Source organism: Streptomyces sp. B1I3 (assembly GCF_030816615.1).
Lineage (GTDB): Bacteria > Actinomycetota > Actinomycetes > Streptomycetales > Streptomycetaceae > Streptomyces.
Map to the genome: position 1 here is coordinate 5803923 of NZ_JAUSYD010000001.1, position 114802 is coordinate 5918724.

Sequence of the window (114802 nt, forward strand, 5' to 3'; positions counted from 1 at the left end):
GCGCGGGGAAGCGGTCCGCCAGCACCGCGTCGTCCTCGACGTCGAAGGGCGTCCCCGCGGGTTTCGCGGCCTGGGGCGGCAGGCCCAGATCCGGGGCGACGGCTCCGGTGAGTTGTTCGTAGGCCTCGTCGGCGGCATAGCCGAGCTCCTCGCCGTCCCCGTCGAGCTCCTCGTCGAAGTCGTCCAGCAGGTCGGCCAGGCCGTCGGGGTCCTGCACCGCGCCCTCGAAGACCTCCCGGCCCTGCCCGATCAGCCAGCAGCGGAAGTAGTCGAACGCGTCGTCGCCCGCCCTGCCGAGCAGCACGGCGGCCGCACCCCACAGGTCCCAGCGGTACGCGCGGTTGTAGCGGGCCTCGAAGTGCCGGGCGAAGTCCAGCACGGAGTCCGGGTCGAGCCTCACCAGCCGTTCCACGAGCAGGTCGGCATGGTCCTCGGGGTCGCCGTCTGCGGCCTCGCGGGTGCTGTCGACGATCTCCCAGAACTCCGTTTCGTCCATCACGGGTCCAGCATCTGCCTTGGCGGCGGCCGACGCACGCGGAGACACCGAATTGAAGCCTTCAGCGATAGAGGTCGCGCAGGCGTTCGGCGGCATCGGCAAACAGTTCGCGCAGCGCGGCCGGTGCGAGGACCTCCAACTCCGGTCCGAGGGCGAGCAGCCGGCCGTAGGCGACCTCCAGGGACTCGACCGGCAGAGTCACCGTCAGCCACCCGTCCGCGTCGGGCTCTCCGGCACCCGTCAGCGCCTCCTCGGCGGCCGCCCTGTCGACGGCGTGCGGCAGCTGCCGCACGCCCGCTCCGGTCAGCCGCACGGTCACTTCCGTACGCAGGATCGAGCGGGCGAACTGCTCCGCCCGCTCCTCCCAGAAGCGCGGCAGATCGAAGGTCCCGTCCCGCACGAAGCGGGTCCCGGACACGGCGACCGCCGTGAACCGGTCGATGCGGTACACCCGGAAGTCGTCCTGCGCCCGGGCGCACAGATACCAGACGCCGGCCTTCAGCACGAGCCCGTACGGGGACAGCTCCCGCTCCACCTCGCCCCTGGCGCCGCTCCGATAGCGGGCCAGCACCCTCCGGTCGTCCCACACCGCTTCGGCGACGGCGGGCAGCAACTCGGGCGTCTCGGGCTCCTGGAACCAGCCGGGGGCGTCCAGGTGGAAGCGCTGGGCGGCGGTCCGCGAGGCGTCCCGGAGGGAGGGGAGTAGGGCGGCCGACACCTTCAGCCGTGCCGCGGACGCGGCGTCGTCCAGCCCCATCTCGCGCAGGGCGGAGGGCAGCCCGGACAGGAACAGGGCCTCGGCCTCATGGCGGGCCAGCCCGGTCAGCCGGGTCCGGTACCCGCCGACGAGACGGTACCCGCCGGCCCGGCCGCGGTCCGCGTAGACGGGCACACCCGCCTCCGAGAGCGCTTGGGCGTCCCGGGCCACGGTGCGCTCCGACACCTCCAGCTCCGCCGCCAGTTCGGCGGCGGTCATGGCGGGGCGGGACTGCAGGAGCAGCACCATCTTGATGAGCCGGGCAGCACGCATGGGGCTATTGTCCGGGCACGCGCGGAGAGCCGTTGCGCGGGCGCGTGCGGAACCGCCGTCGCGGACGCGCGCCGGGAGCCGTCACGCGGGCCCGCGACGGCGGCGGGGCAGGCACCGGGCGGACCCGGCACCTGCCCCGCCTGCGTGATCAGAGGCCGTAGCGCTCGCGCGCCTCCTTGACCGTGGAGGCCGGGACCTCGCCACGGCGGGCCAGCTGGGCCAGGGCCGCGACGGCGATCGACTGCGCGTCCACGCCGAAGTGGCGGCGGGCCGCCTCCCGGGTGTCGGAGAGGCCGAAGCCGTCCGTGCCCAGCGAGAACCAGTCCTGCTCGACCCACTGGCTGATCTGGTCCGGTACGGCACGCATCCAGTCACTGACCGCGAGGACCGGACCGGGCGCACCGGAGAGCGCCTGGGTCACGTACGGCTCCCGCTGCTCACCGCGGAGCATCGCCTCCTCGGCCTCCAGCGCGTCCCGCCGCAGCTCGCCCCAGGAGGTCGCGGACCAGACGTCGGCCGTGACGTTCCAGTCGGCGGCCAGGAGTTCCTGGGCCTGCAGCGCCCAGTGGATCGCCGTACCGGAGGCGAGCAGCTGGAGGCGCGGCGCGTCCGCCACTGCGGGCACGCCCTCCTTGAAGCGGTACAGCCCCTTGATGATGCCGTCCTGGACGCCCTCGGGCATCGCGGGCTGCGGCTTCGGCTCGTTGTAGACCGTCAGGTAGTAGAAGACGTTCTCGGCCTCGGGGCCGTACATCCTCCGCAGACCGTCCTTGACGATCACCGCGATCTCGTACGCGAACGCCGGGTCGTAGTTGAGCGACGCCGGGTTCGTGGACGCGATCAGGTGCGAATGGCCGTCCGCGTGCTGGAGGCCCTCACCCGTCAGCGTCGTGCGGCCGGCCGTGGCGCCGACGATGAAGCCCTTGCCGAGCTGGTCGGCGAGCTGCCACATCTGGTCGCCGGTCCGCTGCCAGCCGAACATCGAGTAGAAGATGTAGAACGGGATCATCGTCTCGCCGTGCGTCGCGTACGACGAAGCGGCGGCGATGAAGTCGGCCATGGCGCCGGCCTCGGTGATCCCCTCGTTGAGGATCTGGCCGTCCTTGGCCTCCTTGTAGTACATCAACTGGTCGCGGTCGACCGGCTCGTACGTCTGGCCCATCGGCGAGTAGATGCCGGCGGAGGGGAACAGCGACTCCATGCCGAAGGTCCGGGCCTCGTCCGGGACGATCGGCACCCAGCGCCTGCCGGTCTCCTTGTCCCGCATCAGGTCCTTCACCAGGCGGACGAAGGCCATGGTGGTGGCCATCTCCTGCTTGCCCGACCCCTTGTACAGGGCCTTGAAAGCACGCTCCTCCGGCTCGGGCAGCGCTACGGCGTGCACCCGGCGGGCGGGGGCCGGACCACCGAGGGCGGCACGCCGCTCCTGGAGGTAGCGGACCTCGGGGGAGTCTGCGCCCGGGTGGCCGTAGGGGACCAGCCCGTCCTCGAAGGCGCTGTCCGGGATCGGGAGGCCGAGCAGCTCGCGCATGCCCTTGAACTCGTCGATCGACAGCTTCTTCATCTGGTGGTTGGCGTTCTTGGACTCGAAGCCCTTGCCGAGCGTGTAGCCCTTGACCGTCTGGGCCAGGATCACGGTCGGCGCGCCCTTGTGCGCGAGGGCGGCACGGTAGGCCGCGTACACCTTGCGGGCCTCGTGGCCACCGCGGGAGCTGTAGAAACACTCGGCGATCTTCGCGTCGCTCAGGAGTTTCGCCAGCTCCGCGAGGGCGGGCTCGGCGCCGAAGAAGTGCTCGCGGATGTAGGCCACGTCGCGCGTCGCGTACGTCTGGAACTGCGCGTCCGGCACCTCGCGCAGGCGGCGGATGAGCGCGCCCGTGGTGTCCAGCTGGAACAGCTCGTCCCAGGCGCTGCCCCAGAGCGTCTTGACGACGTTCCAGCCGGCCCCGCGGAACGCGCCTTCCAGCTCCTGGACCACGCGGAAGTTCGCGCGGACCGGGCCGTCGAGACGCTGCAGGTTGCAGTTGATGACGAAGGTCAGGTTGTCGAGCTGCTCACGGGCCGCGAGGGCGAGGGCCGCGGTCGACTCGGGCTCGTCCATCTCGCCGTCGCCGAGGAAGGCCCAGACGTGCGAGTTCGACGTGTCCTTGATGTTGCGGTTGGTCAGATAACGGTTGAAGCGCGCCTGGTAGATCGCCGAGAGCGGGCCGAGGCCCATCGACACGGTGGGGAACTCCCACAGCCAGGGAAGCCGCCGCGGGTGGGGGTAGGACGGCAGGCCGTCGCCCCCCGACTCCTGGCGGAAGTTGTCGAGCTGCTGCTCGCTGAGGCGGCCGTCGAGGAAGGCGCGGGCGTAGATGCCGGGCGAGGCGTGGCCCTGGATGTAGAGCTGGTCGCCGGAGCCGTCGCCCTCCTTGCCGCGGAAGAAGTGGTTGAAGCCGGTCTCGTACAGCCAGGCGGCCGAGGCGAACGTGGCGATGTGACCGCCGACGCCGTACCGGGCGCCACGGGTGACCATCGCGGCCGCGTTCCAGCGGTTCCACGCGGTGATCTTCGATTCCATCTCCAGGTCGCCGTCGAAGGCGGGCTCCGCGGCGGTGGGGATGGTGTTGACGTAATCGGTCTCCAGCAGCTTGGGCAGCGCGATACCGGCGCCCTCCGCGTGCTGGAGCGAGCGCCGCATCAGGTACGCGGCACGGTGCGGGCCCGCGGCCTTGGTGACGGCGTCCAGGGAGGCCGCCCATTCGGCGGTCTCCTCGGGGTCGCGGTCCGGGAGCTGGTCGAGCTCGCTCGGAAGCTTTGCTACGGGGTCGGTCATGATCGCCGCCTTCCGGTATGGAGGGGGGTGGAGAAGGCCCTGACTGGCAGGACAGGGCGATCGGGCCGGTGGGCCCGCGACTGAACTGTAAGTCGCCGATCGATGATCGATCAAAGGGTGAAGGGCAAAACTTCTCGATATGAAGAAAAGTGGCATGCGGTGCCGCGAAACAGGGCACGGAGTGACGGGACCAAGGGGGTAAAAGGGGCGCTGACCTGCACGGTCGAGCGCACGGCCTCACACATGGGCACGTGCGCGGACAGCGTTCAGGCGCGCGGCGCGCACCCCAGGACGTGTTCCTTGACCAGCACCGCGATGTGCGGGTCCCGCCGCGCGAACGCCTCGATGAGCGCCTCGTGCTCCTCCGCGTACGACTTCTGCACCGTGCCCAGCCAGCGGATCGACAGGGCCGTGAACACCTCGATGCCGAGGCCCTCCCAGGTGTGCAGCAGGACCGCGTTCCCGGCGGCCCGCACCAGCTCCCGGTGGAAGGCCACGGTGTGCCGCACCTGCGCCTCCCCGTCGGCCAGCCGGTCCGCCTCGTACAGGGCCGTCACGTGCGGGGTGAGCGCCGAGCAGTCCTCCCCGAGGGCCGGGGCCGCGAGTTCCGCCGCGATCTGCTCCAGCCCGGCGCGTACGGGGTAGCTCTCCTCCAGGTCGGCCGCGGTGAGATTGCGGACCCGGACGCCCTTGTTGGGCGCCGACTCGATCAGCCGCAGCGTCTCCAGCTCGCGCAGCGCCTCGCGCACCGGTGTCTGGCTGACCTCCAGCTCGGTCGCGATACGGCGCTCCACGATCCGCTCGCCCGGCTTCCATCGCCCGCTGACGATCCCGTCCACGATGTGCTCGCGGATCTGTTCGCGCAGCGAGTGGACGACGGGCGGGGTCATGGGGGGCTCCTTCGGGGCGAACCGGTGCTGCTCTCCACCAACTCGGCTGCCGGAACGGCCGGTGGTCCCTAGACCATACGGCGGCGCCCCCGTCCGGAAGTGTTCCGGACGGGGGCGCCGCTGGTGAGGCTGGTTACAGCCGCAGGGATCAGAGGCCGAGCTCGACCTCGAACTCGCCCGCCTCCAGGATCGCCTTGACCGCGGTCAGGTAGCGGGCGGCGTCCGCGCCGTCCACCAGACGGTGGTCGTAGGAGAGCGAGAGGTACGTCATGTCGCGGACGCCGATGACGGTGCCCTCGGCGGTCTCGATGACCGCCGGACGCTTGACGGTGGCACCGATGCCCAGGATGGCCGCCTGGTTCGGCGGCACGATGACGGTGTCGAACAGGGCACCGCGCGAACCGGTGTTGCTGATGGTGAAGGTCGCACCGGACATGTCGTCCGGAGTGAGACCGCCACCACGGGCCTTGCCGGCCAGCTCGGCGGTCTTCTTCGAGATGCCGGCGATGTTCAGGTCGCCCGCACCCTTGATGACCGGGGTCATCAGACCCTTCTCGGCGTCCACGGCGATGCCGATGTTCTCCGAGTCGAAGTACGTGATGGTGCCCTCGTCCTCGTTGATCCGGGCGTTGATGACCGGGTGGGCCTTCAGCGCCTGGGCCGCCGCCTTCACGAAGAACGGCATCGGGGACAGCTTGACGCCCTCACGGGCGGCGAAGGACTCCTTCGCCTGGTTGCGCAGCTTCATCAGCTTGGTGATGTCGACCTCGACGACCGTGGTCAGCTGGGCCTGCGAGTGCAGCGCCTTCATCATGTTGTCGCCGATGACCTTGCGCATGCGGGTCATCTTGACCGTCTGACCGCGCAGCGGGGACGCCTCGAGCTTCGGCGCCTTCGCCGCGGCCGGGGCGGCGGCGGCCGGAGCCGGAGCCGCGGCGGCCTTCGCGGCCTCCGCGGCGGCGACGACGTCCTGCTTGCGGATGCGGCCACCGACGCCGGTGCCCTTGACCGAGCCCAGGTCGACGCCGTTCTCGGTGGCGAGCTTGCGGACCAGCGGCGTGACGTACGCGCCCTCGTCACCGGCGGGCGCGGCCGGAGCGGCCGGCGCGGGGGTGGCGGGTGCCGGAGCGGCCGGCGCGGGCGCCGGGGCGGCCGGAGCCTGAGCCGCCGGAGCGGCGGGTGCTGCCGGAGCCGGTGCCGGTGCCGCCGGTGCCGGGGCCGCCGGGGCTGCCGGAGCCGGGGCTGCCGGAGCGGCGGGCGCGGGAGCAGCGGCGGCCGGAGCCGCCGGAGCGGCCGGGGCCTGAGCAGCCGGAGCGGCGGCGGGGGCCGGAGCGGCCTCTGCCGGAGCAGCGGCCGGGGCGGAACCCGGAGCGCCGATGACGGCGAGCTTGGCGCCCACCTCGGCGGTCTCGTCCTCGCCGACGACGATCTCCAGCAGCACGCCGGCGACCGGCGCGGGGATCTCGGTGTCGACCTTGTCCGTGGAGACCTCAAGCAGGGGCTCGTCCTCCGCGACCTCCTCGCCGACCTCCTTCAGCCAGCGGGTGACGGTGCCCTCGGTGACGCTCTCGCCGAGCGCGGGGAGGGTGACGTCCGTGCCGGAGGCGGAGGAAGCGCCGGCGGCGTCCTCGGCGGCCGGGGCCTCGGCCGGAGCCTCGGTCTCGGTCGACGGGGCGGTCGGGGCCTCGGCGGCTGCCGGGGCGGGGACCGCGGCCGGCTCGGCCGCCGGAGCGGCCTCGGCGGCAGGTGCGCCCGAGCCGTCGTCGATGACGGCCAGCTCGGCGCCGACCTCGACGGTCTCGTCCTCGGCGACCTTGATGGAGGAGAGGATGCCGGACGCCGGGGCGGGGATCTCGGTGTCGACCTTGTCGGTCGAGACCTCGAGCAACGGCTCATCGGCCTCGACGTGCTCGCCCTCGGCCTTCAGCCAGCGGGTGACGGTGCCCTCGGTGACGCTCTCGCCGAGCGCCGGAAGGGTTACGGAAACCGACATGGTTTCGGTTGCTCCTTACGAAAGTGCGGAAGTGGTCGGTCGTCGCGCCCGGGACTGAATCAGTCGTGGGAGTGGAGAGGCTTGCCGGCCAGGGCCAGGTGTGCCTCGCCCATGGCCTCGTTCTGCGTCGGGTGGGCGTGGATGAGCTGCGCGACCTCGGCCGGCAGCGCCTCCCAGTTGTAGATCAGCTGAGCTTCGCCGACCTGCTCGCCCATACGGTCACCGACCATGTGGACGCCGACCACGGCACCGTCCTTGACCTGGACGAGCTTGATCTCGCCCGCGGTCTTCAGGATCTTGCTCTTGCCGTTGCCCGCGAGGTTGTACTTGAGGGCGACGACCTTGTCCGCACCGTAGATCTCCTTGGCCTTGGCCTCGGTGATGCCGACGGAGGCGACCTCGGGGTGGCAGTACGTCACCTTCGGCACGCCGTCGTAGTCGATCGGCACGGTCTTGAGGCCGGCCAGCCGCTCCGCCACCAGGATGCCCTCGGCGAAGCCGACGTGCGCGAGCTGCAGGGTGGGGACGAGGTCGCCCACGGCCGAGATCGTCGGGACGTTGGTCTGCATGTACTCGTCGACGAGGACGTAGCCGCGGTCCATGGCGACCCCGGCCTCCTCGTAGCCCAGACCCTGCGAGACCGGGCCGCGGCCGATCGCGACCAGCAGCAGCTCCGCCTCGAAGGTCTTGCCGTCGGCGAGCGTCACACGGACGCCGTCCTGCGTGTACTCGGCCTTGTCGAAGAAGGTGCCGAGGTTGAACTTGATGCCGCGCTTGCGGAACGCGCGCTCGAGAAGCTTCGAGCTGTTCTCGTCCTCGACGGGGACCAGGTGCTTGAGGCCCTCGACGATGGTGATGTCGGTGCCGAAGGACTTCCACGCCGAGGCGAACTCGACGCCGATGACGCCGCCGCCCAGGACGATGGCGGACTTCGGTACGCGGTCCAGCTTCAGCGCGTGGTCCGAGGAGATGATCCGGTTGCCGTCGATCTCCAGGCCGGGCAGCGACTTCGGTACGGAACCGGTCGCGAGCAGCACGTGGCGGCCCTGGACACGCTGGCCGTTGACATCCACCGAGGTGGGCGACGAGAGCCGGCCCTCACCCTCGATGTAGTGCACCTTGCGTGAGGCGATGAGTCCCTGCAGGCCCTTGTACAGGCCGGAGATCACGTCGTCCTTGTACTTGTGGACGGCCTCCATGTCGATGCCCTCGAAGGTGGCCTTCACGCCGAACTGGGCCGACTCGCGGGCCTGGTCGGCGATCTCGCCGGCGTGCAGCAGCGCCTTCGTGGGGATGCAGCCGTTGTGCAGGCAGGTGCCGCCGACCTTGCCCTTCTCGATCAGTGCGACGTCCAGGCCCAGCTGCGCTCCGCGCAGGGCCGCGGCGTAACCGCCGCTACCACCGCCGAGGATCACTAGGTCGAAAACGGTGCTGGCGTCGTTCGCCACGTCACGTCCTCCATGCATGTGCGCCGTACGCCGGGCCCCGTCGCTGGGGTGTGACCGGCCGGTCGGCTGGTGTTCGGCCGCTTGCGTTATTCGGCCCTGTGGTGGGGGCCCTGTCCTGCCGAGAACCCATCTTCGCACTTGTTGAGGGCGGGCGGGACGCGGGCCCCTGGTCCACGCCGGACGGGCATCCGGCTCGGACGGTCAGCTGTGCGAACAAAAATTCGGAAAAATGCCGGTCAGGGCCACTTCCGGGAACGCGCACGGCCCCGGACGTATGCCCGGGGCCGTATCCGCTGCGCGCGAACGCCGTGGGCACGGCGAGCGCGCGACCGCACGCGAACGCCGTGCCCGGAGGTCAGCCGAGGTCGCCGGCGGCCGTGCGCTCGGCCAGCTTCACCAGGGTGCGGACCGCGGACCCGGTGCCGCCCTTGGGCGTGTAGCCGTACGGCGCGCCCTCGTGGAAGGCCGGTCCCGCGATGTCCAGGTGCGCCCAGGCGATGCCCTCGCCCACGAACTCCTTCAGGAAGAGACCGGCCACCAGGCCGCCGCCCATCCGCTCGCCCATGTTGGCGATGTCGGCGGTCGGGGAGTCCATCCCCTTGCGCAGGTCGGCGGGGAGCGGCATCGGCCAGGAAGCCTCGCCGACCTCCTCGGCGATCTCGTGGATCGACGTGCGGAAGGCGTCGTCGTTGGCCATGATGCCGAAGGTGCGGTTGCCCAGCGCCAGCACCATCGCACCGGTGAGGGTCGCCACGTCGACGATCGCGTCCGGCTTCTCCTCCGAGGCGCGGGTCAGCGCGTCGGCGAGGACCAGCCGGCCCTCGGCGTCGGTGTTGAGGACCTCGACGGTCTTGCCGCTGTACATGCGCAGGACGTCACCCGGGCGGGTGGCGTTGCCGGACGGCATGTTCTCGGCGAGCGCCAGCCAGCCGGTGACGTTGACCCGCAGGCCCAGACGGGAGGCCGCGACGACGGCGGCGAACACGGCGGCGGCGCCGCTCATGTCGCACTTCATCGTCTCGTTGTGGCCGGCCGGCTTGAGCGAGATGCCGCCCGAGTCGTAGGTGATGCCCTTGCCGACCAGGGCCAGGGTCTTCTCCGCCTTGGGGTGCGTGTAGGCGAGGCGGACCAGACGCGGGCCGTGGGTGGAGCCCTGGCCGACGCCCAGCAGACCCCCGAAGCCGCCCTTGACGAGCGCCTTCTCGTCGAGGACCTGCACCTTGATGCCGTGCTCCTTGCCGGCCGCGGCGGCCACCGCCGCGAAGGACTCGGGGTACAGGTCGTTCGGCGGGGTGTTGACCAGGTCACGGGCCCGGTTGATCTCCTCGGCGACCGCGACGGCGCGCTCTGCGGCCGCCTTGAACGCCTTGTCGCGCGGCTTGGCGCCCAGCAGGGCGACCTCCCCGAGCGGCAGCTTCGCGCCGTTCCCGGACTTGGCGTCCTTGGGGGCGAGCCTGTTCTCGCCGCCCTGGTAGGCGGTGAAGGCGTAGGCGCCGAGCAGGGCGCCCTCCGCGACGGCCTCGGCGTCCTCCACGGACTCCGCCGGCAGCGCGAAACCGGCCTTCTTCGCACCGGACAGGGCGCGTGCGGCGCTCCCTGCGGCCCGGCGCAGTGCCTCGGCGTCGTAGCCGCCGTCCTTCTCCGGGACCGGACCGAGCCCGACCGCGATGACGACCGCGGCCTTGAGCCCGGAGGGCGCGGGAAGCTTGGTCAGTTCGCCCTCGGCACCGGAGGCACCCAGGGTCTCCAGGACGTCTGCGAGCTTTCCGTCGAACGCCTTGTCCACGGCCTCGGCGCCCGGTGCGAGGACCAGGCCCCCGGACTTGGACCCAGCGCCCTTGGCGACGCCGACGACGAGTGCGTCGGCGCGCAGCGTCGCCGCACCGGCAGTGCTGAGAGTGAGAGCAGTCACGGTGGTGAATTCTCGCTTCCGTTGAGTTATGTGCCGGTCGAGGGGTGGGCCGACCGTGCCCGGCGCATCGTAGACGCCGCCGCAATGTGCCGGGAATGAGCCTACGCGCGCCGCTGCGTCCGGCTGACGGGGGCAGGGCCGTCCGGGTCGGCGCCCGTGCCCCGCGCGGGCAGTAGGGAGCCGCGGGGATAGGGTCGTCGGCCTGGGCGGGACGAGTGGGGGAGCACCATGCGGGGCAGGACGGCCGGTACGCGAGGAACGTGGGGACCGGCGTCGCTCGCCGTGCTGATCCTGGCGGCGCTGTCCACCGGCTGCGCCCCGGGCACGGCGCCCGAGGACCCGCCGGCCGCCGCCGGCGCACCGCGGTCCGCGCGGCACTGGCAGCCGGAGCCCGGCGTGGACTGGCAGTGGCAGCTCTCCGGCCGGGTGGACACGACGGTGGACGCCCCGGTCTACGACATCGACGGGTTCGACCAGGACGCCGCGACCGTGTCCGCGCTGCACCGCAAGGGCCGCAAGGTCATCTGCTACCTCTCGACCGGCGCCTGGGAGGACTTCCGCCCGGACGCGGAGAAGTTCCCCGCATCCGTGCGCGGCAAGACCAACGGCTGGGAGGGGGAGTGGTGGCTCGACATCCGCCGCACCGACATCCTGGAACCGCTGATGGAGACCCGGATCGCCATGTGCGCGAAGAAGGGGTTCGACGCGGTGGAGCCGGACAACATGGACGGCTACCTCAACTCCACGGGCTTCCCGCTGACGGGGAAGGACCAGCTCCGCTACAACCGGCTGATCGCCCGCATCGCCCACCGCCACGGCATGGCCGTCGGCCTGAAGAACGACCTGCCCCAGATCCCGGAACTGGTGGACGACTTCGACTTCGCGGTCAACGAACAGTGCGCGCAGTACGGCGAGTGCGGAACCCTCACCCCGTTCATCGAGGCGGGCAAGGCCGTCTTCCACGCGGAGTACGAAGTGCCCGTGGCCGACTTCTGTGCCGAGTCCCGGCGGCTGAGGCTGAGCTCACTGCTGAAGAAGTACGAACTCGGCGTCTGGCGCCAGGGCTGCTGAGGCGGCGCCCCGGCCGCGGCCTACCCCAGGGCCAGCACCACCAGGACCGCGGTGGCGGCGGTCTCCGCCAGCGCCCCGAACACATCGCCGGTCACCCCGGTGAAGCGCCGCACGCAGTGCCGCAGCAACAGCCCCGCGGCCCCCAGACCGGCCAGGGCGGCGAGGCCGTGGCACAGGGCTCCGTAGCCGCCCAGCAGCGCACCGGCCCCGGCGCAGCCCGCGACCACCACCACCGCGACGCCCGCCGCGGCGCCGGGCGGCACGGTGCCGGCCACCGCGGCACCCAGCCCCTCCGGCCTGGCCGGCGGCACGCCGCGGCGGGAGGCGAGGGTGAGCGCGGACCGGGCGACGGCCGCGGCGGCCACCGCCCCCAGCGCACCGTGCGCCCAGTCCCGGCCGTACAGCTCGAAGAGGGCGGCCACCTGGGCGAGCAGGACGAACAGCAGCGTGATCACACCGAACGGACCAATGTCCGACTGCTTCATGACGCGCAGCGCTTCCTCGGCGGGCCTGGCGCTGCCGAGCCCGTCCGCGGTGTCCGCCAGACCGTCCAGGTGCAGGCCGCGGGTGAGGGCGGCGGGGAGCGCGGCCGAGGCGACCGCCGCGAGCAGGGGTCCCGATCCGGCCAGCAGGAGCACCGTCCCGGGCACGGCCGCGAGCAGCCCCACGACGAGCCCGGCGAGCGGGGCGCAGAGCATGCCGGCGCGGGCGGCCTCACGGTCCCAGCGCGAGACCCGGACGGGGAGCACGGTCAGGGTGCCGAAGGCGAAACGCAGGCCGTGGCTGTTCAGGGAGGTCACCGCGGGCAGGCTAGCCGGTGCCGGTCGGCGTTAGGTTGTGCGCATCGCAACAAAAGCCGCACAGCGGACGTCGGGAGTAGGTGGCATGGGTCACTGGCTTCACCAGAACATCGTCGAGCCGGGCAAACTGCCGCTGCTGCTCGCCCTGAGCGCCTTCTTGCTCACCTTCGCCGTCACCCGTGTCATCACCCGGATGATCAGGGCGGGCAAGGGGCCCTTCCGCAACGTCACGCCCGGCGGCGTGCACGTCCACCACGTGGTGCCGGGCGTCGTGCTCTCGGTGGTCGGCGGGTTCGGCGCGGTGGCCAGTGGCCGGCACGGTGTCGCCGCCGGCATCTGCGCCGTCGTCTTCGGCATGGGGGCCGGCCTCGTCCTCGACGAGTTCGCGCTGATCCTGCACCTCGACGACGTCTACTGGACCGAGGAGGGCCGCCAGAGCGTGGAGGTCGTCGTCCTCACCGCCTCGCTGGTCGTCCTCGTCCTCGCCGGCTTCTCGCCGCTCGGGGTGGACGAACTGAGCGGCGACGAGGAGCAGGGCAGGCTGAGCGTCGTCGTGACGTACTGCGTCAACTTCGGCTTCGTCCTGATCTCCCTGTTCAAGGGCAAGGCCCGCATGGCGGTGATCGGCACACTCGTTCCGTTCATCGCTCTGGTCGGCGCCCTCCGGCTGGCCCGGCCGGTCTCCCCGTGGGCGAAGCGTTTCTACCGGCGCCGCCACCGGGCCCGGTCCAGAGCGGTACTGCGCGCCTACCACCACGACGTGCGGTGGGCGGGACCGCGCCGCAGGTTCCAGGACATGATCGGCGGCGCGCCGGACCGGACACAGCTGCCCGGCCCGGGCCCCGCAGACTGAGCTCAGACGCTGCTCTGCGCGGGCTCCGCCTCACCGGGCGTCTCCCCGCCGGAAGGCTCCTCGCCGGCCGGACGCTCCGGGAGCTCGGCGGCCAGCGCCGCCGCGGCCTGGACGAGCGGCAGCGCCAGCAGGGCCCCGCTCCCCTCACCCACCGTCACCCCGTGGTCCAGCAGCGGCGTCAGCGCCATCCGGTCCAGCGCCTTGGCCTGGGCGGGCTCGCCGCTCACCTGACCCGCCAGCCACCAGTCCGGCGCCCGGAAGGCCGCCCGCTGGGCCACCAGCGCACAGGCCGCCGAGACCACACCGTCCAGCACGACGGGCAGCCGGCGCACCGCGCTCTGCAGCAGGAAACCGGTCGTCGCCGCCAGATCCGCCCCGCCCACCGCGGCCAGCAGCTCCAGCTGGTCACCGAGCACCGGCCGGGCCCGGCGCAGCGCGTCCCGGATCGCCGCGCACTTGCGCATCCACGCGAGATCGTCGATGCCGGCTCCGCCACGCCCCGTCACGACCGAGGCGTCCGTGCCGCACAGGGCCGCGATCAGGGTCGAGGCCGCCGTCGTACCGCCGACGCTCAGATCACCCAGCACCACGAGATCGGTGCCGGAGTCGGCCTCCTCGTCGGCGATCCGCATCCCCAGCCGTACGGCCTGCTCGGCCTCCTCGGCCGTCAGCGCGTCCTCGACGTCGATACGGCCGCTGCCGCGCCGCACCCGGTGCCGTACGACCGCCTCGGGCAGCAGCTCCGGGTCGCAGTCAAGACCGGCGTCGACGATGCGTACCGGGACGGCGAAGCGGCGTGCCAGCACGGCGACGGGACTGGCGCCGTCCAGAGCGGCCCGCACCAGCTCGTGCGCACTGCCGGCCGCCCGGCCGGACACCCCCAGCTCCGCCACCCCGTGGTCACCGGCGAAAAGCACCACACGCGGCCGGTCGACGGGCTTGACGGGCACCGCCTGCTGGGCGGCGGACAGCCACTCGCCCAGCTCGTCGAGCCGGCCGAGCGCGCCGGGCGCGACGGCCAGCCGCTCCCGGCGTTCCTCGGCGTCACGTCGTACGCCCCCGTCGGGGCGCTCGATCAGGTCGGAGAAGTCGTCCAGATTCACGGGGGTCTGCCTCGCGGGTCGTCACATGGTGGGCGGGGAGCCCGGCCCCGGGCTCCTTGCGGAACAGTACCCGCCTGCCCCCGCGCGCCCCGGGCCCGCGCACCTGCCCCGGCCTCAGTCCCGCAGCACCAGCGCCTGCCCCGCGACGACGAGCAGGACGTGCTCGCACTCGGCTGCGAACGCCGCGTTCAGACGGCCCAGTTCGTCACGGAAGCGTCGCCCGGAGGGTGTCGCGGGGACCACACCGGAGCCGGCCTCGTTGGTCACGGCGACGACCGTGCGGCGCGTGCCGCGCACCGCGCGCACCAGTTCGGCGACCCGGGCGCGCAGCGCGTCCTCCCCGCCGTCCGCCCACAGGGCGCTGTCCCACGCGTCCGCCCGGTCCATCGCGTCCGTCAGCCACAGCGACAGGCAGTCGATCAGCAGCGGGGGGCCGTCCGCCTCCAGCAGTCCGGTCAGCTCGCACGTCTCCTCGGTGCGCCACGCGGCCGGCCTGCGCTCCCGGTGCACGCCGATCCGGTCCGCCCATTCCCTGTCGCCGTCCCGCCGGCCGCCCGTGGCCACGTACACCACCTCGGGGAACGTCTCCAGACGCCGCTCGGCCTCGAGGGACTTCCCGGACCGGGCCCCGCCCGTCACGAGCGTGCGCCGGGGCACGACCGGCACGGCGTGGTACTCGCCCACCGGCAGCGTCGTGCCGTCCGGCACGGCCTGCGCCCCGCCCGCCGCCAGCCTGCGGTCCAGCTCGTCACCCCGCGGCGCGTCGTGGTCCAGATGGACGGCGATCACCTCGGTGCCCGGCCCGACGGCCTCCACCGCCCGCAGCCGGGCCACGGCGTCGGGCCGCCCGATCACATCGCCGACGACCATGTCGTACGGCTCCGGCACCCGGTCGGCCAGGCCGGCGGGGGAGGCACCCGGCGGCAGGTAGAGCAGCCGCTCGCCCTCCGGCGACGTCACCTCGTACCCGGTGCCGGGCGCGTCCATCGCCACGGCCCGGACGCGGTGCCCGCTGATCAGCGTCAGCTCCTGGCCGTCGGGGACCCGCCCAGCGGGAGGGAGCGAGGCGGGCAGTTCCACCGCGGGCCCGTCATGAGGGTGGGTCAGCAGCACCTGCCGCACGCCCGCCAGCGAATGTCCCGCCCGGGCGGCGGCGAACACGGCGCCCGGGGTGAGGTCGAGCAGCAGCGCGTCGTCGACGAGGAGGGCGGTCGCGGCGCGCGCCCGCGCACCACGGGCCGACGCGCACGCGGCGCAGGGGCAGTCGGGCCGCGGCAGCCCGTCGGGGGCTCCGGTGCCGAGCAGAGTCAGTTCCACGGTCTGATCCTCCCGTGTCCATGCTGCCCCTGCGCGCCCGGGCACCCACTAGGCTGCGGGGAGCAACGTGACCCAGGAGGCGGACATGGCGTGGACGTGGCGGTTCGAGAAGTCCGACGGTACGGAGACGGAGCCGGCGCTGCAGCCGGAGGAGTTCACGACTCAGGGCGACGCGGAGTCCTGGATCGGTGAGTTCTGGAAGGAGCTCCTCGAGGGCGGCGCCGACCAGGTGACGCTGTTCGAGGACGCGAAGAAGATCTACGGCCCGATGAGCCTCCAGGCCGAATAGGCCCCCCGGCCCGCCATCCGCCCCCGGGTGGCGGGCCGCCGCCGTGAGGCCGCGTGCCGCCCGGGTGCGGCCGGGTCCGTCAGATCTCTCCGAGCGTGACCTCCGCCGTCCTCTCCGCGCCCGAGCGGACGTACGTCACCTGCACCTTCTGGCCCGGCTTGTGGGCCGCCAGGGCCTCCGAGAGCGAGGTGATCGTCGTGATGCGGCTGTCGCCCACCCGTGTGATGACGTCCCCCGCCCGCAGGCCCGCCTTCTCGGCCGCCCCGCCCTCGCCGGCGGTCACGACGGCGACCCCGGCCGGCCGGTAGTCGTCGTCGACGACCGTACGGCCCGTGATGTCCAGCGCGGCCCGGCCCGAATCCGTGACCCTGCCGTTCTCGATGATCTGGTCGACGACCTTCCGGACCGTCGAGACCGGGATGGCGAACCCGATCCCGGGTGCGGCGCTGCCTCCCGGCTCCGGGTCCGTCGCCGCGAGGGTGGGGATGCCGATCACCTCGCTCTCGAGGTTGACCAGGGCGCCGCCGCTGTTGCCCGGATTGATCGCCGCCGACGTCTGCACCATGTCGGCGAGCGTCGCCCCCGTGCCACCGCCCCCGCGGCTCTCGCTGACGGTCCGGCCCAGGGCCGAGACGATGCCCTGGGTGACGCTGCTGGAGAGGCCGAGCGGCGAGCCCATCGCCAGGACGATCTGCCCGACCTGCACCTCGTCGGCCGTGCCGAAGTCCGCGGCCTTGAGCCCGTCCGGGACGTCGTCCAGCCTGATGACCGCCAGGTCCTGCTCCGGGTAGGACGAGACGAGTGAGGCCCTGAGCGCCTTCTCGCCGGTCGCGACAGTGACCTCGAAGGACTTCGCGCCGCCCACGACATGGGCGTTGGTGACGATATGGCCCTTGCCGTCGTAGACGATGCCGGAGCCGAGACCGTCGCCGGTGGCGACCTGCACGACGGAGGGCAGCACGTCGTTGATGACGGTCTGGTACCGCTCCTCCAGATCGACCGTGCCCTGGGACACCGCGTTCGGCTGCACGGGGGCGCCTGAGGGGGAGGGGGACGGGCCGGCGCAGCCGAACGCCAGGGCGAGCGCGCAGACGCCGGCGGCCAGGGACAGCGAGGAGCGGCGGGCCGGGCCGCGGCGCCGGCCGCGGGAGGGGGATGCGTCCATGCCCGGAGTATCGCCAGGGCCCGGGCCCCGGGGCCTGTGCTGTTGGGCCGATCAGACGTACGGGCGGCGGCCTCTCAGCCGCGTACGCCGCACAGGTGCAGCAGCGCCGCCACCCCGCGGTACGGATCCGTGCGCCCCGCCCGGTCCTCCACTGCCAGCACACGGGCCAGCTCGTCAGCGTCCGGCAGCGGGGACTCGTTGCTCACGTTGTCGGTGAAGACCCGTACGCCGTACCAGGTGTGCAGCGGGGCGGCGATACCGGCGAGGGTGGCCGTCAGCGCGCCGAGCCGGTCGGCCCGCACGTCGAGGCCCAGCCTGTTCCTGTACGTGTCCGTGTCGAACGCGGCCAGGGCCGCGCCGAAGTCGCCCGCGGTCCCGGGGCGCATCGCCAGCGCGTCGGCGTTCCGTACGAGCAGCGAGAGCAGCCCGCCCGGCGCCAGCATCCGGGCCAGTCCGGCCAGCATGGGATCCGGTTCGGAGACGTACATCAGTACGCCGTGGCAGAGCACCACGTCGAAGCTGCCGGGCAGGAAGTGCACCCCGGTGTCCCGGCCGTCGCCCTCGATGAACCGCACGCGCTCCCGGATGCCCTCGGGTTCGCCCGCGAGCGCGTCCTGCGCGGTCCCCAGCATCTCGCCGTCCGACTCCAGGCCGGTCACCGTGTGCCCGGCCCGCGCCAGGCGCAGGGCCTGTGTGCCCTGGCCCATGCCGACGTCGAGCACCCGCAGCCGCCGCCCCACAGGGAAGCGGGCGGCTATCTGCTCGTCCAGCTGCCGGGCGACGAGCTCCTGGCGGACCGTGTTGCGCAGGCCGCCGAGCCCGGCCAGCCACTGGGAGGAACCGCCCGTGAAGCCGGAGGCCTCCGTGCTCAGGGCCGCTCTCCCCGCTTGACCTGCGGCTTCGGAAGCCGCAGTCGGCGCATCTGGAGCGTGCGCATCAGGCCGTAGGCCACGGCGCCGCGCTTCGGGGTGTCCGGGAAGCGCTGGGCCAGCTGCTTCTTGAGCCGGAACGCGAGGCCGATGGAGTCGACCACGATCAGCACGATCACGCCGAGCCAGAGCAGCAGCGAGATGTTCTGGATGTTCTGGACCTGGATCACGCTGAGGATCAGGATGATCACCGCGAGCGGCAGGAAGTACTCCGCGATGCAGAAGCGCGAATCCACGAAGTCACGGACGAAGCGCCGCACGGGCCCCTTGTCACGTGCCGGCAGATAACGCTCGTCGCCCGACGCGAGTGCCTCACGCTGGCGTGCCATGTCCGCGCGGCGCGCTTCGCGCTGACGCTTCGTGGCCTCCTTGCGATCGGCCGGCGTGCCGCTCGAGGCACGCCTGCGCTGCGTCTGGGCATCGCTGCGCTTGGGGGTGGGGCGACCCTTGGGAGCCTGAGGGTCGCGGGGCTGCTTGGAGAGGTCCGCCGTCACCTTGCCGGTGGGGGCCTTCTCTTCCTTGGAACGGCTACGGAACACAAAGCCCAAGGGTACGGGGTCGATCGGGGCGGCAGCGGACCGGGCGGGAACGATCCGGCAACGGCCTGCGTCCTGAAAGGTGTCCCGACAGGGGCAGAACGGACGATGCCGACGTCTTTCCCTGATGTTCGTCTACTCCCTGCGCGGGAGCGGTCACCGGCGGCAGTCGTCCTTGGGTAGGAGCACATCCGGGCCCGAACAGTGCGGTAATGGAGACAGGGCCCGTACTGTGGGTTCTGTTGGAGTGCCGGAGCTCAGTCCGTCAGAAGGGGGCGCGCGAAGCCCATGAGCGGTGTCATGAAGCGTATGGGAATGATCTTCCGCGCGAAGGCCAACAAGGCCCTTGACCGGGCCGAGGACCCGCGCGAAACCCTCGACTACTCGTACCAGAAGCAGCTGGAACTGCTGCAGAAGGTACGTCGCGGCGTCGCCGATGTGGCGACCTCGCGCAAGCGGCTCGAACTGCAGCTCAACCAGCTGCAGGGCCAGTCGACCAAACTGGAGGACCAGGGGCGCAAGGCGCTCGCTCTCGGCAGGGAGGACCTCGCACGCGAGGCGCTGTCCCGGCGAGCCGCCCTGCAGCAGCAGGTCACCGACCTGGAGACGCAGCACCGGACGCTCCAGGGCGAGGAGGAGAAGCTCACCCTCGCGGCGCAGCGGCTGCAGGCCAAGGTCGACGCCTTCCGTACGAAGAAGGAGACCATCAAGGCCACCTACACCGCCGCCCAGGCGCAGACCCGGATCGGCGAGGCCTTCTCCGGGATCTCCGAGGAGATGGGCGACGTCGGCCTTGCGATCCAGCGGGCCGAGGACAAGACCCAGCAGCTCCAGGCGCGGGCCGGTGCCATCGACGAGCTGCTCGCCTCCGGCGCCCTGGACGACCCGTCCGGGACGGCGAAGGACGACATCGCCGCCGAGCTGGACCGGATCTCCGGTGGTACGGATGTAGAACTGGAACTGCAGCGCATGAAGGCGGAGCTGGCCGGCGGCCCGTCCGCGCAGCAGCAGGCCATCGAGGGCGGTGCGCAGGACGCGGCACCGCAGTCGCAGCAGGCCCCGCACAAGTTCGACAAGCAGTGAGGGCGGCGTCATGATCGTACGGATCATGGGGGAGGGCCAGGTGGAACTGGCCGACAGCCATGTCGTCGAGCTGGACAAGCTCGACGACGTACTGCTCGCGGAGATGGAGAGCGGTGACGGACCCGGCTTCCGCACCACACTCCACGCGCTCCTGGACAAGGTGCGCGAGCTCGGCTCGCCGCTGCCCGACGACTCCCTCGAGCCGTCCGGGCTCATCCTGCCGGCGCCGGACGCCACCCTCGAAGAGGTGCGCGCCATGCTCGGCGACGGGGGGCTGATCCCCGGCTGACGGGGAAGCCCGCTCCACACTCCCCGCCGTGCCCCGCCCCGGCCCCACCGGTGCGGGGCACGGCGCTGTACCGGGCCGGTTCCGGGGCCGCATCCGTACGGCGCCGGGCCGGCCCGGCTACGGCACGCCGTACCGTTCTGGGGGTGACCACCCTCGGAACAGGGCTCGTACGCGTCCGCCGCTGGCTGCGCGGCCATCCCCTCGCCTTCGACGGGGCGCTCGCCGCCGCCGTGCTCGCCTGCATGGTCTGCGCGTCGTTCGCCGAGCCGGACCCGGGTCACGGGCGGCCCATCTTCGGTGAGCGCACCCCCGGGGCCTGGAGCGTCCTCCTGATGGTGCTCGCCGCGGCGGCCCTGGTGCTGCGCAGGCGGCGGCCCATGACCGTACTGGCCGCGACCGGACTGCTGTCCGCCGCCGAGTTCGTCCTGATGGACCCGCCCGCCCCCGTCGTGATGAGCGCGGTCGTCGCGCTCTTCACCGTCGCTGCCAGTACCGACCGCCCCACGACCTGGCGGGTCGGCCTGCTGACCATGGCGGTGCTGACCCTGACCGCGATGGTGGTCGGTTCGTCGCCCTGGTACAGCCAGGAGAACGTCGGTGTCCTCGCCTGGACCGGGCTGGCCTGCGCCGCCGGGGACGCCGTGCGCAGCAGGCGGGCGTTCGTCGACGCGATCAGGGAAAGGGCCGAGCGGGCGGAACGCACCCGCGAGGAGGAGGCCCGCCGCCGGGTCGCCGAGGAGCGGTTGCGGATCGCCCGGGACCTGCACGACGTCGTCGCCCACCACATCGCCCTGGTCAACGTGCAGGCCGGGGTGGCCGCACACGTCATGGACAAGCGCCCGGACCAGGCGAAGGAGGCGCTGGCGCACGTACGCGAGGCCAGCCGTTCCGCCCTGGGCGAGCTGCGGGCCACGGTAGGGCTGCTGCGCCAGTCCGGCGACCCGGAGGCGCCCACGGAACCGGCACCGGGACTCGCCGTCCTCGACGCGCTGATCGACACGTTCCGCAACACCGGACTCCCCGTCGAGGTGGCCTGCACGGACCCGGACAACCCGTTGCCCGCGGCCGTGGATCTCGCGGCCTACCGTGTCATCCAGGAGGCCCTGACCAACGTGCGCAAGCATGCGGGCGCCGGGGCGAAGGCCGAGGTGAGCGTCGTACGGGTGGGGGCGACGGCCGAGGTCACCGTGCTCGACGACGGCGCGGGCGCGGGCGCGTCGTGCCCCGCGGAGCACGACGGCGGCGGCCACGGACTCGTCGGCATGCGGGAGCGCGTCACCGCCCTCGGCGGCACCCTCACCGCGGGTCCCCGGTACGGCGGCGGGTTCCGCGTCCATGCGATCCTGCCCGTCATGCCCCGCGCGGACGGGCCGGAGGTACCGGGCACGACGGAGGGGGCGGGGGGACGCTCATGACACCGATCAAGGTGCTGCTCGCCGACGACCAGGCGCTGCTGCGCAGCGCGTTCCGGGTGCTGGTCGACTCGGAGCCCGACATGCACGTCGTCGGAGAGGCCGCGGACGGCGCGGAGGCTGTCGCGCTGGCCCGCTCGACGCGCGCCGACGTCGTCCTGATGGACATCCGGATGCCCGGCACCGACGGGCTCACCGCCACCCGGACGATCAGCGGGGACCCGGATCTGGCCGGGGTGCGCATCGTCATGCTCACCACCTTCGAGGTGGACGAGTACGTGGTGCAGGCCCTGCGCGCGGGGGCCTCCGGCTTCCTGGGGAAGGGCGCCGAACCCGAGGAGCTGCTCAACGCCATCCGGGTCGCCGCCGCCGGGGAGGCGCTGCTCTCCCCGGTCGCGACCAAGGGCCTCATCGCGACCTTCCTCGCGCAGGACGACAGCACGGACGGGGGGCCGGACGCCGCCCGGTACTCCGAACGGCTCGCTGCGCTCACCGGGCGCGAGCGCGAGGTGCTCGTCCTGGTCGCGGGCGGGCACTCCAACGACCAGATCGCGGAGCGGCTCGTCGTCAGCCCTCTCACCGTCAAGACGCATGTGAACCGGGCGATGGCGAAGCTGGGTGCGCGAGACCGTGCCCAATTGGTCGTCATTGCGTACGAATCGGGCCTGGTGCGTCCCAGGGTGGAGTAACGGGTGGAGATCCGGACTACTCCAGCTGCGGTATGCGCGTGGTGAGAAAGCAACCCGGGGGCCGACGATTCCGTCCCGCGGACCGGCGATCGTATAGGTGGGCGGGCTGTGTCCCCTTGATCGCCGCATTGCTGTGCGAGCAGCCGCCTATCTGCCGCGTACGCCACAGAAGAGAGACCCACCCATGTCCTGGCTGTCCAGATTCAGCCTCGCACAACGGGCCCTGATCGGGCTGATCTCGATCGTCGCGCTCGTTTTCGGAGCGATCGCGATCCCGCAGCTCAAGCAGCAGCTGCTGCCCACCATCGAACTGCCGATGGTGTCGGTGCTGGCGCCCTACGAGGGTGCGTCCCCCGATGTGGTCGAGAAGCAGGTCGTCGAGCCCCTCGAGAACGCCATCAAGGCCGTCGACGGCGTCGAGGGCGTCACCTCCACCGCCAGCGAGGGCAACGCCGTCGTCATGGCGAGCTTCGACTTCGGTGACGAAGGCACGAAGCAGCTCGTCGCCGACATCCAGCAGGCGGTGAACCGCGCCCGCATCCAGCTGCCCGAGGACGTGGACCCGCAGGTCATCGCCGGTTCGACGGACGACATCCCGGCCGTCGTCCTCGCCGTCACCTCCGACCAGGACCAGCAGGCGCTCGCCGATCAGCTCGACCGCACGGTGGTCCCCGCGCTCGAGGACATCGACGGTGTCGGCCAGGTCGCGGTGGACGGTGTCCAGGACCTCCAGGTCTCCGTCGTCCCCGACGACAAGAAGCTCGCGGCGGCCGGAATGGACGCCGCCTCGCTGGCCCGGGCCCTGCAGGCCGGCGGCGCCACCGTCCCCGCCGGCTCCTTCTCCGAGTCGGGCAAGAGCCGCACCGTCCAGGTCGGCGGCTCGTTCACCTCGCTCCGGCAGATCGAGGACCTGAGGGTCTCCGCCCAGAACCCGGCGACCGGCAAAGCCGGGAAGCCGGTCCGCGTCGGGGACATCGCCACGGTGAAGCAGGAGCCCTCCACCGCCGTCTCCATCACCCGGACGAACGGCGAGCCGAGCCTCGCCGTCATGGCGACGATGGACAAGGACGGCAGCGCCGTCGCCATCTCGGACGCCGTCCAGGACAAACTCCCCGGCCTGCGCGAGGATCTCGGCGCCGGCGCCGAGCTGACCGTGGTCTCCGACCAGGGCCCGGCCGTCTCCAAGGCGATCTCCGGCCTGACCACCGAAGGCGCGCTCGGCCTGCTCTTCGCCGTCGTCGTCATCCTGGTCTTCCTCGCGTCGATCCGCTCGACGCTGGTGACCGCGGTCTCCATCCCGCTCTCCGTCGTCCTCGCACTGATCGTGCTGTGGACCCGTGACCTGTCGCTGAACATGCTCACGCTCGGCGCGCTGACGATCGCGATCGGCCGCGTCGTCGACGACTCGATCGTGGTCCTGGAGAACATCAAGCGGCACCTCGGCTACGGCGAGGAGCGCCAGTCGGCGATCATCACCGCGGTCAAGGAGGTGGCCGGGGCGATCACCTCGTCCACGCTCACCACGGTCGCGGTCTTCCTGCCCATCGGCCTGGTCGGCGGGATGGTCGGCCAGCTCTTCGGCTCGTTCTCCCTCACCGTCACGGCGGCCCTGCTGGCCTCCCTGCTGGTCTCGCTGACCGTCGTCCCGGTCCTCTCGTACTGGTTCCTGCGGGCTCCCGAGGGCACCGCCGAGAATCCGGACGAGGTGCGCCGCCAGGCCGAGGAGAAGGAAGCCGCCAGCCGGCTCCAGCGGATCTACGTGCCGGTGCTCCACTTCGCCACCCGGCGCCGCGTCACCAGCGTCGTCATCGCCTTCGTGGTCCTGTTCGGCACCCTCGGCATGACGCCCCTGCTGAAGACGACCCTGTTCGAACCGGGTGAGCAGGAGGTCATCTCCCTCAAGCAGGAGCTGGCCCCCGGCACCAGCCTGGAAGCGGCCGACGAGGCCGCGCGCAAGGTCGAGAAGGTCCTCGCCGCCGACAAGGGCGTCGGGGACTACCAGGTCACCGTCGGCTCCTCCGGCTTCATGGCGGCCTTCGGCGGCGGTACGGGAGCCAACCAGGCCTCCTACCAGATCACCCTGAAGGACTCGGCGGACTTCGACGCCGCCGGTCAGCGGATCGACGAGGCCCTCGGCGCGCTCGACGGCATCGGCGACACGACGATTGCCTCCAGCGGCGGCTTCGGCTCCCAGGATCTGAGCGTCACCGTCAAGGCCGCCGACCCGGACGTCCTGAAGAAGGCCTCCGAACTGGTGCGCACCGAGGTCACGGAGCTCGACGACGTCACGGACGTCCAGAGCGACCTGGCCCAGAGCGTCCCGCGGATCTCCGTCAAGGCCAACGACAGGGCGGCGGCCGCCGGCTTCGACCAGACCACTCTCGGTGGAGTGGTGGCGGGGGCGGTGCGCGGCACCCCGTCCGGCAAGGCGGTCATGGACGACACCGAGCGTGACGTCGTCGTCAAGTCCTCGCACCCGGCCACCACGACGGCCGAGCTGAAGGCCCTGCCGCTCGGCCCCGTGGAGCTCGGCGACGTCGCCGACGTGGAACTGGTGCCCGGCCCGGTCACGATGACCCGCATCGACGGCCAGCGTGCCGCGACGGTCACCGCCAAGCCGACCATCGACGACACCGGCGCGGTCAGCAAGGAGCTCCAGAAGAAGCTCGACGCCCTGGACCTTCCGGAGGGCGCCACCGCGACCATCGGCGGTGTCACCCAGGAGCAGGACGAGGCCAACACGAAGTTGATCCTGGCCATGCTGGCGGCCGTCGCGATCATCTTCATCCTGTTGGTGGCCACCTTCCGGTCGCTCATCCAGCCGCTGATCCTGCTGGTCTCCATCCCCTTCGCCGCGACGGGCGCCCTCGGGCTCCTCATCATCACCGGCACCCCGATGGGCGTCCCGGCGATGATCGGCATGCTGATGCTGATCGGCATCGTGGTGACCAACGCGATCGTGCTGATCGACCTGATCAACCAGTACAGGTCGCAGGGCATGGGCGTCGTCGAAGCCGTCGTCGAGGGCGGCCGTCACCGTCTGCGCCCGATCCTGATGACGGCACTCGCGACGATCTTCGCCCTGCTCCCGATGGCGCTCGGCGTCACGGGCGAGGGCGGCTTCATCTCGCAGCCGCTGGCGGTCGTGGTGATCGGCGGTCTGATCACCTCCACGCTGCTGACCCTGCTCCTGGTGCCGACGCTCTACGCGATGGTCGAGCTCCGCAAGGAGCGCCGCGCGAAGAAGAAGGCGGCGAAGCGGTCGGCCAGGTCCGGCGTGACGGCCTCCGCAGCGTCGGAGGAAGCCTCCTCCGACGAGCCGGAGCCGGCGAAGGCCTGACGGCACCCGGCCGCCACGGCAGAGGCCCCCGATGCCGCACCACGGCATCGGGGGCCTTCTGCTGTCAGGAACCGTGACCCGGACCCGGGCCCCTGGCGTCCCGGGGACACGTCGAACCCCTCAGGGGAGCTGGTCCGGGGCGGGTCCGGCCTGGCATCGTGGCCCGGTCCCCGTCCGCGGGCCCCGCCCGCGAGCGAGGTCCGCTCCCGCAGCCCTACGGCAGCGCGAGCATCCGCTCCAGCGCCAGCTTCGCGTACTTCTCCGTCTCGGCGTCGACCTGGATCCGGTTGACCAGCTTGCCCTCGGCCAGCGACTCCAGGGTCCACACCAGGTGCGGCAGGTCGATCCGGTTCATCGTCGAGCAGAAGCACACCGTCTTGTCGAGGAAGACGATCTCCTTGTCCTCGGCGGCGAAACGGTTCGCCAGCCGGCGCACCAGGTTCAGCTCCGTGCCGATCGCCCACTTCGAGCCGGCCGGAGCCGCCTCCAGCGCCTTGATGATGTACTCCGTCGAGCCCACCTGGTCCGCGGCCGCCACGACCTCGTGCTTGCACTCGGGGTGCACCAGCACGTTGACGCCCGGGATGCGCTCCCGCACGTCATTGACGGACTCCACCGAGAAGCGCCCGTGGACCGAGCAGTGCCCGCGCCACAGGATCATCTTCGCGTTCCGCAGCTCCTCGTCGCTCAGTCCGCCGTTCGGCTTGTGCGGGTTGTAGAGGACGCAGTCCTCCAGGCTCATGCCCATGTCCCGGACGGCCGTGTTGCGGCCCAGGTGCTGGTCCGGCAGGAAGAGCACCTTGTCGCCCTGCTCGAAGGCCCACTCCAGGGCCCGCTTCGCGTTGGACGAGGTGCAGATCGTGCCGCCGTGCCGGCCGGTGAAGGCCTTGATGTCGGCGGAGGAGTTCATGTACGAGACCGGCACGACCTGGCCGGCGACGCCCGCCTCCGTCAGCACGTCCCAGCACTCGGCGACCTGCTCGGCCGTGGCCATGTCGGCCATCGAGCACCCTGCCGCCAGGTCCGGCAGCACGACCTTCTGGTCGTCACCCGTGAGGATGTCCGCCGACTCGGCCATGAAGTGCACACCGCAGAAGACGATGTACTCGGCCCCGGGCCGCGCCGCCGCGTCCCGGGCGAGCTTGAAGGAGTCGCCGGTGACGTCCGCGAACTGGATGACCTCGTCGCGCTGGTAGTGGTGGCCGAGGACGAAGACCTTGTCCCCGAGCTTCTCCTTGGCGGCGCGGGCGCGCTCCACCAGGTCCGGGTCGGAGGGGGAGGGCAGGTCGCCGGGGCACTCGACGCCGCGCTCGCTCCGCGGGTCGGCCTCGCGGCCCAGCAGAAGCAGGGCGAGGGGCGTCGGCTGGACATCCAGGGGCTGGGCGGTGGTCACGACACGCACCCTTTCTTTTCTGCGAACGAGCCTTTTCGTCTAATTGACGTTATCTATCATAGCCGCTTCACGTCAGATTGACGATGCCGATCGTGTCGATGTGACGCATCCCCGGGTGGAGGCGGTGTGCGAGCATGAAGGGAACAGATACGCGCCTGGCCCGGAATGAATCCGCGGCCCCGATGGTTGGACCGTCGGCAAGCAGTCCGACAAACCCGGGAGAGAAGCAGATGTCCGTATCGGACGAGACCACCACCGTGAGCGACGGCATCCTCCTGTCCGACGCCGCCGCAGCCAAGGTCAAGGCCCTGCTGGAGCAGGAAGGCCGTGACGACCTCGCGCTGCGCGTCGCCGTACAGCCCGGAGGCTGCTCGGGCCTGCGGTACCAGCTCTTCTTCGACGAGCGCTCGCTCGACGGCGACGTCGTGAAGGACTTCGACGGCGTCAAGGTCGTCACCGACCGGATGAGCGCTCCGTACCTGGGCGGCGCCTCCGTCGACTTCGTGGACACCATCGAGAAGCAGGGCTTCACGATCGACAACCCGAACGCCACGGGCTCGTGCGCCTGCGGTGACTCCTTCAGCTGAGCCCACCCGCACGCCGACGGCGGCGCTCCCGGCATTCAGTGCCGGGAGCGCCGCCGTCGCCGTGTGTGCGGCAGGCCGGGCGCGGGGTCCGTCAGCCGCGCGGCACCGCGGCGCCCGACGTCCCGTCGACCACCGCGCGCCCGTCCAGCGGTGCGTCCAGCGTCACCGTCCGGGTCTGCGTCTCGGCGATCATGATGCAGACCTCCTCGGGGTCGGGCTTCGAGGCGGTGACCGTGACCCGGACCGTGCTGCCGCTCTCCGTGGCGTGCGCCGTGTACTCGCCGCACACACCGCCCCAGAAGGTCACCTCCAGCGTCCGCCCGTCGGCGCTGTATCCGATGAGACTCGCGCCCTCGCCCTGTGGATCCTGTGTGGGCTCCGGGGTCGGCCGGGTCTCTTCCTTCGCCAGGTGGTCCGGGTCGACCGCCACCCGGACGACGGTCTCCTGGGGCCCGCCGCCCTCCGGCCGCACGGAGAAGAGCCAGGACGGAACGAGCACCTGCTCGCCGTCCGAGCGCCGGGGGGCGAGGCCCAGTACCGCCTTCTCGACCGTCAGGGTGGTGGCAGGCCGCTTCCCGTCCGCCGATGCGCACCCGGTCCCCGGCGCGGTGAGGTCGCCCTCCAGCGGCACGGGGGCCGCGCAGCCGCCGATACCGCTCTTCGCGCCGTGCCGGTTCTCCGCGTTCAGCTGCCTCAGGGCGTCGTCGGCGCCGACCACCGGATAGCTGTGACTCTTGTGCAGGCCCTTCAGCTGCCCGCTGCCCCCGACGATCTCGCCCCCGGGGCCCACCTGGATGCCGGTCGACCAGCCGTACGTCGGCAGCCCGCCGACCACGGGGTCGGCGTCGACCACCCGTACGGAACCCATCAGCCCGCGCGCGTCGAGCGCCGCGTCCTCCTGTCCCACGGCCTCGAGGACCGGCGCCGCGGCGGCCTCGGCGGCCTTCTCCCCGACCGGGGACCCGGACTCCGTGGAGCGGCCCGGCTTGTCGCAGGCCGCGACGGAGGCGCAGTCGTCCGTGCCGCCGGAGGCGTACCGCGCGAAGGTCCATGAGCCGGGCGCCTGCTCGGTCACCCTCAGAAGGGGCCCGGAGCCGTCCCCGTCGCTGCCCACCTTCCAGGCCGTACCGTCCGTGTGCGGGGTGCCCCGCACCCCGAGTGCCTTCGCGAGCCGGGCGACCTCGGCCGCTGTCACCGTGCCCGAGGCCCGGTGGACGGCCGCCGTCCCGGGGCCGTCGGGCAGGTCGCCGGCGGCGCGGTAGACGACCCCGCTGCCATGCGGATCCGGCTCGCCCGGGGCGATGCCCTGCGGCGGCGCCGACGGGCTGTCCGCCGGGAGGTCCAGGGAGAGCAGGGGCGCCCTGGAGTCCGCCGGGGCGGAGCGGCCGGTGCCCGGGCCCGGATCGCCCGAAGCGGTCGTGGCCCAGTACGCGCCACCGCCCCCGGCCAGCAGTACGGCCGCCGCCACCGACGCCACGGCGTACGGCGACCGCCGCCGGGTGGCGGTCACGTCATTCTCGGGTCGCTCGGTGCTCACCGGATCGCTCCTTCACCTGCACAGCCGCCACCGGCTCATCGCCTGGCCCCCGGACGGGGACAACGGTGGGACGGAACGGGTGAGCGCCCGGTTCCACCGGGTGCGCGCGCGAGGGCCGCCGGGAAGCCTCCTGGGCCGGGGCTCAGTCCCCGTACTCGGCCGTGGCGTCGATCAGCCGCGCGGAGGAAGGCGGCACCGTGACGCCGTGGATCAGGGACGGTGCGACCGGCTTCGTGACACTCTTCGCGGGGACGACCCAGTGCGGAGCCATCCGCGCGCAGTCGCCGCGCAGCTCGGCCAGGCTCATCTCGGACTCACGCGGAGCGATGTTGTTCGACATATCCGCACCGTACGCACGGTAGGGCTCGGTGAGAAAGACCTACTATCGGGTAGTTTTCCCCTTTCGAGCCTCGCGGCTCGACCGGGTAGCGTGAACTGTCACGCCGTCCCGGAGGCCACGCCCAGGTGTTCCTCCGCCTTCCGCAGGAGCAGCTTCCCGTGCGCATTGCAGTCACCGGCTCCATCGCAACCGACCACCTGATGACCTTCCCCGGACGATTCGCCGACCAGCTGGTCGCGGATCAGCTGCACACGGTCTCGCTCTCCTTCCTGGTCGACAATCTGGACGTGCGGCGCGGCGGCGTCGGCGCCAACATCGCCTTCGGCATGGGCGTGCTCGGCACCCGGCCGATCCTGGTCGGTGCCGCCGGGGCCGACTTCGACGAGTACCGCGCCTGGCTCGACCGGCACGGCGTCGACACCGGCTCGGTACGGATCTCCGAGGTCCTGCACACGGCGCGCTTCGTCTGCACGACGGACTCGGACCACAACCAGATCGGGTCCTTCTACACGGGCGCGATGAGCGAGGCCCGGCTGATCGAGCTCAAGAGCGTCGCCGACCGCGTGGGCGGACTCGACCTCGTCTCGATCGGCGCCGACGACCCCGAGGCGATGCTCCGCCACACCGAGGAGTGCCGTTCGCGCGGCATCCCGTTCGCCGCGGACTTCTCGCAGCAGATCGCCCGGATGAACGGCGAGGAGATCCGGATCCTCCTCGACGGCGCCACCTACCTCTTCTCCAACGAGTACGAGAAGGGCCTCATCGAGTCCAAGACCGGCTGGAGCGACGAGGAGATCCTCTCCAAGGTCGGCCACCGCGTCACCACCCTCGGCGCCCGCGGGGTGCGCATCGAGCATGCCGGCCACGACCCGATCGAGGTCGGCTGCCCGGAGGAGGAGCAGAAGGCCGACCCGACCGGCGTCGGCGACGCCTTCCGGGCCGGTTTCCTCTCCGGCCTCGCCTGGGGCGTGGGCCTGGAGCGGGCCGCGCAGGTCGGCTGCATGCTCGCGACCCTGGTCATCGAGACGGTCGGCACCCAGGAGTACACGCTGCGCCGCACCCACTTCATGGACCGCTTCACCAAGGCCTACGGCGACGAGGCGGCGACCGAGGTGCGGGCGCACCTCTCCTGACGGGCGTTCACAGGAGCCGGCGGACCACGTAGGCCGAGCCTCGTTCCGCCGGCTCCTCTCCCACGTACTCCTGGGCGCGCATGTCGCACCAGGCGGGAATGTCGAGACGGGCGGCCTCGTCGTCGGCGAGCACCGTCACCGTCCCGCCCACGGGTACCCCTCCGATCACTTTTGCGAGTTCGATCACGGGGATCGGGCAGCGCTTGCCCAGTGCGTCGACGACCAGCGAGGCCTGCGGGGCGGGGGAGGGCGCGGCCGGCGCGGGTACGCCGAGCCTGTCCCGTACCTCCGCCACCACGGCCGGCAGCACCTCCAGGAAGCGGTCGACCTCGGCCCCGGTGGTCCCGGCCGGGAGCGACACGCGGATGTTCCCCTCGGTGAGCACACCCATCGCCCTGAGGACGTGGCTGGGCGTCAGGGTGCTGCTCGTGCAGGAAGAACCGGACGAAACGGAAAATCCTGCCCGATCCAGCTCATGGAGCAGGGTCTCCCCGTCGACATAGAGACAGGAGAAGGTGACCAGATGCGGCAGCCGCCGCACGGGATCGCCGACCACCTCCGCATCGGGCACCAGGGCGCCCACCGCCGCCCGGACGCGGTCCACCAGGGCGCGCAGTCGCACGGACTCCGCCGCCGCCTCGGCCCGCACGGCACGCAGCGAGGCCGCCGCCGCCACGATCGCCGGAATGTTCTGGAACCCGGCGGCGCGCCCGGACTCCCGCTCGTCGGCCGGGCCCTGCGGGGCGAAGCGGACCCCCTTGCGTACGGCGAGCAGACCGACACCCGCCGGCCCGCCCCACTTGTGGGCGCTCGCGGCCAGGAGCGACCAGCGGCCGGGGACCGGCCCCCAGCCCAGCGACTGAGCGGCGTCCACCAGGAGCGGCACGCCGGCCGCGGCGCAGGCCTCGGCGGTCTGCGCCACCGGCTGCTCGGTCCCCACCTCGTGGTTGGCGGACTGCAGGCAGGCCAGCGCGGTGTCCGCGCGCAGCGCCCTCCCGTACGCCGAGGGGTCCACCGCCCCGGACCGGTCCACCGGCACCTCGGTGTACGAGCCGCCGGCCGCCTCCAGCGCCTCGGCCGAGTGGAGCACCGACGAGTGTTCGACCGCGGAAACCACCAGATGGCGCCCGACACGCCGACGGCCGGAAAGAGCCCCGTCAATTGCCGAGTGCACCGCCCGGGTCCCCGAGGAAGTGAAGACCAGCTCGTCGGGGCGGCAGCCGACGGCCTCCGCCGTGGTCTCACGGGCGGCGTCCAGCAGCATTCCCGCCCGCCGTCCCTCGCGGTACAGCCTGGCCGGATCGGCCCAGCCCTCGTCCAGGGAGGCAAGCAGCGCCTGACGGGCGACGGGATGAAGGGGGGCGGATGAGGCGGCATCGAAGTAGGGCACACCGCCACGCTAGCTCTCCCCGGGGCGCCGGCCAGGGACGGACTGCCCCGAGGCCGGGGAGAGGGGGCGTCAGATGGCGGCCGGAGGGCCGGATTCCACCCCTTCGGGGTGCCGGGCGGCGCGTTGGGCACCCTCCCCGCGCGACCCCAAATAGCGTCCAGTAGGGTTTGGTCCGCATAAACATCCAAACCCCTGCCCGCGTCAGGGCCGGCGACCGACCAAGCGAGACGGCCGCGCCGACCGTGCGGGCGAGACTCTCGGGAAGGCGCTACGTGAGTCCCAACGGCTCCGACCGCTCGTCGCGGCGCCCGATGCGGCGGAAGCTGCCGCAGGTGCTGACTGCGGGCCTGGTCCTGGCGACGGCCTCCGGTTGTTCATACAACTGGGAGGATTTCCCCCGCCTCGGAATGCCCACCCCGGTAACGGAAGAGGCCCCTCGGATCCTCTCCCTCTGGCAGGGCTCGTGGGCGGCAGCGCTCGCCACGGGTGTCCTTGTCTGGGGGCTGATCCTCTGGAGCGTCATCTTCCACCGGCGTAGCAGGACCAAGGTGGAGGTACCTCAGCAGACCAGGTACAACATGCCCATTGAGGCGCTGTACACAGTGGTCCCCCTCATCATCGTCTCGGTGCTCTTCTACTTCACCGCGCGCGACGAATCGAAGCTCCTCCAGCTCACTCCGAAGCCCGCCCACACGATCAACGTGGTCGGCTACCAGTGGAGCTGGGGCTTCAACTACATCGAGAAGGTGGAGGGCCAGCCCTCCACCGGCAGCGAGGTCCCGAAGGAACTCGACGCCATCCCCGACAAGTACCGCAAGGACTTCCCCGAGGGCGCCGGCGGCGTCTACGACGTGGGCATCCCCGGTACGCGTAACCCGCAGAACGGCAACCCGGGCCCGACCCTGTGGCTGCCGAAGGGCGAGAAGGTCCGCTTCGTCCTGACTTCGCGTGACGTCATCCACTCCTTCTGGGTGGTGCCGTTCCTCATGAAGCAGGACGTCATTCCGGGCCACACCAACTCCTTCGAGGTCACGCCGAAGAAGGAGGGCACGTACAGGGGTAAGTGCGCCGAGCTCTGCGGCGTCGACCACTCCCGGATGCTCTTCAACGTCAAGATCGTTTCTCCCGAGCGTTACCAGCAGCACCTCAAGGAGCTGGCGGAGAAGGGTCAGACGGGCTACGTGCCGGCAGGCATCGAGCAGACGGACCCGGCCAGGAATGCGGAGACGAACAAACTGTGAGCATCCTCAATGAATCCCAGGGTGCCGCGGCAGCAGACGACTCGTTCGAGGACGAGCTGCCGGTGCGGCGCAAGCAGCCGGGGAGTGTCGTAGTCAAGTGGATGACCACCACTGACCACAAGACGATCGGCACGATGTACCTGGTCACGTCGTTCGCGTTCTTCTGCATCGGTGGGCTTCTGGCGCTCTTCATGCGCGCAGAGCTGGCCCGTCCGGGTACGCAGATCATGTCGAACGAGCAGTTCAACCAGGCGTTCACGATGCACGGCACGATCATGCTGCTGATGTTCGCGACGCCCCTGTTCGCCGGCTTCGCGAACTGGATCATGCCGCTGCAGATCGGCGCGCCCGACGTGGCGTTCCCGCGGCTGAACATGTTCGCCTACTGGCTGTACCTCTTCGGCTCGATCATCGCCGTGGCCGGTTTCCTCACCCCGCAGGGTGCGGCCGACTTCGGATGGTTCGCCTACTCCCCGCTGTCGGACGCGGTCCGCTCGCCGGGTGTCGGTGCCGACATGTGGATCATGGGTCTGGCCTTCTCGGGCTTCGGCACGATCCTCGGCTCGGTCAACTTCATCACCACGATCATCTGCATGCGTGCCCCCGGCATGACGATGTTCCGTATGCCGATCTTCACCTGGAACGTCCTGCTGACCGGTGTGCTGGTCCTGCTGGCCTTCCCCGTGCTGGCCGCCGCGCTCTTCGCGCTGGAGGTCGACCGTAAATTCGGCGCACATATCTTCGATGCGGCCAATGGCGGCGCATTGCTCTGGCAACACCTCTTCTGGTTCTTCGGCCATCCAGAGGTGTACATCATCGCTCTACCGTTCTTCGGAATCATTTCCGAGATCATCCCGGTGTTCAGCCGCAAGCCGATGTTCGGTTATGTCGGTCTGATCAGCGCGACGATCGCCATCGCCGGCCTTTCCGTGACGGTGTGGGCGCACCACATGTACGTCACGGGCGGTGTGCTGTTGCCGTTCTTCTCGTTCATGACCTTCCTGATCGCGGTACCGACCGGTGTGAAGTTCTTCAACTGGATCGGCACGATGTGGAAGGGGTCGTTGTCCTTCGAGACACCGATGCTCTGGTCGGTCGGCTTCCTGATCACCTTCGCCTTCGGTGGTCTGACCGGCGTGATCCTGGCCTCGCCGCCGCTGGACTTCCACATCTCCGACTCGTACTTCGTCGTCGCGCACTTCCACTACGTCGTCTTCGGCACCGTGGTCTTCGCGATGTTCGCCGGATTCCACTTCTGGTGGCCGAAGTTCACCGGCAAGATGCTGGACGAGCGCCTCGGAAAGATGACGTTCTGGACGCTGTTCGTCGGCTTCCACGGCACGTTCCTGGTGCAGCACTGGCTCGGAGCCGAGGGCATGCCGCGTCGTTACGCGGACTACCTCGCCGCCGACGGCTTCACCGCGCTGAACACCATCTCGACGATCTCCTCGTTCGTGCTCGGCCTGTCGATGCTGCCGTTCTTCTACAACATCTGGAAGACGGCCAAGTACGGCAAGAAGGTCGAGGTCGACGACCCGTGGGGCTACGGCCGTTCGCTCGAATGGGCCACGTCCTGCCCGCCGCCGCGGCACAACTTCCTCAGCCTGCCGCGGATCCGTTCCGAATCCCCGGCGTTCGACCTGCACCACCCGGAGATCGCGGCGCTGGAGCAGCTGGATCACCTCTCCGACGGTGACAAGGTCCTCGTCGGCGGCAAGGAGGCCGGCAAGTGAAGATCCAAGGCAAGCTCTTCGTCTGGCTGAGTGTCTTCCTGCTGGCCATGGCCATCACGTACGGCCTGTGGTCCAAGGAGCCGGTGGGCACCACCGCGCTCGTGCTGTCCTTCGGCCTGGCCATCATGATCGGCTTCTACCTGTCCTTCACGGCCAACAGGGTCGACGCGATGGCGCAGGACAACAAGGAGGCCGACGTCGCGGACGAGGCCGGCGATGTGGGCTTCTTCTCCCCGCACAGCTGGCAGCCGCTCTCCCTGGCGATCGGTGGCGCCTTCCTCTTCCTGGGGGTCGTCTTCGGCTGGTGGCTGGCCTACTTCGCGGCCCCGCTGCTCCTGATCGGCCTCTTCGGCTGGGTCTTCGAGTACTACCGCGGTGAGAACCGCACCCAGTGAGACCCGCCGTCCACGGACGGCCGCATCACCCTCACGGGGGCCCTGCCCACTCGGCGACGAGCGGGCAGGGCCCCCGTTTGCAGTCATTGAACGCGCTGGATCGGATGAATCTTCTTAGCGTGGGTTCATGAACCACACGCCGCGCATCCGCCCCGTAGTGAGCTGCACCCTGCTGGTCGTGAGCCTCGTCGCAGGTGCGACCGCCTGTGGCGAGCCCGATGGCCATCCGCTGTCGCTGAAGCCGTACGACGCGGCCGGCACGCTGGCCTTCAACGGTCCCCGCAAGGGTGCGAAAGCAGACCCCGACAAGCCGATAGAAGTCACCGCCAGGGATGACGACGTCACGATCACGGACGTGACGGCCGTCGACACGGAGGGCCGCCACCTGGCGGGTGAACTCGATGCCGACGGGAAGCGGTGGCACTCCACCACCTCCCTGGCGGCCGGTACCCGGTACACCGTCAAGGTCACGACGGAGAACGACGACGGGGCTCCCGGCAGCCGTACGTACGCCTTCGGCACGACCTCGGCGAAGAAGTTCCTGAAGGTCGCCTTCGGCCCGCAGGCGGGCACGTACGGCGTCGGGCAGCCCATCACGGCGGAACTCAGCGCTCCGGTCACGGACCGGGCCGCCAGGGCCACCGTGGAGCGCGGGCTGCAGGTCCGCTCCACGCCCGCGGTCACCGGCTCGTGGTACTGGGTCGACGACAAGACCCTGCACTACCGCCCCCAGGAGTACTGGCCCGCCGACGCGACCATCGACGTACGCAGCAACCTCAAGGGCATCAAGGTCACCAACGCCCTCTACGGTGGCGTCGCGAAATCCCTGAAGCTCACGACCGGAGACCGCATAGAAGCCGTCACCGACGCCTCCGAGCACTCGATGACCGTGCTCCGCAACGGAGAAGTGATCAACACCATCCCGGTCACCACCGGCAAACCCGGCTTCGACACGCGCAACGGCGTCAAGGTCGTGCTGGCGAAGGAGCAGTTCGTACGTATGCGCGGGGAGACCGTGGGCATCGCCTCCGGCTCCTCGGAGTCCTACGACCTGCCGGTCTACTGGGCGACACGGGTCACCTGGAGCGGCGAGTACGTCCACGCGGCGCCCTGGTCCACGGGCTCGCAGGGCAGCGCCAACGTCAGCCACGGCTGCACCGGCATGAGCAACGCCGACGCCCAATGGTTCTTCGAGACCGTCCGCGAGGGTGACATCGTCAAGGTCGTCGGCAGCGCGGGCGAGACGATGACCCCGTTCGACAACGGCTTCGGCGACTGGAACCTGGGCTGGGACGCCTGGCAGAAGGGCAGCGCGCTGCGGAGCGGCACGCCGGACGCGGGCACGAACGTCCGGACGGCGCGGCTGAGCCCCCAGGTCTGATCCGGCCGGGGAGTGCTGCGCCGCGCGACCGGAGGCCGCCCGCGCCCGCGGGGACCGTCAGGCCTGTACGGCCGGGCTGCGGCGCAGCAGACCCGCCAGGGCGTCCGCGAAGCCGACCGGGTCCACCGGATGGGTCACGGCGGCGTCCGCGCGGCTCCACGTGGCCAGCCAGGCGTCCTGCGGGCGTCCGATCAGCAGCAGCACGGGCGGGCAGTCGAAGATCTCGTCCTTGATCTGCCGGCAGACGCCCATGCCGCCCGCGGGAGCCGTCTCCCCGTCCAGGACGCAGACGTCCACACCACCGCGGTCCAGCGCGCTCAGGACGGCCGGCAGCGTGGCGCACTCGAGGAACTCCACCTGCGGCACGTCCGCCGCAGGCCTGCGACCGGCTGCCAGCCGCACCTGCTCACGGGTGTTGGCGTCGTCGCTGTAGACCAGGACCGTGGCGGTCGGCTGCATTGTTCCTCCGTGACATCTGTGTCTTCGGGGCTCTCGGGGCATGAACCGATGGGCGGATCGTACTCCGGCGGACAGCGTGTCAGCACCGGTAATGACAGCGATTCACTGGGCCGTTCGATGAGGACACACGCCACTGACACACCGAACGGCACCCCCCGGAGTGAGGGCGGGATAAGCGACCGACATAATGTCGGTCGTGGCGACAGCAACGACAGTAGAAACCGGGCACGCGCACCCGTCGGTCAATCGACCGAACCTCACCAGCGTCGGAACCATCATCTGGTTGAGTTCCGAGCTGATGTTCTTCGCGGCCCTCTTCGCGATGTACTTCACCCTGCGATCGGTGATGGGACCCGATCACTGGAAGGAGATGGCCCACCATCTGAACTTCCCGTTCTCGGCGACGAACACCACGATCCTGGTGCTTTCCTCTCTCACCTGCCAGCTCGGCGTCTTCGCCGCGGAGCGGGGCGATGTGAAGAAGCTCCGCACCTGGTTCATGATCACGTTCGTGATGGGTGCGATCTTCATCGGAGGCCAGGTCCTCGAGTACACCGAGCTGGTCAAGGAGGCGGGTCTCTCCCTGTCCTCCGACCCGTACGGCTCGGTGTTCTACCTGACGACCGGCTTCCACGGTCTGCATGTGACAGGCGGCCTCATCGCCTTCCTGCTCGTCCTGGGCAGGACATACGCGGCCTCGAGATTCACCCACGAACAGGCCACAGCGGCCATCGTCGTGTCCTACTACTGGCACTTCGTCGATGTCGTCTGGATCGGTCTGTTCGCCACGATCTACATGATCAAGTAACCGGGTTCGCACCCGCCCACCATCGACGCAGAAGATCCTGACACCGGGGTAATCCGTGAAAAAGCTCTCCGCACGACGACGCCATCCGCTGGCGGCGGTCGTCGTACTACTCCTCGCGCTGGCGGCTACCGGGGGGCTGTACGCCGCGTTCGCACCTGCGGGTAAGGCGCAGGCCGACGAAACCGCCCAGTCCCTCGCCATCGACGAGGGCAAGAAGCTCTACTCCGTGGGCTGCGCCAGCTGCCACGGATCCGGCGGTCAGGGCACCACCGACGGGCCGTCCCTCGTAGGCGTCGGCTCCGCCGCCGTCGACTTCCAGGTCGGAACCGGACGTATGCCGGCTCAGCAGCCGGGCGCCCAGGTGCCGAAGAAGAAGGTCATCTACTCCCAGGCCGAGATCGACCAGCTCGCGGCGTACGTCTCGTCGCTCGGCGCCGGTCCGATCACGCCGACCGAGAGCCAGGTCGACCCCGCGGGAGCGGACGTCGCCAAGGGCGGTGACCTGTTCCGCACCAACTGCGCGCAGTGCCACAACTTCACCGGCGAGGGCGGCGCGCTGACCCACGGCAAGTACGCCCCCGACCTCGACGGCGTGAGCACGAAGCACATCTACGAGGCCATGCAGACCGGCCCGCAGAGCATGCCCTCCTTCCCGGACAGCACCATGCCGGAGCAGGAGAAGAAAGACATCATCGCGTACATCAAGACCGTGAACGGTGACGACTCCGTGAGCCCCGGCGGGCTCTCGCTCGGTGGCCTCGGTCCCGTCAGCGAGGGTCTCTTCGGCTGGATCTTCGGGCTGGGCGGACTGATCGCCGTCGCCGTCTGGGTCGCGGCCCACACCGCTAAGGCCAAGAAGTCATGAGTAGCCAAGAGATTTCAGAAGAGGGCCTGCCCGCAGAGCAGGACACCGCGCACGGCGCGGTAGCGGTCGCGGACGATCCGTTCGCCGACCCGGGGCTGCCGGCCCACAGGCCGCGCATCCAGGACATCGACGAACGGGCTGCCAAGCGCTCCGAGCGCGCCGTCGCCCTCATGTTCACGCTGTCCATGCTGGCGACGGTCGGCTTCATCGCCTCCTACGTCATCTTCCCGGTCGACAGGATCGTCTACATCTGGCCGTTCGGCCACATCAGCGCGCTCAACTTCTCGCTGGGTCTGACCCTGGGGCTGGCGCTGTTCCTCATCGGCGCGGGCGCCGTCCACTGGGCGCGCACCCTGATGTCCGACGTGGAGGTCGCCGACGACCGGCACGCCATCGAGGCGACGCCGGAGGTCAAGGCGAAGGTCCTCGCGGACTTCGCGGACGGTGCCCGGGAGTCCGCGATCGGACGGCGCAAGCTGATCCGCAACACCATGTTCGGCGCGCTGGCCCTGGTGCCGCTCTCCGGTGTGGTGCTGCTGCGCGACCTCGGTCCGCTGCCGGAGAAGAAGCTCCGCAAGACCATGTGGGCCAAGGGCAAGCAGCTCGTCAACATGAACACCATGGAGCCGCTGCGTCCCGAGGACGTCGTCGTCGGTTCGCTGACCTTCGCCATGCCCGAGGGCCTGGAGGAGGACGCGCACGACTTCCAGACGCAGATCGCCAAGGCCGCTCTGATGATCGTCCGCATCGAGCCGGACGACATCAAGAACAAGCGGCAGCGTGAGTGGGCCCACGAGGGAATCGTGGCCTTCTCCAAGATCTGCACCCACGTCGGCTGTCCCATCAGCCTCTACGAGCAGCAGACACACCACGTCCTCTGCCCGTGCCACCAGTCCACCTTCGACCTCTCCGACGGCGCCCGCGTCATCTTCGGCCCGGCCGGTCACCCCCTTCCGCAGCTGCGGATCGGTGTGAACAGCGAGGGCAACCTCGAGGCGCTCGGCGACTTCGCAGAGCCCGTCGGTCCTGCCTTCTGGGAGCGCGGATGAGTACTGTGACAGACACGAAGCGCAAGGCACCCGCCGGTGAGCGGGTGGCCGACTGGGCGGACGGCCGACTGGGCATCTACGGCCTGGCCAAGTCCAACATGCGCAAGATCTTCCCGGACCACTGGTCCTTCATGCTGGGTGAGATCTGCCTCTACAGCTTCATCATCATCATCCTCACGGGTGTGTATCTGACGCTGTTCTTCCACCCCAGCATGAACGAGGTCGTGTACCACGGCTCGTACGAGCCGATGCAGGGCATCCGGATGTCCGAGGCCTACGCCTCGACGCTGGACATCAGCTTCGACGTCCGCGGTGGTCTGCTGGTCCGGCAGATCCACCACTGGGCAGCGGTGATCTTCCTCGCCGGCATGTTCGTGCACATGTTCCGGGTGTTCTTCACCGGCGCGTACCGCAAGCCGCGTGAGATCAACTGGCTGTTCGGCTTCCTGCTGTTCGTCCTCGGCATGTTCACCGGGTTCACCGGCTACTCCCTCCCGGACGACCTGCTCTCCGGTACGGGTGTGCGCTTCACCCAGGGCGCCATCCTGTCGATGCCGATCGTCGGTACGTACATCTCGATGTTCCTGTTCGGCGGGGAGTTCCCCGGGACCGACATCATCGCGAGGTTCTACTCGATCCACATCCTGCTGCTGCCGGGCATCATGCTCGGGCTCGTGGTCGGCCACCTCATCCTGGTCTTCTTCCACAAGCACACGCAGTTCGCCGGACCGGGCAAGACGAACAAGAACGTCGTCGGCATGCCCCTGCTGCCGGTGTACATGGCCAAGGCCGGCGGGTTCTTCTTCCTGGTCTTCGGTTTCATCTCGATCATCGCGGCCATCGCCTCGATCAACCCGATCTGGGCGCTCGGCCCCTACCGTCCCGACCAGGTGTCCACGGGCGCCCAGCCGGACTGGTACATGGGATTCGCCGAAGGCTTCGTCCGGGTCATGCCCGGCTGGGAGATCAACCTCTGGGGCCACACGCTGGTCCTGGGCGTACTCATCCCGCTGGTCCTGTTCGGCGTGATCCTCGCCGCGCTGGCGCTCTACCCGTTCATCGAGTCCTGGATCACCGGGGACAAGCGCGAGCACCACATCCTGGACAAGCCGCGCAACGCCCCGACGCGTACGGCGCTCGGTGTCGCCTGGGTGACGATCTACTTCGTCATGCTGATCGGCGGCGGCAACGACATCTGGGCGACCCACTTCAGCCTGTCGCTCAACGCGATCAGCTGGTTCGTCCGGATCGCCTTCTTCGTCGGCCCGGTCCTGGCGTTCATCGCCACCCGGCGGATCTGCCTCGGCCTCCAGCGCCGGGACAAGGAGAAGGTGCTGCACGGGCGCGAGTCCGGCACCATCAAGCGCCTGCCGCACGGTGAGTTCGTGGAGATCCACGAGCCGCTCAGCCCGGGGCAGCTGCACACGCTCACGGCGCACGAGCAGTACAAGCCGCTCGAACTCGGCCCGACGGTCGACGCGAACGGCGTCGAGCGCAAGCCGTCGGCCCTGCAGAAGCTGCGGGCCAGGCTCAGCAGGAGCTACTACGGCGAGGGCAACCAGATCGCCAAGCCCACCGCCGAGGAGTACAAGGAGATCACCAGCGGCCACGGCCACCACTGATCGACCCAGCTGAACGCCACAGCGGGAGCCCCGTCCATCCGATGGACGGGGCTCTTCGCCGTCCCGGGGGCTGGATAGGGTGGAGGCATCATCCCTATCGGCTGTGGACCCAGGAGCGGACCATGAACGTTGTGACCCCGGACGGCGGCGACAGCGTGGCGGCCCGTACCTGGCCCGGCGTGCTGACCCCCCTCCTGCGCGGCGAGGACCTGACCACCGAGGACACCGCGTGGGCCATGGACCGCATCATGAGCGGCGAGGCCACCGACGTACAGATCGCCGGCTTCGCGGTCGCGCTGCGCGCCAAGGGGGAGACCGTCCAGGAGGTCACCGGCCTCGTGCGCGCGATGTACGAGCACGCCCACACCGTCCACGTGCCCGGCCGCACCGTCGACATCGTGGGTACGGGCGGCGACATGGCCAAGACGGTGAACATCTCCACCATGTCGGCGATCGTCGTCGCCGGGACCGGCGCCAAGGTCGTCAAGCACGGCAACCGCGCCTCGTCCTCGGCCAGCGGTGCCTCCGACGTCCTGGAGAAGCTCGGCGTCAACCTCGAACTCACCCCGCAGCGCGTCGTCGAGGTCGCCGAGGAAGCGGGCATCACCTTCTGCTTCGCCGTGAAGTTCCACCCCGCCCTGCGCCACGCGGCGCGGGCCCGCAAGGAGCTGGGCACGCAGACCACCTTCAACATCCTGGGCCCGCTCACCAATCCCGCCCAGGTGCGCTCCCAGGCCATCGGGGTCGCCGACGCGAGGATGGCGCCCATCGTCGCCGGTGTACTCGCCGAGCGGGGGAACTCCGCGCTCGTCTTCCGCGGCGACGACGGCCTGGACGAGCTGACGACGACGGCGACCTCGCGGGTCTGGATCGTGCGGGACGGCACCGTCCGCGAGGAGCCGTTCGACCCGCGCGACGTCGGCCTCGAACTGGTGCCCGTGGAGGCGCTGCGCGGCGCGGACGCCTCGTACAACGCAGACGTCGCCCGGCGGCTGCTGGACGGGGAGAGAGGGCCGGTGCGCGACGCCGTGCTGCTCAACTCGGCCGCCGCGCTCGTCGCGCTGGACCAGGGTGAGGGGACGCTCGTCGAACAGCTCGCCGCGGGGATCGCGCGGGCCGCCGAGTCGATCGACTCCGGCGCGGCCAAGCGTGCGCTGGAGCGATGGGTGACGGCGAGCCACGCCTGAAGCGGCACCGTGTGAGGCGGGGCGCAGTCCGGATCGCGGACTGCGCCCTTGCGCATGCGGGCAGGTATGGCAAGATGCTGCGCAGGTCATGAGTGACAGCGACTACGGCCCCGGCCCGCTGTCCGGCAACCCTCCGTCCGTGGCGGGGTGCCCCGGGTGAAGACCGGGCCGTAGGCAGCGAGGTCTGCGGCAAGCGCGGGCCCCTCGGCGTCCTTTGACGCCACCCCTTGGGGTCCTGGTCCCAGGGAGCCTCTTGTGAGCAAGCGAATGCGATAGGGCGCGACGCCCTCCTCCGCACACCCCTTTTCCTTCCTTCCCCGTGCTGCCGCGTACCCGCCGGCGCGAGGATGTCGCCTGCCTTTACGGGAGTTCGCCATGTCTGTCTCCACCGCTGCCGTCGACCAGTCCATTTGTGCCCCGCTGCCGGTTCTGGGTGCGGATGTCACCGTTCCGCTCGTGACGGGCGGGGACGTCACCTATGCCGCCCTGGACTACGCGGCGAGCGCACCGGCGCTCCAGCGGGTGTGGGACGACGTGGCGGCCTACGCCCCGTACTACGGCAGCGTGCACCGTGGTGCCGGCTACCTCTCCCAGCTCTCCACCGACCTCTTCGAGAGCAGCCGGGCCTCCGTCGCGGAGTTCCTCGGCTGCCGGGCGGACGACCAGGTGGTCTTCACCCGGTCCACCACCGACTCCCTCAACCTGCTGGCCGCCGTACTGCCCGCCGACTGCCAGGTGTTCGTGTTCGAGACCGAGCACCACGCCTCCCTGCTGCCCTGGCGGGACGCCCGGGTGACCTACCTCGACGCCCCGCGCACCCCGGCCCAGGCCGTCGCGACGCTGGAGCGTGCGCTGGCGGGCCGCGCCCCCTACGGGCCCGCACTGGTCTGTGTGACGGGCGCATCCAACGTCACCGGCGAGCTGTGGCCGGTGGAGGAGCTGGCTGCCGCCGCCCACGCCCACGGCGCACGGATCGTGCTCGACGCGGCGCAGCTGGCGCCCCACCACCCGGTGGACATCACCGAACTGGACGTCGACTGGGTCGCCTTCTCCGGACACAAGCTGTACGCGCCGTTCGGCTCGGGCGTGCTCGCGGGGCGGGCCGACTGGCTGCGGGACGCGGAGCCGTACCTCGCGGGCGGCGGAGCCTCCCGCAAGGTCGCCCGGCGCACCGACGGCGGGGTGGACGTGGAGTGGCACACCACCGCGGCGCGGCACGAGGCGGGATCGCCCAACGTCATCGGCGTCTACTCGATCGCCGCGGCCTGCAAGGCCCTGACGGAGGCCGGGTTCGACCGGCTGGTCGAGCGTGAGCAGCACCTGGTGGCCCGTGTCCTCGAGGGCCTGGCCGAGGTTCCCGAGGTGCGGGTGCTCTCGCTGTTCGGCGACGAGGCCCCCAGGGTCGGTGTGATCTCCTTCGTCGTCGAGGGCTGGAACAGCTCGCACTTCGCCGCCGCGCTCTCCGCGGAGTACGGCATCGGGGTGCGGGACGGCCTGTTCTGCGCGCACCCGCTCGTCCGTACCCTGCTGGGCGGCGAGGCGCAGGACCCGGGCGAGTGCGGCGCGCCGGACGCCGAGCCGGGGGAGAGGTCCCTCAACGCCATCCGGGTGAGCTTCGGGGCCGGTACCCCGGACGAGCACATCGAGCGTTTCCTGGGGGCCGTCCGTGAGCTCGTGCGCACGGGCGCCCGCTGGACCTACCGCACCGAGGACGGCCGCTGTGTCCCGGACCGGGGCGCGGCCCAGGTCTGACCGGAGCGGATGCGGCTCCGGCCGGGCACGTGAGGCGGTGCCCCGTGCCCGGCCGGAGCCGCACGCCGTCCGCCCCGGGGCCTCAGGAGCCGAGTCGACGCCTCAGGAGCCGAGCCGATGCCTCAGGCGTCGAGACCGATGGCGAAGGCCGCCTCGAGGTCGTGCTGCGAGTACGTACGGAAGGCGACATGGGTGTCGGTGCCCTCGACGCCGGGGATCTTGCTGATGCGGCCGGGGATGACGTCGGCCAGGTCGTCGTGCCTGGCCACCCGGACCATGGCGATCAGGTCGTACGTGCCGGTGACCGAGAAGACCTCGCTGACGCTGTCCAGCGCGGCGATGGCCTCGGCGATCTCGGGAATCCGGTCCACGCTGGTTTTGATGAGCACGATCGCGGTGATCACGGCTGGCTTTCTCCCTCGGTGGCCGTGGCTGGAGACTTCACTCTAGAGCCTCCCACCGGGGCCCCACCCCGGTAGCGTCCCCAGGCGTAGAGGAACCCGGCGGCGAACCCCGCCACGTGGGCGAGGTAGGCCACGCCCGGGCCGCTCCCCGCGCTCCGGGCGGCCAGCCACTGCAGTACGAACCAGAAGACGAGCACGACCCAGGCGGGGAAGCGCAGCGGCAGGAAGAACAGGAACGGGAAGAGGCTGGTGACCCGGGCGCGGGGGAAGAGGTACAGGAACGCGCCCAGTACCGCCGAGATCGCGCCCGACGCGCCCACCAGGGTCTGGTCCGAGCCGGAGTGCGCGACGGCGTAGACCACCAGGGCGAAGTAGCCGCAGCAGACGTAGAAGAAGGCGAATTCGACACGGCCCATGCGTTCCTCGGCCATCGCGCCGAACACGTACAGGAAGAGCATGTTGCCCAGCAGGTGCAGCCAGCTGCCGTGGACGAAGAGCGCGGTCAGCGGGGTGAGCAGCGCGTGTGCGGAGCCGGTCCGCAACTCACTGGGGATCACGCCCCACCGTTCGAAGTACCCGGCCTGGGCGGCCAGCAAGGCGTCCGTGCCGCCGCCGCGGGAAAGACCGAACCCGGAGAGCGGGCTGACCAGGAAGACGGCGCTGCACAGGGCGATGAGCCCGTACGTGACCGGTCCGCTGCCCGCCGCGGCAGCCGCCGCGACATCTCCGGCCCGCTTCCGCCAGTCGACATGCCGCCATTCGGTCACGTACAGAGCATGACGTACCGGGGGAGAACAGGACGGACCGCCTCGCCGTATTGAGGGGAATCCACAAGGCCGTAGGGTTGCCGCAGAACATCGCAGTTCGACGACGCACCGCGAGATCGAAGCCTGGTACGCACGAGACTCGACGAACGACGAAAGAGGACGCAACGATGACGACGGTTCCCCAGCCGACGGACGGGACCCGCTGGCGCTGCACGCTCTGCGGCAATCTCACCCGTTTCGATGTGACGCGCTCCTCCAAGGTCGTGGAGTACGTGCATCTCGACCTGGCCGGGGAGTCGAGTGTCGAGGAGCGCGAGGTGGTCAGTGAGACCATCGAGTCGGTGCGCTGCCGCTGGTGCAACGCGGTCGACCAGATCGAGCTGGTCGACAGGCCGGGTGCCGACTCCTGACGGGGCCGTGCGCACAGACATGTTGGGGTGATGGATGGTGGAGCAGCCGACAGGCGGCGCCGAACCGGCCGATGCGGCCGACGGCGTCGTGGAGTCGCTCGACCGTCCGCTGCCCGAGGGCGTACGCCGCAGGGTCGTGGCCCTGGTCTCCGAAGCCTTCGGCGGCCTGACAATCGCCGAACTCCCACCGCAGCTGCGGCAGTACGCCCGGTTCACCCCGAGCAGGCGGGTCAAGTTCGCGGGTAACGCGATGGCGGCCGCGCTGGAGAGCGATCCGGTGTTCCGCCGGCGCATCGGCGAGCGGATCGGCCGGAGCCAGCCTGAGCTGGCCGGACCCCTGGAGACCGGCGCGCCGCCCGCCGCGGCCGACCCCGTCGACGTGGCCGCGGCCGCCTACGTGCTCCGGCCGCCCGGCTGGGTCAAGCTGGTGACCGCCGCCGGCGAGGAGGCCCAGCGGGCCGACGCCGAGCGGGTGGACGAGGAGACGCGGCGCGAGCTGGAGAGGCTGCGCGAGGAGCTCGACCGGGCCCGTGCCCAGACCAGGAGCGAGACCGAACGGCTGCGCGCGGAGCTCGACGCCTCCCGCAAGGAGGCCGAATCCCTGCAGCGCAAACTGCGCAGTGCGCTCAGCGAGGTCAAGCGCGGCGAGGCCGCGCTGCGCAAGGGCGCGGCGGAGGCCGACGCCGTGCGCGCCGAGGCCGCCGCCCAGGTCTCCGCCGCGGAGAGCGAGTCCCGGCGCCTCAAGGCGCGCCTGGCCGAGGCGGAGGCCTCGGTGGAGGCGAGCCGCAGGGCGGCCAGGGAGGGGCGCTCCGTCGAGGACATGCGGCTCCGGCTGCTCCTGGACACCGTGCTCGACGCGGCCCAGGGGCTCCGTCGTGAGCTGGCCCTGCCGCCCTCCTCGATCCGCCCGGCCGACGGCGTCGAGGCCGTCGAGCCCGGCCGGATGTCACCGAAGGACATCGCGGCCAGGGCCCTTTCGGAGACCGATCCGGCCCTGCTCGACCAGTTGCTCGCCCTGCCGCAGGCCCACCTGATCGTCGACGGCTACAACGTCACCAAGACCGGCTATCCGCAGATGCCCCTGGAGAAGCAGCGGTTGCGTCTCCTGGGCGGGCTCTCCGTCCTCGCGGCGCAGACGGGGGCCGAGATGACCTGCGTGTTCGACGGTGCCGAGCTCGCGGCCCCGGTCCTGCTCGCCCCGCCACGCGGGGTGCGGGTCCTGTTCAGCAAGGCGGGGGTCACCGCGGACGAGCTGATCAGGCAACTGGCGCGTGCGGAACCGGTGGGCAGGCCCGTCGTGGTGGTGTCGACCGACCGCGAAGTGGCCGACGGTGTGGCGAAGGCCGGTGCCAGACCGGTCGCGTCCGCCTTGCTCCTCAAGCGCCTTTCGCGCGTCTAGTGCGAGATGTATGGCAATGGGCGGCTTGCCGGACTCCAGGGAACGTACCGTCAAATCCCGGCTACACGCCGTGTGATGAAAGTAAAGATGTGCCTGGTGTGACGAGATTTTTCCTGTGAGGATTTGAACTGATCACAAGATGGTCACTAGGGTCAGGCCTCGAACCTTCGCACGGTTGATTGCCCACCCGGGGTGACAGCGAAGGAACCGCCGAGTCCGTGACGTGCACGGAGCCGGGGATCCCCCTCCCCCCACAGCCCGGTAGGCGGCTCGAGGAAGAAGGAGCTCGCCTTCGTGGCGTCCCACCGTCGTCCCAAGCAGCCGAGCCGCACCCGCGTGACCGTGCTCACCGCGACCGCCGCTGCTGCCGTGGCCCTGACTTCCCAGGCCGCTCACGCCGACCCCAAGCCGACCAAGAGCGAGGTCAAGGCGAAGGTCGACAAGCTCTACCACGAGGCCGAGGTCGTCAACGAGAAGGCCAACGGCGCCAAGGAGCAGCAGGACAAGCTCAAGAAGCAGGTCGACGCGCTGCAGGACAAGGTCGCCCGCGGGCAGGAGGAGCTCAACACCCTGCGTGGCGAACTGGGTTCGCTCGCCACCGCGCAGTACCGCTCCGGTGGCCTCGACCCGTCCGTCCAGCTGCTGCTCTCCTCGGACCCGGACGACTTCCTCGAGCAGGCTTCCGCGCTCGACCAGCTGACGGCCAAGCAGGCCCAGTCGCTGCAGAAGATCCAGGCGAAGCAGCGCACGCTCGCGCAGCAGCGCAAGGAGGCGCAGGGCAAGCTCGACGACCTCGCCGAGGTCCGCAAGACGCTCAACGACAACAAGAAGAAGTACCAGGTCAAGCTGGCCGACGCCCGCCAGTTGCTGAACACCCTCACCGCCGCCGAGCGCGCCAAGATGGCCGCGGACGACCAGCGCGCCAGCCGTGCCGCCGGCGACCGGGTCGAGCTGGGCAACGAGGCCCCCGCGTCAGGCGTCGGCGCCGCGGCTCTCCAGGCCGCCGCCACGCAGATCGGCAAGCCGTACTTCCGAGGGGGCACCGGTCCCAACTCGTACGACTGCTCGGGTCTGACCCAGTGGGCCTTCGGCCAGGCGGGCGTCCAGATCAGCCGCACGACCTACACGCAGGTCAACGACGGTGTGCGGGTCGGCCGCAGCGCCCTGAAGCCGGGGGACCTGGTCTTCTTCAGCAACACCTCGCACGTCGGCATCTACGCCGGCAACAACCAGGTGCTGCACGCCCCGTACCCGGGCAAGAACGTCCGTTACGAGGCGATGGAGTACCTCGGGTCCTTCCAGTTCGGCGTGCGGATCGGCTGACGTCCGACCCGAACGGGCGAATCCCCGCGCCCCGCACCGACGGCCGCCCCGCCGGAGACCACAGGTCTCCGGCGGGGCGCCGCTGTTCGCCCCTCGCGCACCACCGGTACGGCCTCACGTCCTCCTGCAGGCGTCCGGTCACCGTCCGCGCTGCCGTGCGGCTCCCGGCCCCGGTCCGCCGTCCCGGGTGGCAGAAGTCGCCCACATCTGCGCGGAGTGGGGCGGCTTCCTGTCGCCGCCGTCTTCACACCGGCCCGTATGCGGGAAACGGCCGGCCACGCCCCGTACCCGGGGCGCCCCGGTGCCTCCGGTGCGCAACGACCCCCTCGGCCCGCTGCCCGTCTCCTCGGTCACCCGCGTCTGACCGTACGATCGGCAGGATGGCTGTTCGAACGCAGGACGCGCGACGGGGACGCACCCGCACACGGAGCGCGGCGGGTGCCGTGCTCGCCGGGCTGCTCCTCACGTCCGCCTGCGCCACCCCTGAGGACCCCGCGGCGGGGATCACCACCCAGGAGATCGGCGCCGCCCTGGACCGGCGCGCCGCCGCGGTCATGGAGCAGGACACCGACGCGTACCTGGCGGAGCTCGACCCCCGGGCCGCGTCGTTCCGGGCGGCGCAGCGCACGGAGCTGGGGAACCTGGCCGACGTACCCCTGGAGTCCTGGGCGTACGAGGTGAAGGACGTGACCGGCCGCGGCGCGGGCCGGGCCACCGCCCACGTCGAACTGCGCTACCGGATCAAGGGGTACGACAACGCCCCCATGACCGCCTCCCGCACGGTGGAACTGGTCCGCCGGGGCGAGGACGGGTCCTGGTACATCGCCGCCGACCGCGCCGGCGAGGACGCCCAGGAGCTGCTCTGGCAGCAGGGTGACGTGGAGGTGGTCCGGGGCGTCCACAGCCTCGTCCTGGCTGTCGGCCGCCGGGACGAGGAGCTGCGGCGGATCGCCGCCACCGCGGACCGGGCCGTACCGGCCGTCTCCGGTGCCTGGCCGGAGCCCTGGGCGAGGCGGGTGGTGGTGCTCGTCCCGCAGTCGGTGCAGGACATGGCGGGGCTCCTGGGCTCGCCCGCCGCTAGCTACCGGGGCATAGCGGCCGTCACCACCGGCGAGGTCGGCGGCACCGGCCGGGCGCCGGCGGACCGGGTCGTCGTCAACCCGGAGGCGTACGGGATGCTCGGCGAGTTCGGGCAGCGGGTCGTCCTCACCCACGAGACGACGCACGTGGCGACGCGGGCCGACACGTCCGCCGCCACCCCGGTCTGGCTGTCCGAGGGCTTCGCCGACTGGGCCGCCTACCGCCAGGAGAGCCGCACCGACCAGGAGATCGCCCCCGAGCTGGCCGAGGCGGTCCGGCTCGGCGAGCTGCCCGCGGCGCTGCCGGTGGACGAGGACTTCGGTTTCGGCGAGGACTCGGCGGAGCTGGCGAGGGCGTACGAGGGCGGCTGGCTGGCCTGCGCGCTGATCGCCCGGGATTGGGGCGAGGAAGAGCTGATCGCCTTCTACAGGGCCGTCGGGAGCCATTCAGGGCGGGACGGAGCGGTGGAGAAGGCCCTGCAGACGGTCCTCGGCACGACTCCGCAGGACTTCACGGCGCGCTGGCGGGAGTATCTGCGCGCCCGGCTCGGCTGACGCGCTCCACCTCGTCGCGTCCCCGGCCCGCCTTCGGCACGGTCTCCCGCCACAGGCGCCGTCCGGCGCTCACCGCCGCCGCGGCCAGCAGACCGTTGCGTACGGCCATCAGCGCCACCCCCTCCGCGTCACTGGCCACCACGTGCGCGAACCCCAGCGGGAACTCCAGCAGGGTGACACCGGTGGCCACCAGGACCAGGCACGCGGGCACCCCCATCCCGGTGCCCCGGAACACCAGGCACACCGAGCCGAGCCCGACCAGCCACACCATGTACTGCGGGCTGATGACCCGGCTAGTCACGGTGAACAGCAGCACCGCGGTGAACGCCGCGTCCGCCGGGGTGTGCACCGCGAACGTGCGGGCCCGCAGCCTCCACAGGAGCAGCCAGCCGAAGCCCAGCACGCTCAGGGCCAGGGCCAGCGTGCTCACCAGCGCCACGTGCGGTCCGGCGAACTCCATCGAGCCGTAGCGCAGCTCCACCCGGCCCTCCCAGCCGAACTGGCGCGCCACATGGAAGACCAGCGCCCCGAGCGACTCGACCTCCAGGCCCCGGTCCCGCTGGAACGACAGGAACGCGAACGCGCCCGGCAGGGCCACGGCGGCGGCGAGGACCAGCGCACCGGCCGACACCGCGGCGGCCGACCAGGCACGCCGTGTCGCCCGCCCGCGGGCCGTCCCGGCCAGCAGCAGCACCGGCCACACCTTCAGCAGCGCACCGAAGGCCGCCAGCGCGCCCAGGACCCGTGGGCGGCGTACCCCGGCCAGCAGTGCCGCCACCGCGACGGCCGTCACCATCAGGTCGTACCGCGCGTACACGGTGGGGCCGAGGAGCGGGACGCCCACCACCCACACCCACGCGCCGGCCCTCCGCGTGCCGGCGCGCCCGCCGGCGTGGAGCAGGAGCCCGAACGTCAGCACGTCACACACCAGTACGAGCACGAAGAAGGCGGACGCGTACTCCAGGAAGGGCAGCAACGCGGGGGAGAGGATCGCGAGGGCGGCGGCGGGCGGGTACTGCCACGTGACGTCGTCCAGCGGGTACGACCCGGCGCGCAGCACCTCGTACCACCCCCGGTAGATGCCCGAGACATCGCTCGTGACATCCGGCCCCGGCACCGTGAACGCGCGGGAGACCCGAAAAACGCAGAGCAGCAGCACCGCACGGGTGATGCCCCATACGGCGAGGGACAGACCCCGTCCGCTCGCCCCCGTCCTGACCTTCATGCCGGACATGATGCGCATCCCGCCTGTGCGGGAGCCGTCAGGCAGGGCCGTCCGGCCGCCCGGTACTGTCGGCGGCGATGGACAAGACGCTGATCGTGACGAACGACTTCCCGCCCCGCCCCGGCGGGATCCAGGCCTTCCTGCACAACATGGCACTGCGCCTGGACCCCGGCCGGCTCGTCGTCTACGCCTCCACCTGGAAGCGCGGCGCCGAGGGTGCCGAAGCCACCGCGGCCTTCGACGCCGAACAGCCCTTCACCGTCGTACGCGACCGCACGACGATGCTGCTGCCCACTCCCCGGGTGACCCGGCAGGCGGTCGGCCTCCTGCGCGCGCACGGCTGCTCCTCCGTGTGGTTCGGCGCGGCCGCCCCGCTCGGGCTGATGGCGCCGGCGCTACGGAGGGCCGGGGCACGCCGCATCGTGGCCACCACGCACGGGCACGAGGCGGGGTGGGCGCAGCTGCCCGCGTCACGGCAGCTGCTGCGGCGCATCGGCGAGGGCACGGACACGATCACCTACCTCGGGGAGTACACCCGGTCGAGGATCGCTCCCGCGCTCACCACGCGGGCCGCCGGCCGCATGGTGCAACTGCCGCCGGGGGTCGACGAGAAGACCTTCCACCCGGCCTCCGGCGGGGACCGCGTCAGGGCCCGGCTCGGGCTCACGGACCGGCCCGTCGTCGTGTGCGTGTCCCGCCTCGTCCCGCGCAAGGGCCAGGACACCCTCATCCTCGCCATGCCCGCCGTCCTGGCGCGGGAGCCGGAGGCCGTCCTGCTGATCGTCGGGGGCGGCCCGTACGCCCGGCAGTTGAGGAAACTGGCCGCCGAGACCGGTGTCCAGGACTCCGTGCGCTTCACCGGGCCGGTGCCCTGGGAGGAGCTGCCCGCGCACTACGGCGCCGGTGACGTGTTCGCCATGCCCTGCCGCACCCGGCGCGGCGGCCTCGACGTCGAGGGGCTGGGCATCGTGTACCTGGAGGCGTCCGCGACCGGACTGCCGGTGGTGGCGGGTGACTCGGGCGGCGCCCCGGACGCCGTCCTCGACGGCGAGACCGGATGGGTGGTGCGGGGCGGTTCGGCCGAGGAGTGTGCCGACCGGATCGTCACCCTGCTCGGCGACCAGGAGCTGCGCCGCCGGATGGGGGAGCGGGGCAGGGCCTGGGTCGAGGAGAAGTGGCGCTGGGACCTGCTCGCGGAGGAGCTGAAGGCGCTGCTCTGAGTGGCGTTCGGTACGGAGGAGGGCCCCGCACACCAGGTGTGCGGGGCCCTTCTCCGTACCGCGCTCAGCCGCGGTAGATCGACTCGACCTCGTCGGCGAAGTCCTTCGCCACGACGTTGCGCTTCAGCTTCAGCGACGGCGTGATGTGGCCCGCCTCCTCGGTGAACTGCGAGGACAGGATGCGGAACTTGCGCACCGACTCCGCCTTGGAGACCGCCGCGTTGCCGTCGTCCACCGCCCGCTGCACCTCGGCCAGCAGATCGGCGTCCTCGCGCAGCGACACCGCCGTCGAGCCGGCCGGCTTGCCGTTCTCCTCGGCCCAGCGGGAGAGGAACTCCTCGTCGAGGGTGACCAGGGCCCCGACGAACGGCCGTCCGTCGCCGACCACCATGCACTCGGCGACCAGGGCGTGGGCGCGGATCCGGTCCTCGATCACGGCGGGGGCGACGTTCTTGCCGCCCGCCGTGACGATGATCTCCTTCTTGCGCCCGGTGATCGCGAGGTAGCCGTCCTCGTCGAGCGTGCCGATGTCGCCGGTGTGGAACCAGCCGTCGGCCAGCGCCTCGGATGTCGCCGTCTCGTTCCCCCAGTACCCGGTGAACAGGTGCTCGCCGTGCAGCAGCACCTCGCCGTCGTCGGCGATCCGCACGACGGAGCCGGGCAGCGGCTGGCCGACCGTACCGATCTTCTGCCGGTCCCACGGGTTGAACGCCGTGGCCGCGCAGCTCTCGGTGAGGCCGTAGCCCTCGAGCACCGTGAAGCCGATGCCGCGGAAGAAGTGCCCGAGCCGCTCCCCCAGCGGCGCGCCGCCGGAGATCGCGTACTCGCCGCGGCCGCCGAGCACCGCGCGCAGCTTGCTGAACACCAGCTTGTCGAAGACCTTGTGCTTGACCTTCAGACCGACGGACGGCCCCTGGGGCGTGCCCAGCGCACGGCTGTACGCGATCGCCGTGTCGGCGGCCCGGTCGAAGATCCGGCCCTTGCCGTCGGCCTGTGCCTTGGCGCGCGCCGAGTTGTAGACCTTCTCGAAGACCCGCGGCACGCCCAGGATCAGCGTCGGCCGGAACGAGGCCAGCTCATCGGTGAGGTTCTTGATGTCCGGCACGCAGCCGAGCCTGATCGGGGCCATGACCGAGGCGACCTCGACCAGACGCCCGAAGACGTGCGCGGCGGGCAGGAAGAGCAGGACGGAGCACTCGCCGGTACGGAAGAGGGGCTTCAGCCGCTCCACCACGTTGCCGCACTCCGCGAAGAAGCTGCGGTGCGTCAGCACGCAGCCCTTGGGGCGCCCGGTCGTGCCCGAGGTGTAGACGATGGTGGCAGGGTCGTCGGCCTTGGCGCTCACCGTGCGCAGGTCCAGCGTCTCGCGGGACACCCCCGCGCCCGACGCCGTCAGCTCGGCGACGGCGCCCTTGTCGATCTGCCACACGTGCCGCAGGGCGGGCAGCAGATCGCGTACGGAGGCGACGGACCCGGCGTGGCCGTCGCTCTCGACGATGACCGCCACCGCGCCCGAGTCGCCCAGTATCCACTGGACCTGCTCGGGGGAACTGGTCTCGTACACGGGCACGGTGACCGCGCCCGCGCTCCAGATGGCGAAGTCCAGCAGCACCCATTCGAAGCGGGTGCGGGACATGAGGGCGACCCGGTCGCCGGGCTGGATGCCCGCCGCGATCAAGCCTCTGGCGGCCTCTTCGACCTCAGCCAGGAACTGTGTGGCCGTGACGTCCGTCCAGACGCCGGCCACCTTGCGGCTCATCACCGCGACATCGGGATGCTGAGCGGCGTTGCGGCGGATGAGATCCGTCAGGTTGCCGTCCGTAGGGACCTCGTACAGGGCCGGAAGGCTGAACTCGCGCAAGACTGCTGCTCCTCATCGGGCTCCGGTTCCACGGCTCTGTGTGACGCACCGGATCGGTCCAAAGACTGGCAGGTGCTCAGTGGGGTGAGCACGACTGGACTGCCCGGACGTTACCCACGAGTACTCGGTTCCCGATAGGGGGTTCCGGCCAGATGTCTTATGCATCACACATAGCGGTGGTCCTGGGGCGCACAGTAGTCCACTCCCGTTGCAACCGTGAAGTAACCGCAGGTCCGGTGGCCTCTACCCACTGCGAGCGGTCGGGATCTAGGGTGAACGCCATGCGAGGCACCGGACCGGACAGGCGGAAGAAGACCGCGACCAGCAGGACGCGTGTGCACGTGGTCAGCGACGTGCACGGCAACACCCGGGCGCTGGCCCGGGCCGGGGACGGCGCGGACGCCCTGATCTGCCTGGGCGACCTGGTGCTCTTCCTCGACTACGCCGACCACTCGCGCGGCATCTTCCCCGACCTCTTCGGCGTCGAGAACGCGGACCGCATCGTGGCCCTGCGCACCGCCCGGCGCTTCGAGGAGGCGCGGGCCTTCGGCCGGGACCTGTGGGCGGGCAGGGACCGCAACGCGGCGATCCTCGAAGGCGTCCGCAAGCAGTACGCCGAAATGTTCGCCGTCCTGCCCACTCCGACGTACGCGACCTACGGCAACGTCGACGTGCCCGCCCTCTGGCCCGAGTACGCCGGACCAGGCACCACCGTGCTCGACGGGGAGCGCGTCGAGATCGGCGGCCGTGTCTTCGGGTTCGTCGGCGGCGGTCTCAGGACCCCGATGAACACCCCGTACGAGATCGGCGACGAGGAGTACGCCGCCAAGGTCGAGGCGCTCGGCCCCGTGGACGTCCTGTGCTCCCACATCCCTCCGGAGGTCCCGGAGCTGACCTACGACACGGTGGCCCGCCGCTTCGAGCGGGGCAGCCGCGCGCTGCTGGACGCCATCCACCGCACCCGGCCCCGGTACGCGCTTTTCGGCCATGTCCACCAGCCGCTGGCCCGGCGGATGCGGATCGGCGTCACCGAGTGCGTGAACGTCGGCCACTTCGCCTCGACCGGGCGGCCCTGGGCCCTGGAATGGTGATCGGCTCCGCTTCCGGCCACGCGCCGGGGCATGGCCTGAGCGCCGCCGGGCACGCGATAGCCTGCACACGGCAGGCCTCTGCCGAACGCGACCGGTACACCGCACTGGAGGGCCACGGCGATGGCTGAACACACCAGCTCGAGCATCACGATCGAGGCGGCACCGGCCGACGTCATGGGAGTGATCGCCGACTTCGCCCGCTACCCGGAGTGGACCGGCGAGGTGAAGCAGGCCGAGATCCTCGCCACCGACGACCTGGGCCGCGCCGAGCAGGTCCGGCTGGTGCTGGACGCCGGGGCGATCAAGGACGACCACGTACTCGCCTACACCTGGAACGGCGAGGACCAGGTCAGCTGGACCCTCGTCAAGTCCCAGATGCTGCGCGCCCTCGACGGCAGTTACGCCCTGGCGCCCGTCGGCGGCGACCGCACCGAGGTCACCTACCGGCTCGCCGTGGACGTCAAGATCCCGCTCCTCGGCATGATCAAGCGCAAGGCCGAGAAGGTCATCATCGACCGCGCCCTTGCCGGACTGAAGAAGCGCGTCGAATCCGTCCAGAAGGCCTGACCGCGTGCGCACGGTCCTGGTCACCGGCCCCGGCGGCGCGGGCCGTACCACCGTCGCGGCAGCGACGGCGCTGGCCTCGGCCCGCGAGGGCCGGCGCACCCTCCTCGTCTCCGCCGACGCCGTCCCCGGCTTTCCGGCGGGCCCCGGACCGGCCGAGGTCACCGAGCGGCTCGACTTCGCCCGCATCGACTCCGCGGAGCACTTCAGGGACGAACTCCTCGCCCTCCAGGATCGGGCGTCGGGCGTGCTCGACCTGCTGGGCGCCAACCGGCTGGACGGCGAGGAACTCACCGAGCTGCCCGGCAGCGCCCAGCTCGCCCTCCTGCACACGCTGCGCAGGGCCGCCGAGGGCGACTGGTCGCAGAGCGGTTACGACACCCTGGTCGTCGACCTCCCCCCGCTGACCGAGGCCCTGGCCCTCCTCGCCCTGCCCGGGCAGCTGCGCCGCTACCTGCGCCGCCTCCTGCCCCGGGAACGCCAGGCGGCCCGCGCACTGCGGCCGCTGCTCGCGCAGTTCGCCGGCGTACCCATGCCCGCCCAGTGGCTGTACGAGGCCGCCACCCGCAAGGATGCCGAGCTGGCAGCGGTCGAGTCCCTGCTCGGCGACGCCGCTACGACCGTGCGGCTGGTCGCCGAACCGGGGCCCGCCGCCGACGACGCCCTGCGCGCCGCCCGCACGGGACTGGCCCTGCACGGGCTCCGCGTCGACGCGGTCGTGGCCAACCGGGTGCTGCCCCGGCACTCGCCCGACCCCTGGTTCGCCGGCCTCGCGGCCCAGCAGGAGAAGTGCCTGGGCCGCTGGCACCAGGAGTGGGCACCCGGCACACCCGTGCACGAAGCCGGCCACCTCGGCCGCGACCCGCGGACCCCCGGCGAACTCGCCCTCGCGGGCGCCGTCCCGGCACCGGACCACCGGGAGCCGGGACACGCCGACGGCCCCTGGTGGACCGAGGACAGCGGTGACGGCGTCCTCGTCTGGTGCCTGCCGCTGCCCGGAGCCGTCAAGGAGGAGCTCCGGCTCGTCCGGCGCGGTCAGGAACTGCTCATCGGGGCGGGCCCGTTCCACCGGATCGTCCGCCTGGAGTCCGCGCTGCGCCGTTGCACGGTCTCCGGCGCCGCCCTGGCCGAGGGCGTCCTGCGTGTCCGGTTCACGCCTGACCCGGCGCTCTGGCCGCGGACACGATGAACGGCGTACCACCGTTCGGGTAACGTCGGTGGTACGAGGCCCGCACGGCCACGCAGCAACCGCGTCGCAGGAGTACGCCATGAGTGAAGCCACCGATCGTCCCGCCGACGACGACGCGTGGGCGGAGGCCTGCGCCGAGGACCTGGACGCGGAGAAGGCCCGCCGGCGGGCCCGGTACGGACCGCAGCAGGGGTCGGCCGCCGACGAACTGCGCAAACTGATCGACGCGGTGGCCGACAAGGTCTCCTCGTTCCAGTCACCGCTGCTCGGCATGGCCGCCCAGGGCACCGTCCAGCAGGTGATCCGCCAGGCCAGGTCCGCGGTCGAGCCCGTCATCGAGCGCAATCCGGAGCTCTTCGACCACCTCGCCGCCGCGGGGAACGAACTCCTGGCCGCCTACCGCTCCGCCGTCGAGGGGCAGGAAGGCCGCTGGACGAAGGGCACCGAGGGTGCCGGAGGCACCACGGCCACCCCCGGCCCGGCGAAGAAGGCCGCGGAGGACCCCTCGGACCCGCGTGACGAAGGCCCCGGCGGCAGCGAGCACATCGACCTGGACTGACCGGTCAGGGAAGTACCCGCCCCCGGCTCGGGTACGGTTGGCCCTAGCGGGGCTCGACCGAAACTGAGGGATTCATGGGACTCACCATCGGCGTCGATATCGGCGGCACGAAGATCGCGGCTGGAGTGGTCGACGAAGAGGGCCGGATCCTCTCGACGTTCAAGGTACCGACTCCGCCGACGGCCGAGGGCATCGTCGACGCGATCTGCGCGGCCGTGGCCGGGGCGAGCGAGGGTCACGACGTCGAGGCCGTCGGCATCGGTGCGGCCGGATACGTCGACGACAAGCGTGCCACCGTGCTGTTCGCCCCGAACATCAACTGGCGCCACGAACCGCTCAAGGACAAGGTCGAACAGCGTGTCGGCCTGCCGGTCGTCGTCGAGAACGACGCCAACGCGGCGGCCTGGGGCGAGTACCGCTTCGGTGCCGGCAAGGGCCACGACGACGTCATCTGCATCACGCTCGGCACCGGCCTGGGCGGCGGCATCATCATGGGCAACAAGCTGCGACGCGGACGCTTCGGCGTCGCAGCCGAATTCGGGCACATCCGGGTCGTCCCGGACGGGCTGCTCTGCGGCTGCGGCAGCCAGGGCTGCTGGGAGCAGTACGCGTCCGGGCGCGCGCTCGTCCGGTACGCCAAGCAGCGTGCCAACGCCACTCCGGAGAACGCCCCGATCCTGCTGGCGCTCGGTGACGGCACCGTGGACGGCATCGAGGGCAAGCACATCAGCGAGGCCGCCCGGCGGGGCTGCCCGGTGGCCGTCGACTCCTTCCGTGAGCTGGCCCGCTGGGCCGGGGCCGGCCTCGCCGACCTCGCCTCGCTCTTCGACCCGTCGGCGTTCATCGTCGGAGGTGGCGTCTCGGACGAGGGCGAGCTGGTCCTCGACCCGATCCGCAAGTCGTTCCGGCGCTGGCTGATCGGCGGCGAGTGGCGCCCGCACGCGCAGGTCCTCGCGGCCCAACTGGGCGGCAAGGCCGGTCTCGTCGGCGCGGCCGACCTGGCCCGCCAGGGCTGACACCGCCCGCAGTACGTCCGACGCCCGTCGCGCCCTCCGGGGAGCGGCGGGCGTCCGCCGTATCGTGCGTCCCATGGTCACGACGCCGATGTCCCTGCCCGACTCCCGTACCGAGCCGGACGGTTCGGCCGTCATCCGGGTGCTCAGCTACAACGTCCGCTCCCTGCGCGACGACACGGAGGCGCTGGCCCGTGTCATCCGCGCCTGCGCACCCGACCTGGTGTGCGTCCAGGAGGCCCCGCGCTTCTTCCGCTGGCGCAAGGCGGCGGCCCGGCTCGCCGCCATGACCGACCTGGTGATCCTCAGCGGCGGCGCCACGGCCGCCGGGCCGCTGCTGCTCTGCTCGCTGCGCGCCACGGTGGAGCGCACCGAGGACGTCCTGCTGCCGCTCACCCCGGGTCTGCACCGCAGGGGGCTGGCCACCGCCGTCGTCCGGATCGCCGGGGCCCGGCTCGGGGTGCTGAGCTGTCATCTGAGCCTGCAGGGCGAGGAACGGATGGCCCAGGCCGGGATGCTGCTGGACAGTCTCGACGCGATGGGCGTCCCGCACGCCGTCGCGGCCGGCGACCTCAACGACGTACCGGAGGGACGGGCGTTCCGGCGGCTGGCCGGACGGCTCCAGGACTGCTGGGCCGTACGCCCGTGGGGTGGCGAGCACACCTTCCCGCCCGGCGCCCCACGTAAGCGCATCGACGCGGTCTTCGCGACGGGCGGTATCGAGGTGCTCGGCTGCGGGGTCCCGGCGGGCCTGCCCGGCATCACCGACGCGGACCTGCGCGCGGCCACCGACCACCTGCCCGTGCTGGCCGTTCTCCGGGTGCCCGCCGGGAGGTGACGAGCCCGGGCCCGGGGATGTACCGACGGGCCCCCGGCGCACGCGCCACCGGGCGGCGCACCCGTCAGACCACCGCGCCGCGCCCCGGGTCGTCGCTCTCCTCGTCGTCGTCGGGCATGCGGGCCACCAGGGTGGCGAAACCGCCGAGGAAGCCACCGATGCAGAGCGTGGTGAGCCACCAGGTCATGTCCCACTGCAGCAGCACCGCGACGAGCATCAGCACCGGGCCGCCGACGACCGCGAGCCAGGCGAACTTCGCCGTCACGTCGGCCTCCGGAAGCGGCGGCGGCTCCGGAGGGACGAAATGCCCCTCCCCGCCGTCGTCCGGACGGCCGGCCTCGCCGCCGTCCGGATGGCCGGCCTCGCCGTCGCCCGGCTCCGCCACCTCGTAGTCGCGTGGCCCAGCGACCCCGGGAGCGAAGACGACGGAACTGCCGAGCGCCTGCTTCTCCGGCGGGCCGGGTGCCTTCTTGCCCGTCCCCTTGTCCGCGTCGTCGCCCGCGCCCGGCTCCGGACCCGGCAGGGTGTTGAGCTGGTCGTCCTCCAGCAGGACCAGGTCCTCGATCGACTTGAAGGGCTTGGCGCCCGGCGGGTCCGGCGGCTCCTCGCCGTATCCGGCGACGATCGCCTCCCACGCCGCGGCCTCGTCGAGCGGCCGGGCCTCCTCCGGACCGCCGGGGACGCCGGCGCCCTCCGTGGGGCGCGGTTCGCGCTCCTCGTCACTGCCCGCGCGCTCCGCGTCGTGCTCAGCCACCGGACGTGCTCCCCTTCTTGCCGACGCTGGGTGCGAGGCGTTCGACGAACCGATAGCTCTCGTCGAAGATGCGCTCCGCGTCATGGTCCAACGTCGCGACGTGGTAGCTCTGTTCCAGCAGGATCTCCTCGACGTCCCTGGACGACACCCGGCTGAGGACGCGGGCCGAGTCGGCCGGCGGCACCACGTGGTCCTGCGGGCTGTGCAGCAGCACGATCGGCTGGGTGACCTGCGGCAGCTCGGCGTCGACCAGCCGGAAGAAATTGCGCACCGAGTGCGCGGCGTGCAGCGGCACCCGGTCGTAACCGATCTCCTCGGAGCCTTCGAGCGCGATGTCGCTCGCCAGACCCTTCGTCGTCCGCACCAGGTGCCGGGCGACGGGCAGGACGTAGGCCGACAGGCCGTGCACCTTGTTCGCCGGGTTCACCAGGACGAGGCCCGAGATCACGTCCCCGTGCTTGGCGGCCAGGCGCAGCGCGAGGGCGCCGCCCATCGAGAGGCCGAAGACGAAGACCTGCCTGCACGTGTCCCGCAGCAAGCGCAGTTCCCGGTCCACCTCCGCGTACCAGTCCTGCCAGCCGGTGACGGCCATGTCCTCCCAGCGGGTGCCGTGTCCGGGCAGCAGCGGGAGGGACACGGTCAGCCCGCGCCCGGCCAGATGGTCCGCCCAGGGGCGCATCGACTGCGGTGAACCCGTGAATCCGTGACAGAGGAGGACGCCGACCTCTCCGCCCTCGTGGCGGAACGGCTCGGCTCCAGGGAGGACCGGCACCGGGGTCTCCTGTTCATGAGCGGGCGGGGCGTGCGGGGGAGTGCGTAAGGATTACTTCACCGTACGCGACCGGACCGACACCGACCAGGGCCGTCACCGCACGGGCGGGCGCCGCCCGCGGGGGCCGGGCCCGGTGCCGGGCGGGAGTGGTCGCGGGGACACGGGTTAAGGTCTGTCGGACGGCACACAGGAGGCACCCGAGTTGATCTACGGCGCGATGAAGTTCTCCATCGGCGGGTCTCTGAAACTCGCTTTCAGGCCGTGGGTGGAGGGCCTGGAGAACATTCCCGTACGGGGGCCGGCGATCCTCGCGAGCAACCATCTGTCGTTCTCCGACTCCTTCTTCCTGCCCGCTGTCCTCGACCGGAGGGTGACCTTCATCGCCAAGGCCGAGTACTTCACCGCGCCCGGGGTGAAGGGAAAGCTGACCGCGGCCTTCTTCAAGGGCGCCGGACAGCTCCCGGTGGACCGCTCCGGCGGCCGCGGCGCCGGGGAGGCGGCGATCAGGGCGGGCATCCAGGTCATCGAGAGCGGGGGCCTCTTCGGCATCTATCCGGAGGGCACCCGGTCGCCCGACGGCCGGCTCTACCGGGGCAAGCCCGGTGGCCTCGCCCGGGTGGCCCTGGCCACCGGCGCCCCCGTCATCCCCGTGGCGATGATCGACACGGAGAAGATCCAGCCGCCCGGCCAGGTCGTGCCCCGGCTCATGCGCCCCGGAATCAGGATCGGCAAGCCGCTGGACTTCAGCCGGTACCAGGGCATGGACGGGGACCGTTTCGTCCTGCGCTCGGTGACCGACGAGGTCATGTACGAGATCATGAAGCTCTCCGGCCAGGAGTACGTGGACATCTACGCGACCGCGGCGAAGCGGCAGATCGCCGAAGAGGCCAGGAACAAGCAGCCGCGACGGCCCGGCGCCTGACGGCGTCGCTCACCGTCCGGGGCCGGTCCGCGCGGCCCGGGCAGGACAGGGAACGGGGGAGGGGACATGGCCAGGCGTGAGCGGGTCGTACGGATGTCGGTCGAGCAGCCGCTGTGGCGCGCCCTGACGGCGTACCGCGTGCTGACCCTGGTCTACGCGGTGCTGCTCGCGTTCTTCGGGCGGGGGGATTACGAACGGCTCCCGGTGGCCGTCGCCTTCCTGACCGTCATGGGCCTCTGGACCCTGCTCACGCTCCCCAGGGTGGCGGGCGCTGCCGCGTGCACCAGGTGGTTCCTCGGCGCCGACCTCACCGTCGCCCTGGCCGGCATCCTGCTGACCCCGCTCGCCGACGCCGACGCCCGGCTCGAGGACGGATCGACGCTGCCGTCGATCTGGACCGCCGGGGCGGTCCTGGCCTTCGCGCTCAAGGGGGGCTGGCGCTGGGCCGCCTTCGCCTCCACCCTGGTCGCCGCCGCCAACATCGTCGAGCGCGGTGAGCCCAGCCGGGACACCTTCCACAACGTGCTGCTGGTCTGGGTGGCGTCCATCGCCATCGGTTACGTCGTCGAGGTGGCACGGGCCAGCGAGCGCACCCTGGCCCGCGCCCTGGAGATCGAAGCCGCCACCCGCGAGCGGGAACGGCTCGCCCGCGACATCCACGACAGCGTGCTGCAGGTCCTCGCGATGGTGCAGCGCCGGGGGACGGCCCTGGGCGGCGAGGCCGCGGAGCTGGGCCGGATGGCGGGGGAGCAGGAGGTGGCCCTGCGCACCCTGGTCACCAGTGGCCTGGTTCCCACGAGCCGCGTCTCGGAGGACAGCGCCGATGGCGCGGTGGTCCGTAGCGTGGACGTCGCCACCGACGACGGCGCCGAGCCGGCCGAGCTCGACCTGCGGGCCCTGCTCGCGCCGTACGCGGGATCGCGGGTCAGCCTGGCGGAACCCGGCGCCCCGGTACTGCTCGCGCCCGGCGCGGCACGCGAGCTGGCCGCCGCGGTGGGGGCCGCCCTGGACAACGTCGCAGTGCACGCCGGACCCGGCGCACAGGCCTGGATCCTGGTCGAGGACGAGCCGGACGAGGTGATCGTCACGGTCCGGGACGACGGACCGGGCATCCGGGAGGGCCGGCTCGACCAGGCGGAGGGAGAGGGCCGGCTAGGAGTCGCCCTGTCGATCCGCGGACGGCTGCGCGACCTGGGTGGCACGGCAGAGCTGATCTCGGTGCCCGGGCAGGGCACCGAGGTCGAGTTGAAGGTCCCGAAGATTCCGAAGGCCCCACGGGGGAAGGCAGGATCGGCCCGATGAGTACACCGAACCCGAACACACAGGCGTCCCGGACGGGGACGCCACAGCCCTCGGGGCCGGGTGCGCAGGCACCCGGCGAGCAGACCGTCAAGGTGATGGTCGTCGACGACCACCCCATGTGGCGCGACGCCGTGGCGCGTGACCTGACCGAGTCCGGATTCGACGTGGTGGCGACCGCCGGGGACGGGCCGCAGGCCGTGCGCAGGGCCCGGGCGGCCGGACCCGATGTCCTCGTACTCGACCTCAACCTGCCCGGCATGCCCGGTGTCCAGGTGTGCAAGGAGCTCGTCGGCTCCCTTCCCGGGCTGCGTGTCCTGGTGCTCTCCGCCAGCGGCGAGCACGCCGACGTGCTGGAGGCCGTGAAGTCGGGAGCCACCGGTTACCTGCTCAAGTCGGCCAGCACCCGGGAACTGACCGACGCCGTGCGCGCCACGGCGGCCGGCGATCCCGTCTTCACCCCCGGGCTCGCCGGACTGGTGCTGGGCGAATACCGCAGGCTCGCCTCCGACCCCGCCCCGGCCGCCTCGAACGAACCGAAGGCCCCTCAGCTCACCGACCGCGAGACCGAGGTGCTCCGGCTGGTCGCCAAGGGGCTCTCGTACAAGCAGATCGCCGAGCGCCTGGTCATCTCCCACCGCACCGTGCAGAACCACGTCCAGAACACCCTGGGCAAACTCCAGCTGCACAACAGGGTGGAGCTCGTGCGCTACGCGATCGAGACGGGACTCGACGACGCGTGACATGACAACAAGTCTGATCTGTAAGGGAATTGACCGTCCGACCCATCCCGGAGCGACCCGAGCCGCCCTTAGCATGAGCCGTAGCGGGCTCACTTCGGCGAAGGGATGCTTCCCATGCGGGTCGGAGTACTGACCGGGGGCGGCGACTGCCCCGGGCTCAACGCGGTCATCCGCGCCGTCGTCCGCAAGGGCGTGCAGGAGTACGGCTACGACTTCACCGGCTTCCGTGACGGCTGGCGCGGAGCGCTCGAGGGCAGGACCGTGCCGCTCTCCGTCCCGGCGGTACACGGCATCCTCCCGCGCGGCGGCACCATCCTCGGCTCCTCGCGGACCAACCCCTTCGACGCCGAGTACGCCGGACAGGGCGTCGACCGGATCCGGGACAGCCTCGCGGTCCACGGGGTCGACTCCCTGATCGTCATCGGCGGCGAGGACACCCTCGGCGTCGCGGCGACCCTGTCCGGCGAACACGGCATCCCGTGCGTCGGAGTGCCCAAGACGATCGACAACGACCTCTCCGCCACCGACTACACCTTCGGCTTCGACACCGCCGTCGGCATCGCGACCGAGGCCATCGACCGGCTCCACACCACGGCCGAATCGCACATGCGCGTCCTCGTCGTGGAGGTGATGGGCCGGCACGCGGGCTGGATAGCCCTGCACTCCGGTCTGGCCGGTGGGGCGAACGTCATCCTCATCCCGGAGCAGCGCTTCGACATCGACCAGGTGTGCGACTGGGTGACCTCCCGCTTCCGGGCGAGTTACGCGCCGATCGTGGTGGTGGCCGAAGGCGCCGCGCCCGCACACGGCGAGATGGTCCTCAAGGACGCGTCGCACGACTCCTTCGGGCACGTCCGGCTCTCCGGGGTCGGCGAGTGGCTGGCCAAGGAGATCGAGCGGCGCACGGGCAAGGAGGCCAGGACCACCGTCCTGGGCCACGTCCAGCGCGGAGGCACGCCGAGCGCCTTCGACCGCTGGCTCGCCACCCGCTTCGGGCTGCACGCCGTCGACGCCGTGCACGACGGCGCCAGTGGCGTCATGGTCGCCCTGCGGGGCACGGACATCGTGCGCGTGCCGATCGCGGAGGCGACGGCCCGCCTCAAGACGGTCGATCCGGCCCTCTACGCCGAGGCCGGGGTCTTCTTCGGCTGAGCGGCGCCCCCGGGGAGCGGGCCGTATATTCGCGAGAGCCCGTACCCACGACCTGGGAGCCACCGTGGAGATCCTGGCCTTCGGCGTGCAGTCCGACGAGAAGCCGCTCATCGAGAAGGCCTTCGAGGGGAAGCACGACGTCCGGTGCCTGGACGTCTTCCTCACCGAGGACACCGCGCCGATCGCCGCGGGCCACGAGATCATCTCCACCAGCGTCAACGCCGACCTCGGCGGCTCGGTCCTGCGGACCCTCGCGGCGGGCGGCACCCGGATGATCGCCCAGCGCTCCACGGGCTTCAACAACATCGACCTCGACGTCGCCGAACGTCTCGGCCTGCGGGTCGCCCGGGTCTCCTTCTACTCACCCCACTCGGTCGCCGAATTCGCCTGGACCCTGGCGATGGCGGTCAACCGCCGCATCGTCCGCGCGGTGAGCCGCACACGGGACTTCGACTTCCGGCTCGACGGGCTCCTCGGCCGGGACATGCACGGACGCACCGCCGGTGTGCTGGGCACCGGCAAGATCGGTGAGGCGTTCACCCGGATCGCCCACGGCTACGGGATGAACCTGCTGGGCTGGGACGTCGCCGAGAATCCCGCCTGCACCGCTCTGGGCATGACGTACGTCGACAAGGAACGGCTCTTCGCCGAGGCCGACCTGATCAGCCTCCACGTGCCGCTGATGCCCGCCACCCAGCACCTCATCGGCAGAGAGGCCCTGTCCGCGATGAAGGACGACGCGATCCTCGTCAACTCCAGCCGCGGCGGCCTCATCGACACCACCGCGCTCGTCGCCGAGCTGCGGGCCGGCCGTTTCACCGGGGTGGGACTTGGACGTCTACGAGGCGGAGGCGGGCCTGTTCCACGTCGACAAGTCCCTGGAGGGCATCGACGACGACACCCTGGCCCGACTCGTCACCTTCCCGAACGTCATCGTGACCTCGCACCAGGCGTACTACACGGCCGACGCCGTGGGCCAGATCGTCGACGCCACCGTGCGGAACGTCATGGACCACCTGGCCGGCCGGCGCAGCGCCGACGTCCTCGTCCCGCCGCCCTCCGCGTAGGCGGACCGCCGGCGTGTCCCCGAGGGATCACACCGGCGGCCCGGCGCCGGCCGGGACCGCTTCCCCCGGCGCCTCAGCGCAGCGCGGGCAGCGCGGCCAGCAGCTCGCCCACGATCGCCGAGCCGCGCAGCGTCAGCACGGACTCCGGGTGGAACTGCACCGAGGCGAACCCCTTCCCCCGCAGCGCGTGCAGCTCGCCGGAGGCCGCGTCACGACTCGTCTCGATGCCGTGCGCCTGCAGTTCGGTGGCGGCCGCCCCGTCGCAGCGTGCGGTGAAGCTGTTGTAGAAGCCGACGGTCTCCGGCCGGCCGAACAGCACGATCCGGGTCTGGGCCCCCTGGTACGGCACCGCTTTGCGCACGATCTCCAGGCCCAGCTCCGCCGCGATGAGCTCGTGTCCCAGGCAGACACCCAGCAGCCCGTAGGCGTGGTCCCGCACCAGCTCGGCGGCCAGCTGCCGCAGCAGCCGCATCTTGGGATCGGCCGTGTCCCCGGGGTCCCCGGGCCCCGGCCCGAGCACGACCGGGCCCCGGTGCGCCCGTACGGCCTCGCGCAGCCCGGGCTCGTCGTACCGGTGCACCGAGACCGTGAGGCCCGAGGAACGCAGCAGGTGGGCGAGCATCGCGGTGAAGGTGTCCTCGCCGTCCACGACCAGGGCATGGCCGGAGAGTTCCTGGGTGCGTTCCTGCATCCGCAGCCAGAAGGGCGCGAGCCCACCGCGGCGGTGGTCCAGCGCCGCCCGCACCCGCGGATCGGACGCCAGCCGCGGACGGCTCGCCTCCGCCTCGGGGCGGCCGGGCCGGACGCCCAGTGCCGCGAGCACACCGGCGGCCTTCGCGTGCGTCTCGGCGACCTCGCTCGCCGGGTCGGAGTGGCGGACGAGCGTCGCCCCGACCGGCACGCGCAGCCGGCCGTCGGCCGAGACGTCGGCGGTGCGGATCAGGATCGGCGAGTCCAGGGTCTGCGCCCCGCCCGGCTCCCGGCGCAGGAGGGCCAGGGCGCCCGCGTAGTAGCCGCGGCCGCCGGGCTCGTACCGCTCGATCACCCGGCAGGCGTTCTGGACGGGGGAGCCGGTGACCGTGGCCGCGAACATGGTCTCCTTCAGGACCTCGCGCACGTCCAGCGAGGAGCGCCCGCGCAGCTCGTACTCGGTGTGCGCGAGGTGGGCCATCTCCTTGAGCCGCGGGCCGACCACCACCCCGCCCATGTCACCCACCGTGCACATCATCTTCAGTTCCTCGTCGACCACCATGGAGAGCTCCTCGGTCTCCTTGCGGTCACCGAGGAAGGCCAGCAGACCCTCGGCGGTCGGTCCCTGCGCCGGGTAGCGGTACGTCCCGCTGATCGGGTTCATGACGACCGTGCCGCCCGCCATCCGTACGTGCACCTCCGGGCTGGCGCCGACCAGCGTCCGGTCCCCGGTGTGGACGACGAACGTCCAGTACGCGCCGCGCTCACCGGCCAGCAGCCGACGGAAGAGCGCCAGCGCGTCGGCCCGCCCGAAGCCGGGGATCGAGCCCTCGAAGGTCCGCCGGATGACGAAGTTCGCTCCCTCGCCCTGCCCGATCTCGTCCTCGATCACCCGCCCGACGATGTCCGCGTACTCCTCGTCGCCGACGTCGAAGGCGCCGCCCTCCACCCGTACGTCATGGGCGGGCAGCTGTGCGAGCACCTCGTCCGCCGGCAGTTCGCAGGACTCGTCCGCGACCAGGACGGCCAGCGGGGTGCCGTCGTCGCGTACGTCGAAACCGCGCTCGGCGATCTGCCGGAACGGCACGAGGGCCAGCGACGGGCGCTCGCCCACGGGGATCGCGGCGAGCCGGTCCACCTCGCGCACCGCGCCGATCAGGACCTCGACGACGTCGTGGTCCCGGCCGGGCGTACGCCTGCGGAGCAGCGCGAAGGGCGGGCAGTCGTCCTGGAGCAGTCTCCGCAGGAGATCTGCGACACGGTCGGGCATGGGAGTTCCTTCCGGATGGAGGAACGGCTCCCGGCCCGCGAACGCGGAGAAGGCCGCCCCTCGGGGCGGCCTTCGCGAAGTCTGTACGCGCGATGAGTCAGCGGGCCGCCGGATGAGCGGTCCACCACCAGTTCTGGGTCGTCTGCGCGAACATGCTCCGAACCCTAGCGGACGCGGGCGCGACGGACGAGCAGGCGTCTCAATTGCTGAGCGGCCGGATGGGCCGGGTCCCGGACCCCGTAATGTTGTGGAGGTGACCGTGAACGCCAATACCTCCGTCGCCGGTGGCAACACCTGGCGAGACCTTCCCGCGGCGCAGCAGCCCGAGTACCCCGATGCCGAGGCCCTGCGCGATGTACTCGCGGACCTCGAATCGTATCCGCCGCTCGTCTTCGCGGGTGAGTGCGACCAGCTGCGTGCCCGCCTGGGAGCCGTCGCCAAGGGCGAGGCGTTCCTGCTCCAGGGCGGTGACTGTGCCGAGGCGTTCGACGCCGTGTCGGCCGAGCACATCCGGGCGAAGCTGAAGACGCTGCTCCAGATGAGCGCCGTCCTGACGTACGCGGCCTCCGTGCCGGTCGTCAAGATCGGCCGTATCGCTGGCCAGTACTCCAAGCCGCGCTCCAAGCCGACCGAGACCCGCGACGGCGTGACCCTGCCGACCTACCGCGGCGACTCCGTCAACGGCTTCGAGTTCACCGAGGCGGACCGCATCCCGGACCCCGAGCGGCTGAAGCGGATGTACCACGCGTCCGCGTCGACGCTGAACCTGGTGCGTGCCTTCACCACCGGTGGCTACGCCGACCTGCGCCAGGTGCACGCCTGGAACCAGGACTTCGTGAAGTCCTCGCCGTCCGGCCAGCGGTACGAGGCCCTGGCCCGTGAGATCGACAACGCGCTGAACTTCATGAAGGCGTGCGGCACGGACCCCGCCGAGTTCAAGGCCGTCGAGTTCTACGCCTCGCACGAGGCCCTGCTGCTGGACTACGAGTCGTCGCTCACCCGCACCGACTCGCGCACCGGTCAGCTGTACGACACCTCGGGCCACATGGTCTGGGTCGGAGAGCGCACCCGGCAGATGGACGGGGCGCACATCGAGTTCGCCTCGAAGATCCGCAACCCCATCGGCGTCAAGCTCGGCCCGACGACCACCGTCGACGAGGCGCTCGGGTACATCGACCGCCTCGACCCGGAGCGCGAGCCGGGCCGGCTGACCTTCATCGTCCGGATGGGCGCGGACAAGGTCCGTGACAAGCTCCCCGAGCTGGTCGAGAAGGTCACCGCCTCCGGCGCCAGGGTGGTCTGGGTGACCGACCCCATGCACGGCAACACCTTCGAGGCCGCGTCCGGCCACAAGACGCGCCGTTTCGACGACGTCCTGGACGAGGTCAAGGGCTTCTTCGAGGTGCACAAGGCCCTCGGGACGCACCCGGGCGGCATCCACGTCGAGCTCACCGGTGACGACGTCACCGAATGCGTCGGCGGCGGCCACGAGATCTTCGTGGACGACCTGCACCAGCGCTACGAGACCGCGTGCGACCCGCGTCTCAACCGCAGTCAGTCCCTCGACCTGGCCTTCCTCGTCGCCGAGATGTACCGCGACCAGTAGGCAGGCGCCTGCGGAGACCTGTGGGGCACGGATCCATGTGATCCGTGCCCCACAGGCGTATCCGGGCTTTTGCGAGCCGGGAGCGCCGGGTAAGGTTAGGTAAGCCTCACCGAAACATCGGGACGGCGCCGCGAACGATCCCGCCGGGAGGTGAACCGCATGTACGTCTGCTCCTGCTTCGGCATCACCGAGCAGCAGGTCAAGCAGCATGCGGACGACGGTGCCTGCACGCCCCGCCAGATCGCCTCCGCCTGCAAGGCGGGCACGGACTGCGGCGGCTGCGTCCGCAGGATCCAGGCGCTTCTCGGTCGCGGCGAATGCCCGCGCCGCGGCGAGCTGATCGACGGAGGCGCCCGGCCGGCAGCTCTGCCGGCCGGCGCGCCCGTCGCCCTCGGCGGCCGGGGCGCCCGGCTCTCCGACGCCGCCTGAACCGCCGCCCTCGGCCCGGCGGCGCTCCCTGCGTCAGCCCTCGGGCTGCTCGATCAGCTGGGCGATGTAGAGCGGCTCACCCAGCTTCTCGATGAGTTCCAGCTGGGTGTCGAGATAGTCGATGTGGTGTTCCTCGTCGGCGAGAATGGCCTCGAAGATGTTCGCCGACGTGATGTCGCCCTTGCCGCGCATCACCTCGATGCCGCGCCTGAGGCGGTCGATCGCCTCCACCTCGACCTGGCGGTCGGCCTGGAACATCTCGGTGACCGTCTGGCCGACCCGTACATGGAAAAGCCGCTGATAGTTGGGCAGGCCGTCAAGGAAGAGGATCCGGTCGGTGAGGATCTCCGCGTGCTTCATCTCGTCGAACGACTCGGCCCGGGTGTACTTGGCGAGCTTCGTCCAGCCGAAGTTCTCCTGCATCTTGGCGTGCAGGAAGTACTGATTGATGGCAGTCAATTCGGCGGTCAGCTGTTCGTTCAGGAACTCGAGGACCTCGGGGTCGCCCTGCATCGCAGAGGCTCCTTCCAACCGGTGAACTGGGCATGTGTGCGCGCATCCTCGCACCGCGCCTGTCAGTCGTCCAGTAAGTGCACGCTTAGTACGAGTTGCCCGAATCGCCTCTCCCCTGGTCATGACCACCCCTGGCTGTCTGTCACCATGGAGGCATGGGTCAGCCGGAAAGCCGGGAACGCGGCGCAGCAGAGCAGTCCGGGCTACCGCCGGGGCAGCGGCTGCAGCGCGGCTGGCCGGTCACCCATTACGGGCCCGTGCCGAAGTTCAAGCCCGACCGCTGGGACTTCCGCGTCTTCGGCGCGACGGCCGACGGGGAGAAGCATTCCTGGAACCATCAGGAATTCTCCGCGCTGCCGTTCTCCTCGGTCGTCGCCGATCTCCACTGCGTGACCAAATTCAGCATGCTGGGCGCCGAATGGGGCGGAATCCTCGCTCGCGAGGTCGTGGAACTCGCACCGCCCGCCCCTCACGTCACCCACGTCATGGTCTGGGCCGAATACGGATTCAGCTCGAATCTGCGGCTGGCCGACTTCACCTCGGACCGGGCACTCTTCGCCACGCACAAGGACGGCGAGCTGCTCACCGCTGAACACGGTTTCCCGCTGCGGCTCGTGGTCCCTCATCTGTACGCCTGGAAGGGCCCCAAATGGGTCCGGGGCATCGAGTACATGACGGCCGACCGCCGCGGTTTCTGGGAAGAGCGCGGTTATCACAACATCGGCGACCCGTGGAGCGAGCAGCGCTATTCCTACCAGGAGGAGCCCGGGGACGGCCCCGAGCTCTGAATCCCGTGGGGTGCGTGCTCAGTGGTACCGGTGCACCACGGCATGGCCCTTGCCGCGGCCGATCATCCACTTGTTGACCGGTGTCGTGACGACGAAGGCGGCCGCCAGCGCGATGGCCAGCACCGCCCAGAAGGTGACATCCGACAGGCGGGCGTCCATCGCCCCCGGCCACAGCAGGATCACACCGTTGTCGATCAGCTCCATCACGGCGATGGACACGGTGTCGGCGGCGAGGGCGACACGGACGGCCGTGCGGAAGCCGACGCCGGCCCGGACGACCCCGCGCAGGGTCAGCGCGTAGCCGAAGAGGAACGCAAGGACGATCGCGAGCACCGTCGTCCGCACGTTTCCCCACCCGAGCGCGGTGCCTGCGGCCAGGCCGAGCACCTCGCCGATCGCGCAGCCCGTGAGGCAGTGCAGCGTGGCCAGGGCCGCCATGGACCAGCTCGCCGCGCCGCCGGCGTGGTCGTCGTGGGCATGAGCGGTCACCGTGTGTCCGGCCTGTTCGGCGTGTCCGGCCTGTTCGGCCTGTCCGGCTCGTCCGTGGTGCGCGTGTGCGTCGTGCGGCATGAGAACCCCCAGAGCCGGTACGTGTGCCTGCGACATCGGGAACCATATACCCCCCCTGGGTATTCCCCGGGTACTCCCGAGGGGCCTCACGCAGGGACGGAACCGCGAAGAGCCTTCAGCCGTGCCACGTCCGTCGCGTGCCCCTCCTTGCCACCGGGAGTCTCGATGATCAGCGGCACCCCTTCCGTGGCCGGGTGTGAGAACAGCTCACGGAACGGTTCGGCACCGATGTGCCCCGCGCCGATGTTCTCGTGCCGGTCCTTGTGCGCTCCCACCACGTCCTTGGAGTCGTTGGCGTGGATCAGCTTCAGCCGGCCCTCACCGACCGTCTCCACCAGCAGGTCCAGCGTCTGCCGCATACCGGCGGGGCCCGTCAGGTCGTGACCGGCCGCGTAGATGTGGCAGGTGTCCAGGCAGATGCCCAGCTTGGGATGGGAGTCCAGGGCCTCGAAGTACGGGCCGAAGTCCCAGGTCCGCGAGCAGAGCGAGAAGCCCTGGCCGGCGGTCGACTCCAGCAGCAGGAACGGGTCGTCGTCATGGGTCAGCTCGTCGAGCAGCGGCCTCATGTGCGTACGGACCTGGGCGAGGGCCTCGGACCGGGGGCGCCCGCCGGTCGCCGAACCCGTGTGCACCACCACGCCCAGGGCGCCGATCTCTCTGGCGCGGCGCAGCGAGTGGCGCAGCGACACGACGGACCTCGCGACCGTGGCCTCGGTGTGCGAGCCGAAGTTGATCAGGTACGGAGCGTGGACGTACGCGGGTACGGACTGCGCCGCACACTCCGAGCGGAACAGTTCGTCCTGCGCCGGGTTGCCGGGCGGGGTCGCCCAGCCGCGGGGATTGGCCACGAAGACCTGCACGGACTCCGCCGCCAGCTCCCGCGCGTAACCGAGACCGACCTTGGCGAGACCGCCGGCCACGGGGACGTGACCGCCTATCGGATTGCGCATGGTGTTGCCAGTCCTCCGTGGGCCCGGACCGTCTCCGGCCGGGTGTTCTCCGGCCCCGGCCGCCCCGTGACCCAGGGATGCCGTGCCGGGTCGTGTGCGGCCTAGAGGCCCTTCGTCCTGATGGTGATCCGCGAGCCCTCCGCGGCCTTCTTCCCGCCGTCGACCGACTGGCTCGCGACCGTGTCGCCGAGGGGGAGGAACGGACGGTCGACCTTGACCTCGAACCCCGCCTCCTCCAGTGTGCTCCGGGCCTTGTCGACGTCCTTCCCGGTGACGTCGGGGACCTCGATCATGCGGGGGCCGTCGGACACCGTCAGCTCGACGGTGTCGCCCTCTGCGACCTCCTCGCCGTCCGTGGGCGACTGCCGCGCGACGTCGCCCGCGGCCTCGGCGGAGTGGACGCGGTCCGCCAGCACCTCCGCCTCGAGACCCGCCTCCTCCAGCACGGCCTCGGCGTCCGCGACGGCGAGGCCCCTGACGTCGGGTACGTCGACCGGGCTGCCCTTGCTGACGACGAGCGCCACCGCGGAGCCCGCGTGGCGCTCGGTGCCGATGGCGGGGTCGGTACGGACCACCTCGCCCCGCCCCACGTCCTGGCTGAACTCGCGGGTCACCATCCCCTGCTCGAGTCCCGTCTTCTTCAGCTCACGCCGTGCGTCGGCGAGCGAGAGGCCCTCGACATCAGGAACCTCCACGAGCTCCGGACCCCGTGAGATCACCAGCTTCACCGCGTCGTTGCCCCGGATCCGCTCACCCGAGCCGGGATCGCTGCTGATCACCGTGCCGCGCTCCACCGTGTCGCTGTAGGCGTGTCCGACACCCTTCACGTCGAGGCCGGCATCGGAGAGCCTCTTCTCCGCCACAGCCTGCGTCCGGCCGAGGAGGGAGGGGACCCGGGTGAACTGCCCGGAGTTGATGTACCAGACACCGGCGCCGGCTCCCAGCACCAGCAGCAGGGCGAGGAGCGCGAACGTCCCCCGCCGGGGGACCGCCGCGAAGGGACCGCGCGGGCCGCGTCCCCTCCGCGGGGGCGGCGGGGGCGTCTCCAGGCGACTGGTGTGGTGCGCGGTGCCCTGGCCGGCCGGGATCACCCGCGGGATGACGCTCGTACGGTCCTCGGTGGCGTCGTGCACCTCGGCGACGGCCTGCGGAGGCGCCGCGTCCAGCTGCTCCTCGGTCAGGGCCGCCCTGACCTCCCGCGAGCGGGCGAGCAGGGCCACGGCGTCGTGGGGCCGCGCTTCCGGATCGCGGGCGGTGGCGGCGGCCACCAGCTCGTCCAGCCCGGCCGCCAGGCCGGGGACGGCGGCGGACGGGGCCGGTACGTCCTCGTTGAGGTGCTGGTAGATGACCTGGGCGGCGGTGTCGCCGGTGTGCGGCTTGCCGCCGGTCAGCATCTCGTACAGCACGACTCCGCAGGCGTAGACGTCGGCGCGGGTGTCGGCCGTGCCGTGCTCGATCTGCTCCGGGGCGAGGTACGACACGGTGCCCAGGAGCGATCCCGTGGTGTCCGTGACGGTGCCCACCGCGCGCACGAGTCCGAAGTCGGCCACCTTGACGCGGCCGTCGTCCCCGATGAGGACGTTCTCCGGCTTCATGTCACGGTGCACGAAGCCCGCGAGGTGCGCGGCACCCAGCGCGGCGAGGACCGGCTCCAGGATGTCCAGCGCGGCCCTGGGCTGCAGGGCGCCGCGTTCGCGCAGGACGTCGCGCAGGGTGCACCCCGCGACGTACTCCATCGCCAGGTAGACGTACGCGCCCTGCGCGCCCTGGTCGAAGACGGCCACGACGTTGGGGTGCGCGAGCCGGGCGACGGACTTGGCCTCGCGGATGAAGCGCTCGACGAACGCGGCGTCGGTCGCCAGCGCCGGATGCATCACCTTGAGGGCGAGCACACGGTCGAGCCGGGTGTCCACGGCCCGGTAGACCGTGGCCATACCGCCGACCGCGATGCGCGAGTCGATGCGATAGCGGCCGTCGAGCAGCTGCCCGACGAGCGGGTCCTGAAGGGTCGTGTCCACAGAGCGAGTCTACGAGCCGCCACGGACACCGCGGACGGCCCCGGTCGGGCCCGGGACCGTTCCGCAGCCAATCCGTGACAGGGACATGTAGGTGTGCGTGTGACGGCGACGCGGGGCCGCGGGCTCCGCCGCCCGGCGACGGCGTCAGAAGGCCGGGCGCTCCGGGTCCAGCACCGCCCTGCCCTCCGAGGGCGAGGACGCCTCGGCGAAGTGGCGGCGCGGGATGCGGCCGGCCCGGTGGGCCAGGCGCCCGCCTTCCACCGCGTGCCGCATCGCAGCGGCCATGAGCTCCGGCTCCTGCGCCCGGGTGACCGCCGAGGCGAGCATCACGGCGGAGCACCCCAGTTCCATCGCCAGAGCCACGTCCGAGGCGGTCCCCGCACCCGCGTCCAGGATCACCGGGACCTCGGCCCGCTCGACGATCAGCTGGAAGTTGTGCGGGTTGCGGATGCCCAGACCGGAGCCGATGGGGGAGCCGAGCGGCATGATCGCCGCGCACCCCACGTCCTGGAGCTTCCCGGCCAGGACCGGGTCGTCGTTCGTGTAGGGCAGCACGGTGAAGCCGTCGTCGACCAGGGTCTCGGCGGCGTCCAGCAGCTCGATCGGGTCCGGCAGCAGGGTCCGCTCGTCGGCCACGACCTCCAGCTTGATCCAGTCGGTCCCCAGCGCCTCCCGGGCCAGCCGGGCTGTCAGCACCGCCTCGCCCGCGGTGTAGCAGCCGGCGGTGTTCGGCAGGACCTGGACGGAGAGCCGTTCCAGGACGGAGAGCACCGAGCCCTGCACCGTCGGATCGAGCCGGCGCATCGCGACGGTGGTCAGTTCGGTGCCCGACGCGACGAGGGAGCGCTCCAGTACGTCCAGGCTGGGCGCCCCGCCCGTCCCCATGATCAGCCGGGACGAGAACGTGGCGGAACCGAGGGTGAACAGATCGTCGGACATGGTCAGCCTCCCTGGACCGCGGTGAGGACCTCGACACGGTCGCCGTCGGCCAGCACGGTGGCGGACCACTCACCGCGCGGGACGACGGCCTCGTTGAGCGCCGCGGCGACCCCGGAGCGCGCCCCGGTCAGGCCCGCGACCAGGGAGTCCAGAGCGGTACCCGCCGCGACACTGCGCGCCCGCCCGTTGACGGACACGGAGACGTTGACGGACCCGGGGACGGGCGCCGGAGGGGATGCGGGCGCCGCAGCGGACGCGGGCGCCGGCTCGGCTGCGGGCGCGGAGGCGCCCGTGGGCGCGGACTCGGTCATGCGGGCTGCTCCTGGGAGACGGGGGCACGGACTGCGTCGTGGGAAGGTGCGGCGGGGGGCCGGCCGAAACGGTGTGACGCGAAGGGGCGCGCCACCTCCGGCAGCTCGCCGGTGGCCAGTACGTGGCCCATCACGTCGCCGGTGACGGGCGTCAGCAGCACCCCGTTGCGGTGGTGCCCGGTCGCCAGGTGCAGGCCGGGCAGTGCGGTCGGGCCCAGCAGCGGGGCGTTGTCCGGGGAGGCGGGGCGCAGTCCGGCGCGGGTCTCCGTCAGCGGCAGCTCGGTGATCCCGGGCACCAGTTCGTGGGCGTCGCGGAGCAGTTCGTAGACGCCGCCCGCGGTGACGGTGGTGTCCCAGCCCTGCTCCTCACTGGTGGCGCCGACGACCAGCTCGCCGTCGGCACGCGGCACCAGGTAGACGTGGCTGCCGCGCACGACGGCCCGTACCGTACGGCTGAGGAAGGGGGCGTACGCGCGCGGCACCGTCAGGCGCAGCACCTGCCCCTTGACCGGGCGGACCGGCGGCACGACGGCCTCCGGCAGCCCTTCGAGCCGGCCGCTGAGACTGCCGCCGGCCAGTACGACCTGTCCGGCCCCCAGCTCCGTGCCGTCGGCGAGCACCCCACCGGCCGCGCGCCCGTTCACGACGGACAGCCGCCGGACCCAGGCCCGGTGGAAGACCACCCCGGCCCGCTCGCATGCGGTGACCAGCGCCGAGGCCAGCCGTCTGGGGTCCACCTGGTGATCGCCGTCCGCCCTCAGCCCGCCGCGCACGCCGGGGGCGAGCATCGGCTCCAGGCGGCGGCACTCGCGGCCGCTGAGCCACTCGGACTGCAGGCCCGAGCGCTGCTGCAGGGCGTGGAGCTCCCGCAGATGGGCCCGGTCGTCCGCGTCCAGCGCGACGGACAGGGTGCCGCAGGCGCGGAAGCCGGTCCGCTGCCCGCTCGCCTCCTCCAATTCGGCGACGAACGCCGGATAGCGGGCGGCCGAGGCCACGTTGAGGCCGAGCAACGTCTGCTCGCCGTAGTGGAGTTCGGTGACGGCGGCGAGCATGCCCGCGGCGACCTGGGCCGCCCCGCCGCCGGGTTCGGGATCGGCCAGCGTCGTACGCAGGCCGCGCTGGGCCGACCGCCAGGCGGTCACCAGCCCGATGATGCCTCCCCCGACGACCAGGACGTCGGATCGGTTTCCGGAGATACGCATGGGCGTCCAGCCCCTCCCTTCGCCGGCATGACCCGGATCAGGTTCGTACGGTCGGAGGCCGGTCAGCCTCCCTCTCAGCCCGGTGCGTCCGGGCTCCCGCGAGTGTTCTACGGTGGCCAGCCTAAACCCCGCCGTCCACAGCCAGTAAGGGGAACAGCAACCGTGGCCCGTTCACTCGACGGACTCGTCCTCTCGCCCGTGGCCGACCAGGCCCCCGGTCAGGTCGGCACCCGGACCCGCTTCACGTACCACGAGCAGGACGGCCGCATATGGGCCGAGTACGAGGGCGGTGACGTCGTCCGGGGCCACCTCGTGGGCACCCGTGACGCGGACGTGCTGGATTTCCGGTACGTCCAGCTGAAGCAGGACGGCACGACCTCCGGCGGCCACTGCGTCTCGACCGTCACGGACCTCCCCGACGGCCGGGTGCGGCTGGACGAACGGTGGGCGTGGGAGTCCGAGGAGGGAAGCGGGACGAGCGTCGTGGAGGAGCTCGCTTCCTGAGCGATCGTCAGATGATTAGGGTGGACGGGTGAGCGAGCAGACATCGGACCGGGCAGCGGGAGAGCGGCCCCGGAACGTCGTGGTCGTGGGCGCGGGCATGGCCGGCGTGCAGACGGTCGTGGCCCTGCGGGAACGCGGGTTCACCGGCCCCGTCACCCTCATCGGCGCCGAACCGCACCAGCCCTACGACCGGCCGCCGTTGTCCAAGGCGGTCCTGCTCGGCACGGCCGAGGACTCCGCCTTCGACGTCGACTTCGAGGCACTGGACATCACCCTGCGCCTGGGACTCGACGTGACCGGCCTGCGCGCCGCGGCGCACGAGCTGGACACGCGGGACGGGCCTGTGCCCTACGACGTCCTGGTCATCGCCACCGGCGCCGAACCCGTCGGCCTGCCGGGCGCGGACGGTGTGCCAGGCGTCCACCTGCTGCGCACCCTCGACGATGCCGCACGGCTACGGCCCGTCCTGGAGCGGCAGCACGACGTCGTGGTCGTCGGCGCCGGCTGGATCGGGGCCGAATTCACCACCGCGGCCCGCGCCGCAGGGTGCGCGGTCACCGTGGTCGAAGCCGCCGGGCGTCCCCTCGCGGGCACCCTGCCCGCCGAGGTGGCGGAGCCGATGGCGGCCTGGTACGCCGAGAGCGGAGCCGAACTCCTCACCGGCACCCGCGTCGCCCGTGTCGAACCGGGCGCCGTCCACCTGACGGACGGCCAGACCGTCCCGGCCGGAGCGGTGGTCGTCGTCGGCATCGGCGCGCGGCCGGCCACCGGCTGGCTCGCCGGCTCCGGCATCGCGCTCGGCCCGGACGGCTCGGTCACCGCCGACGGCTCGCTGCGCACCTCGCTCCCCGATGTCCACGCGGTGGGCGACTGCGCCTCCTTCCCCTCGGCCCGCTACGGCGAGCGGCTGCTCGTCCACCACTGGGACAACGCCCTCCAGGGGCCCCGGACGGTCGCCGCCGTCATCGCGGACGGCCTCCCCCGGACGTACGACCCCGTGCCCTACTTCTGGTCCGAGCAGTTCGGCCGCTTCGTGCAGTACGCGGGCCACCACGCAGGAGCCGACACCCTGCTCCGGCGGGGAGATCCCGCCGACCCGGGCTGGACGGTCTGCTGGCTGCGGCAAGGGGTCCTGGTCGCGCTGCTGGCCGTCAGCAGGCCGCGCGACCTGGCCCAGGGGCGCAGGCTCATCGAGGCGGGGGCGCGCATGGATCCGGAACGCGTGGCTGACCCCTCCGTGCCCCTGAAGTCGGCGACGTCCTAGGTCCGGGGCGCCCCGGACGGGAGCCGGGCCGCCCGTCCGGGGCGCCCCGGACGGGCGGCCCGGCTACCGGCTGTCGGTCGGGGATGGCACGCTTGTCCTCGTGACCGAGATTGACGCAAAGACCGATGCTCTCGTCCCCGCCTGGCTCCACCTCCCCGACATCGCGGAAATGCTCGATGTCCAGGTGACGCGTGTGAGGCAGCTGGTCAGGGACGGCCAGCTCATCGCCGTACGCCGTGGTGAGAACCGGACGCTCCAGGTGCCAGCCGCCTTCATCGACGGCGACAAGGTGGTCAAGGGCCTCGCGGGGACCCTGACGCTCCTGCGGGACGACGGCTACAGCGACGAAGAGATGCTGGAGTGGCTCTTCACCCCCGACCCGACCCTGCCCGGAACCCCTGCGCAGGCCCTGAGCGAGAATCGCGGTACGGAGGTGAAGCGCCGCGCCCAGGCGCTCGCCGTCTGACCGGACGACCGTGAGCGGGATGCGGGCCGTGACCTACGGCCCGCATCCCGCTGTTTCCGGCGCGCCGGCACCGTGCCGGCGCCGCGATCCACCGATGTGACGGGGGAGAACCACCATGTCCACGCCTCGCGCGCACCTGTCCGACGCCCGGCTCTACCTGTGCACGGACGCCCGCAGGCGCCAGGGCGACCTGCCCGCCTTCCTCGACGCCGTCCTGTCCAGTGGTGTGGACATCGTCCAGCTGCGCGACAAGGGCATGGAAGCGGCCGAGGAACTCGACCACCTCGCCGTCTTCGCCGACGCCTGCCGACGCCACGGCAAGCTCCTCGCGGTGAACGACCGGGCCGATGTCGCCCACGCGATCGGCTCCGACGTGCTCCACCTCGGGCAGGGTGATCTGCCGGTGCCCGCCGCCCGGGCGATCCTCGGGCAGGACGTGCTGATCGGCCGCTCCACCCATGCCGAGTCGGAGGTCGACGCCGCCGTCGCCGAGGAGGGCGTCGACTACTTCTGCACCGGCCCCTGCTGGCCCACTCCCACCAAGCCCGGCCGGCACGCCCCCGGCCTCGGCCTCGTGCGCTACGCCGCCTCGCTCGGCCGGTCCCGCCCCTGGTTCGCCATCGGAGGGATCGACGCCGGCAACCTGGACGAGGTGCTGGACGCCGGCGCCCGCCGGGTCGTCGTCGTGCGGGCGATCACCGAGGCCGCGGACCCGGCCGCGGCGACGAAGGCGCTCGCCGACCGCATCAGGGCGCGCGCCGCTTCCTGATCAGGGGAAGTTCCTGCGGACCACCGGCCGGGCGGCCTCCCCCGCCCGGAGGGCAGCATGTCCGAAGGGTGGACAACAACCACCTGATTACGGGCAAATCAACCGACGCGGTTGGGGTACCGCCCGGCCCTGGTTAACCTCCGAGTATGGCCCTTGGCACACCTTCCACCAGGACTGATCACGCACGTACCGTGCGGGATCTGCTCGCGACCGGTAAGACGTCGTATTCGTTCGAGTTCCCGTCTCCCAAGACCGAGAAGGGCGAGCGGAACCTCTGGAACGCCCTGCGGCGGGTCGAGGCGGTGCGCCCGAGCTTCGTCTCCGTGACGTACGGGGCGGGCGGCTCGACGCGGGAGGGGACGGTGCGGGCGACCCAGCAGATCGCCGCCGACACGACCCTGACCCCGGTCGCCCACCTCACCGCGGTCGACCACTCCGTGGCCCAGCTGCGCAACATGGTCGGGCAGTACGCCGACGCCGGCATCCGGAACATCCTCGCGGTGCGCGGGGACCCGCCGGGCGATCCGATGGGTGAGTGGGTCGAGCACCCGCAGGGTGTGCGGTACGCGGCCGACCTCGTCCGGCTCATCAAGGAGTCCGGCGATTTCTGTGTCGGCGTCGCGGCTTTCCCCGAAATGCACCCGAGGTCGGCCGACTGGGACGCCGACACCCGGAATTTCGTCGACAAGTGCCGGGCCGGGGCCGACTACGCGATCACCCAGATGTTCTTCCAGCCGGAGAGTTATCTGCGGATGCGTGACCGCGTGGTCGCGGCGGGTTGCGACACGCCGATCATTCCCGAGGTGATGCCGCTCACCAACGTCCGGCAACTCGAAAGGTTCGCCCAACTCAGCAACGCGGTCATGCCTTCGGCGCTGAAAGACCGCATCCTCGCCGTCAAGGACGACCCCGTCGCTGTACGCTCCACTGGCATCGAGTTCGCAACGGAGTTCTGCGCGAAGTTGCTCTCCGAGGGTGTCCCCGGACTGCACTTCATCACGCTCAACAATTCGACGGCAACGCTCGAGATCTACGAGAATCTCGGACTGCACAAGCAGTCCTGACCGGCCGCACCCGCCACCGACCGGGGCGGCCGTAGGAGGGGGCGGGCGTGGGCTGGACGGTCCTCTACATCGCATTTGCCGTGGTGGCGCTGTGGCTGCTGGGCGAGGTGCTGCTGCAGTACAAGGCACGTCTGCGCTGGCGGCTGCTGGCCTTCTCCGGCTTCCTCGGTGTGGTCATCGGTGTGCTGATCCCCTCCGTGCTGGTGATCGCGGTCGGTGCCGTCGCCTTTGCCACGGGCCAGACGTACGTGACGCTCTCCTTCCGGCGCGGTTTCTCGACGGGATGGGCGCTGGGCGGAAAACCCGGCGCGAGCCGCCGCCGCAAGAGGGGTGGTGACGACGGCCGGAAGCCCACGCTCGAGGTCTCCGGACTGCAGTACGAGGGAGGCGTCCCGGACGCCGCCGCCCCGGACCCGGACACCGCCGTCTACGAACCGCAGCCGCTCCCGGACGACACCGGGCAGTACGGCATCTACACGGACGCCCCCGGCGGCGTCCCGGACAGCGGCGGGGACCGGCAGGACCGGCGGACGCCCGACGACGGTTACGACGACCCGTACGGCGGGTACGCACCGCCGGCCCAGGACACCTTCAGCGGCCAGGGCGCCTACCAGGACCCGAACGCCTACCAGGACCCGGACGCCTACCAGGGCCAGGAGGCCTACCAGGGCCAGGAGGCCCACCAGGGCCACGACGGCGGTTACACCGACCCGTACGGCTACGGCACGCAGCCGGAGAACTACGCCGCCTACACGGATCCGTACATCGGGACGAGCACCACCGCGGGCGCCGGGCAGTACGCCTCGTACGACAGCTACGGCAACGCCTACGACGCCGACGACGCCTACGGGGAGCAGCAGCCGTCAGGCTCCCACGCCGGGCAGTACGACCCCTCCGACACCCCTCCGGGCGGGGTCTGGGTCCCGCAGCAACGCGGCACCGGGCAGTACCCCCCGCTGCCGCCCGAGGCGCCCACCGGACCCGCCCCGTACGGCAACGGCTACGACACCGGTCAGAACGAGCAGTACCGCTACTGAGCCGGGGCGGGTCGTACCGGTGCCCGGGCCGCGCCGGACGGAGGCGGACGGTCAGCGGGTCACCTGGACCCGCGGAAGCCGTCGCCCTCCACGACGAGCCCGGCGACCAGCGCACCCGACATCCCGGCATGCGCCGGCCCGCCGCCCGGATGCGACCAGCCACCCGCCAGGTACAGCCCCGGCAGCGCGGTGCGGTTGCCCTCGTGCAGGTACGCGCCGCCCGCCCCGGCCAGGGCCGGGGCGGGCACCGAGCCGCCCTCGGCGCCCGTGTCGGCAGCCGTGTCCGCAGGGGTGCGCGGCTCGGCGTGGACGATCCGCTCGCGCAGGCCCGGGACGGCCGCCGCGGCCCTGTCGATCATCGTGTCGGCGAACCGTTCGCGCAGCGCCGCGTCCGTCCAGTCGACCGGGCCGTGCGGGGCCACCGTCGCCATCAGGGTCACCGCCTCGTGCGCCTCGTCCGGGCGGGTGCCGGGATCGTCCGGACGCGACACCGTCACCGTGGGCCGTGCGGCGGTCCGGCCGCCGAACACCGCCTCCTGCTCCGCGGCTCCGTCGTCGGTGTGCACCACCGTCCGGTGCACCGCGCCGGCCTCGCGCGCGCCGCGCAACGACAGCAGCACCAGGAAGCGGCCGGGCACCGGGCCGCCCGCCGTGGGCGGCTCTCCCGCCGGGCCCCCGCCGGGTCGGCCCTGCTGACCGGGCACCAGGCCCGGACGCGGCTGCGCGCCGAGAACGACGACATCGGCATCGGCACAGGTGCCGTCGGCGAGCTCGACGCCTGCCGCGCGGCCGTCCGCCTCCAGCACCCGCACCACGTCGGCACCGAAGACGAACGTCACCCGGCGGGCCAGGCACCGCTCGTACACCGCGTCGGCGAGGGCCCGCATCCCCCCGGCGACGTACCAGCTGCCGAAGGTCTCCTCCATGTACGGCAGAAGGGCGGCGGCTGCCGGAGCGCGTCGCGGGTCCAGCCCGTAGGACAGGGCGTACCCGTCCAGAAGGGCGGCCAGCCGGGGATCCGCGAGCTCCCAGGCGCCCACTTCCGCCAGGGTCCCCGCCTGCCGTGCGGAGCGCAGCAGCCTGCGCCGGCGCACGGCGGGATACGGGTCGCGGTTCAGTACCTGCCGGTCCTCGGGCAGGGGCTCCTCCAGCAGCGGCCTGCGCGACCGGTCCCAGGCGGTCCCGGCCCGGTCCAGGAAATCACCCCAGCGGGCTCCGGCGCCCTCGCCGAGCGCCCGGTCCAGCGCGCCGGCCACCCCGGCCCGTGAGGCGTTGGGCAGCGACACCGCGGTGCCGTCCGCGAACAGGTGGCGGCTCGCCGGGTCGACCTGGGTGAGGGTCACACACTGCTCCAGCGGCTCCTTGCCCGTCTTCACGAACAGGTCGCGGTAGACCGCGGGCAGGTGGAGCAGCGAGGGCCCGGTGTCGAAGACGAAGCCGTCACGGGCATACCGGCCGAGAGAGCCGCCGTGGGTCTGCGACCGCTCGTACACCGTCACCCGGTGGCCTGCCACGGCGAGCCGGGCCGCCGCCGCCATCGCGCCCGTCCCGGCGCCGATCACCGCAATTCGTGCCATGGCAGTGACCCTAAGGGGTGCCGTCGACAGCTCACCCGTGAGGCCGGTGCCGGCCGGCCCCGGCCAGGCTCCTCTCCTCGCGGCGCTGCGCCCGGCGGCGCAGGAAACGGCGGATCCGGGAAGCGAGGAAGACGAGTATCACCATGCCGAGCAGCAACAGGCTTCCGGCGACGACGGCCGCGGCGACCGGGTGGAAGACCGCGAGGGTGATGACGCCGGCGACGCCCAGGTCCTCCGCGACACTGACCCCGACGTTGCTGAACGGCTCGGGCGAGGTGTTGACGGCCATCCTGGTCCCCGCCTTCACCAGATGGCTCATCAGCGCGGTGGACCCGCCCACGGCCCCGGCCGCGAGCTCCGGCAGCGATCCGCTCGTGCCCGCCAGCAGTGCCGCGACGACCGCGCCGGCCACCGGCCGGACCACCGTGTGGACGGTGTCCCACGCCGAGTCCACGTACGGGATCTTGTCGGCCACCGCCTCGCACAGGAAGAGCAAGCCGGCGACCACGAGCACGTCCGTGCGCTGCAACGACTCGGGCACCTCGTCGGCGAGGCCCGTCGCACCGAAGACGCCGAGCAGGAGGACCACCGCGTAGGCGTTGATCCCGCTCGCCCAGCCGCTCGTGAACACCAGGGGGAGTACGGACACGGAGGCGATCGTAGCCAGTGGTGGTGACGGCGGGATGGGCCCGGGCACACAGGGCTGAGTACCCCTACCTAGTGGGGGAGATGAGTACGGGCGCGGATGGGCTCCGACATGCCCGGACGGAAGAGTGGGGACCACGGAAGGGGCGCGGCGCCCGGACCGCCGGCACGGGGCGGCGGAACGGCGTGGCACCCCTGACGGAACGGGGGGCACGACGCGGGGCCCGGGACCACGGGGGAACGAGGGTCACGGGGAGGGCTCTGCGGGGGGTCACGAAGACGCCGGTCCGGCGGCACGCGAGGGGGATCGCGTGCCACCGGACCGGCGTCCACCCGCGTCCCGGGGTCTGCGGGGCCGGCGTCCTGAGACTTCCGGGAGCCACCTGGGCGCCCACGACTCCGCTCAGCGACCGCTGACGCGACCGTGCAGCAACAGGGAAAGAGCCGAGTGCACGTCGTCGATCGTCCGCTCGGGCTGGAACGCCTGCCAGTCCAGGGCGGCCACGAGCACCATTCCCACCAGCGCGGCGGCCGTCAGCTGGATGTCGATCTCCTCGCTGAGCTCACCGCCGGCGACGCCGTCCCGGAGCACCTGCTCGACCACGGCCACGGCTTCCTGCCGCACCACCAGGAGCGTCGACTGCCAGGCGCGGTTGGTGCGCCAGAGTTCGGCGACGTACAGCTGGGTGAAGGCCGGATAGCGGTCGATGAAGGCGAGACCGGCCCGGATCATCGCGTCCAGGGCCTCCACACGGGTGCCGCCGCGCTCGTCGGTCTGCTCGGCGGCGGTGCGCAGCGACAGGGTGAGCAGACCCACGCCGTGCCGCAACAGCTCCTCGAAGAGCTCCGTCTTGCTCTTGAAGTTGTAGTAGACCGTGCCCTTGGCCACCCCCGCGCGGTCGGCGATCTCGTCCACCGTGGTCGCCGAGAAGCCCTTCTCCGCGATGAGGGTCACCGCCGCTTCGTAGAGCTTCTGCCGGGTGGCCTGGCGGCGCGTGGTGCTACTGCTGTCCATGCCACCGATTCTCACAGGTCCGGGGGTGCTCACAGACTGAGCTCCGGGTGCAGCCGGTCCAGTGTCCACACCTGTTTGCGGCGTGCGGCGAGCGCGGTCAGTGCCAGCGCGCCCGCGGTGAAGGCCAGCAGGACGGCACTTGCCTGCCAGACCGGGCCGAGCCCGCCGCCCGTGACAAGCCGGCGCAGGCCGTTCACCACGTAGGTCATCGGCAGGTAGGGATGGATCGCCCCGAAGAAGCCCGGGCTGGTCTGCACGGGATACGTCCCCCCGGCCGAGGTCAGCTGCAGCATCAGCATCGCGAGGACGAGGATGCGGCCCGCCGCTCCGAAACGGGCGTTCAGCCACTGGACGATCGCGGCGAAACAGCAGGTGACCAGTGCCAGGAAGGCGATCGTTCCGGCCGCGTGCGCCATCTGCAGGCCGAGCCGCCAGTGGAGTACGGCCATGAGGGCACCGACCTGGGCGAGGCCGATCCCCGCGACCGGCAGCCAGCCCGCGAAGGCGATGCGCCAGGCCGGAGCCCCCGCCGAGAGCGCGCGCCGGTTGAGCGGCTGGATCAGCATGTACGCCACCATCGCGCCCACCCAGAGCGAGAGGGGGATGAAGTACGGGGCGAAACCGGTGCCGTAGTTGGGCGCGGCGTGCAGCGACGAGGAGGCCAGCCGCACCGGATCGGCCATGACGCCGGTACGGGCGTCACGGTCGTCCTTGTCGTAATCGGGGATCTTGCCGACGCCGTCGTGCAGCCCTTGGGTGAGGTCGGCCGAGCCGTCACCGAGGCGGTGGAGCCCGCTGTCCAGGTTCGTGGCGCCCGTCCTGAGTTTCTTGATCCCGCTGTCCAGGTCCCCGGCCCCGGTCTTGGCGGTGCCGAGACCGGTGTGGAGCGCGTCGGCGCCCTTGGCGACCTTGTGGGCACCGGTGTTGAGCGCGTTGATCTTCTTGACCGCGGACTCCAGGTCGGTGTCCAGGTGCGGCGAGCGCTTCGCGAGGGCGTCGGCCTGCTTCTGGAGGGTCGCCAACTGGGACCGCAGCTTGGTCAGGTCGCCGTTCTGGTCGTCGACCAGGGCCTGCACGTCGTCCGAGACGTCCGCCACGTCCGCAGCCGCGGTCCTGGCCCGCTTCAGCTCCGGGCAGACGGCGGAATCGGGCAGCGGCTGCTGCTCGCAGCGGAGCCGGTAGACGTCGGCCAGGTCGTCGGAGGCGGTGTGGGCGGCGGCCGAGGCGGTGGGAGCCGCCTTCGCCAGCAGGTCCAGGTTGTCCCGTACGGCCTTGGAGGAGTCGGAGACCAGCCGGGCCGTGTCCCCGATGGCCTTGCCGTTGTCCTTCAGGAAGGGCCGTACGTCGGAGGCGACCGTGTTCACCTTGTCGGCGAGCTGCTGCGTGCCGTCGGCCACCTGCCGGGAACCGGTCTCCAGGTCACCCGCGCCCTTGTTCAGCTTGACGACCCCGCCGGACAGCTTGCCGCTCCCCGCCTTGGCGTCCTTCAGCCCGTCCGCGAGGTCCTTGGATCCCTTCTTGGCCTTGGTGATACCGCTCTCGAGGTCGCCCGCGCCCTTGGCCGCCTTCGCGGTCGCGTCGTGGAGGCCCGAGAAGTTGATGAAGATCCGGTCGAGGAACCCGCGTGACGCCTTGGTCGACGCGGCGCTGCGGACCTCGGCGAACACCGTCCGGGAGATCTGCCCCACGATGTAGTTGTTGGCGTCGTTCGTACGGACCTGCAGGGCGCCGGTCTCCGGTGAGCCGCCCCCGCTGGACGCGATCCGCTCGCTGAAGTCGGCCGGCATGGTCAGCGAGAGGTAGTACGTCCCGTCCTCGAGACCCCGGCCGGCCTCGGCCGTGCTGACCTCGTGCCAGTCGAAGACCTTGGAGTCGAGCAGCCTGCCGGCGATCTCGTCACCCGCCGCCAGACGACCGCCCTCGGAGGGTGCGCCCTTGTCGTTGTTGACGAGCGCGACGGGGATGCGGTCGAGCCGTCCGTACGGATCCCAGAACGACCACAGGTAGAGGGCGCCGTACAGCAGGGGCAGCAGCAGGAGTGCCACCAGCGCGGCACGCGGCATCCGTCCCCGGCCGAACCGCCTCAGCTCAAGCGCGGCCAGTTTCGGCGCTCGCATCTGCCCTCTTCTCCTCGGTCGTCATGTCATCAGCCGTGGGGTCCCCGTCCGCGACGGAGGCGTCGGCCCGGGTTCCGGTGCGCACGGTGAGCGTGTCCTCGGGGGCTTCGCTGCACACGGCGAGCACGGTCGTCCCGCGGTCCGCGAGGGTCCGCAGCAGTTTCCAGGCCTCCGCGCGGTCGGCCGCGGAGAGTTTGAGATCGGTGTCGTCCACCGCCAGCAACCGCGGACCGCCCATCAGCGCGAGGGCGGCGGACAGGCGCATCGCCTCGAGGCGCTCCAGGTCCCGTACGGACGTGCGTTCCGCCTTGGGCAGGTCCGTGAGGTCCAGGCCCGCCGCGTCCAGGGCGGCGTCGATCGTCGCCCGTGCCATGGCGGTCCGCGCGGCGCGCGGGCGCAGCAGGGAGCGCAGCGAACCGTCGAAGCGGCGCTGCAGCAGAACCCTCTCCCGCAGGTGTTCGCCGACGGTGAAGGCGGGATCGAGTTCGCTGACACCGGGTACCGGTCCCAGTGCGCTGATCCGGCGGACGGCGGCCGCCCGGCGACCCGGCAGGCGCAGGCCGGCGACCTCCGCGTGCCCCTGTGTGGCACGCATCCGGCCGGTGAGGGCGAGCAGAAGGCAGGTACGGCCCGAGCCGGACGGGCCCTCGATCGCCACAAGCGTTCCGGGCTCGGCGGCGAAATCGACACCTCGAAAGGCCCAGCCGCGTGGCCCCTTCAGTCCGAAGTCCACAGCGCTCACCGCCGCACCCTGCGGGCTGTCCACGGCCCCACCCCCGATCCGGTACGCGCTCCATTTTTGCACTGACTGGTCAGTACAGAAAACTAGCCCGAACTCTCGCTCGAAGCAAAGAGCGAGGTCAGGGGAGGTTTCTGAGGGATTGTCAGTGCCGGCCGCCACGATGGATACAAACGGCCACGAAGCCGTCACACGACAGGAGGTTCGTCATGGCCAGCTCGTCCGCAGCCGCCGCCCCGCGGCGCCGCGCAGGCAGCCCTGCCCCCTCACTGACCGGTCCGGCAACCGACGTCCACCCCGTGCTGCGCCGCACCACGGCACCACCCGCCGCACTCGATCTGCTCGCCCAGGCGCACACGGGCCTGGACGAGGCCGCCGTCCTGGACGTGCCCAACGAGCGGTACGCCACCGCCCACCTCGCGGCGCTGCGCACCGCTGCCGCGGTCCTCGCCGCCCGCGGCCGGCCCGAAACGAGCAGGCGCCGCCGCGAGCGGATCCGCAGCGCCTGGGAGGTCCTCCCGGAGATCGCACCGGAACTCACCGAGTGGAGCGCCCTGTTCGCCTCGGGCGCGCGGCGCAGGGCCCGTGCGGAAGCGGGCATACCCGGTGCGGCCACCAGCCGCGATGCCGATGACCTGCTGCGGGACGCGGCGATGTTCCTGCGCCTGGTCGAGCGGCTCCTGGTGCTCCATCCGGTCCTTCCGCAACCCCGCGGGGACCGGCCCGTGTAGCGGCCCGCGCCCATGACCGGCAAGGACCTCGGCGGGGACGCCGGCGGGGACGCCGGCGGGGACGTCGGCAACGGTCGCGACCACGGCCGGGTCCGGTGCCGGTGACGGTCCGGTGGAATCCGGGCAGGGCCCGGCCGCCCCCTGCCGGTGACCGGCCGTGGGGTGACCGGAGCGGCGGTGCGAGGCAATAGGGTGGGGAGCACCCGTACCACCTGCACTGTTCACGCTCCGCCGTCCGTGGCGGCACCGTGCCGAGGAGTCAACTGCCGTGTCGGACCAGCTGCGCCCCCGCGCCTCCCTCCGTACCGCCGTGGTCTGGGAGGTCCTCAAGGACGCTCTCGAGCGCCGGGTCAAGGTGACCGGCAGGGAAGTCCTGGACGTGCTCGACACCGGCGGCGGCACCGGTAACTTCGCGGTGCCCGTCGCGCGGCTCGGCCACCGGGTCACCGTCGTCGACCCCAGCCCCAACGCCCTGTTCGCCCTGGAGCGCCGCGCGGCCGAAGCAGGGGTCGACGACCGGGTCCGGGGCGTCCAGGGGGACATCCTCGGCCTGTTCGAGGTGGTGGACCGCGCGGGGTACGACGCGGTCCTCTGCCACGGCGTCCTGGAGTACGTGGACGATCCCGCCGAGGGCGTACGGAACGCCGTCGACGCGCTCCGCCCGTCCGGCGCTCTCAGCCTCCTCGGCGCGGGGCTCGGCGGCGCCGTCCTGGCGCGGGCGCTCGCCGGGCACTTCACCGAGGCCCGCCACGCGCTGACGGACCCGGCAGGGCGCTGGGGCGAAGGCGACCCGGTGCCCCGCCGCTTCACCGCCGACCAGCTGACCGGCCTGGTCGCCGCCGCCGGGGTCGACGTCGGTGCGGTCCACGGCGTACGGGTCTTCGCCGATCTCGTACCGGGCGTACTGGTGGACACCGAGTCCGGCGCGATGGAGGCCCTCCTGAGGCTGGAGGCGGCCGTCGCGGAACTGCCGTCCTTCCACTCGGTGGCGACCCAGCTGCACGTTCTGGGCGAGAAGCGCGCCTGAGCCACGGCCGGCAGCCGGCCCCGGCCGCGGCCCGGAGCGAGCGGAGCGCGGCTGATCAGCGACGCAGCCGCAGACGGAGTACCGCTGGGAGCACCCGATCGGGGCGCGGGCCCCGTATGATCGGGTGACACCATCCGGCATGACGGATCGGAGGTCGGGGAATCTACGCCTCAGCAGCCGAGTCGCCATGGCGGTCCGGACTGGCTATGGCTAGAGGGCAGGTTTCACGGGGGCGATTCCCTGCCTATCCTGGAAGGGCCGCATACCGGTCGCCCCCCGCGGCCGACGACGAGGAGGACTCCGTGCCGCTCTCGGAGCACGAGCAGCGCATGCTCGAGCAGATGGAGCGAGCGCTGTACGCCGAAGATCCCAAGTTCGCTACAGCGCTTGAGGGAAGCGGGCTGCGCAGGTACACCCGGCGACGGGTCTACCAGGCGGTGGTCGGCTTTCTGGTGGGTATCGCGCTCCTCATGGCCGGAATGGTCGCCCAGCAGATCTGGATCAGCGTGGTGGGATTCCTCGTCATGCTGGGCTGTGCCGTGCTGGCGGTCACCGGGTGGCGCAAAGCGCCCAAGCCCGGTGAGCAGCAGCAGCCGGCAGGGAGCGGGAGTGGGGGCGGCGGCGAAAGCCGACATCCCAGGCAGCGCCGGTCGATGATGAACCGGATCGAGCAGCGGTGGCAGCGCCGCCGCGACGAACAAGGTCAGTGAGCACGCCGATTCCCGGCCGATGCCGGGCAGCCCCCGGCCCTGGCTGTGGAGTGTGCACACCGACGACATGACGCCGGACCTTCTGCGTGAGGGGTGGTCGCTTCACGGCGACCGCCCCTCACGCATGCCGGCCTGCGGGCCTGTCCGAAGGCTTCCGCCTCGTGCGCCCGGGCATGCCCCGCCCGCTCCTGTCCTGGCCCGGCCCAGCCTGCCTGTCCCTCTGCTCGGCCCCCTCCCGCTCGGCCCCGCCCCCGCTCCCGCTCGGTGCCGTCCCGCCCGGCCTCGGCCGGGAAATCGGCAGCTGAGCGGACGGGGTGCGAGACGCGGGTGCGCGACGTGGGCGTGGGATTCAGCCCTGCTGACGTGAAGGGCGGCGCAGCCGCGCGGCCCAGCGCTCACGGCCGGGCCGGTGCGCCCGCCTACGGGCAAGGGCCGTACGGCGCTCGGACAGAGCCCATATCACCCGAACGGCCGAACGCGGCGCCAAGGTCGCCCGGAGCCTGTCCAGCCGCCCCGCCGAGGCGCGCAGCCCCGCACGCACGGCCGGCACGTCCTCTTCGGTCCCGGTGACCGCATGCGGGCCCGGGGGCGTAGAGCACCTGCTCGACCGCCCCCGCCACCCGGTGGACCGCGGCGGCTGCCGTGGCCTCCAGCCTGCCCAGCCGTACGACGCGGGCCGCCGCCTTCCTGGGGGTCAGCGACTCGTCCGGTGCGATGCCGTGGTCCCACGCCGTATCGGTGACCTCCCGCCAGGCGGCCATCACCCGGGCCGTGGCATCCCCGGGTGTTCGGCCTCCCGAGGAGCCCAGCCGCCGCGCGCGGGCCCGCAGGCGCCAGAGCATCGGCGAGAGCGGGAGTGCGATGACCAGCAGGCAGCCGAGGGCCCACAGAGCGATGGCGCCCGCCGGCGTCCCGGGGTCGGTGGGGCTCACCGCGCCGGGCGCCTCGGACGCGCCGCACTCACCCTGCCGCCGCATCTGCGCGGGGCAGGTCTCCGAGGTGGACGGCGCCGCCGTGGGCGCCGCCGACGCGCCCTCCGGAGCCTCGGCCGGGCCGCTCGGGCCCTGCGAGGGCGCCTCGGGCCGGGTGTACGACGGGGTGGTGCCCCGGGACGGTGTGGGCTCGAAGCGGGTCCAGCCCACACCCTCGAAGTACAGCTCGGGCCAGGCGTGCGCATCGCGCAGCCCGACCGACACGGAACCGTCCGCCTGGACCGTGCCGGGGGTGAAACCCACCGCGACCCGGGCCGGGATGCCCAGCGTCCTCGCCATGGCGGCCATCGTGAACGAGAAGTGGACGCAGAAGCCTTCCTTGTCCTTGAGGAAGCGCTCGATCGCGGCCGAACCGGTCCCGGACGTCACCGTCGTGTCGTAGCGGAAGCCGCCCCCGGAGGCGAACCAGTCCTGCAGCTTCACGGCCCGCTCGTAGTCGTCGGACGCGCCCCGCGTCACCCGCTCGGCGGTCTCCAGGACCACGTCGGGCAGGGAACCGGGGACCCGGGTGTACTCACGCGCCAGTTCCGCCGGAGGCGCCATCGCCCCGGCGAGCTGCTCGGCCGTCGGCTCCACCACCAGACTGCCGACCTCGTACCGGGCGCCGCGTGTGGTCTGGCCGTCGTCGCCGACGAGGGTGCGCCCCTCGGGTTCGTACCGCCAGTGGCCGTCGACGTCCACCTCGCTCGCCGGGTAGGGGAGCGGCAGATACGTCTGCTGGTACGACGGTGACGCGGAGATGTTCGTCCGGATCTCGGTGACGGCGACATCCGGGCCCAGACCGGCCGGCTGCGGCAACCTGTCCGGCACGTCCTTCAGCCGGCGCGTCGAGGGGCGCCACTCGCTCCCGCTGAACTGGTCCAGGGCGAGGATGCGCAGATAGAAGTCCTGCGGACTGCCGGAGTTGGTGCGGTACGACAGCACCTCCCGGTTCTCCGGCTGGTTCAGATTGTTCTGCAGAGACACCAGCGGATTGACCGCGGAGATCGTGCCTCCGCCGCTTCCCTTGCCCGTGCCGCCGCCCCGGCCGCCCAGCAGCCCGCCGTCCAGAGCGGGCAGCACAGCGGGGATCACCAGCGCGATCCCCAGCGTCACGGCGCCGATACGCCGCCCCGTGCGGACCGGGGCCCGGGACGCCGCGGACGGTCCTTCCAGACCGGAGGCCAGGCCCCCCGACGACCGGGAGACCCCGCTGAAGACCTTCCCCCACGCCGCCAGCCGGTCCCGGCTCTCGGCCAGCAGGAGGAGCAGGTAACCGCCCGCCGCGAGCAGGAACCAGAGCCAGCCGGCCCCGCCGTCGGAGAGTCCGGCCGCGACCGAGTAGAGCGCGAGCAGCGGCAGACCCGCCGGCGCCGCCGTACGGAAGGTCACCGCGAGGGCGTCCACCGCGAGTCCTATCAGCAGCACCCCGCCGATCAGCATCAGCTGGATGCCGTCCGTCGCCGGTGCGGGAGTGGCGTACCGGCTGACGTCGTCGGTGCCCGCAGTGAGCAGCTCCGCGAGCCGCTGGACCGCCTGCGGGCCCGGCACCACACCGAACAGAGCGTGTTCCCTGGCGAACGCCGCGGTCAGCAGCAGCAGGGTGACCAGCACCTGCAGGCAGATGACGAGCATCCGCGCCAACGGCACCCGGCGGGCCAGCGCGCCGACGCCGCTCTGGATCGCCAGGAGGAAAGCCGCCTGCAGAATCCACTTCGACGTGTCGACCAGCGGCGTCAGGGACGCCGCCGCCGTCATCGTCGCCGCGAAGGCGCACAGCGCCAGCCGAACACGCCCGTTCATGACCATCCCCCGGAGAACCCTGTCGTCGCACCGGCCGTGCCGGGCTGTGGGCCGGAGGGCTCCTGACCCGCCTGCCGCCACAGCCGGGCGAGCTCCACCCCGGGCGGCACGGCCACCGCCGTCCAGCCGGCTTCGCGCAGGAGCCACAACCGGTCGGCGGCCGGCGCGGCTGCCGCCGCGTCGCTGCCGCGCAGCCAGTCGGAGCTGTTCAGCACGAACGCGACGGCGGCACCGCTGCGTTGCCGCATCCGGGCCACCACTGCCGTCTGCTCCTCGTCCAGGTCGCCGAGGAACGCGACCAGCAGCCCTTCGGCGTTCCCGCGCAGCACGTCGTACGCACGGGAGAGGCCGCCGCCGTCGGAGTGGTCGACCACCGCGAGGGTGTCCATCATGAGGCCCGCCGCCTCGGCCGACTCCTGGCTCGACCCCGCGAAGCCGTCGGAGCTCTCGTTCGGCACGGCCCGTCCGTCGTCCGTCAGCAGACGCACGGCGAATCCACGCTCCAGCATGTGCACCAGTGCGGACGCGGCGCCCGACACCGCCCACTCGAAGCCGGAGTCCGGCCCGGCGTCCTGATAGGCGATCCGCCGGGTGTCCAGCAGCACCGTGCACCTGGCCCGCTGCGGCTGCTCCTCGCGGCGCACCATCAGTTCGCCGTAGCGCGCGGTGGAGCGCCAGTGCACCCGCCGCAGGTCGTCGCCGTGGCGGTAGCCGCGCGGAATGATGTCGTCCTCGCCGGCCAGGGCGAGCGAACGCTGCCGGCCGTCACCGTATCCGGACGACTCACCGGCCAGCCTCAGCGGCGGAAGGGGCTCCGTGCGGGGGATGACGACGAGCGTGTCGTGCGCGCCGAAGGAGCGGGTCAGTTCGCACATGCCGAACGGATCGCTCAGCCGCAGCTGCAGGGGCCCGAGCGGATAGCGCCCGCGCAGATCGGAGCGGACCCGGTAGGAGACCTCGCGCCTGCCGCCCGCCTCCACCCGGTCCAGCACGAACCGGGGCCGGGGGCCCAGCACGTACGGCACCCGGTCCTGGAGCATCAGCAGTCCCGTGGGCAGCCTGGACACGTTGTCCATCCGCAGGTGCACCCGCGCCTCCGATCCCGCCGCCACCCGGGACGGCGACAGCCGGCGGCTGCCCGCGACGCGGTAGCGGGTGCGGTGGAGCACGACCACACAGACCAGGGGCAGCACCGCCAGCAGCAGCCCGACCCGCAACAGGTCGCCCTGGCCCAGCACGTAGGCACAGACCGCTGCGGCCACACCGGCGGCGAAGAACGACCGTCCCCGTGTCGTCAGGCCGTGCAGGGCAGAGCGGAGACCGCCTTTCGCGTCGCCGCTGTCCACGGGGCCGGGCACACCGGCCGCCATCACAGCCTCCGGGCGCCGGGCTGCCGGCCGTACACCGGGCCGCCGGGACCGTGCTGCGGCTGCGCCGGGGCGGCAGCCGCGGCACCGGACGTCGGCACGGGCGTGCGCTGCAGGATGTCCAGCACGACCTGCTCGGCGGTACGGCGGTTGAGCTGGGCCTGCGCCGTCGGCAGCAGGCGGTGGGCGAGAACCGCCACCGCGAGTGCCTGCACGTCGTCCGGCAGGGCGTAGTCACGCCCGCTGAGGGCGGCCGACGCCTTCGCGGCACGCAGCAGGTGCAGGGTCGCGCGCGGCGAGGCCCCCAGCCTGAGATCCGGGTGGTGGCGGGTGGCACCGACCAGTTCCACCGCGTACCGCCGCACGGATTCGGCGACGTGGACCGTGCGCACCGCGTCGATCAGCTTGACGATGTCGTGGGCGTGCGCCACCGGCTGGAGGTCGTCGAGAGGAGAGACGCCACCGTGCACGTCGAGCATCTGGAGCTCGGCCTCCGCACTGGGGTAGCCGATCGACACTCGGGCCATGAACCGGTCGCGCTGCGCCTCGGGCAGCGGGTAGGTGCCCTCCATCTCCACCGGGTTCTGGGTGGCCACGACCATGAAGGGATCGGGCAGCTCGTAGGTATGGCCGTCGATGGTGACCTGGCGTTCCTCCATCGACTCCAGCAGCGCCGACTGGGTCTTGGGCGACGCCCGGTTGATCTCGTCGCCGATGACGATCTGGGCGAAGATCGCACCGGGCTTGAACTCGAAGTCCCGGCGCTGCTGGTCGAAGATCGACACGCCCGTGATGTCGGAGGGCAGCAGATCCGGTGTGAACTGGATGCGCCGCACCGAACAGTCGATGGACCGCGCCAGCGCCTTGGCCAGCATCGTCTTGCCGACCCCCGGCACATCCTCGATGAGGAGGTGCCCCTCGGCGAGCAGAACGGTCAGCGAAAGCCGTACGACCTCGGGCTTGCCCTCGATCACACTCTCCACCGACCTGCGCACCCGCTCCACCGTGGTGGTCAGATCTGTGAGGCTCGCTCGATCGTCATAGGTCGTCACCCGGCCCTCCTCGGCCCCTTGTGCACGGGCCGACGCACGAAACTGCCCGCCCGCCCCGAAATACGGACACTCGCCGGAGGACCCGGAGAGGTGTCACACCCGCATTCTCGTTGCCGTTACCGCTTCGTGTCACTCGCCTGTGGACAAGTAGGGGCGATATGCCGGGTGTGGGTCGTATGTCGGTGCGGGCGGGGGCCCTGGCCTCAGGAAGCGGGGAGGATTTCGCGCAGCTGGCCGGACGTCACGTCGAAGACGAAGCCGCGCACGTCGTCCGTGTGCAGGAGGAACGGCGAGGTCCGCACGCGCTGCATCGACTGCCGGACGTCCTGGTCGGCGTCCGTGTACGCCTCCACCGCCCAGACCGGACGCTGTCCGACCTCCTGCTCCAGCTCCTGGCGGAACTCCTCGGTGATGCTTTCGAGGCCGCATTTGGTGTGGTGGATGAGTACGACGCTGCGGGTGCCGAGCGCCCGCTGGCTGATGGTCAGCGACCGGATGACATCGTCGGTGACCACGCCGCCCGCGTTGCGGATGGTGTGACAGTCGCCGAGCTCCAGGCCGAGCGCGGCGTGGAGGTCGAGGCGGGCGTCCATACAGGCCACCACGGCGACGCCGAGCACCGGGCGGGCGTCCATGCCGGGATCGCTGAACCGGGCTGCGTAACGGGCGTTCGCCTCGACGAGCCGGTCGGTGGCCGTCCCGCCGGAACGGGCGGCGGAAGAGGTATCGGTTTCGGCGGAGGACTGCGCGGAAGTCGACATGGATAAGACGTTAACGCGCACGACCGTTCCTGGCGTGCTGTGGAAAGGGACAAAGAACGTCAACGAGACGTGTTGTGAGGTAAACCACAAGCCTCACTGTCCTGCACCCGGCCGAGTGAGTGCCCGGGTCCGCCGCGGCGGGGCGACGCGCTGCCCGCTTCGTTGATCGGGAATCGATCGAATGGCAGGGTGGACTAAAGTGACGCGAAGTTACCGACACGCCTGCACATTCTGCATATTTTTGCATGTTTCGAATTCCCCGTGATGTGCGGCGCACCTGCGGCCCGGCCCTCTCCCGCTCGCCGGTCGGCCGACGCCCCTTCCCCGGCGCCGGCGGGCCTCCCCTTCCGAGCGGGCGGGGACCGGACCGCAGGTGCGGCCGGCACGGGACTGAGCCTGAGAGGGCGCATTGAGCCAGACCCGACACGTCCCGGTGATGCTCCAGCGATGCCTGGACCTGTTGGCCCCGGCTCTGGAGGCATCAGGACCGCAGCCGCCCGTGGTCGTGGACTGCACCCTCGGACTCGGTGGCCACAGCGAGGCGCTCCTCGCCGCCTTCCCCACGGCGCGGCTGGTCGCGCTGGACCGTGACAAGGAGGCGCTGCGGCTCTCGGGTGAGCGCCTCGCGCCGTACGGGGACCGGGCCACCCTGGTGCACGCCGTCTACGACGAGCTGCCCGAGGTGCTGGACCGGCTCGGGATCCCCAAGGTGCAAGGGGTCCTGTTCGACCTCGGCGTCTCCTCCATGCAGCTGGACGAGGCGGACCGCGGCTTCGCCTACGCCCAGGACGCCCCGCTCGACATGCGCATGGACCAGACGACCGGCATCGGCGCCGCCGAGGTGCTCAACACCTACCCACCGGGCGAGCTCGTGCGGATCCTGCGTGCGTACGGCGAGGAGAAGCAGGCCAAGCGGATCGTCTCCGCGGTCGTGCGTGAACGCGAGAAAGAGCCCTTCAGCAACAGCGCCCGGCTCGTCGAGCTGATCCGGGACTCCCTGCCACAGGCCGCCAAGCGCACCGGTGGCAATCCGGCCAAGCGCACCTTCCAGGCCTTGCGCATCGAGGTCAACGGTGAACTCACCGTCCTGGAGCGGGCCGTTCCGGCCGCGGTGCAGAGCCTGGCCGTCGGCGGCCGGATCGCCGTCCTCTCGTACCACTCGCTCGAGGACCGGCTGGTCAAGCAGGTCTTCGCGGCCGGGGCGGCCAACACGGCACCGCCCGGACTGCCCGTCGTCCCCGAGCGCTACCAGCCCCGGCTGAAACTGCTGACCCGCGGCGCGGAACTGCCCACCGAGGAGGAGGTCGCCGAGAACCGGCGGGCCGCCCCCGCCCGGTTGCGCGGCGCCCAGCGGATTCGCGAGGAGGAGCGGTGAGCGCGCCCCGCCGGGCCGTCCGTACTCCGGCGAAGGCGGGGGCGCGGAGGTGACCGGAGCGGCCGAGCAGATGAAGGGGCGGGCCGGCCGGCTCGCCCGGCTGATGCCGTCGGGGCCGAGCACCGCGGCGCGTACCCCCTTCGTCCTGCTGGTCGTGCTGCTCCTCGCGGGTGGCCTGATCTCGCTCCTGCTGCTGAACTCCGCCCTGAACGAGGGATCGTTCAGGCTGAGCCGGATGAAGAAGCAGACCACCGAACTCACCGACGAGCAGCAGGCCCTGCAGCGCGACGTGGACAGCTACTCCCAGCCGGACGCCCTGGAGCGGCGTGCCCGCGAGCTCGGCATGGTCCCGGGTGGCAGTCCCGCCTTCCTGGATCCGGACGGCACCGTCAGGGGAGTGCCCGAGCGGGCCACCGCCGCACCGTCCCCCGTGGCCACGCCCTCACCGGCGGCGGGTCCGGCGGGCGGCCCGGCCGAGCCTTCCGGGGCCGCTTCATCCGGCGCCCCCGAGTCCCCCGCGCCTTCTCCGGCCGATTCCGCACCCGGGCCGGCCACGACCTCCCCCACTGTGCCCCCGACGAGCTCCGGCAGGTGACGAAGTGCCGTCCAAGGAACCGCCGCGCCGCCGCGTGCCCGGCCCCGCGCACCCCCGCAACGCGGCAGGCGGACCCGGACGTCCCCGGACCGCCTCCCGCCCCGAGGCGCGGCGGCCGTCCCGCCCGGCGACGAGGCGGCCTCGGGCCGGGGCGGCGCGCGGCGGGCCCCGGCGGGCTCTCCGGCTGGGCAACCCGCGTCCGAGGCTGCGCCTGATCAGCCTGTGTCTGACCCTCGTCATGCTGGCGTTCGTCGTCCGGCTCCTCCAGGTCCAGGCCGTCGACGCCAGCGCGTACGCGGCCAAGGCCGACAAGAACCGCTACCTCGAGTACACGATCGCCGCCGAGCGCGGTGAGATCACCGACCGGAGCGGCATCGCCCTGGCCACCAGCGTCGACGCCCACGACATCACGGCCGACCCGAAGCTGTTCACGCCCGAGGAGAGCAAGGCGCCGGACGCCCCGCGGCAGGCGGCGGCCCTCCTGGCGCCGATCCTCAAAAGGGACGCGGGGGAGCTGGAGAAGAAGCTCTCGACGCCCGGGAGCCGGTACACGGTGCTGGCCAGGCGGCAGACCCCGCAGGTCTGGAAGCAGATCAAGGACCTCAAGTCCGTCTTCGCGGAGAAGGCGGAGGAGGACCAGGCCGACGGCGGCCCGGGAGCCAATGTGCTGGCCGGGGTCCTGCAGGAGCCCACCACCAAGCGCGTCTACCCGAACGGCGACCTCGCCGCCGGAATACTGGGATTCGTCAACGCCGACGGCAAGGGCGGCGGTGGTCTGGAGGCCCAGCTGAACGACCGGCTCGAGGGCGAGGACGGCAAGATCCGGTACGCCCAGGCCGGCGGCCGCCCCGTGCCGACCGCCGGCTCCAAGGAGGTCCCGGCCGTCGCCGGCACCGACGTCGAGCTGACCATCGACCGTGACATCCAGTGGGCGGCCCAGCGGGCCATCGCCGACCAGGTGAAGACGTCCGCGGCGGACCGCGGTTACGTGATCGTCCAGAACGCCAGGACCGGCGAGGTGCTGGCCATGGCCAACGCCCCCGGCTACGACCCGAACGACCTCTCGCAGGTGGACGGGGCGGCCCTCGGCAACGCGGCGCTCCAGGACGTGTACGAACCGGGCTCCACCAGCAAGGTCATGTCGATGGCGGCCGTGCTGGAGGAGGGGGTCGCGACGCCCGGGACACATGTGACCGTCCCCAACCGGCTGCACCGCGGCGACCGCCTGTTCAGGGACGACATCGACCACCCCACCTGGTACCTCACGCTCAACGGCGTACTCGCCAAGTCCAGCAACATCGGCACCATCCTCGCCACCGGGCAGCTCGGCAAGAACCAGGCGGAGGCCAACAAGGTCCTCCACTCCTACCTGCGCAAGTTCGGCATCGGCAGCGCCACGGGGCTCGGCTCCCCGGGGGAGTCGCCCGGCATCCTCGCCGCGCCGCAGGACTGGTCGACCTCCCAGCAGTACACGATCCCGTTCGGCCAGGGGCTCTCGCTCAACGCCATGCAGGCCGCGTCGGTGTACCAGACCATCGCCAACGGCGGCGTCCGGATCGAGCCGACCCTCGTGCGCGGCACCAAGGACGGGGAGGGCCGCTACACGGCGGCCGAAACCCCCCAGAAGACCCGGGTGGTCAGCGAGAAGACAGCCAAGACCCTGGCGAAGATGCTGGAGTCGGTGGTGGACGACCAGGAGGGCACCGGGGCCAAGGCGCACATCGACGGCTACCGGGTCGCCGGCAAGACCGGGACCGCCAACCGCGTCGACCCCGTACGCGGTGTCTACAAGGGCTACACCGCCTCCTTCGCCGGCTTCGCGCCCGCGGACGACCCGCAGATCACCGTCTACTGCGCGATCCAGAATCCCACCAGGGGCAGCTACTTCGGCGGCCAGATCTGCGGGCCGATCTACAAGCAGGTCATGGAGTTCGCCCTGAAGACCCTCCAGACCGCCCCGTCCGGCACCGCTCCCGCGCGGCTGCCGGTGTCCTTCAAGCCCGGCGAGTGACTCGGAAGATCCTCAGTGACGACCATCACCCCCGATCCCGGGAACCGGAATGGGAAGTACCGCAACCCCGGCCCCTCGCTTCGCGAGAGGCCGGGTCCGCCCGGTACGCTCACCGCCGTGCCCCACGCTGATCAGTTCCAAACCACTCAGAAGGACGCGCCTGTGACCTACCCGGGAGCGCCCCGACCGGACCGGCTCCGGCCGACTTCCCTCGGAGAGCTGGCAGCCCGGCTGGGCGCCGGACCGCAGGCCTCCGGCGAGGTCACCGGGATCACCCACGACTCCCGGGCCGTGCGCCCGGGGGACGTGTACGCGGCCCTGCCCGGTGCCCGGCTGCACGGTGCGGACTTCGCCGCCCAGGCCGCAGGCCTCGGCGCGGCGGCGATCCTCACCGACCCGGCGGGCGCCGAACGCGCCGCCGCCACCGGTCTCCCGGTCCTGGTCGCCGACAACCCGCGAGGCCGGATGGGGGACATCGCCGCCGAGATCTACGGACGCCCGGGAGCGGACCTCCTGCAGATCGGCATCACCGGAACGTCCGGCAAGACCACCACGGCCTACCTCGTCGAGGGCGGCCTGCGCGGTGCCGGACGGAGCACCGGACTGATCGGCACCGTCGAGATGCGGATCGGCGACGAGCGCATCAAGTCGGAGCGCACCACACCGGAAGCGACCGACCTCCAGGCCCTGTTCGCCGTCATGCGCGAACGCGGCGTCGAGGCGGTCGCCATGGAGGTCTCCAGCCACGCACTCGTGCTGGGCCGGGTCGACGGCTGCGTCTTCGACGTGGCGGTCTTCAACAACCTCAGCCCGGAGCACATGGAGTTCCACTCCGGGATGGAGGACTATTTCCAGGCCAAGGCGCAGCTGTTCACCCCGCGGCGGAGCAGGCTCGGCGTGGTCAACTTCGACGACGAGTACGGCCGCAGGCTGGTCACGGAGGCGTCCGTCCCGGTCGTCACCTTCTCCGCCGAAGGCCACCCGGACGCCGACTGGCGGGCCGAGGACGTCGAAGTGGGCCCGCAGGACAGCACCTTCACCGTGGTCGGCCCCGCGGGCGAGCGGATCGCCGCCAGGGCGCCGCTGCCCGGCCCCTTCAACGTCGCCAACACCCTCGCCGCGATCGTCACGCTGGCCGCCGCGGGCGTCGCCCCGCAGATCGCCGCCGACGGCGTCGCCGCCGTCCCGGGGGTGCCCGGCCGGCTGGAACGCGTCGACGCCGGACAGCCGTACCTCGCCGTCGTCGACTACGCGCACAAGACCGACGCCGTCGAATCCGTCCTGCGCTCCCTGCGGAAGGTCACCGAGGGCAGGGTGCACATCGTGCTCGGCTGCGGTGGCGACCGCGACACGACGAAGCGCGGCCCGATGGGCGCCGCCGCAGCCCGCCTCGCGGACACCGCGGTACTGACCTCGGACAACCCCCGCTCGGAGGACCCCCTGGCGATCCTCTCCGCCATGCTGTCGGGCGCCGCCGAAGTGCCCGTCCACGAGCGCGGAGACGTGCTCGTCGACGCGGACCGGGCGGCGGCCATCGCCGCGGCGGTCGCCCGCGCCGAGCCCGGCGACACCGTGCTGGTGGCCGGGAAGGGCCATGAGCAGGGCCAGGACATCCACGGAGTGGTACGCCCCTTCGACGACCGCAAGGTCCTGCGCGAGGCCATCGAGCGTGCCTCGGGGCGCACGAACGCCGTGCACGCCCCCGCCGACCGCGCACTCACCCACGAGAACAACAGTCAGGGATGACCAAGTGATCGCCCTTTCCCTCGCCGAGATCGCCGAAATCGTCGGCGGGCAGCCGCACGACACTCCGGACCTGTCCGCCCTCGTCACCGGGCCCGTCGTCATCGACTCCCGGGAGGTGCGCCAGGGCGCCCTGTTCGCCGCGTTCGCGGGCGAGCGGGTCGACGGCCACGACTACGCCCGTCGCGCCGTCGAGGAGGGCGCGGTAGCAGTGCTCGCCGCCCGCCCCGTCGGTGTGCCGGCGATCGTCGTCGACGACGTCGTGGCGGCGCTCGGCACCCTCGCCCGAACCGTCGTCGAGCGCCTCGGCACGACCGTCGTCGCGCTCACCGGTTCGGCGGGCAAGACCTCCACCAAGGACCTGATCGCCCAGCTGCTGGAGCGCAAGGCCCCCACGGTGTGGACCCCGGGGTCCTTCAACAACGAGATCGGTCTGCCACTCACCGCGCTGAGTGCCACGGCGGAGACCCGTCACCTCGTGCTCGAGATGGGCGCGCGGGGCATCGGCCACATCCACTACCTCGCCGAGCTCACCCCGCCGCGGATCGGACTGGTCCTCAACGTGGGCAGCGCCCACATCGGCGAGTTCGGCAGCCGGGAGGCGATCGCGCAGGCCAAGGGCGAGCTCGTGGAGGTTCTTCCCGAGGACGGTGTCGCCGTGCTCAACGCCGACGACCCGCTCGTGCGGGCGATGGCGTCCCGCACAAAAGCCCGGGTGCTCCTCTTCGGGGAGGCCCCGGATGCGGACGTACGGGGAGAGAACGTCCGGCTCACGGACGACGGCCGCCCCGCTTTCGCGCTCCGCACACCCACCGGGTGCAGCGACGTGACCTTGCGCCTGTACGGTGAGCACCACGTGTCGAACGCGCTCGCCGCGGCCGCCGTCGCCCATGAGTTGGGCATGTCCGTGACCGAGATCGCCGATGCGCTCTCCGGGGCGGGCTCCCTCTCCCGCTGGCGCATGGAGGTCACCGAGCGTCCGGACGGTGTGACGGTCGTCAATGACGCCTACAACGCGAACCCCGAATCCATGCGAGCCGCGCTGCGTGCGCTGGCCGCCATGGGCAAGGCCTCACGGGCAGGGGGGGGACGCACGTGGGCGGTGCTCGGTCAGATGGCCGAGCTCGGCGACGCGTCGCTCGCCGAGCACGACGCGGTCGGACGGCTCGCCGTCCGGCTCAACGTCAGCAAGCTCGTCGCTGTCGGAGGAAGAGAAGCCTCCTGGCTGCAACTGGGCGCATATAACGAGGGTTCGTGGGGTGAGGAGTCGGTGCACGTGTCCGACGCACAGGCGGCCGTCGACCTGTTGCGCAGTGAACTGCGCCCGGGAGACGTCGTGCTGGTGAAGGCGTCCCGGTCGGTCGGCCTGGAGAAGGTCGCCCTGGCACTGCTGGATAACGCGACCGAGGGCGAGGTCGCCGTCCGATGAGGCAGATCCTCTTCGCGGGAGCCATAGGGCTCTTCCTGACCCTGGTCGGGACTCCGCTGCTGATCAAACTTCTGGCCCGCAAGGGCTACGGGCAGTTCATCCGGGACGACGGCCCGCGTACCCACGGCAGTAAGCAGGGCACGCCCACCATGGGTGGTATCGCCTTCATCCTGGCCACGATCATCGCGTACGTCCTGGCGAAGGTGATCACCGGCGAGGAGATGCGCTTCTCCGGTGTCCTCGTCCTGTTCCTCATGGCGGGAATGGGCCTCGTCGGCTTCCTCGACGACTACATCAAGATCGTCAAGCAGCGGTCGCTGGGCCTGAGGGCGAAGGCCAAGATGGCCGGCCAGCTGATCGTCGGCATCGCGTTCGCGGTGCTCTCACTGCAGTTCGCGGACGCCCGGGGCAACACACCGGCCTCCACCCGGCTGTCCTTCGTCGAGGACTTCGGCTGGTCGATCGGCCCGGTGCTGTTCTGCGTCTGGGCCCTGTTCATGATTCTCGCCATGTCCAACGGCGTGAACCTGACGGACGGTCTGGACGGCCTCGCCACCGGTGCGTCGGTCATGGTCTTCGGCGCCTACACCTTCATCGGGCTGTGGCAGTTCCAGGAGTCCTGCGCCAACGCGACCACGCTGACCAACCCACAGGCCTGCTTCGAGGTACGTGACCCACTCGACCTCGCGGTCGTGGCCTCGGCGCTGATGGGCGCCTGCTTCGGCTTCCTCTGGTGGAACACCTCGCCCGCGAAGATCTTCATGGGTGACACCGGCTCCCTCGCCCTCGGCGGCGCGCTCGCCGGTCTGGCGATCTGCTCCCGCACGGAGTTCCTGCTCGCCCTCCTCGGCGGCCTCTTCGTGATGATCACGATGTCCGTGGTCATCCAGGTCGGATCGTTCAAGATGACCGGCAAGCGGGTCTTCCGGATGGCGCCGCTCCAGCACCACTTCGAGCTCAAGGGGTGGTCCGAAGTCCTTGTGGTGGTCCGCTTCTGGATCATCCAGGGCATGTGCGTCATCGTCGGCCTCGGTCTCTTCTACGCGGGATGGGCAGCCAAGAAGTGAGCACCATGGACTGGCAGGGCAAGCACGTCACGGTCGCCGGGCTCGGCGTCAGCGGTATTCCCGCCGCCCGGGCCCTGCACGAGCGCGGGGCCCTCGTCACGGTCGTCGACGACGGCGACGACGAGCGCTCCCGCGCCCAGGCCGGCGAACTGGAGGCGCTCGGCATCACCGTGCGCCTCGGCGACGGTGCGACCCTGCCCGAGTCCACCGAGCTCGTCGTCACGGCCCCCGGCTGGAAGCCGGACAAGCCGCTCTTCCTCGCAGCCGCCGAGGCGGACGTCCCCGTCTGGGGCGACGTCGAACTCGCCTGGCGGCTGCGAGGCCCCGATGCCGCACCCTGGCTCGCGGTCACCGGCACCAACGGCAAGACCACGACCGTGCGGATGCTCGCCTCGATCCTCGAGGCGGCCGGTCTGCGCACGGCCGCGGTCGGCAACATCGGGGTCTCCCTGCTGGACGCGGTGCTCGGTGACGAGCCCTACGACGTGCTCGTCGTCGAGCTCTCCAGCTACCAGCTGCACTGGGCGCCCTCGCTGCGCGCCCATTCCGCGGCCGTGCTGAACCTCGCCCCGGACCACCTCGACTGGCACGGCTCCATGGCCGGTTACGCCGCCGACAAGGGCCGGATCTACGAGGGCAACAGCATCGCCTGCGTCTACAACGCCCAGGACGGGGCGACGGAGGACCTCGTGCGCGAGGCCGACGTCGAGGAGGGCTGCCGGGCGATCGGCTTCACCCTCGGTCCGCCCGGGCCCTCGCAGCTCGGCGTGGTCGACGGCATCCTCGTCGACCGGGCGTTCGTGGCCAACCGCCAGAAGCAGGCCCAGGAACTCGCCGAGGTCGGCGACGTCAATCCGCCGGCCCCGCACAACATCGCCAACGCCCTGGCCGCCGCGGCGCTCGCCCGCGCCTTCGGCGTGAAGCCGGCGGCCGTACGCGACGGGCTGCGGGCCTTCCGCCCCGACGCCCACCGCATCGAACACGTCGCCGACGTCGGCGGAGTCACGTACATCGACGACTCAAAGGCCACCAACACCCACGCCGCCGAGGCGTCCCTGGCGGCCTACGAGCCGATCGTCTGGATCGCCGGTGGCCTCGCCAAGGGCGCCACCTTCGACGAGCTCGTGACCGGGGCGGCGAAGCGGCTGCGAGGCGTCGTGCTGATCGGCGCCGACCGGGCGCTGATCCGCGAAGCCCTGGCGCGACACGCCCCCGAGGTACCGGTGGTCGACCTCGACCGGACCGACACTGGGGCGATGTCCGTGGCGGTCCGGGAAGCGGCAGGGCTCGCCCGGCCGGGCGACACCGTACTGCTGGCACCGGCCTGCGCCTCGATGGACATGTTCGTCAACTACAACAAGCGGGGCGAGGCGTTCGCGGACGCGGTGCGCCGGCTGGCCGACGCGAGCGCCTGACGGGCCGGGCGGCGGCGCCGTACTCTCCCGGAGGACCGGGGCACCGGCGCACCGCCGCGAGCCGTTCCGGGACCGCGGGTGACAGCCCCGGGCACGAGCAGTGGAGGGGACAGCGACAATGGCGGCCGACGAGAGCCCATCCGCACGCGGAGCGGCGCCCTCGCGGGCGACCGCGGCGATCAGCAGGGCGTTCACCCCGGGCCGGCTCGCCGGTGCGCTCCCCGCGGGCCCCGGACTGCCCGCGGGCGCCGCCCTGCGGAGCCGGCCCGCCACCGGCGCCCGGCGGCCCGCCGCGTCACGCGGCGGCGGCCACGGCCCGGCCCCGGCGCCCCGGCCGCCGCGGGGCGCGGGGGTGCGGCGGATGTACGAGCAGGCGCGACGGGCCTGGGACCGCCCTCTGACGGCGTACTACCTGATCCTCGGCTCCAGCCTCCTGATCACCGTGCTCGGCCTCGTGATGGTCTATTCCGCCTCGATGATCAAGGCCCTGGAGCTCGCCAAGCCCGGTACGTACTTCTTCCGCAAGCAGTTCCTCGCCGCCGTCATCGGTGCCGCGCTGATGCTGCTGGCCTCCAGGATGCCCGTCAAGCTCCACCGGGCGCTGGCCTATCCGCTGCTCATGGGCACGGTCTTCCTCATGGTCCTGGTGCAGGTGCCGGGGATAGGGATGTCGGTCAACGGCAACCAGAACTGGATCTACCTCGGCGGCCCGTTCCAGCTCCAGCCCAGCGAGTTCGGCAAACTCGCCCTCATCCTCTGGGGCGCCGACCTGCTCGCCCGCAAGCAGCACAAGCGGCTGCTGACCCAGTGGAAGCACATGCTCGTGCCGCTGGTCCCCGTCACCTTCATGCTGCTCGGGCTCATCATGCTCGGTGGCGACATGGGTACGGCGATCATCCTCACCGCCATCCTGTTCGGCCTGCTCTGGCTGGTGGGGGCGCCCACCCGGCTCTTCGCCGGCGTGCTCTCCGTCGCCGGCCTGCTGGCGTTCCTGCTGATCAAGACCAGCCCGAACCGGATGTCCCGGCTGAGCTGCATGGGAGTCAGCGAGCCCGGCCCCGACGGCTCCTGCTGGCAGGCCGTGCACGGCATCTACGCTCTGGCCTCGGGCGGATGGTTCGGTTCCGGGCTGGGTGCGAGTGTGGAAAAATGGGGTCAACTCCCTGAACCGCACACCGACTTCATCTTCGCCATCACCGGGGAGGAACTGGGTCTGGCGGGGACGCTGTCGGTACTCGCCCTGTTCGCGGCTCTAGGCTATGCGGGTATCCGCGTGGCCGGACGCACGGAGGACCCCTTCGTGAGGTACGCAGCGGGAGGCGTGACCACCTGGATCACGGCCCAGGCCGTGATCAACATCGGTGCGGTGCTCGGCCTGTTGCCGATCGCCGGGGTCCCGCTGCCGCTGTTCTCCTACGGAGGTTCGGCCCTGCTGCCGACCATGTTCGCTGTCGGGCTCATGATCGCCTTCGCGCGAGACGATCCTGCGGCGAAAGCGGCCCTGGCCATGCGGAGGCCCGGGGTCAGATGGAAGACGATGAGACGGCGCGTCACGAAGCGTCCGTCCGGAGAGCGGTGAATTTCGGTGCATGTCGTACTCGCCGGTGGGGGGACCGCCGGCCACATCGAGCCCGCGCTTGCCCTCGCAGACGCCCTGCGCAGGCAGGACCCGGCCGTGGGAATCACTGCCCTCGGCACGGAACGCGGACTCGAGACCAGGCTCGTACCCGAGCGGGGGTACGAGCTGGCACTGATCCCTGCCGTGCCGCTGCCGCGCAAGCCCACCCCTGAGCTGATCACCGTCCCGGGGCGGCTGCGCGGCACCATCAAGGCCGCCGAGCAGATCCTGGAACGCACCAGGGCGGACTGCGTGGTCGGCTTCGGCGGCTACGTCGCCCTGCCCGGCTACCTGGCCGCCAAGCGGGCGGGTGTCCCGATCGTCGTCCACGAGGCGAACGCCCGGCCGGGTCTCGCCAACAAGATCGGCTCGCGGTACGCCCACGGGGTCGCCGTCTCCACCCCGGACAGCAAGCTGCGCGGCGCCCGCTACATCGGCATCCCGCTGCGCCGGACCATCGCCACCCTCGACCGGGCCCGGGTCCGCCCGGAGGCGCGCGCCGCCTTCGGCCTCGACCCCAACCTGCCGACGCTGCTGGTATCCGGCGGATCGCAGGGCGCCCGGCACCTCAACGAGGTCGTGCAGCGGGTCGCGCCGCTGCTGCAGCGCTCCGGGATCCAGATCCTCCACGTGGTCGGTCCCAAGAACGAATTGCCGCGCATCGACAACATGCCCGGGATGCCGCCCTACATCCCGGTACCGTACGTGGACCGGATGGACCTCGCGTACGCGGCGGCCGACATGATGCTCTGCCGTGCGGGTGCGATGACCGTCGCCGAGCTCTCCGCCGTCGGGCTGCCCGCCGCCTACGTCCCGTTGCCGATCGGCAACGGGGAACAGCGGCTCAACGCCCAGCCGGTGGTCAACGCGGGCGGCGGCCTGCTGGTGGACGACGCGGCGCTCACCCCCGAGTGGGTGCAGGGCAACGTCCTCCCGGTGCTGTCGGATCCGCACCGGCTGTACGAAATGTCCCGGGCCGCGGCCGAGTTCGGGCGACGGGACGCCGACGACCTGCTCGTCGGCATGGTGTACGAGGCGATTGCCGCACGCCGCCAGGCGTGAGGCGGTGCGGGCCCGGGGCGTGCGTCCCGGGCCCGGCGAAGGAGCGAGCGTGGCCGGACCGACGACCGCCCAGCGCGGTGAAGCCAAGCGGGCCGACACCCCGGCCCGTCCGCCGCACATCGGCCCCCGGGGGCGCCGGCTGACCGGCCGGGTGCGACTGGTCCTGGCCGCCGTTGTCGTGGCGCTGGTCGCCGCGGGAACGGTCTGGGTGCTCTACGGCTCCTCCTGGCTACGGGTCGAGCGGGTGACGACCACGGGCACCGACGTGCTGACGCCGGCGGAGGTGAAGGCGGTGGCGGCGGTTCCGGTCGGATCCCCGCTGGTCTCCGTGGACCTCGACGCCATGGAGGCCAGGTTGCGCAAGAAGCTTCCCCGCATCGACTCGGTCGAGGTCGTGCGGTCATGGCCGCACGGAATCGATCTGGAAGTGACCGAACGCAAGCCGGTCCTGCTGGTCGAAAAGGGCGGAAAGTTCATTGAAGTGGACGCCAAGGGCGTGCACTTCGCCACCGTCGGCAAGGCGCCGGGGCACGTGCCCCTGCTCGAACTGTCGCCGGATCAGCCGGCCAGTCTGCGCCGCTTCGGCAGTGACCGTCTGTTGCGTGAGGCGGTGAGGGTCGCGGGAGACCTGCCGGGAAAGCTGGCCGCGGAGACCGATGTCGTGCAGATCACCTCGTACGATGCCGTTGTTCTCCGGTTGACCCGGGATCGCGCCGTTATGTGGGGCAGTAGTGAAGAAGGGCCCGTCAAGGCGCGCGTTCTGACCGCTCTCATGAAAGCGTCTCCCAAAGCGGGGCACTTCGACGTGAGCGCGCCCAGCGCGCCCGCCGCGTCGGAGAGTTGACGCACGTTTGGCCTGGCCAGCACCCTGGTTGGTCAGCGCTACGGGTGATCACATAGGGTGAAAAGAAAAACGGGAGGTTCGGCGTGTTCGTTGAACGTGCGCCACTTGTCGACTTAGTGTCCTGTTCGGAAGAGTCCAAGAAGCGGACACACTGGTAACCCTGAACTTCAACGTTAGGGTTCGGGCCGGCGTTCGGACCGTCCCAATCGGCATCCGTCGTCGCGGCGGGACTACCGCGAAGCGACGACACGTAACTCGAGGCGAGAGGCCTTCGACGTGGCAGCACCGCAGAACTACCTCGCAGTCATCAAGGTCATCGGTGTCGGCGGCGGTGGTGTCAATGCCATCAACCGAATGATCGAGGTCGGTCTCAAGGGCGTCGAGTTCATCGCGATCAACACCGATGCGCAAGCACTGTTGATGAGCGACGCCGACGTCAAGCTCGACGTCGGCCGTGAACTCACCCGTGGCCTCGGCGCCGGGGCGAACCCGGCCGTCGGTCGTAAGGCGGCAGAGGACCACCGTGAGGAGATCGAGGAGGTCCTCAAGGGGGCCGACATGGTCTTCGTCACCGCCGGAGAAGGCGGCGGCACCGGCACCGGCGGCGCGCCCGTCGTGGCCAACATCGCGCGCTCGCTCGGCGCTCTGACGATCGGCGTGGTCACCCGCCCGTTCACCTTCGAGGGCCGGCGGCGTGCGAACCAGGCGGAGGACGGCATCGCCGAGCTCCGCGAAGAGGTCGACACCCTCATCGTCATCCCCAACGACCGGCTGCTGTCCATCTCGGACCGTCAGGTCAGCGTGCTCGACGCCTTCAAGTCGGCCGACCAGGTGCTGCTCTCGGGTGTCCAGGGCATCACCGACCTCATCACGACCCCGGGTCTGATCAACCTCGACTTCGCCGACGTCAAGTCGGTCATGTCCGAGGCCGGATCGGCGCTCATGGGTATCGGGTCGGCGCGTGGTGACGACCGTGCGGTGGCGGCCGCGGAGATGGCGATCTCCTCGCCGCTCCTCGAGGCGTCCATCGACGGCGCCCGGGGCGTCCTCCTCTCCATCTCCGGCGGCAGCGACCTCGGTCTCTTCGAGATCAACGAGGCGGCTCAGCTGGTGAGCGAGGCGGCACACCCGGAGGCCAACATCATCTTCGGCGCGGTCATCGACGACGCGCTGGGCGACGAGGTCCGGGTCACCGTCATCGCCGCGGGCTTCGACGGCGGACAGCCGCCGGCCCGTCGCGAGACCGTGCTCGGAGCGAGCGCGGGCAAGCGTGAGGAGCCGGCGCCGCCGGCCCGGACCGCCGAGCCGGTGCGTCAGACGAGCACGCTGGGCTCCGTGCCCCCGCGCGAGGAGACCCAGGCGGCCTCCGAGCCGGCACCGGCCGCGAACGAGAGCTCGCTGCCGCCGGTCTCGCCCCCGCACGTCCCGACGGCCCGTCCCTACCAGGACAGCCAGGCCGAAGAGCTGGACGTACCGGATTTCTTGAAGTGATAGATCCGCAGCACGCGGTGAAGGCCGCGGTGGCTTCGGCGGACGGCGCCCATTTCGCTTTCACCGACAGGTGGGGCGGAGTGAGCGCCGTTCCGTACGAGGAGCTCAACCTCGGCGGCGCGGTCGGCGACGACCCCGCCGCCGTCGGCGCGAACCGGGAGCGAGCGGCCCGTTCGCTCGGCCTCGACCCGGCGGCGGTCGTCTGGATGAACCAGGTGCACGGGCGCGAGGTGGCGGTGGTCGACGGGCCCTGGGGCGACCTCGCGGAGATCCCGGCCGTGGACGCGGTGGTGACGGCCCGGCGAGGTCTCCCGCTGGCGGTACTCACCGCCGACTGCACGCCCGTCCTGCTCGCCGACCCCGTTGCCGGTGTCGTCGGGGCGGCCCACGCGGGCAGGCCCGGCCTGGTCGCGGGCGTCGTGCCGGCCGCCGTCGAGGCCATGATCACGCTCGGTGCCGAACCGTCACGGATCGTCGCCCGCACCGGACCCGCCGTCTGCGGCAGGTGTTACGAGGTGCCGGAGGCGATGCGCGCCGAGGTCGCCCAGGCCGTTCCGGCCTCCTGGTCGCAGACCTCCTGGGGGACCCCGGCCGTGGACGTCACCGCCGGAGTCCACGCCCAGCTCGACGCGCTCGGTGTGAGCGACCGGAGCCGTTCGCCGTTCTGCACCCTCGAATCGGGCGACCACTTCTCGTACCGCCGCGACCGCACCACGGGGCGGCTCGCCGGATATGTCTGGTTGGACAGGTAGGACATGACGGATCGTAAGGACCAACTCGCGGCGAACCTCGCACAGGTGGAGGAACGTATCGCCTCCGCCTGCGCCGCGGCGGGCCGCGAGCGGGAAGAAGTGACCCTCGTCGTGGTCACCAAGACCTACCCCGCGAGCGACGTGCGCATCCTGCACGAACTCGGTGTGCGCCATGTCGCCGAGAACCGGGACCAGGACGCGGCGCCCAAAGCCGCCGCATGTGCGGATCTGTCGCTCACCTGGCACTTCGTCGGACAGTTGCAGACGAACAAGGTCCGTTCTGTGACCGGATATGCCGATGTGGTGCAATCGGTGGACCGGGTCAAGCTCGTCACCGCGTTGTCCGCGGCGGCTGTGAAGGGCGGGCGGGAACTCGGCTGCCTCATCCAGGTCGCCCTCGACGCGGAGACCGGCGAGCGCGGTGACCGGGGAGGTGTCGCGCCGGACGCGATCGAGGAGTTGGCCGCGGCGGTGGAAACGGCGCCGGGGCTCAGGCTCGGTGGTCTGATGACCGTCGCCCCGCTCGCCGGGCCTTATGCGGGCCGGCAACGGGCCGCGTTCGACCGGCTGATGGAATTCTCATCCCGCCTGCGCGGGAACCATCCGGCTGCGAACATGGTCTCCGCAGGGATGAGTGCGGATCTCGAGGACGCGGTGGCGGCCGGAGCGACACATGTACGCGTCGGTACGGCGGTACTCGGAGTCCGACCCCGGCTCGGGTAACGTCGCGAAGCAAGTCGGACCACAGCAGAAAATATGGTCATTCCCGCTGATAGCGGGCAGGCCGGAGTGGATCTCGGGCACTTGGTGACACGAATGCCGATCCACCACAGAGCGGAGGACTCGGAGCATGGCCGGCGCGATGCGCAAGATGGCGGTCTACCTCGGCCTCGTGGAGGACGATGGGTACGACGGCCCGGGGTTCGACCCCGACGACGAATTCGAACCCGAGCCGGAGCCCGAGCGGGACCGGCGGCGGCACCAGCCCCCGCATCAGGTGGAGCGGGAGCGGGACGAACCGGTGCGAGTGGTGCAGCCACCCGCGCAGCGTGAGCCGGTTCAGCTCCCGGCGGAAGGCGGACGACCCGCCCGAATCGCCCCCGTGGCATCCATCACACCTGACCGCCCGAACATGGAGAAGAACGCACCGGTGATCATGCCCAAGGTCGTGTCCGAGCGGGAGCCCTACCGCATCACCACGCTGCACCCCAGGACCTACAACGAGGCCCGTACCATCGGGGAACACTTCCGTGAGGGCACTCCGGTGATCATGAACTTGACGGAGATGGACGACACGGATGCGAAGCGACTTGTCGACTTTGCCGCAGGACTCGTCTTCGGTCTCCATGGCAGCATTGAGCGCGTGACACAGAAGGTGTTCCTGTTGTCGCCTGCTAACGTCGATGTCACGGCGGAGGACAAGGCCCGCATCGCAGAGGGCGGATTCTTCAACCAGAGCTGAGAACACGACACCGGGAACGACCCGGCCGCGAGGCCGGAGCTACGACGAAAGCCAGGGGAGAGGGAAGCGCGGAACATGGGCGTCGCACTGGATGTGGTCTATATCGCGCTGATGTGTTTCCTCATCGTGCTGATCTTCCGGCTGATCATCGACTATGTCTTCCAGTTCGCACGTTCCTGGCAGCCAGGCAAGGCGATGGTGGTCGTTCTCGAGGGCACTTACACTGTCACCGATCCACCGCTGAAGCTTCTGCGGCGGTTCATACCGCCGTTGCGTCTCGGGGGCGTGGCACTTGACCTGTCCTTCTTCGTTCTGATGATCATCGTCTACATTCTGCTCAACATCGTGGGCAAGCTAGCGAGCAGCGTGTGAACGATACGGTCTTGCCGACTGCCGACGACTACGTAGAGGTGAAGAAGAGATGCCGCTGACCCCCGAGGACGTGCGGAACAAGCAGTTCACGACCGTCCGCCTCCGAGAAGGCTATGACGA

At 71.4% G+C, this 114802-nt stretch carries 104 protein-coding genes, 2 pseudogenes and 2 riboswitches (2 of these 108 only partly in view); of the genes and pseudogenes, 64 read left to right on the forward strand and 42 right to left on the reverse strand.

Annotated features, from left to right (window positions below; all coding sequences use genetic code 11):
- The 7 genes from QFZ58_RS26380 to QFZ58_RS26410 form a co-directional block, all read right to left on the reverse strand.
- Window positions 1-496 carry the 5' portion of a DUF4240 domain-containing protein gene (locus QFZ58_RS26380; protein ID WP_307128995.1) on the reverse strand. 26 nt of this gene lie to the left of the window's left edge, so the window shows 496 of its 522 coding nt (coding positions 1-496); it begins with the start codon at window positions 494-496; its stop codon lies off the left edge, out of view.
- Between the two features lie 61 nt (window positions 497-557).
- Window positions 558-1526, reverse strand: a complete 969-nt coding sequence (locus tag QFZ58_RS26385) for a YafY family protein (RefSeq protein ID WP_307127385.1) — start codon at window positions 1524-1526, stop codon at window positions 558-560.
- 148 nt (window positions 1527-1674) lie between these two features.
- On the reverse strand, window positions 1675-4344 hold the full coding sequence (aceE, locus tag QFZ58_RS26390; protein WP_307127386.1) for a pyruvate dehydrogenase (acetyl-transferring), homodimeric type: 2670 nt from the start codon (window positions 4342-4344) through the stop codon (window positions 1675-1677).
- A gap of 266 nt (window positions 4345-4610) precedes the next feature.
- The gene (locus QFZ58_RS26395; protein WP_307127387.1) at window positions 4611-5234 is read right to left on the reverse strand and encodes a GntR family transcriptional regulator; all 624 of its coding nucleotides are present in this window, start codon (window positions 5232-5234) and stop codon (window positions 4611-4613) included.
- Window positions 5235-5382: 148 nt separating this feature from the next.
- Window positions 5383-7227 (reverse strand): 2-oxoglutarate dehydrogenase, E2 component, dihydrolipoamide succinyltransferase, encoded by a 1845-nt coding sequence (gene sucB / locus QFZ58_RS26400; protein WP_307127388.1) that lies wholly within the window; start codon window positions 7225-7227, stop codon window positions 5383-5385.
- A gap of 59 nt (window positions 7228-7286) precedes the next feature.
- Entirely contained in the window at window positions 7287-8675 is a 1389-nt protein-coding gene (gene lpdA / locus QFZ58_RS26405; protein WP_307127389.1) for a dihydrolipoyl dehydrogenase, read from the reverse strand.
- 355 nt (window positions 8676-9030) lie between these two features.
- Window positions 9031-10587: a leucyl aminopeptidase gene (locus tag QFZ58_RS26410; protein WP_307127390.1), complete on the reverse strand. Its 1557-nt coding sequence runs from the start codon at window positions 10585-10587 to the stop codon at window positions 9031-9033.
- A 228-nt stretch (window positions 10588-10815) separates the two neighbouring features.
- Between QFZ58_RS26410 and QFZ58_RS26415 the strand changes: the two genes are divergently transcribed.
- Window positions 10816-11658 carry an endo alpha-1,4 polygalactosaminidase gene (locus QFZ58_RS26415; RefSeq protein WP_307127391.1) on the forward strand — a complete coding sequence of 281 codons (843 nt, stop codon included), beginning with the start codon at window positions 10816-10818 and terminating at the stop codon, window positions 11656-11658.
- Between the two features lie 20 nt (window positions 11659-11678).
- Here the strand turns inward: QFZ58_RS26415 and QFZ58_RS26420 are convergent, their stop codons facing one another.
- On the reverse strand, window positions 11679-12458 hold the full coding sequence (locus QFZ58_RS26420; RefSeq protein ID WP_307127392.1) for an adenosylcobinamide-GDP ribazoletransferase: 780 nt from the start codon (window positions 12456-12458) through the stop codon (window positions 11679-11681).
- An 85-nt stretch (window positions 12459-12543) separates the two neighbouring features.
- On the opposite strand from QFZ58_RS26420, the gene QFZ58_RS26425 reads away from it, so the two are divergent.
- Entirely contained in the window at window positions 12544-13311 is a 768-nt protein-coding gene (locus QFZ58_RS26425; RefSeq protein ID WP_307127393.1) for a hypothetical protein, read from the forward strand.
- Between the two features lie 2 nt (window positions 13312-13313).
- On the opposite strand, the gene cobT is transcribed toward QFZ58_RS26425, so the two are convergent.
- Window positions 13314-14414 carry a nicotinate-nucleotide--dimethylbenzimidazole phosphoribosyltransferase gene (cobT, locus tag QFZ58_RS26430; protein WP_307127394.1) on the reverse strand — a complete coding sequence of 367 codons (1101 nt, stop codon included), beginning with the start codon at window positions 14412-14414 and terminating at the stop codon, window positions 13314-13316.
- Between the two features lie 114 nt (window positions 14415-14528).
- The gene (locus QFZ58_RS26435; protein WP_307127395.1) at window positions 14529-15731 is read right to left on the reverse strand and encodes a bifunctional adenosylcobinamide kinase/adenosylcobinamide-phosphate guanylyltransferase; all 1203 of its coding nucleotides are present in this window, start codon (window positions 15729-15731) and stop codon (window positions 14529-14531) included.
- Between the two features lie 85 nt (window positions 15732-15816).
- Here QFZ58_RS26435 and QFZ58_RS26440 point away from each other — a divergent pair, with 85 nt between their 5' ends.
- Window positions 15817-16020: a hypothetical protein gene (locus tag QFZ58_RS26440; RefSeq protein ID WP_307128996.1), complete on the forward strand. Its 204-nt coding sequence runs from the start codon at window positions 15817-15819 to the stop codon at window positions 16018-16020.
- Between the two features lie 79 nt (window positions 16021-16099).
- Here the strand turns inward: QFZ58_RS26440 and QFZ58_RS26445 are convergent, their stop codons facing one another.
- The 3 genes from QFZ58_RS26445 to QFZ58_RS26455 all read right to left on the reverse strand — a co-directional run bounded on the left by QFZ58_RS26445 (window position 16100) and on the right by QFZ58_RS26455 (window position 18653).
- Window positions 16100-17185, reverse strand: coding sequence for a S1C family serine protease (locus QFZ58_RS26445; RefSeq protein WP_307127396.1), 1086 nt, complete (start codon window positions 17183-17185; stop codon window positions 16100-16102).
- Window positions 17186-17259: 74 nt separating this feature from the next.
- Window positions 17260-17994: a bifunctional 2-polyprenyl-6-hydroxyphenol methylase/3-demethylubiquinol 3-O-methyltransferase UbiG gene (locus tag QFZ58_RS26450; protein ID WP_307128997.1), complete on the reverse strand. Its 735-nt coding sequence runs from the start codon at window positions 17992-17994 to the stop codon at window positions 17260-17262.
- Between the two features lie 59 nt (window positions 17995-18053).
- Complete coding sequence (locus tag QFZ58_RS26455) at window positions 18054-18653, reverse strand: DUF3043 domain-containing protein (RefSeq protein ID WP_307127397.1); 600 nt, start codon at window positions 18651-18653, stop codon at window positions 18054-18056.
- A gap of 297 nt (window positions 18654-18950) precedes the next feature.
- On the opposite strand from QFZ58_RS26455, the gene QFZ58_RS26460 reads away from it, so the two are divergent.
- The 5 genes from QFZ58_RS26460 to QFZ58_RS26480 all read left to right on the forward strand — a co-directional run bounded on the left by QFZ58_RS26460 (window position 18951) and on the right by QFZ58_RS26480 (window position 25463).
- A complete protein-coding gene (locus tag QFZ58_RS26460) occupies window positions 18951-19733 on the forward strand; it encodes a PspA/IM30 family protein (protein WP_307127398.1) in 783 nt (260 codons plus the stop codon).
- Window positions 19734-19743: 10 nt separating this feature from the next.
- Window positions 19744-20022 (forward strand): hypothetical protein, encoded by a 279-nt coding sequence (locus QFZ58_RS26465; RefSeq protein ID WP_307127399.1) that lies wholly within the window; start codon window positions 19744-19746, stop codon window positions 20020-20022.
- Window positions 20023-20165: 143 nt separating this feature from the next.
- Complete coding sequence (locus QFZ58_RS26470; protein WP_307127400.1) at window positions 20166-21437, forward strand: sensor histidine kinase; 1272 nt, start codon at window positions 20166-20168, stop codon at window positions 21435-21437.
- Window positions 21434-22123 carry a response regulator transcription factor gene (locus QFZ58_RS26475; RefSeq protein ID WP_307127401.1) on the forward strand — a complete coding sequence of 230 codons (690 nt, stop codon included), beginning with the start codon at window positions 21434-21436 and terminating at the stop codon, window positions 22121-22123. Before QFZ58_RS26470 ends, QFZ58_RS26475 begins: the two co-directional genes overlap by 4 nt.
- Window positions 22124-22307: 184 nt before the next feature.
- Window positions 22308-25463, forward strand: a complete 3156-nt coding sequence (locus tag QFZ58_RS26480; protein WP_307127402.1) for an efflux RND transporter permease subunit — start codon at window positions 22308-22310, stop codon at window positions 25461-25463.
- A gap of 214 nt (window positions 25464-25677) precedes the next feature.
- Here QFZ58_RS26480 and nadA read toward each other — a convergent pair whose 3' ends face one another.
- Window positions 25678-26865 (reverse strand): quinolinate synthase NadA, encoded by a 1188-nt coding sequence (gene nadA, locus QFZ58_RS26485; protein WP_307127403.1) that lies wholly within the window; start codon window positions 26863-26865, stop codon window positions 25678-25680.
- 221 nt (window positions 26866-27086) lie between these two features.
- On the opposite strand from nadA, the gene QFZ58_RS26490 reads away from it, so the two are divergent.
- Window positions 27087-27443: an iron-sulfur cluster assembly accessory protein gene (locus tag QFZ58_RS26490; protein WP_018103583.1), complete on the forward strand. Its 357-nt coding sequence runs from the start codon at window positions 27087-27089 to the stop codon at window positions 27441-27443.
- 91 nt (window positions 27444-27534) lie between these two features.
- On the opposite strand, the gene QFZ58_RS26495 is transcribed toward QFZ58_RS26490, so the two are convergent.
- Together QFZ58_RS26495 and QFZ58_RS26500 are read right to left on the reverse strand one after the other, a co-directional pair.
- Window positions 27535-28980, reverse strand: a complete 1446-nt coding sequence (locus tag QFZ58_RS26495; RefSeq protein WP_307127404.1) for a hypothetical protein — start codon at window positions 28978-28980, stop codon at window positions 27535-27537.
- Between the two features lie 142 nt (window positions 28981-29122).
- The gene (locus QFZ58_RS26500) at window positions 29123-29320 is read right to left on the reverse strand and encodes a hypothetical protein (protein WP_307127405.1); all 198 of its coding nucleotides are present in this window, start codon (window positions 29318-29320) and stop codon (window positions 29123-29125) included.
- A 158-nt stretch (window positions 29321-29478) separates the two neighbouring features.
- Here QFZ58_RS26500 and QFZ58_RS26505 point away from each other — a divergent pair, with 158 nt between their 5' ends.
- Window positions 29479-30453 (forward strand): carbohydrate kinase family protein, encoded by a 975-nt coding sequence (locus tag QFZ58_RS26505; protein ID WP_307127406.1) that lies wholly within the window; start codon window positions 29479-29481, stop codon window positions 30451-30453.
- Window positions 30454-30460: 7 nt separating this feature from the next.
- Here the strand turns inward: QFZ58_RS26505 and QFZ58_RS26510 are convergent, their stop codons facing one another.
- Complete coding sequence (locus QFZ58_RS26510; RefSeq protein ID WP_307127407.1) at window positions 30461-31843, reverse strand: cysteine desulfurase/sulfurtransferase TusA family protein; 1383 nt, start codon at window positions 31841-31843, stop codon at window positions 30461-30463.
- A gap of 272 nt (window positions 31844-32115) precedes the next feature.
- Between QFZ58_RS26510 and coxB the strand changes: the two genes are divergently transcribed.
- The 4 genes from coxB (at window position 32116) to QFZ58_RS26530 (ending at window position 36593) form a co-directional block, all read left to right on the forward strand.
- Window positions 32116-33084 (forward strand): cytochrome c oxidase subunit II, encoded by a 969-nt coding sequence (gene coxB, locus QFZ58_RS26515; protein WP_307127408.1) that lies wholly within the window; start codon window positions 32116-32118, stop codon window positions 33082-33084.
- Window positions 33081-34817, forward strand: coding sequence for a cytochrome c oxidase subunit I (gene ctaD, locus QFZ58_RS26520; RefSeq protein WP_307127409.1), 1737 nt, complete (start codon window positions 33081-33083; stop codon window positions 34815-34817). Before coxB ends, ctaD begins: the two co-directional genes overlap by 4 nt.
- Window positions 34814-35212, forward strand: a complete 399-nt coding sequence (locus tag QFZ58_RS26525; protein ID WP_307127410.1) for a cytochrome c oxidase subunit 4 — start codon at window positions 34814-34816, stop codon at window positions 35210-35212. Before ctaD ends, QFZ58_RS26525 begins: the two co-directional genes overlap by 4 nt.
- A gap of 127 nt (window positions 35213-35339) precedes the next feature.
- Window positions 35340-36593: an Ig-like domain-containing protein gene (locus QFZ58_RS26530; protein ID WP_307127411.1), complete on the forward strand. Its 1254-nt coding sequence runs from the start codon at window positions 35340-35342 to the stop codon at window positions 36591-36593.
- Window positions 36594-36650: 57 nt separating this feature from the next.
- Here QFZ58_RS26530 and QFZ58_RS26535 read toward each other — a convergent pair whose 3' ends face one another.
- On the reverse strand, window positions 36651-37052 hold the full coding sequence (locus tag QFZ58_RS26535; protein WP_307127412.1) for a hypothetical protein: 402 nt from the start codon (window positions 37050-37052) through the stop codon (window positions 36651-36653).
- A 187-nt stretch (window positions 37053-37239) separates the two neighbouring features.
- On the opposite strand from QFZ58_RS26535, the gene QFZ58_RS26540 reads away from it, so the two are divergent.
- The 6 genes from QFZ58_RS26540 (at window position 37240) to QFZ58_RS26565 (ending at window position 44335) form a co-directional block, all read left to right on the forward strand.
- On the forward strand, window positions 37240-37860 hold the full coding sequence (locus QFZ58_RS26540; RefSeq protein ID WP_307127413.1) for a heme-copper oxidase subunit III: 621 nt from the start codon (window positions 37240-37242) through the stop codon (window positions 37858-37860).
- A 55-nt stretch (window positions 37861-37915) separates the two neighbouring features.
- A complete protein-coding gene (locus tag QFZ58_RS26545; protein ID WP_307127414.1) occupies window positions 37916-38725 on the forward strand; it encodes a c-type cytochrome in 810 nt (269 codons plus the stop codon).
- Window positions 38722-39774, forward strand: coding sequence for a ubiquinol-cytochrome c reductase iron-sulfur subunit (locus tag QFZ58_RS26550; protein WP_307127415.1), 1053 nt, complete (start codon window positions 38722-38724; stop codon window positions 39772-39774). The genes QFZ58_RS26545 and QFZ58_RS26550 overlap by 4 nt, the downstream gene beginning before the upstream one ends.
- Window positions 39771-41396 carry a cytochrome bc complex cytochrome b subunit gene (locus QFZ58_RS26555; protein WP_307127416.1) on the forward strand — a complete coding sequence of 542 codons (1626 nt, stop codon included), beginning with the start codon at window positions 39771-39773 and terminating at the stop codon, window positions 41394-41396. Before QFZ58_RS26550 ends, QFZ58_RS26555 begins: the two co-directional genes overlap by 4 nt.
- Before the next feature lie 122 nt (window positions 41397-41518).
- Window positions 41519-42583, forward strand: a complete 1065-nt coding sequence (gene trpD / locus QFZ58_RS26560; RefSeq protein WP_307127417.1) for an anthranilate phosphoribosyltransferase — start codon at window positions 41519-41521, stop codon at window positions 42581-42583.
- A gap of 84 nt (window positions 42584-42667) precedes the next feature.
- Window positions 42668-42785: riboswitch (SAM riboswitch) on the forward strand.
- Window positions 42786-42958: 173 nt separating this feature from the next.
- Complete coding sequence (locus QFZ58_RS26565; RefSeq protein ID WP_307127418.1) at window positions 42959-44335, forward strand: aminotransferase class V-fold PLP-dependent enzyme; 1377 nt, start codon at window positions 42959-42961, stop codon at window positions 44333-44335.
- 122 nt (window positions 44336-44457) lie between these two features.
- On the opposite strand, the gene QFZ58_RS26570 is transcribed toward QFZ58_RS26565, so the two are convergent.
- Both QFZ58_RS26570 and QFZ58_RS26575 read right to left on the reverse strand, forming a co-directional pair.
- Window positions 44458-44739, reverse strand: a complete 282-nt coding sequence (locus QFZ58_RS26570; protein WP_003969641.1) for an Lrp/AsnC family transcriptional regulator — start codon at window positions 44737-44739, stop codon at window positions 44458-44460.
- On the reverse strand, window positions 44736-45506 hold the full coding sequence (locus QFZ58_RS26575) for a rhomboid family intramembrane serine protease (RefSeq protein ID WP_307127419.1): 771 nt from the start codon (window positions 45504-45506) through the stop codon (window positions 44736-44738). The genes QFZ58_RS26570 and QFZ58_RS26575 overlap by 4 nt, the downstream gene beginning before the upstream one ends.
- Before the next feature lie 167 nt (window positions 45507-45673).
- Between QFZ58_RS26575 and QFZ58_RS26580 the strand changes: the two genes are divergently transcribed.
- The 4 genes from QFZ58_RS26580 (at window position 45674) to QFZ58_RS26595 (ending at window position 50272) form a co-directional block, all read left to right on the forward strand.
- Window positions 45674-45916 carry a hypothetical protein gene (locus tag QFZ58_RS26580; protein WP_014156692.1) on the forward strand — a complete coding sequence of 81 codons (243 nt, stop codon included), beginning with the start codon at window positions 45674-45676 and terminating at the stop codon, window positions 45914-45916.
- A 37-nt stretch (window positions 45917-45953) separates the two neighbouring features.
- Window positions 45954-47315, forward strand: coding sequence for an NYN domain-containing protein (locus tag QFZ58_RS26585; RefSeq protein WP_307128998.1), 1362 nt, complete (start codon window positions 45954-45956; stop codon window positions 47313-47315).
- A gap of 294 nt (window positions 47316-47609) precedes the next feature.
- Window positions 47610-48638, forward strand: coding sequence for an NlpC/P60 family protein (locus QFZ58_RS26590; protein ID WP_307127420.1), 1029 nt, complete (start codon window positions 47610-47612; stop codon window positions 48636-48638).
- 380 nt (window positions 48639-49018) lie between these two features.
- Entirely contained in the window at window positions 49019-50272 is a 1254-nt protein-coding gene (locus tag QFZ58_RS26595; RefSeq protein WP_307127421.1) for a hypothetical protein, read from the forward strand.
- Here QFZ58_RS26595 and QFZ58_RS26600 read toward each other — a convergent pair.
- Window positions 50229-51497: a glycosyltransferase family 87 protein gene (locus tag QFZ58_RS26600; protein WP_307127422.1), complete on the reverse strand. Its 1269-nt coding sequence runs from the start codon at window positions 51495-51497 to the stop codon at window positions 50229-50231. The two genes, QFZ58_RS26595 and QFZ58_RS26600, sit on opposite strands and share 44 nt — an antisense overlap.
- A 77-nt stretch (window positions 51498-51574) precedes the next feature.
- Between QFZ58_RS26600 and QFZ58_RS26605 the strand changes: the two genes are divergently transcribed.
- On the forward strand, window positions 51575-52717 hold the full coding sequence (locus QFZ58_RS26605) for a glycosyltransferase family 4 protein (protein WP_307127423.1): 1143 nt from the start codon (window positions 51575-51577) through the stop codon (window positions 52715-52717).
- Window positions 52718-52781: 64 nt separating this feature from the next.
- Here QFZ58_RS26605 and QFZ58_RS26610 read toward each other — a convergent pair whose 3' ends face one another.
- On the reverse strand, window positions 52782-54578 hold the full coding sequence (locus QFZ58_RS26610) for a long-chain fatty acid--CoA ligase (protein WP_307127424.1): 1797 nt from the start codon (window positions 54576-54578) through the stop codon (window positions 52782-52784).
- A gap of 281 nt (window positions 54579-54859) precedes the next feature.
- Between QFZ58_RS26610 and QFZ58_RS26615 the strand changes: the two genes are divergently transcribed.
- The 6 genes from QFZ58_RS26615 to QFZ58_RS26640 all read left to right on the forward strand — a co-directional run bounded on the left by QFZ58_RS26615 (window position 54860) and on the right by QFZ58_RS26640 (window position 59832).
- Entirely contained in the window at window positions 54860-55669 is an 810-nt protein-coding gene (locus QFZ58_RS26615) for a metallophosphoesterase (RefSeq protein WP_307127425.1), read from the forward strand.
- A 120-nt stretch (window positions 55670-55789) separates the two neighbouring features.
- Window positions 55790-56236 (forward strand): SRPBCC family protein, encoded by a 447-nt coding sequence (locus QFZ58_RS26620; RefSeq protein WP_307127426.1) that lies wholly within the window; start codon window positions 55790-55792, stop codon window positions 56234-56236.
- A gap of 4 nt (window positions 56237-56240) precedes the next feature.
- Window positions 56241-57422, forward strand: coding sequence for an ArsA family ATPase (locus QFZ58_RS26625; RefSeq protein WP_307127427.1), 1182 nt, complete (start codon window positions 56241-56243; stop codon window positions 57420-57422).
- A 79-nt stretch (window positions 57423-57501) separates the two neighbouring features.
- Entirely contained in the window at window positions 57502-57981 is a 480-nt protein-coding gene (locus QFZ58_RS26630) for a DUF5304 domain-containing protein (RefSeq protein WP_307127428.1), read from the forward strand.
- A 74-nt stretch (window positions 57982-58055) separates the two neighbouring features.
- Complete coding sequence (locus QFZ58_RS26635) at window positions 58056-58997, forward strand: ROK family glucokinase (RefSeq protein ID WP_307127429.1); 942 nt, start codon at window positions 58056-58058, stop codon at window positions 58995-58997.
- 73 nt (window positions 58998-59070) lie between these two features.
- Window positions 59071-59832 (forward strand): endonuclease/exonuclease/phosphatase family protein, encoded by a 762-nt coding sequence (locus QFZ58_RS26640; RefSeq protein ID WP_307127430.1) that lies wholly within the window; start codon window positions 59071-59073, stop codon window positions 59830-59832.
- 64 nt (window positions 59833-59896) lie between these two features.
- Here the strand turns inward: QFZ58_RS26640 and QFZ58_RS26645 are convergent, their stop codons facing one another.
- Window positions 59897-60586 (reverse strand): hypothetical protein, encoded by a 690-nt coding sequence (locus tag QFZ58_RS26645; RefSeq protein ID WP_307127431.1) that lies wholly within the window; start codon window positions 60584-60586, stop codon window positions 59897-59899.
- On the reverse strand, window positions 60579-61358 hold the full coding sequence (locus tag QFZ58_RS26650; RefSeq protein ID WP_307127432.1) for a carboxylesterase: 780 nt from the start codon (window positions 61356-61358) through the stop codon (window positions 60579-60581). The genes QFZ58_RS26645 and QFZ58_RS26650 overlap by 8 nt, the downstream gene beginning before the upstream one ends.
- A 202-nt stretch (window positions 61359-61560) precedes the next feature.
- Here QFZ58_RS26650 and QFZ58_RS26655 point away from each other — a divergent pair, with 202 nt between their 5' ends.
- The 5 genes and pseudogenes from QFZ58_RS26655 (at window position 61561) to QFZ58_RS26675 (ending at window position 66541) form a co-directional block, all read left to right on the forward strand.
- Window positions 61561-62280: a 1-acyl-sn-glycerol-3-phosphate acyltransferase gene (locus QFZ58_RS26655; protein ID WP_307127433.1), complete on the forward strand. Its 720-nt coding sequence runs from the start codon at window positions 61561-61563 to the stop codon at window positions 62278-62280.
- A gap of 66 nt (window positions 62281-62346) precedes the next feature.
- Window positions 62347-63582, forward strand: a complete 1236-nt coding sequence (gene macS / locus QFZ58_RS26660; protein WP_307127434.1) for a MacS family sensor histidine kinase — start codon at window positions 62347-62349, stop codon at window positions 63580-63582.
- 95 nt (window positions 63583-63677) lie between these two features.
- Window positions 63678-64322 (forward strand): response regulator transcription factor, encoded by a 645-nt coding sequence (locus QFZ58_RS26665; protein WP_307128999.1) that lies wholly within the window; start codon window positions 63678-63680, stop codon window positions 64320-64322.
- Window positions 64323-64436: 114 nt separating this feature from the next.
- On the forward strand, window positions 64437-65474 hold the full coding sequence (locus tag QFZ58_RS26670) for a 6-phosphofructokinase (protein WP_307127435.1): 1038 nt from the start codon (window positions 64437-64439) through the stop codon (window positions 65472-65474).
- 64 nt (window positions 65475-65538) lie between these two features.
- A pseudogene (locus QFZ58_RS26675) lies at window positions 65539-66541 on the forward strand (2-hydroxyacid dehydrogenase).
- 73 nt (window positions 66542-66614) lie between these two features.
- On the opposite strand, the gene QFZ58_RS26680 reads toward QFZ58_RS26675, so the two are convergent.
- Window positions 66615-68501, reverse strand: a complete 1887-nt coding sequence (locus QFZ58_RS26680) for an anthranilate synthase family protein (RefSeq protein ID WP_307127436.1) — start codon at window positions 68499-68501, stop codon at window positions 66615-66617.
- A gap of 97 nt (window positions 68502-68598) precedes the next feature.
- Window positions 68599-68655 carry a trp operon leader peptide gene (locus tag QFZ58_RS34535; RefSeq protein ID WP_124277238.1) on the reverse strand — a complete coding sequence of 19 codons (57 nt, stop codon included), beginning with the start codon at window positions 68653-68655 and terminating at the stop codon, window positions 68599-68601.
- 105 nt (window positions 68656-68760) lie between these two features.
- Between QFZ58_RS34535 and QFZ58_RS26685 the strand changes: the two genes are divergently transcribed.
- Both QFZ58_RS26685 and QFZ58_RS26690 read left to right on the forward strand, forming a co-directional pair.
- Window positions 68761-70107: a class II 3-deoxy-7-phosphoheptulonate synthase gene (locus tag QFZ58_RS26685; RefSeq protein WP_307127437.1), complete on the forward strand. Its 1347-nt coding sequence runs from the start codon at window positions 68761-68763 to the stop codon at window positions 70105-70107.
- Window positions 70108-70266: 159 nt separating this feature from the next.
- Window positions 70267-70536: a bacterioferritin-associated ferredoxin gene (locus QFZ58_RS26690; protein WP_307127438.1), complete on the forward strand. Its 270-nt coding sequence runs from the start codon at window positions 70267-70269 to the stop codon at window positions 70534-70536.
- 33 nt (window positions 70537-70569) lie between these two features.
- On the opposite strand, the gene bfr is transcribed toward QFZ58_RS26690, so the two are convergent.
- Window positions 70570-71049: a bacterioferritin gene (gene bfr, locus QFZ58_RS26695; protein ID WP_307127439.1), complete on the reverse strand. Its 480-nt coding sequence runs from the start codon at window positions 71047-71049 to the stop codon at window positions 70570-70572.
- A gap of 155 nt (window positions 71050-71204) precedes the next feature.
- Between bfr and QFZ58_RS26700 the strand changes: the two genes are divergently transcribed.
- Window positions 71205-71837, forward strand: a complete 633-nt coding sequence (locus tag QFZ58_RS26700; RefSeq protein WP_307127440.1) for a sulfite oxidase-like oxidoreductase — start codon at window positions 71205-71207, stop codon at window positions 71835-71837.
- 18 nt (window positions 71838-71855) lie between these two features.
- Here the strand turns inward: QFZ58_RS26700 and QFZ58_RS26705 are convergent, their stop codons facing one another.
- The 6 genes from QFZ58_RS26705 to thiO form a co-directional block, all read right to left on the reverse strand.
- A complete protein-coding gene (locus QFZ58_RS26705) occupies window positions 71856-72407 on the reverse strand; it encodes a DUF4396 domain-containing protein (protein ID WP_373428590.1) in 552 nt (183 codons plus the stop codon).
- A gap of 86 nt (window positions 72408-72493) precedes the next feature.
- Window positions 72494-73357: a deoxyribonuclease IV gene (locus QFZ58_RS26710; protein WP_307127441.1), complete on the reverse strand. Its 864-nt coding sequence runs from the start codon at window positions 73355-73357 to the stop codon at window positions 72494-72496.
- A 101-nt stretch (window positions 73358-73458) separates the two neighbouring features.
- A complete protein-coding gene (pknB, locus tag QFZ58_RS26715) occupies window positions 73459-75375 on the reverse strand; it encodes a Stk1 family PASTA domain-containing Ser/Thr kinase (protein WP_307127442.1) in 1917 nt (638 codons plus the stop codon).
- Between the two features lie 144 nt (window positions 75376-75519).
- A complete protein-coding gene (locus QFZ58_RS26720) occupies window positions 75520-76314 on the reverse strand; it encodes a thiazole synthase (RefSeq protein ID WP_307127443.1) in 795 nt (264 codons plus the stop codon).
- A 2-nt stretch (window positions 76315-76316) separates the two neighbouring features.
- Entirely contained in the window at window positions 76317-76511 is a 195-nt protein-coding gene (gene thiS, locus QFZ58_RS26725; RefSeq protein ID WP_307129001.1) for a sulfur carrier protein ThiS, read from the reverse strand.
- A gap of 110 nt (window positions 76512-76621) precedes the next feature.
- On the reverse strand, window positions 76622-77827 hold the full coding sequence (thiO, locus tag QFZ58_RS26730; RefSeq protein ID WP_307127444.1) for a glycine oxidase ThiO: 1206 nt from the start codon (window positions 77825-77827) through the stop codon (window positions 76622-76624).
- Window positions 77825-77937: riboswitch (TPP riboswitch) on the reverse strand. Its footprint overlaps the gene before it by 3 nt.
- A 52-nt stretch (window positions 77938-77989) precedes the next feature.
- On the opposite strand from thiO, the gene QFZ58_RS26735 reads away from it, so the two are divergent.
- The 6 genes from QFZ58_RS26735 to QFZ58_RS26760 all read left to right on the forward strand — a co-directional run bounded on the left by QFZ58_RS26735 (window position 77990) and on the right by QFZ58_RS26760 (window position 82931).
- The gene (locus tag QFZ58_RS26735; RefSeq protein WP_307127445.1) at window positions 77990-78331 is read left to right on the forward strand and encodes a hypothetical protein; all 342 of its coding nucleotides are present in this window, start codon (window positions 77990-77992) and stop codon (window positions 78329-78331) included.
- Window positions 78332-78359: 28 nt separating this feature from the next.
- Window positions 78360-79595: an NAD(P)/FAD-dependent oxidoreductase gene (locus QFZ58_RS26740; protein WP_307127446.1), complete on the forward strand. Its 1236-nt coding sequence runs from the start codon at window positions 78360-78362 to the stop codon at window positions 79593-79595.
- Between the two features lie 100 nt (window positions 79596-79695).
- Window positions 79696-80061: an Rv2175c family DNA-binding protein gene (locus QFZ58_RS26745; RefSeq protein ID WP_307127447.1), complete on the forward strand. Its 366-nt coding sequence runs from the start codon at window positions 79696-79698 to the stop codon at window positions 80059-80061.
- A 115-nt stretch (window positions 80062-80176) separates the two neighbouring features.
- Window positions 80177-80830 (forward strand): thiamine phosphate synthase, encoded by a 654-nt coding sequence (gene thiE / locus QFZ58_RS26750; RefSeq protein ID WP_307127448.1) that lies wholly within the window; start codon window positions 80177-80179, stop codon window positions 80828-80830.
- A gap of 146 nt (window positions 80831-80976) precedes the next feature.
- On the forward strand, window positions 80977-81894 hold the full coding sequence (metF, locus tag QFZ58_RS26755) for a methylenetetrahydrofolate reductase [NAD(P)H] (RefSeq protein ID WP_307127449.1): 918 nt from the start codon (window positions 80977-80979) through the stop codon (window positions 81892-81894).
- Window positions 81895-81941: 47 nt separating this feature from the next.
- Window positions 81942-82931, forward strand: coding sequence for a hypothetical protein (locus tag QFZ58_RS26760; protein ID WP_307127450.1), 990 nt, complete (start codon window positions 81942-81944; stop codon window positions 82929-82931).
- 59 nt (window positions 82932-82990) lie between these two features.
- Here the strand turns inward: QFZ58_RS26760 and QFZ58_RS26765 are convergent, their stop codons facing one another.
- From QFZ58_RS26765 to QFZ58_RS26785, 5 genes are all read right to left on the reverse strand, one after another.
- Window positions 82991-84508 carry an NAD(P)/FAD-dependent oxidoreductase gene (locus tag QFZ58_RS26765; RefSeq protein WP_307127451.1) on the reverse strand — a complete coding sequence of 506 codons (1518 nt, stop codon included), beginning with the start codon at window positions 84506-84508 and terminating at the stop codon, window positions 82991-82993.
- A 31-nt stretch (window positions 84509-84539) separates the two neighbouring features.
- The gene (locus tag QFZ58_RS26770; RefSeq protein ID WP_307127452.1) at window positions 84540-85157 is read right to left on the reverse strand and encodes a DUF4126 domain-containing protein; all 618 of its coding nucleotides are present in this window, start codon (window positions 85155-85157) and stop codon (window positions 84540-84542) included.
- A 399-nt stretch (window positions 85158-85556) separates the two neighbouring features.
- Window positions 85557-86168, reverse strand: coding sequence for a TetR/AcrR family transcriptional regulator (locus QFZ58_RS26775; RefSeq protein ID WP_307127453.1), 612 nt, complete (start codon window positions 86166-86168; stop codon window positions 85557-85559).
- Window positions 86169-86197: 29 nt separating this feature from the next.
- Window positions 86198-88285 (reverse strand): YhgE/Pip domain-containing protein, encoded by a 2088-nt coding sequence (locus tag QFZ58_RS26780; protein ID WP_307127454.1) that lies wholly within the window; start codon window positions 88283-88285, stop codon window positions 86198-86200.
- Window positions 88257-89051, reverse strand: coding sequence for an ATP-binding cassette domain-containing protein (locus QFZ58_RS26785; RefSeq protein WP_307127455.1), 795 nt, complete (start codon window positions 89049-89051; stop codon window positions 88257-88259). Before QFZ58_RS26785 ends, QFZ58_RS26780 begins: the two co-directional genes overlap by 29 nt.
- Before the next feature lie 182 nt (window positions 89052-89233).
- On the opposite strand from QFZ58_RS26785, the gene QFZ58_RS26790 reads away from it, so the two are divergent.
- The 3 genes from QFZ58_RS26790 (at window position 89234) to QFZ58_RS26800 (ending at window position 91492) form a co-directional block, all read left to right on the forward strand.
- Window positions 89234-89755, forward strand: a complete 522-nt coding sequence (locus QFZ58_RS26790) for an SAV_6107 family HEPN domain-containing protein (protein WP_307127456.1) — start codon at window positions 89234-89236, stop codon at window positions 89753-89755.
- A gap of 268 nt (window positions 89756-90023) precedes the next feature.
- A complete protein-coding gene (locus tag QFZ58_RS26795; RefSeq protein ID WP_307127457.1) occupies window positions 90024-90782 on the forward strand; it encodes a bifunctional 2-polyprenyl-6-hydroxyphenol methylase/3-demethylubiquinol 3-O-methyltransferase UbiG in 759 nt (252 codons plus the stop codon).
- A gap of 302 nt (window positions 90783-91084) precedes the next feature.
- On the forward strand, window positions 91085-91492 hold the full coding sequence (locus QFZ58_RS26800) for a DUF3040 domain-containing protein (RefSeq protein WP_307127458.1): 408 nt from the start codon (window positions 91085-91087) through the stop codon (window positions 91490-91492).
- A gap of 349 nt (window positions 91493-91841) precedes the next feature.
- Here the strand turns inward: QFZ58_RS26800 and QFZ58_RS26805 are convergent.
- From QFZ58_RS26805 to QFZ58_RS26820, 4 genes and pseudogenes are all read right to left on the reverse strand, one after another.
- Window positions 91842-94266, reverse strand: a pseudogene (locus tag QFZ58_RS26805) (DUF3488 and DUF4129 domain-containing transglutaminase family protein).
- The gene (locus QFZ58_RS26810) at window positions 94263-95636 is read right to left on the reverse strand and encodes a DUF58 domain-containing protein (protein WP_307127459.1); all 1374 of its coding nucleotides are present in this window, start codon (window positions 95634-95636) and stop codon (window positions 94263-94265) included. The pseudogene QFZ58_RS26805 and the gene QFZ58_RS26810 overlap by 4 nt, the downstream one beginning before the upstream one ends.
- Window positions 95636-96685, reverse strand: coding sequence for a MoxR family ATPase (locus tag QFZ58_RS26815; RefSeq protein ID WP_307127460.1), 1050 nt, complete (start codon window positions 96683-96685; stop codon window positions 95636-95638). Before QFZ58_RS26815 ends, QFZ58_RS26810 begins: the two co-directional genes overlap by 1 nt.
- A gap of 203 nt (window positions 96686-96888) precedes the next feature.
- Window positions 96889-97446, reverse strand: a complete 558-nt coding sequence (locus QFZ58_RS26820; RefSeq protein WP_307127461.1) for a carbonic anhydrase — start codon at window positions 97444-97446, stop codon at window positions 96889-96891.
- Between the two features lie 409 nt (window positions 97447-97855).
- Between QFZ58_RS26820 and rsmH the strand changes: the two genes are divergently transcribed.
- The 16 genes from rsmH to QFZ58_RS26900 all read left to right on the forward strand — a co-directional run.
- Complete coding sequence (gene rsmH, locus QFZ58_RS26825) at window positions 97856-98821, forward strand: 16S rRNA (cytosine(1402)-N(4))-methyltransferase RsmH (RefSeq protein WP_307127462.1); 966 nt, start codon at window positions 97856-97858, stop codon at window positions 98819-98821.
- Window positions 98822-98870: 49 nt separating this feature from the next.
- Window positions 98871-99416 carry a septum formation initiator family protein gene (locus QFZ58_RS26830; protein WP_373428591.1) on the forward strand — a complete coding sequence of 182 codons (546 nt, stop codon included), beginning with the start codon at window positions 98871-98873 and terminating at the stop codon, window positions 99414-99416.
- Between the two features lie 4 nt (window positions 99417-99420).
- The gene (locus tag QFZ58_RS26835) at window positions 99421-101427 is read left to right on the forward strand and encodes a penicillin-binding protein 2 (protein WP_307127463.1); all 2007 of its coding nucleotides are present in this window, start codon (window positions 99421-99423) and stop codon (window positions 101425-101427) included.
- Between the two features lie 15 nt (window positions 101428-101442).
- A complete protein-coding gene (locus tag QFZ58_RS26840; RefSeq protein WP_373428592.1) occupies window positions 101443-103173 on the forward strand; it encodes a UDP-N-acetylmuramoyl-L-alanyl-D-glutamate--2,6-diaminopimelate ligase in 1731 nt (576 codons plus the stop codon).
- Window positions 103174-103177: 4 nt separating this feature from the next.
- A complete protein-coding gene (gene murF / locus QFZ58_RS26845; protein WP_307127465.1) occupies window positions 103178-104599 on the forward strand; it encodes a UDP-N-acetylmuramoyl-tripeptide--D-alanyl-D-alanine ligase in 1422 nt (473 codons plus the stop codon).
- Window positions 104596-105666 (forward strand): phospho-N-acetylmuramoyl-pentapeptide-transferase, encoded by a 1071-nt coding sequence (gene mraY / locus QFZ58_RS26850; protein ID WP_307127466.1) that lies wholly within the window; start codon window positions 104596-104598, stop codon window positions 105664-105666. Before murF ends, mraY begins: the two co-directional genes overlap by 4 nt.
- Window positions 105648-107081 carry a UDP-N-acetylmuramoyl-L-alanine--D-glutamate ligase gene (murD, locus tag QFZ58_RS26855; protein WP_307127467.1) on the forward strand — a complete coding sequence of 478 codons (1434 nt, stop codon included), beginning with the start codon at window positions 105648-105650 and terminating at the stop codon, window positions 107079-107081. The genes mraY and murD overlap by 19 nt, the downstream gene beginning before the upstream one ends.
- 118 nt (window positions 107082-107199) lie before the next feature.
- Window positions 107200-108660 carry a putative lipid II flippase FtsW gene (gene ftsW / locus QFZ58_RS26860; RefSeq protein WP_307127468.1) on the forward strand — a complete coding sequence of 487 codons (1461 nt, stop codon included), beginning with the start codon at window positions 107200-107202 and terminating at the stop codon, window positions 108658-108660.
- 6 nt (window positions 108661-108666) lie between these two features.
- Window positions 108667-109761 carry an undecaprenyldiphospho-muramoylpentapeptide beta-N-acetylglucosaminyltransferase gene (murG, locus tag QFZ58_RS26865; protein WP_307127469.1) on the forward strand — a complete coding sequence of 365 codons (1095 nt, stop codon included), beginning with the start codon at window positions 108667-108669 and terminating at the stop codon, window positions 109759-109761.
- A 49-nt stretch (window positions 109762-109810) separates the two neighbouring features.
- The gene (locus tag QFZ58_RS26870; RefSeq protein ID WP_307127470.1) at window positions 109811-110605 is read left to right on the forward strand and encodes a cell division protein FtsQ/DivIB; all 795 of its coding nucleotides are present in this window, start codon (window positions 109811-109813) and stop codon (window positions 110603-110605) included.
- A 276-nt stretch (window positions 110606-110881) separates the two neighbouring features.
- A complete protein-coding gene (gene ftsZ / locus QFZ58_RS26875; protein WP_307127471.1) occupies window positions 110882-112096 on the forward strand; it encodes a cell division protein FtsZ in 1215 nt (404 codons plus the stop codon).
- Between the two features lie 17 nt (window positions 112097-112113).
- Window positions 112114-112848, forward strand: a complete 735-nt coding sequence (gene pgeF / locus QFZ58_RS26880; RefSeq protein WP_307129003.1) for a peptidoglycan editing factor PgeF — start codon at window positions 112114-112116, stop codon at window positions 112846-112848.
- Between the two features lie 3 nt (window positions 112849-112851).
- Window positions 112852-113571, forward strand: a complete 720-nt coding sequence (locus QFZ58_RS26885; protein ID WP_307127472.1) for a YggS family pyridoxal phosphate-dependent enzyme — start codon at window positions 112852-112854, stop codon at window positions 113569-113571.
- Between the two features lie 127 nt (window positions 113572-113698).
- A complete protein-coding gene (locus tag QFZ58_RS26890; RefSeq protein WP_307127473.1) occupies window positions 113699-114310 on the forward strand; it encodes a cell division protein SepF in 612 nt (203 codons plus the stop codon).
- 75 nt (window positions 114311-114385) lie between these two features.
- On the forward strand, window positions 114386-114682 hold the full coding sequence (locus tag QFZ58_RS26895; RefSeq protein WP_307127474.1) for a YggT family protein: 297 nt from the start codon (window positions 114386-114388) through the stop codon (window positions 114680-114682).
- Window positions 114683-114731: 49 nt separating this feature from the next.
- Window positions 114732-114802 carry the 5' end (the start) of a DivIVA domain-containing protein gene (locus tag QFZ58_RS26900; protein ID WP_307127475.1) on the forward strand. 1090 nt of this gene lie beyond the right edge of the window, so the window shows 71 of its 1161 coding nt (coding positions 1-71); its start codon is at window positions 114732-114734; its stop codon lies beyond the right edge, outside the window.

What these genes read in the sequence shown, in the direction of transcription:
- murD (WP_307127467.1), top strand. Translation starts at nt 105,648, where the DNA reads ATGGGCAGCCAAGAAGTGAGCACCATGGACTGGCAGGGCAAGCACGTC.
- mraY (WP_307127466.1), top strand. Translation starts at nt 104,596, where the DNA reads ATGAGGCAGATCCTCTTCGCGGGAGCCATAGGGCTCTTCCTGACCCTG.
- QFZ58_RS26710 (WP_307127441.1), bottom strand. Translation starts at nt 73,357, where the DNA reads ATGCGCAATCCGATAGGCGGTCACGTCCCCGTGGCCGGCGGTCTCGCC.
- QFZ58_RS26635 (WP_307127429.1), top strand. Translation starts at nt 58,056, where the DNA reads ATGGGACTCACCATCGGCGTCGATATCGGCGGCACGAAGATCGCGGCT.
- sucB (WP_307127388.1), bottom strand. Translation starts at nt 7,227, where the DNA reads ATGTCGGTTTCCGTAACCCTTCCGGCGCTCGGCGAGAGCGTCACCGAG.
- QFZ58_RS26885 (WP_307127472.1), top strand. Translation starts at nt 112,852, where the DNA reads ATGACGGATCGTAAGGACCAACTCGCGGCGAACCTCGCACAGGTGGAG.
- QFZ58_RS26490 (WP_018103583.1), top strand. Translation starts at nt 27,087, where the DNA reads ATGTCCGTATCGGACGAGACCACCACCGTGAGCGACGGCATCCTCCTG.
- QFZ58_RS26615 (WP_307127425.1), top strand. Translation starts at nt 54,860, where the DNA reads ATGCGAGGCACCGGACCGGACAGGCGGAAGAAGACCGCGACCAGCAGG.
- QFZ58_RS26465 (WP_307127399.1), top strand. Translation starts at nt 19,744, where the DNA reads ATGATCGTACGGATCATGGGGGAGGGCCAGGTGGAACTGGCCGACAGC.
- QFZ58_RS26535 (WP_307127412.1), bottom strand. Translation starts at nt 37,052, where the DNA reads ATGCAGCCGACCGCCACGGTCCTGGTCTACAGCGACGACGCCAACACC.
- QFZ58_RS26550 (WP_307127415.1), top strand. Translation starts at nt 38,722, where the DNA reads ATGAGTAGCCAAGAGATTTCAGAAGAGGGCCTGCCCGCAGAGCAGGAC.
- QFZ58_RS26460 (WP_307127398.1), top strand. Translation starts at nt 18,951, where the DNA reads ATGAAGCGTATGGGAATGATCTTCCGCGCGAAGGCCAACAAGGCCCTT.
- QFZ58_RS26475 (WP_307127401.1), top strand. Translation starts at nt 21,434, where the DNA reads ATGACACCGATCAAGGTGCTGCTCGCCGACGACCAGGCGCTGCTGCGC.
- QFZ58_RS26765 (WP_307127451.1), bottom strand. Translation starts at nt 84,508, where the DNA reads ATGGCACGAATTGCGGTGATCGGCGCCGGGACGGGCGCGATGGCGGCG.
- QFZ58_RS26445 (WP_307127396.1), bottom strand. Translation starts at nt 17,185, where the DNA reads ATGGACGCATCCCCCTCCCGCGGCCGGCGCCGCGGCCCGGCCCGCCGC.
- QFZ58_RS26565 (WP_307127418.1), top strand. Translation starts at nt 42,959, where the DNA reads ATGTCTGTCTCCACCGCTGCCGTCGACCAGTCCATTTGTGCCCCGCTG.
- QFZ58_RS26705 (WP_373428590.1), bottom strand. Translation starts at nt 72,407, where the DNA reads ATGCCGCACGACGCACACGCGCACCACGGACGAGCCGGACAGGCCGAA.
- QFZ58_RS26630 (WP_307127428.1), top strand. Translation starts at nt 57,502, where the DNA reads ATGAGTGAAGCCACCGATCGTCCCGCCGACGACGACGCGTGGGCGGAG.
- QFZ58_RS26480 (WP_307127402.1), top strand. Translation starts at nt 22,308, where the DNA reads ATGTCCTGGCTGTCCAGATTCAGCCTCGCACAACGGGCCCTGATCGGG.
- QFZ58_RS26530 (WP_307127411.1), top strand. Translation starts at nt 35,340, where the DNA reads ATGAACCACACGCCGCGCATCCGCCCCGTAGTGAGCTGCACCCTGCTG.
- QFZ58_RS26640 (WP_307127430.1), top strand. Translation starts at nt 59,071, where the DNA reads ATGGTCACGACGCCGATGTCCCTGCCCGACTCCCGTACCGAGCCGGAC.
- QFZ58_RS26540 (WP_307127413.1), top strand. Translation starts at nt 37,240, where the DNA reads ATGTCGGTCGTGGCGACAGCAACGACAGTAGAAACCGGGCACGCGCAC.
- QFZ58_RS26605 (WP_307127423.1), top strand. Translation starts at nt 51,575, where the DNA reads ATGGACAAGACGCTGATCGTGACGAACGACTTCCCGCCCCGCCCCGGC.
- QFZ58_RS26500 (WP_307127405.1), bottom strand. Translation starts at nt 29,320, where the DNA reads ATGTCGAACAACATCGCTCCGCGTGAGTCCGAGATGAGCCTGGCCGAG.
- QFZ58_RS26775 (WP_307127453.1), bottom strand. Translation starts at nt 86,168, where the DNA reads ATGGACAGCAGTAGCACCACGCGCCGCCAGGCCACCCGGCAGAAGCTC.
- thiE (WP_307127448.1), top strand. Translation starts at nt 80,177, where the DNA reads ATGTCCACGCCTCGCGCGCACCTGTCCGACGCCCGGCTCTACCTGTGC.
- trpD (WP_307127417.1), top strand. Translation starts at nt 41,519, where the DNA reads ATGAACGTTGTGACCCCGGACGGCGGCGACAGCGTGGCGGCCCGTACC.
- thiO (WP_307127444.1), bottom strand. Translation starts at nt 77,827, where the DNA reads ATGCGTATCTCCGGAAACCGATCCGACGTCCTGGTCGTCGGGGGAGGC.
- aceE (WP_307127386.1), bottom strand. Translation starts at nt 4,344, where the DNA reads ATGACCGACCCCGTAGCAAAGCTTCCGAGCGAGCTCGACCAGCTCCCG.
- QFZ58_RS26425 (WP_307127393.1), top strand. Translation starts at nt 12,544, where the DNA reads ATGGGTCACTGGCTTCACCAGAACATCGTCGAGCCGGGCAAACTGCCG.
- QFZ58_RS26670 (WP_307127435.1), top strand. Translation starts at nt 64,437, where the DNA reads ATGCGGGTCGGAGTACTGACCGGGGGCGGCGACTGCCCCGGGCTCAAC.
- QFZ58_RS26720 (WP_307127443.1), bottom strand. Translation starts at nt 76,314, where the DNA reads ATGTCCGACGATCTGTTCACCCTCGGTTCCGCCACGTTCTCGTCCCGG.
- QFZ58_RS26620 (WP_307127426.1), top strand. Translation starts at nt 55,790, where the DNA reads ATGGCTGAACACACCAGCTCGAGCATCACGATCGAGGCGGCACCGGCC.
- QFZ58_RS26895 (WP_307127474.1), top strand. Translation starts at nt 114,386, where the DNA reads ATGGGCGTCGCACTGGATGTGGTCTATATCGCGCTGATGTGTTTCCTC.
- bfr (WP_307127439.1), bottom strand. Translation starts at nt 71,049, where the DNA reads ATGCAGGGCGACCCCGAGGTCCTCGAGTTCCTGAACGAACAGCTGACC.
- QFZ58_RS26890 (WP_307127473.1), top strand. Translation starts at nt 113,699, where the DNA reads ATGGCCGGCGCGATGCGCAAGATGGCGGTCTACCTCGGCCTCGTGGAG.
- QFZ58_RS26555 (WP_307127416.1), top strand. Translation starts at nt 39,771, where the DNA reads ATGAGTACTGTGACAGACACGAAGCGCAAGGCACCCGCCGGTGAGCGG.
- QFZ58_RS26395 (WP_307127387.1), bottom strand. Translation starts at nt 5,234, where the DNA reads ATGACCCCGCCCGTCGTCCACTCGCTGCGCGAACAGATCCGCGAGCAC.
- QFZ58_RS26415 (WP_307127391.1), top strand. Translation starts at nt 10,816, where the DNA reads ATGCGGGGCAGGACGGCCGGTACGCGAGGAACGTGGGGACCGGCGTCG.
- QFZ58_RS26665 (WP_307128999.1), top strand. Translation starts at nt 63,678, where the DNA reads ATGGTCGTCGACGACCACCCCATGTGGCGCGACGCCGTGGCGCGTGAC.
- QFZ58_RS26810 (WP_307127459.1), bottom strand. Translation starts at nt 95,636, where the DNA reads ATGGCGGCCGGTGTGCCCGGCCCCGTGGACAGCGGCGACGCGAAAGGC.
- QFZ58_RS26600 (WP_307127422.1), bottom strand. Translation starts at nt 51,497, where the DNA reads ATGAAGGTCAGGACGGGGGCGAGCGGACGGGGTCTGTCCCTCGCCGTA.
- macS (WP_307127434.1), top strand. Translation starts at nt 62,347, where the DNA reads ATGGCCAGGCGTGAGCGGGTCGTACGGATGTCGGTCGAGCAGCCGCTG.
- QFZ58_RS26700 (WP_307127440.1), top strand. Translation starts at nt 71,205, where the DNA reads ATGGGTCAGCCGGAAAGCCGGGAACGCGGCGCAGCAGAGCAGTCCGGG.
- QFZ58_RS26820 (WP_307127461.1), bottom strand. Translation starts at nt 97,446, where the DNA reads ATGTCGACTTCCGCGCAGTCCTCCGCCGAAACCGATACCTCTTCCGCC.
- ftsW (WP_307127468.1), top strand. Translation starts at nt 107,200, where the DNA reads ATGGCGGCCGACGAGAGCCCATCCGCACGCGGAGCGGCGCCCTCGCGG.
- QFZ58_RS26440 (WP_307128996.1), top strand. Translation starts at nt 15,817, where the DNA reads ATGGCGTGGACGTGGCGGTTCGAGAAGTCCGACGGTACGGAGACGGAG.
- QFZ58_RS26595 (WP_307127421.1), top strand. Translation starts at nt 49,019, where the DNA reads ATGGCTGTTCGAACGCAGGACGCGCGACGGGGACGCACCCGCACACGG.
- QFZ58_RS26780 (WP_307127454.1), bottom strand. Translation starts at nt 88,285, where the DNA reads ATGCGAGCGCCGAAACTGGCCGCGCTTGAGCTGAGGCGGTTCGGCCGG.
- QFZ58_RS26690 (WP_307127438.1), top strand. Translation starts at nt 70,267, where the DNA reads ATGTACGTCTGCTCCTGCTTCGGCATCACCGAGCAGCAGGTCAAGCAG.
- QFZ58_RS26790 (WP_307127456.1), top strand. Translation starts at nt 89,234, where the DNA reads ATGGCCAGCTCGTCCGCAGCCGCCGCCCCGCGGCGCCGCGCAGGCAGC.
- QFZ58_RS26680 (WP_307127436.1), bottom strand. Translation starts at nt 68,501, where the DNA reads ATGCCCGACCGTGTCGCAGATCTCCTGCGGAGACTGCTCCAGGACGAC.
- QFZ58_RS26580 (WP_014156692.1), top strand. Translation starts at nt 45,674, where the DNA reads ATGACGACGGTTCCCCAGCCGACGGACGGGACCCGCTGGCGCTGCACG.
- QFZ58_RS26385 (WP_307127385.1), bottom strand. Translation starts at nt 1,526, where the DNA reads ATGCGTGCTGCCCGGCTCATCAAGATGGTGCTGCTCCTGCAGTCCCGC.
- metF (WP_307127449.1), top strand. Translation starts at nt 80,977, where the DNA reads ATGGCCCTTGGCACACCTTCCACCAGGACTGATCACGCACGTACCGTG.